The organism is Streptomyces sp. KR80, assembly GCF_052245555.1.
In the GTDB taxonomy this organism is placed as follows: Bacteria; Actinomycetota; Actinomycetes; order Streptomycetales; family Streptomycetaceae; genus Streptomyces.
Map to the genome: position 1 here is coordinate 1 of NZ_JBQQCD010000021.1, position 112,126 is coordinate 112,126.

At 67.9% G+C, this 112,126-nt stretch carries 99 protein-coding genes and 4 pseudogenes; 35 read left to right on the top strand and 68 right to left on the bottom strand.

Going from position 1 to position 112,126, the window contains the following annotated elements; genetic code table 11:
* Window positions 1–2,211, bottom strand: a 2,211-nt coding sequence (locus tag ACTWQI_RS24680; RefSeq protein ID WP_443273843.1) for a transglycosylase domain-containing protein, incomplete at its 3' end; no start/stop codon positions are given.
* A gap of 448 nt (window positions 2,212–2,659) precedes the next feature.
* On the opposite strand from ACTWQI_RS24680, the gene ACTWQI_RS24685 reads away from it, so the two are divergent.
* Genes ACTWQI_RS24685 through ACTWQI_RS24695 form a run of 3 tightly spaced genes read left to right on the top strand, consistent with a single transcriptional unit; the run spans window position 2,660 to window position 6,290 of the window.
* Window positions 2,660–3,184, top strand: a complete 525-nt coding sequence (locus tag ACTWQI_RS24685; protein WP_443273845.1) for a PadR family transcriptional regulator — start codon at window positions 2,660–2,662, stop codon at window positions 3,182–3,184.
* A complete protein-coding gene (locus tag ACTWQI_RS24690; RefSeq protein ID WP_443273847.1) occupies window positions 3,181–3,867 on the top strand; it encodes an ABC transporter ATP-binding protein in 687 nt (228 codons plus the stop codon). Before ACTWQI_RS24685 ends, ACTWQI_RS24690 begins: the two co-directional genes overlap by 4 nt.
* The gene (locus ACTWQI_RS24695; RefSeq protein ID WP_443273849.1) at window positions 3,864–6,290 is read left to right on the top strand and encodes an FtsX-like permease family protein; all 2,427 of its coding nucleotides are present in this window, start codon (window positions 3,864–3,866) and stop codon (window positions 6,288–6,290) included. Before ACTWQI_RS24690 ends, ACTWQI_RS24695 begins: the two co-directional genes overlap by 4 nt.
* 337 nt (window positions 6,291–6,627) lie before the next feature.
* Here the strand turns inward: ACTWQI_RS24695 and ACTWQI_RS24700 are convergent, their stop codons facing one another.
* Window positions 6,628–7,584 carry a LysR substrate-binding domain-containing protein gene (locus ACTWQI_RS24700; RefSeq protein WP_443273994.1) on the bottom strand — a complete coding sequence of 319 codons (957 nt, stop codon included), beginning with the start codon at window positions 7,582–7,584 and terminating at the stop codon, window positions 6,628–6,630.
* 138 nt (window positions 7,585–7,722) lie between these two features.
* On the opposite strand from ACTWQI_RS24700, the gene ACTWQI_RS24705 reads away from it, so the two are divergent.
* Both ACTWQI_RS24705 and ACTWQI_RS24710 read left to right on the top strand, forming a co-directional pair.
* Window positions 7,723–8,277, top strand: coding sequence for a peroxiredoxin (locus ACTWQI_RS24705; RefSeq protein WP_443273851.1), 555 nt, complete (start codon window positions 7,723–7,725; stop codon window positions 8,275–8,277).
* Window positions 8,278–8,284: 7 nt separating this feature from the next.
* Complete coding sequence (locus ACTWQI_RS24710; protein WP_443273853.1) at window positions 8,285–8,818, top strand: alkyl hydroperoxide reductase; 534 nt, start codon at window positions 8,285–8,287, stop codon at window positions 8,816–8,818.
* Window positions 8,819–8,922: 104 nt separating this feature from the next.
* Here ACTWQI_RS24710 and ACTWQI_RS24715 read toward each other — a convergent pair whose 3' ends face one another.
* From ACTWQI_RS24715 to ACTWQI_RS24730, 4 genes are all read right to left on the bottom strand, one after another.
* On the bottom strand, window positions 8,923–10,410 hold the full coding sequence (locus ACTWQI_RS24715) for an AI-2E family transporter (protein WP_443273855.1): 1,488 nt from the start codon (window positions 10,408–10,410) through the stop codon (window positions 8,923–8,925).
* Window positions 10,411–10,535: 125 nt separating this feature from the next.
* Window positions 10,536–11,240, bottom strand: a complete 705-nt coding sequence (locus tag ACTWQI_RS24720; protein ID WP_443273857.1) for a transglycosylase SLT domain-containing protein — start codon at window positions 11,238–11,240, stop codon at window positions 10,536–10,538.
* A 460-nt stretch (window positions 11,241–11,700) separates the two neighbouring features.
* Entirely contained in the window at window positions 11,701–13,029 is a 1,329-nt protein-coding gene (locus ACTWQI_RS24725; protein ID WP_443273859.1) for a PhoH family protein, read from the bottom strand.
* A gap of 804 nt (window positions 13,030–13,833) precedes the next feature.
* Complete coding sequence (locus ACTWQI_RS24730) at window positions 13,834–14,589, bottom strand: isoprenyl transferase (RefSeq protein WP_443273861.1); 756 nt, start codon at window positions 14,587–14,589, stop codon at window positions 13,834–13,836.
* 187 nt (window positions 14,590–14,776) lie between these two features.
* Between ACTWQI_RS24730 and mgrA the strand changes: the two genes are divergently transcribed.
* Window positions 14,777–15,814: an L-glyceraldehyde 3-phosphate reductase gene (mgrA, locus tag ACTWQI_RS24735; protein ID WP_443273863.1), complete on the top strand. Its 1,038-nt coding sequence runs from the start codon at window positions 14,777–14,779 to the stop codon at window positions 15,812–15,814.
* A 160-nt stretch (window positions 15,815–15,974) separates the two neighbouring features.
* Here mgrA and ACTWQI_RS24740 read toward each other — a convergent pair.
* The 3 genes and pseudogenes from ACTWQI_RS24740 to ACTWQI_RS24750 all read right to left on the bottom strand — a co-directional run.
* A pseudogene (locus ACTWQI_RS24740) lies at window positions 15,975–16,220 on the bottom strand (prepilin peptidase); the annotation flags it as partial.
* A 24-nt stretch (window positions 16,221–16,244) separates the two neighbouring features.
* Window positions 16,245–17,033 (bottom strand): class I SAM-dependent methyltransferase, encoded by a 789-nt coding sequence (locus ACTWQI_RS24745; RefSeq protein WP_443273865.1) that lies wholly within the window; start codon window positions 17,031–17,033, stop codon window positions 16,245–16,247.
* Window positions 17,034–17,076: 43 nt separating this feature from the next.
* Window positions 17,077–18,039: a helix-turn-helix domain-containing protein gene (locus ACTWQI_RS24750; protein ID WP_443273867.1), complete on the bottom strand. Its 963-nt coding sequence runs from the start codon at window positions 18,037–18,039 to the stop codon at window positions 17,077–17,079.
* A gap of 135 nt (window positions 18,040–18,174) precedes the next feature.
* Here ACTWQI_RS24750 and ACTWQI_RS24755 point away from each other — a divergent pair, with 135 nt between their 5' ends.
* A complete protein-coding gene (locus tag ACTWQI_RS24755) occupies window positions 18,175–19,551 on the top strand; it encodes a S8 family peptidase (protein ID WP_443273869.1) in 1,377 nt (458 codons plus the stop codon).
* A 133-nt stretch (window positions 19,552–19,684) separates the two neighbouring features.
* Here ACTWQI_RS24755 and ACTWQI_RS24760 read toward each other — a convergent pair whose 3' ends face one another.
* Together ACTWQI_RS24760 and ACTWQI_RS24765 are read right to left on the bottom strand one after the other, a co-directional pair.
* On the bottom strand, window positions 19,685–22,624 hold the full coding sequence (locus ACTWQI_RS24760; protein WP_443273871.1) for a S8 family peptidase: 2,940 nt from the start codon (window positions 22,622–22,624) through the stop codon (window positions 19,685–19,687).
* A gap of 240 nt (window positions 22,625–22,864) precedes the next feature.
* Window positions 22,865–23,050, bottom strand: coding sequence for a DUF397 domain-containing protein (locus tag ACTWQI_RS24765; protein WP_443273995.1), 186 nt, complete (start codon window positions 23,048–23,050; stop codon window positions 22,865–22,867).
* Between the two features lie 49 nt (window positions 23,051–23,099).
* Here ACTWQI_RS24765 and ACTWQI_RS24770 point away from each other — a divergent pair, with 49 nt between their 5' ends.
* Window positions 23,100–23,750 carry a GNAT family N-acetyltransferase gene (locus ACTWQI_RS24770; protein ID WP_443273872.1) on the top strand — a complete coding sequence of 217 codons (651 nt, stop codon included), beginning with the start codon at window positions 23,100–23,102 and terminating at the stop codon, window positions 23,748–23,750.
* On the opposite strand, the gene ACTWQI_RS24775 is transcribed toward ACTWQI_RS24770, so the two are convergent.
* The 5 genes from ACTWQI_RS24775 to ACTWQI_RS24795 all read right to left on the bottom strand — a co-directional run bounded on the left by ACTWQI_RS24775 (window position 23,698) and on the right by ACTWQI_RS24795 (window position 30,797).
* Window positions 23,698–24,036, bottom strand: a complete 339-nt coding sequence (locus ACTWQI_RS24775) for a hypothetical protein (protein ID WP_443273874.1) — start codon at window positions 24,034–24,036, stop codon at window positions 23,698–23,700. The two genes, ACTWQI_RS24770 and ACTWQI_RS24775, sit on opposite strands and share 53 nt — an antisense overlap.
* A 393-nt stretch (window positions 24,037–24,429) precedes the next feature.
* Entirely contained in the window at window positions 24,430–25,086 is a 657-nt protein-coding gene (locus ACTWQI_RS24780) for a DUF4360 domain-containing protein (RefSeq protein WP_443273876.1), read from the bottom strand.
* Between the two features lie 349 nt (window positions 25,087–25,435).
* Window positions 25,436–26,857, bottom strand: a complete 1,422-nt coding sequence (locus ACTWQI_RS24785; protein WP_443273878.1) for an FG-GAP repeat domain-containing protein — start codon at window positions 26,855–26,857, stop codon at window positions 25,436–25,438.
* 161 nt (window positions 26,858–27,018) lie between these two features.
* Complete coding sequence (locus ACTWQI_RS24790) at window positions 27,019–29,007, bottom strand: GTP-binding protein (RefSeq protein ID WP_443273997.1); 1,989 nt, start codon at window positions 29,005–29,007, stop codon at window positions 27,019–27,021.
* 305 nt (window positions 29,008–29,312) lie between these two features.
* Window positions 29,313–30,797 carry a hypothetical protein gene (locus tag ACTWQI_RS24795; protein WP_443273879.1) on the bottom strand — a complete coding sequence of 495 codons (1,485 nt, stop codon included), beginning with the start codon at window positions 30,795–30,797 and terminating at the stop codon, window positions 29,313–29,315.
* A 420-nt stretch (window positions 30,798–31,217) separates the two neighbouring features.
* Here ACTWQI_RS24795 and ACTWQI_RS24800 point away from each other — a divergent pair, with 420 nt between their 5' ends.
* Window positions 31,218–32,249, top strand: a complete 1,032-nt coding sequence (locus ACTWQI_RS24800) for a hypothetical protein (protein ID WP_443273880.1) — start codon at window positions 31,218–31,220, stop codon at window positions 32,247–32,249.
* A 147-nt stretch (window positions 32,250–32,396) separates the two neighbouring features.
* Here ACTWQI_RS24800 and ACTWQI_RS24805 read toward each other — a convergent pair whose 3' ends face one another.
* On the bottom strand, window positions 32,397–32,804 hold the full coding sequence (locus tag ACTWQI_RS24805) for a septal ring lytic transglycosylase RlpA family protein (RefSeq protein ID WP_443273998.1): 408 nt from the start codon (window positions 32,802–32,804) through the stop codon (window positions 32,397–32,399).
* Window positions 32,805–33,466: 662 nt separating this feature from the next.
* On the opposite strand from ACTWQI_RS24805, the gene ACTWQI_RS24810 reads away from it, so the two are divergent.
* Window positions 33,467–34,735 (top strand): S8 family peptidase, encoded by a 1,269-nt coding sequence (locus tag ACTWQI_RS24810; RefSeq protein WP_443273881.1) that lies wholly within the window; start codon window positions 33,467–33,469, stop codon window positions 34,733–34,735.
* 119 nt (window positions 34,736–34,854) lie between these two features.
* Here ACTWQI_RS24810 and ACTWQI_RS24815 read toward each other — a convergent pair whose 3' ends face one another.
* Window positions 34,855–36,147 carry a family 16 glycosylhydrolase gene (locus tag ACTWQI_RS24815; RefSeq protein WP_443273883.1) on the bottom strand — a complete coding sequence of 431 codons (1,293 nt, stop codon included), beginning with the start codon at window positions 36,145–36,147 and terminating at the stop codon, window positions 34,855–34,857.
* A 168-nt stretch (window positions 36,148–36,315) separates the two neighbouring features.
* On the opposite strand from ACTWQI_RS24815, the gene ACTWQI_RS24820 reads away from it, so the two are divergent.
* Complete coding sequence (locus ACTWQI_RS24820; RefSeq protein ID WP_443273885.1) at window positions 36,316–36,861, top strand: AAA family ATPase; 546 nt, start codon at window positions 36,316–36,318, stop codon at window positions 36,859–36,861.
* A 202-nt stretch (window positions 36,862–37,063) separates the two neighbouring features.
* On the opposite strand, the gene ACTWQI_RS24825 is transcribed toward ACTWQI_RS24820, so the two are convergent.
* Window positions 37,064–39,409: an LPXTG cell wall anchor domain-containing protein gene (locus ACTWQI_RS24825; protein WP_443273886.1), complete on the bottom strand. Its 2,346-nt coding sequence runs from the start codon at window positions 39,407–39,409 to the stop codon at window positions 37,064–37,066.
* Between the two features lie 257 nt (window positions 39,410–39,666).
* Here ACTWQI_RS24825 and ACTWQI_RS24830 point away from each other — a divergent pair, with 257 nt between their 5' ends.
* The 3 genes from ACTWQI_RS24830 (at window position 39,667) to ACTWQI_RS24840 (ending at window position 41,647) form a co-directional block, all read left to right on the top strand.
* Window positions 39,667–40,149, top strand: a complete 483-nt coding sequence (locus ACTWQI_RS24830) for a hypothetical protein (RefSeq protein ID WP_443273887.1) — start codon at window positions 39,667–39,669, stop codon at window positions 40,147–40,149.
* A gap of 16 nt (window positions 40,150–40,165) precedes the next feature.
* A complete protein-coding gene (locus tag ACTWQI_RS24835; protein ID WP_443273888.1) occupies window positions 40,166–41,095 on the top strand; it encodes an oxidoreductase in 930 nt (309 codons plus the stop codon).
* Window positions 41,096–41,215: 120 nt separating this feature from the next.
* Window positions 41,216–41,647 carry a phosphatase domain-containing protein gene (locus tag ACTWQI_RS24840; RefSeq protein ID WP_443274000.1) on the top strand — a complete coding sequence of 144 codons (432 nt, stop codon included), beginning with the start codon at window positions 41,216–41,218 and terminating at the stop codon, window positions 41,645–41,647.
* Between the two features lie 187 nt (window positions 41,648–41,834).
* Here ACTWQI_RS24840 and ACTWQI_RS24845 read toward each other — a convergent pair whose 3' ends face one another.
* From ACTWQI_RS24845 to ACTWQI_RS24865, 5 genes are all read right to left on the bottom strand, one after another.
* Window positions 41,835–42,680 carry a hypothetical protein gene (locus tag ACTWQI_RS24845; RefSeq protein ID WP_443273890.1) on the bottom strand — a complete coding sequence of 282 codons (846 nt, stop codon included), beginning with the start codon at window positions 42,678–42,680 and terminating at the stop codon, window positions 41,835–41,837.
* A 103-nt stretch (window positions 42,681–42,783) separates the two neighbouring features.
* Window positions 42,784–43,974, bottom strand: coding sequence for a hypothetical protein (locus tag ACTWQI_RS24850; RefSeq protein WP_443273892.1), 1,191 nt, complete (start codon window positions 43,972–43,974; stop codon window positions 42,784–42,786).
* A 127-nt stretch (window positions 43,975–44,101) separates the two neighbouring features.
* A complete protein-coding gene (locus ACTWQI_RS24855) occupies window positions 44,102–45,055 on the bottom strand; it encodes a DNA-binding protein (protein ID WP_443273894.1) in 954 nt (317 codons plus the stop codon).
* Window positions 44,979–46,256, bottom strand: coding sequence for an MAB_1171c family putative transporter (locus tag ACTWQI_RS24860; RefSeq protein ID WP_443273896.1), 1,278 nt, complete (start codon window positions 46,254–46,256; stop codon window positions 44,979–44,981). The genes ACTWQI_RS24855 and ACTWQI_RS24860 overlap by 77 nt, the downstream gene beginning before the upstream one ends.
* 2 nt (window positions 46,257–46,258) lie before the next feature.
* The gene (locus tag ACTWQI_RS24865) at window positions 46,259–46,936 is read right to left on the bottom strand and encodes a hypothetical protein (protein ID WP_443273897.1); all 678 of its coding nucleotides are present in this window, start codon (window positions 46,934–46,936) and stop codon (window positions 46,259–46,261) included.
* A gap of 322 nt (window positions 46,937–47,258) precedes the next feature.
* Between ACTWQI_RS24865 and ACTWQI_RS24870 the strand changes: the two genes are divergently transcribed.
* Complete coding sequence (locus tag ACTWQI_RS24870; protein ID WP_443273899.1) at window positions 47,259–47,738, top strand: DUF3574 domain-containing protein; 480 nt, start codon at window positions 47,259–47,261, stop codon at window positions 47,736–47,738.
* 169 nt (window positions 47,739–47,907) lie between these two features.
* Here the strand turns inward: ACTWQI_RS24870 and ACTWQI_RS24875 are convergent, their stop codons facing one another.
* The gene (locus tag ACTWQI_RS24875; protein WP_443273901.1) at window positions 47,908–51,273 is read right to left on the bottom strand and encodes a S8 family peptidase; all 3,366 of its coding nucleotides are present in this window, start codon (window positions 51,271–51,273) and stop codon (window positions 47,908–47,910) included.
* A gap of 602 nt (window positions 51,274–51,875) precedes the next feature.
* On the opposite strand from ACTWQI_RS24875, the gene ACTWQI_RS24880 reads away from it, so the two are divergent.
* On the top strand, window positions 51,876–55,499 hold the full coding sequence (locus ACTWQI_RS24880; protein ID WP_443273903.1) for a S8 family serine peptidase: 3,624 nt from the start codon (window positions 51,876–51,878) through the stop codon (window positions 55,497–55,499).
* A gap of 139 nt (window positions 55,500–55,638) precedes the next feature.
* The gene (locus tag ACTWQI_RS24885) at window positions 55,639–56,919 is read left to right on the top strand and encodes a VanZ family protein (RefSeq protein WP_443273904.1); all 1,281 of its coding nucleotides are present in this window, start codon (window positions 55,639–55,641) and stop codon (window positions 56,917–56,919) included.
* Here the strand turns inward: ACTWQI_RS24885 and ACTWQI_RS24890 are convergent.
* Window positions 56,890–57,288, bottom strand: coding sequence for a hypothetical protein (locus ACTWQI_RS24890; RefSeq protein ID WP_443273905.1), 399 nt, complete (start codon window positions 57,286–57,288; stop codon window positions 56,890–56,892). The genes ACTWQI_RS24885 and ACTWQI_RS24890 overlap by 30 nt on opposite strands.
* Window positions 57,289–57,411: 123 nt before the next feature.
* On the opposite strand from ACTWQI_RS24890, the gene ACTWQI_RS24895 reads away from it, so the two are divergent.
* Both ACTWQI_RS24895 and ACTWQI_RS24900 read left to right on the top strand, forming a co-directional pair.
* The gene (locus ACTWQI_RS24895) at window positions 57,412–58,227 is read left to right on the top strand and encodes a helix-turn-helix domain-containing protein (RefSeq protein ID WP_443273906.1); all 816 of its coding nucleotides are present in this window, start codon (window positions 57,412–57,414) and stop codon (window positions 58,225–58,227) included.
* Window positions 58,224–58,481 (top strand): DUF397 domain-containing protein, encoded by a 258-nt coding sequence (locus ACTWQI_RS24900; protein ID WP_443273908.1) that lies wholly within the window; start codon window positions 58,224–58,226, stop codon window positions 58,479–58,481. The genes ACTWQI_RS24895 and ACTWQI_RS24900 overlap by 4 nt, the downstream gene beginning before the upstream one ends.
* Window positions 58,482–58,512: 31 nt before the next feature.
* Here ACTWQI_RS24900 and ACTWQI_RS24905 read toward each other — a convergent pair whose 3' ends face one another.
* Entirely contained in the window at window positions 58,513–59,175 is a 663-nt protein-coding gene (locus ACTWQI_RS24905) for a class I SAM-dependent methyltransferase (RefSeq protein ID WP_443273910.1), read from the bottom strand.
* A gap of 79 nt (window positions 59,176–59,254) precedes the next feature.
* A pseudogene (locus ACTWQI_RS24910) lies at window positions 59,255–59,987 on the bottom strand (endonuclease/exonuclease/phosphatase family protein).
* 232 nt (window positions 59,988–60,219) lie between these two features.
* Here ACTWQI_RS24910 and ACTWQI_RS24915 point away from each other — a divergent pair.
* A complete protein-coding gene (locus ACTWQI_RS24915) occupies window positions 60,220–60,492 on the top strand; it encodes a DUF3418 domain-containing protein (RefSeq protein WP_443273911.1) in 273 nt (90 codons plus the stop codon).
* Window positions 60,493–60,498: 6 nt separating this feature from the next.
* Here the strand turns inward: ACTWQI_RS24915 and ACTWQI_RS24920 are convergent, their stop codons facing one another.
* Entirely contained in the window at window positions 60,499–61,218 is a 720-nt protein-coding gene (locus tag ACTWQI_RS24920) for a DinB family protein (protein ID WP_443273913.1), read from the bottom strand.
* Between the two features lie 55 nt (window positions 61,219–61,273).
* Here ACTWQI_RS24920 and ACTWQI_RS24925 point away from each other — a divergent pair.
* The 3 genes and pseudogenes from ACTWQI_RS24925 to ACTWQI_RS24935 form a co-directional block, all read left to right on the top strand.
* A pseudogene (locus tag ACTWQI_RS24925) lies at window positions 61,274–61,482 on the top strand (ATP-binding protein); the annotation flags it as partial.
* Between the two features lie 191 nt (window positions 61,483–61,673).
* Window positions 61,674–62,504 carry a transposase family protein gene (locus ACTWQI_RS24930; protein WP_443273914.1) on the top strand — a complete coding sequence of 277 codons (831 nt, stop codon included), beginning with the start codon at window positions 61,674–61,676 and terminating at the stop codon, window positions 62,502–62,504.
* A 175-nt stretch (window positions 62,505–62,679) separates the two neighbouring features.
* The gene (locus ACTWQI_RS24935) at window positions 62,680–63,297 is read left to right on the top strand and encodes a TOPRIM nucleotidyl transferase/hydrolase domain-containing protein (RefSeq protein ID WP_443273916.1); all 618 of its coding nucleotides are present in this window, start codon (window positions 62,680–62,682) and stop codon (window positions 63,295–63,297) included.
* 180 nt (window positions 63,298–63,477) lie between these two features.
* Here ACTWQI_RS24935 and ACTWQI_RS24940 read toward each other — a convergent pair whose 3' ends face one another.
* On the bottom strand, window positions 63,478–63,705 hold the full coding sequence (locus tag ACTWQI_RS24940; RefSeq protein ID WP_443273917.1) for a hypothetical protein: 228 nt from the start codon (window positions 63,703–63,705) through the stop codon (window positions 63,478–63,480).
* 595 nt (window positions 63,706–64,300) lie between these two features.
* On the bottom strand, window positions 64,301–64,819 hold the full coding sequence (locus ACTWQI_RS24945; protein WP_443273919.1) for a hypothetical protein: 519 nt from the start codon (window positions 64,817–64,819) through the stop codon (window positions 64,301–64,303).
* A 467-nt stretch (window positions 64,820–65,286) separates the two neighbouring features.
* Between ACTWQI_RS24945 and ACTWQI_RS24950 the strand changes: the two genes are divergently transcribed.
* Genes ACTWQI_RS24950 through ACTWQI_RS24960 form a run of 3 tightly spaced genes read left to right on the top strand, consistent with a single transcriptional unit; the run spans window position 65,287 to window position 66,868 of the window.
* Entirely contained in the window at window positions 65,287–65,640 is a 354-nt protein-coding gene (locus ACTWQI_RS24950) for a hypothetical protein (RefSeq protein WP_443273921.1), read from the top strand.
* Window positions 65,637–66,497, top strand: coding sequence for a peptidoglycan-binding protein (locus ACTWQI_RS24955; RefSeq protein WP_443273922.1), 861 nt, complete (start codon window positions 65,637–65,639; stop codon window positions 66,495–66,497). Before ACTWQI_RS24950 ends, ACTWQI_RS24955 begins: the two co-directional genes overlap by 4 nt.
* Complete coding sequence (locus tag ACTWQI_RS24960) at window positions 66,494–66,868, top strand: hypothetical protein (protein WP_443273923.1); 375 nt, start codon at window positions 66,494–66,496, stop codon at window positions 66,866–66,868. Before ACTWQI_RS24955 ends, ACTWQI_RS24960 begins: the two co-directional genes overlap by 4 nt.
* A 211-nt stretch (window positions 66,869–67,079) precedes the next feature.
* Here ACTWQI_RS24960 and ACTWQI_RS24965 read toward each other — a convergent pair whose 3' ends face one another.
* Window positions 67,080–68,006 (bottom strand): prepilin peptidase, encoded by a 927-nt coding sequence (locus ACTWQI_RS24965; protein WP_443273924.1) that lies wholly within the window; start codon window positions 68,004–68,006, stop codon window positions 67,080–67,082.
* Between the two features lie 202 nt (window positions 68,007–68,208).
* Between ACTWQI_RS24965 and ACTWQI_RS24970 the strand changes: the two genes are divergently transcribed.
* Window positions 68,209–68,559 (top strand): DUF192 domain-containing protein, encoded by a 351-nt coding sequence (locus tag ACTWQI_RS24970; protein ID WP_443273926.1) that lies wholly within the window; start codon window positions 68,209–68,211, stop codon window positions 68,557–68,559.
* Window positions 68,560–68,682: 123 nt separating this feature from the next.
* Here the strand turns inward: ACTWQI_RS24970 and ACTWQI_RS24975 are convergent, their stop codons facing one another.
* The 8 genes from ACTWQI_RS24975 to ACTWQI_RS25010 form a co-directional block, all read right to left on the bottom strand.
* Entirely contained in the window at window positions 68,683–69,108 is a 426-nt protein-coding gene (locus tag ACTWQI_RS24975; protein ID WP_443273928.1) for a hypothetical protein, read from the bottom strand.
* Window positions 69,108–69,566, bottom strand: a complete 459-nt coding sequence (locus ACTWQI_RS24980) for a hypothetical protein (protein ID WP_443273930.1) — start codon at window positions 69,564–69,566, stop codon at window positions 69,108–69,110. Before ACTWQI_RS24980 ends, ACTWQI_RS24975 begins: the two co-directional genes overlap by 1 nt.
* Before the next feature lie 31 nt (window positions 69,567–69,597).
* Window positions 69,598–70,173 (bottom strand): hypothetical protein, encoded by a 576-nt coding sequence (locus ACTWQI_RS24985; protein WP_443273932.1) that lies wholly within the window; start codon window positions 70,171–70,173, stop codon window positions 69,598–69,600.
* A 25-nt stretch (window positions 70,174–70,198) separates the two neighbouring features.
* Window positions 70,199–71,824 carry a Flp family type IVb pilin gene (locus ACTWQI_RS24990; protein ID WP_443273934.1) on the bottom strand — a complete coding sequence of 542 codons (1,626 nt, stop codon included), beginning with the start codon at window positions 71,822–71,824 and terminating at the stop codon, window positions 70,199–70,201.
* A gap of 213 nt (window positions 71,825–72,037) precedes the next feature.
* On the bottom strand, window positions 72,038–72,547 hold the full coding sequence (locus ACTWQI_RS24995) for a DUF3995 domain-containing protein (RefSeq protein ID WP_443273935.1): 510 nt from the start codon (window positions 72,545–72,547) through the stop codon (window positions 72,038–72,040).
* A complete protein-coding gene (locus tag ACTWQI_RS25000) occupies window positions 72,544–72,894 on the bottom strand; it encodes a DUF6191 domain-containing protein (RefSeq protein ID WP_443274002.1) in 351 nt (116 codons plus the stop codon). Before ACTWQI_RS25000 ends, ACTWQI_RS24995 begins: the two co-directional genes overlap by 4 nt.
* A gap of 442 nt (window positions 72,895–73,336) precedes the next feature.
* Window positions 73,337–73,492 carry a hypothetical protein gene (locus ACTWQI_RS25005; RefSeq protein WP_443273937.1) on the bottom strand — a complete coding sequence of 52 codons (156 nt, stop codon included), beginning with the start codon at window positions 73,490–73,492 and terminating at the stop codon, window positions 73,337–73,339.
* Window positions 73,489–74,211 carry a hypothetical protein gene (locus ACTWQI_RS25010; protein WP_443273939.1) on the bottom strand — a complete coding sequence of 241 codons (723 nt, stop codon included), beginning with the start codon at window positions 74,209–74,211 and terminating at the stop codon, window positions 73,489–73,491. Before ACTWQI_RS25010 ends, ACTWQI_RS25005 begins: the two co-directional genes overlap by 4 nt.
* A gap of 199 nt (window positions 74,212–74,410) precedes the next feature.
* On the opposite strand from ACTWQI_RS25010, the gene ACTWQI_RS25015 reads away from it, so the two are divergent.
* Window positions 74,411–76,804 (top strand): Tox-REase-5 domain-containing protein, encoded by a 2,394-nt coding sequence (locus tag ACTWQI_RS25015; RefSeq protein WP_443273940.1) that lies wholly within the window; start codon window positions 74,411–74,413, stop codon window positions 76,802–76,804.
* 22 nt (window positions 76,805–76,826) lie between these two features.
* Window positions 76,827–77,555 carry an Imm52 family immunity protein gene (locus tag ACTWQI_RS25020; protein WP_443273941.1) on the top strand — a complete coding sequence of 243 codons (729 nt, stop codon included), beginning with the start codon at window positions 76,827–76,829 and terminating at the stop codon, window positions 77,553–77,555.
* A 334-nt stretch (window positions 77,556–77,889) separates the two neighbouring features.
* Here ACTWQI_RS25020 and ACTWQI_RS25025 read toward each other — a convergent pair whose 3' ends face one another.
* The 3 genes from ACTWQI_RS25025 to ACTWQI_RS25035 form a co-directional block, all read right to left on the bottom strand.
* Window positions 77,890–78,549, bottom strand: a complete 660-nt coding sequence (locus ACTWQI_RS25025; RefSeq protein WP_443273943.1) for a DUF4360 domain-containing protein — start codon at window positions 78,547–78,549, stop codon at window positions 77,890–77,892.
* Window positions 78,550–79,103: 554 nt separating this feature from the next.
* The gene (locus tag ACTWQI_RS25030) at window positions 79,104–79,700 is read right to left on the bottom strand and encodes a hypothetical protein (protein ID WP_443273944.1); all 597 of its coding nucleotides are present in this window, start codon (window positions 79,698–79,700) and stop codon (window positions 79,104–79,106) included.
* Between the two features lie 152 nt (window positions 79,701–79,852).
* Entirely contained in the window at window positions 79,853–80,308 is a 456-nt protein-coding gene (locus tag ACTWQI_RS25035) for an ATP-binding protein (RefSeq protein ID WP_443273945.1), read from the bottom strand.
* Between the two features lie 366 nt (window positions 80,309–80,674).
* Here ACTWQI_RS25035 and ACTWQI_RS25040 point away from each other — a divergent pair, with 366 nt between their 5' ends.
* Window positions 80,675–81,526 carry a DUF5753 domain-containing protein gene (locus tag ACTWQI_RS25040; protein WP_443273947.1) on the top strand — a complete coding sequence of 284 codons (852 nt, stop codon included), beginning with the start codon at window positions 80,675–80,677 and terminating at the stop codon, window positions 81,524–81,526.
* 12 nt (window positions 81,527–81,538) lie between these two features.
* Window positions 81,539–81,730, top strand: coding sequence for a hypothetical protein (locus ACTWQI_RS25045; RefSeq protein ID WP_443273949.1), 192 nt, complete (start codon window positions 81,539–81,541; stop codon window positions 81,728–81,730).
* Between the two features lie 58 nt (window positions 81,731–81,788).
* Here ACTWQI_RS25045 and ACTWQI_RS25050 read toward each other — a convergent pair whose 3' ends face one another.
* From ACTWQI_RS25050 to ACTWQI_RS25135, 18 genes are all read right to left on the bottom strand, one after another.
* A complete protein-coding gene (locus tag ACTWQI_RS25050) occupies window positions 81,789–82,286 on the bottom strand; it encodes a hypothetical protein (RefSeq protein WP_443273950.1) in 498 nt (165 codons plus the stop codon).
* Window positions 82,283–84,403, bottom strand: a complete 2,121-nt coding sequence (locus tag ACTWQI_RS25055) for a hypothetical protein (RefSeq protein WP_443273952.1) — start codon at window positions 84,401–84,403, stop codon at window positions 82,283–82,285. The genes ACTWQI_RS25050 and ACTWQI_RS25055 overlap by 4 nt, the downstream gene beginning before the upstream one ends.
* A 386-nt stretch (window positions 84,404–84,789) precedes the next feature.
* Complete coding sequence (locus ACTWQI_RS25060; protein WP_443273954.1) at window positions 84,790–85,362, bottom strand: OmpA family protein; 573 nt, start codon at window positions 85,360–85,362, stop codon at window positions 84,790–84,792.
* 3 nt (window positions 85,363–85,365) lie between these two features.
* Window positions 85,366–85,923, bottom strand: coding sequence for a hypothetical protein (locus ACTWQI_RS25065; protein ID WP_443273955.1), 558 nt, complete (start codon window positions 85,921–85,923; stop codon window positions 85,366–85,368).
* Window positions 85,924–86,019: 96 nt separating this feature from the next.
* Window positions 86,020–86,613, bottom strand: coding sequence for an OmpA family protein (locus ACTWQI_RS25070; protein WP_443274004.1), 594 nt, complete (start codon window positions 86,611–86,613; stop codon window positions 86,020–86,022).
* Between the two features lie 34 nt (window positions 86,614–86,647).
* Window positions 86,648–87,241: a hypothetical protein gene (locus ACTWQI_RS25075; protein WP_443273957.1), complete on the bottom strand. Its 594-nt coding sequence runs from the start codon at window positions 87,239–87,241 to the stop codon at window positions 86,648–86,650.
* 45 nt (window positions 87,242–87,286) lie between these two features.
* Window positions 87,287–87,886: a pilus assembly protein TadG-related protein gene (locus tag ACTWQI_RS25080; protein WP_443273958.1), complete on the bottom strand. Its 600-nt coding sequence runs from the start codon at window positions 87,884–87,886 to the stop codon at window positions 87,287–87,289.
* A gap of 62 nt (window positions 87,887–87,948) precedes the next feature.
* Window positions 87,949–88,188 carry a hypothetical protein gene (locus tag ACTWQI_RS25085; RefSeq protein ID WP_443273960.1) on the bottom strand — a complete coding sequence of 80 codons (240 nt, stop codon included), beginning with the start codon at window positions 88,186–88,188 and terminating at the stop codon, window positions 87,949–87,951.
* A 242-nt stretch (window positions 88,189–88,430) separates the two neighbouring features.
* The gene (locus tag ACTWQI_RS25090; protein ID WP_443273962.1) at window positions 88,431–89,630 is read right to left on the bottom strand and encodes a response regulator transcription factor; all 1,200 of its coding nucleotides are present in this window, start codon (window positions 89,628–89,630) and stop codon (window positions 88,431–88,433) included.
* A gap of 45 nt (window positions 89,631–89,675) precedes the next feature.
* Complete coding sequence (locus ACTWQI_RS25095; RefSeq protein WP_443274005.1) at window positions 89,676–90,980, bottom strand: sensor histidine kinase; 1,305 nt, start codon at window positions 90,978–90,980, stop codon at window positions 89,676–89,678.
* A gap of 134 nt (window positions 90,981–91,114) precedes the next feature.
* A complete protein-coding gene (locus ACTWQI_RS25100) occupies window positions 91,115–91,987 on the bottom strand; it encodes a DUF5936 domain-containing protein (protein ID WP_443273964.1) in 873 nt (290 codons plus the stop codon).
* Window positions 91,988–92,001: 14 nt separating this feature from the next.
* On the bottom strand, window positions 92,002–92,940 hold the full coding sequence (locus ACTWQI_RS25105) for a type II secretion system F family protein (RefSeq protein ID WP_443273966.1): 939 nt from the start codon (window positions 92,938–92,940) through the stop codon (window positions 92,002–92,004).
* Window positions 92,941–92,957: 17 nt separating this feature from the next.
* A complete protein-coding gene (locus ACTWQI_RS25110) occupies window positions 92,958–94,295 on the bottom strand; it encodes a CpaF family protein (RefSeq protein WP_443273968.1) in 1,338 nt (445 codons plus the stop codon).
* A 51-nt stretch (window positions 94,296–94,346) separates the two neighbouring features.
* The gene (locus ACTWQI_RS25115) at window positions 94,347–94,769 is read right to left on the bottom strand and encodes a TadE family protein (protein WP_443273969.1); all 423 of its coding nucleotides are present in this window, start codon (window positions 94,767–94,769) and stop codon (window positions 94,347–94,349) included.
* On the bottom strand, window positions 94,744–95,130 hold the full coding sequence (locus ACTWQI_RS25120) for a TadE/TadG family type IV pilus assembly protein (RefSeq protein WP_443273971.1): 387 nt from the start codon (window positions 95,128–95,130) through the stop codon (window positions 94,744–94,746). Before ACTWQI_RS25120 ends, ACTWQI_RS25115 begins: the two co-directional genes overlap by 26 nt.
* Window positions 95,127–96,419, bottom strand: coding sequence for an AAA family ATPase (locus tag ACTWQI_RS25125; protein ID WP_443273972.1), 1,293 nt, complete (start codon window positions 96,417–96,419; stop codon window positions 95,127–95,129). The genes ACTWQI_RS25120 and ACTWQI_RS25125 overlap by 4 nt, the downstream gene beginning before the upstream one ends.
* Window positions 96,420–96,426: 7 nt before the next feature.
* Window positions 96,427–97,131 (bottom strand): Flp pilus assembly protein CpaB, encoded by a 705-nt coding sequence (gene cpaB / locus ACTWQI_RS25130; protein ID WP_443273974.1) that lies wholly within the window; start codon window positions 97,129–97,131, stop codon window positions 96,427–96,429.
* A gap of 118 nt (window positions 97,132–97,249) precedes the next feature.
* A complete protein-coding gene (locus ACTWQI_RS25135) occupies window positions 97,250–98,137 on the bottom strand; it encodes a hypothetical protein (RefSeq protein ID WP_443273976.1) in 888 nt (295 codons plus the stop codon).
* A gap of 504 nt (window positions 98,138–98,641) precedes the next feature.
* On the opposite strand from ACTWQI_RS25135, the gene ACTWQI_RS25140 reads away from it, so the two are divergent.
* Entirely contained in the window at window positions 98,642–100,315 is a 1,674-nt protein-coding gene (locus ACTWQI_RS25140; RefSeq protein WP_443273978.1) for a chitinase, read from the top strand.
* A 200-nt stretch (window positions 100,316–100,515) separates the two neighbouring features.
* Entirely contained in the window at window positions 100,516–101,520 is a 1,005-nt protein-coding gene (locus ACTWQI_RS25145; RefSeq protein ID WP_443273979.1) for a chitinase, read from the top strand.
* A gap of 74 nt (window positions 101,521–101,594) precedes the next feature.
* On the opposite strand, the pseudogene ACTWQI_RS25150 reads toward ACTWQI_RS25145, so the two are convergent.
* From ACTWQI_RS25150 to ACTWQI_RS25160, 3 genes and pseudogenes are all read right to left on the bottom strand, one after another.
* Window positions 101,595–102,906 (bottom strand): annotated as a pseudogene (locus ACTWQI_RS25150) (Nramp family divalent metal transporter).
* Window positions 102,907–103,016: 110 nt separating this feature from the next.
* Complete coding sequence (locus ACTWQI_RS25155) at window positions 103,017–103,703, bottom strand: TIGR00645 family protein (protein ID WP_443273980.1); 687 nt, start codon at window positions 103,701–103,703, stop codon at window positions 103,017–103,019.
* 211 nt (window positions 103,704–103,914) lie between these two features.
* Entirely contained in the window at window positions 103,915–104,751 is an 837-nt protein-coding gene (locus ACTWQI_RS25160) for a S1 family peptidase (protein ID WP_443273982.1), read from the bottom strand.
* 181 nt (window positions 104,752–104,932) lie between these two features.
* Between ACTWQI_RS25160 and ACTWQI_RS25165 the strand changes: the two genes are divergently transcribed.
* Complete coding sequence (locus ACTWQI_RS25165) at window positions 104,933–106,261, top strand: M14 family metallopeptidase (protein ID WP_443273984.1); 1,329 nt, start codon at window positions 104,933–104,935, stop codon at window positions 106,259–106,261.
* Between the two features lie 128 nt (window positions 106,262–106,389).
* Here the strand turns inward: ACTWQI_RS25165 and ACTWQI_RS25170 are convergent, their stop codons facing one another.
* From ACTWQI_RS25170 to ACTWQI_RS25185, 4 genes are all read right to left on the bottom strand, one after another.
* Window positions 106,390–107,862: a GntP family permease gene (locus ACTWQI_RS25170; RefSeq protein ID WP_443273986.1), complete on the bottom strand. Its 1,473-nt coding sequence runs from the start codon at window positions 107,860–107,862 to the stop codon at window positions 106,390–106,392.
* A 188-nt stretch (window positions 107,863–108,050) separates the two neighbouring features.
* Window positions 108,051–108,464, bottom strand: coding sequence for a RidA family protein (locus ACTWQI_RS25175; RefSeq protein ID WP_443273988.1), 414 nt, complete (start codon window positions 108,462–108,464; stop codon window positions 108,051–108,053).
* Between the two features lie 57 nt (window positions 108,465–108,521).
* The gene (locus ACTWQI_RS25180) at window positions 108,522–109,268 is read right to left on the bottom strand and encodes an IclR family transcriptional regulator (protein ID WP_443273990.1); all 747 of its coding nucleotides are present in this window, start codon (window positions 109,266–109,268) and stop codon (window positions 108,522–108,524) included.
* Window positions 109,265–110,458, bottom strand: a complete 1,194-nt coding sequence (locus tag ACTWQI_RS25185) for a sugar kinase (RefSeq protein ID WP_443274007.1) — start codon at window positions 110,456–110,458, stop codon at window positions 109,265–109,267. Before ACTWQI_RS25185 ends, ACTWQI_RS25180 begins: the two co-directional genes overlap by 4 nt.
* 212 nt (window positions 110,459–110,670) lie before the next feature.
* Here ACTWQI_RS25185 and ACTWQI_RS25190 point away from each other — a divergent pair, with 212 nt between their 5' ends.
* Window positions 110,671–111,954, top strand: coding sequence for an alanine racemase (locus tag ACTWQI_RS25190; protein ID WP_443273992.1), 1,284 nt, complete (start codon window positions 110,671–110,673; stop codon window positions 111,952–111,954).
* Window positions 111,955–112,126 lie beyond the last annotated feature (172 nt).

The window sequence follows — 112,126 nt, forward strand, 5'->3', positions numbered from 1 at the left end:
CTTCGGCTCCTCGCTGTCCTCGTCCGGTTCCGGCGGCAGCGTCGGGCGGGACGTCGGCTTCGGTGGAGCGGATGTGGTCGGCGGGGCCTGGGTTGACGGCGTCGGGGTCGGAACCGGGGCCGAGGATGTGGGAGTCGGGTCCGGGCTCTCCGTCTCGCGGGTCGGGGTCGGAGTCGGCTCCGGGTCCGGGTCGGCCGTCGTCGGAGTCTGCGTCGGGCTCGGGGTGGCCCCCGCGCCCTGGTCGGTCTCCAGGTCGAACTCTGCAGTGGCCGCCTTCCCGGTCAGCGCGACCTTGGAGTACGCGGCCCAGATCCGGGCCGGAGGTCCGCCGCCGTCGACCCGGCCGCCGCCGCCCGCTCCCTTCATGCTGACCTGGTCGCCGTTGGCGGCCTCGCCGAAGAGACCCACGGCGGTGACCAGTCTCGGGGTGTAGCCCGCGAACCAGGCCGACTTGTTGTCGTCGGATGTGCCGGTCTTGCCCGCGATCCGGAGACCTGCCGACCGGGCGGCCGCGCCCGTACCGTCGTCGACCACGCCCGTGAGCACCGAGGTGACGGTGTCGGCGGTCGTCCGGTCGACGACCTGGTCGCCGATCGGGTCGGGCAGATCCGCCGTCTGCTCACCGCGCTCGGCGGACTTCACCAGGCGGGGGGCGACCTTCCTGCCGTGGTTGTCGAGCGTGGCGTAGACCCCGGCCATGTCGAGCGGGCTCGCTTCCATCACCCCGAGCGACATCGCCGGTTCCAGCCCGAAACCGCCGGCCTTGGGATGCATGCCGAGGCCGATCGCGGTCTGCTTGACCTCGCGCAGGCCGACGTCCACCGCCATCTGGGCGAAGACGGAGTTGACCGACTTGTTCATCGCCCGCTGGACGGTGACCTTGCCGTAGTCCTTGTCGTCCTCGTTGGGCGGGGCGAAAGCGGTGTCGCTGCCCTTGACGGGGCGCCTGCTGGTGCCGTCGTAGATCGTGCTCGCGCCGATCGGCACACCCTTCTGGGTCTTCGCACCGGTCTCCAGCGCTGCGCCCAGGATCAGCGGCTTGAAGGTGGAGGCCGGCTGGTAGTCGCGGCGGGTGGCGTTGCTCCGCTGGTGTTTGATGAAGTCCGCGCCGCCGTACAGGGCGACGACCCGGCCGCTCTTGGGGTCGACCGAGACCGCGCCGGGCTGCACCTGGGCGTCGACCTTCCGCTTCTTGGGGTCGAGCTTGTCGAGGAGCTCGCTCTCGAAGGCCGCCTCCAGGGCCTTCTGCTTCTTCCGGTCGATGCCGAGCGTGATGTTCCAGCCGCCGGCCTCGAGCTCTTTCTCGTCGACGCCGGCGGCGATCAGTTCGGCCTTGGCGGCTTGCACGAGGTAGCCGTCCTGGCCGCCCAGGCCGGGGGCGGGCTTGGGCGGAACCGGCTTGGGGAAGGTCATCCTCGAGCGCTCGCCCGCGTCCAGCCAGTCCATCTCGACCATGTTGTTCAGGACGTAGTTCCAGCGCTGCAGGACGAGACTGCGGGAGGTGGCGGTGGCGGTGGACCACTCGTACTGGCTGGGGGCCTGGAGCAGCGCGGCGAGATAGGCGCCCTGCTGGACGGTGAGGTCCTCGGCGTCGACGTCGTAGTACGCGCGGGCCGCGGCCTGGATGCCGTACGCACCGCGCCCGTAGTAGCTGGTGTTCAGGTAGCCCTTGAGGATCTCGTCCTTGGTCAGCTTCTGGTCGACCTTGAGGGAGATGATCAGCTCCCTGGCCTTGCGGCTGAAGGTCTGCTCCTGGTCGAGGAAGTAGTTCTTGACCCACTGCTGGGTGATGGTCGAGCCGCCCTGCTTGCCCTTCCCGGTGACGGTGTTGATCAGGCCGCGGGCGGTGCCCTTCACGTCGATGCCGGAGTCCTGGTAGAAGGTCTTGTTCTCGGCGGCGACGAAGGCCCGCTGGACGTCCCTGGGCACATCGGTCAGCGGGACGGACTCGCGGTTGACCGCGCCGGTGCGGGCGATGAGCGTGCCGTCGCTGTACCGGTAGGTGTTGCTCTGCGCCTCCGCCTGGGCATTGGCGCCGGGGATGTCGACCGCGAGGTACAGCGCGATGAAGGTGGCGATGCCGAGGAAGCTGACCGTGAGGAAGCCGCCCAGCAGCTTCCTGAACGTGAAGAAGCGGCGTATCCCGCCCTTCGGCTTCGCGCGGCGGCGGCCTCCGCGCTGGCGCGCCCGCCTCGCTTCCGCTCTTCCCATCTCCCGCAGCTCCCGTTCCATCCGCCCCGGAAAAACCTCACGAAGCTAACACCGCATCTGAGGCTAAAGTGCTATCGATCAAGATTTTCCGGACGTGACAATCAGCACCCTTGTGCATGGGAACTGACGGACGACGGGTCCACAAGGTTGCCCCGGGGGCGTCCCGCTGTTACGCACCTCGCACAGGCCTCGCCCGACCTCCGGCCTGCCGGCTCAGCGGACCTCAAGAAGACGGTCCCGGCCTACGCATACGGTGACGCTGGCGTCGACGTCCTCGGCCTCAAGTGACACGGCGGCCGGGCGGGGTCCCGGCCTGTCACGCGGGCCCGCCTCCGGCACGAGATGCCAGGTACCGGCCGTTCTCCTACCGCAAGCAGCTGACCTGCGAGAATTGACTATTCTCCACGTCTATACACACCACGTATACGCATGGTGTAGAGTCCTCGCCATGTCTATCGGCCACACCCTGCTCGGACTGCTGGAGTCCGGCCCTCGCCATGGTTACGACCTGAAGCGCGCCTTCGACGAGCGCTTCGGCCACGACCGCCCGCTGCACTACGGGCAGGTCTATTCGACGATGTCGCGCCTGCTGAAGAACGGCCTCGTGGAGGTCGACGGCATCGAGCCGGGCGGCGGTCCCGAGCGCAAGCGGTACGCGATCACCGAAGCCGGGATCACCGACGTCGAGCGATGGCTCGCGCAGCCGGAGAAGCCCGAGCCCTATCTGCAGAGCACGCTCTACACCAAGGTCGTGCTCGCCCTGCTCACCGGTCGCAGGGCCGCGGATCTGCTCGACTCCCAGCGTTCCGAGCATCTGCGGCTGATGCGCGAGCTGACCCGCCGCAAGTCCTCGGGCGACATCGCCGACCAGCTGATCTGCGATCACGCACTGTTCCATCTCGAGGCCGACCTGCGGTGGCTCGAACTCACCGCCGCCCGCCTCGACCAGCTCGCGAAGGAGGTCCGCTCGTGACCCCCACCGGTGCCCTGCTCGCCGCCGTCGGCCTGCGCAAGGCGTACGGCCCGACGCCCGCCCTCGACGGCGCCGACTTCAGCATCCACCCCGGCGAGGTCGTCGCCGTGATGGGCCCCTCCGGATCCGGCAAGTCGACCCTGCTGCACTGTCTGGCCGGCATCGTCCGGCCCGACTCGGGCCAGGTCCACTACCGCGGTCGCGAGCTGACCGCCCTGTCGGACGGCGAGCGCAGCGCGCTGCGCCGTGGCGAGTTCGGTTTCGTCTTCCAGTTCGGTCAGCTCGTGCCGGAACTGACCTGCGTGGAGAACGTCGCACTGCCGCTGCGCCTGAACGGCACCAAGCGCAAGGATGCCGAGGCGAGCGCCCTCGAGTGGATGGCGCGGCTGGAGGTCGAGGACGTGGCGCGCAAGCGGCCCGGTGAGGTCTCCGGCGGCCAGGGCCAGCGCGTCGCGGTCGCCCGCTCACTGGTGACGGGCCCTCGGGTGCTCTTCGCCGACGAGCCGACCGGTGCGCTGGACTCGCTCAACGGCGAGCGGGTCATGCAGCTGCTCACAGAGGCGGCCAGGGACACTCGTACCGCGGTCGTCCTGGTCACGCACGAGGCGCGGGTCGCCGCGTACTCCGACCGCGAGGTCGTCGTACGGGACGGCAAGTCGCGTGACATGGAGCGCGTCTCATGAGCGGCCCGGTCATGACCGAGGAGGTCACGTCGACCGCACCGTCGGGGGGCGGCGCAGCCGACGGCCGGACGAGCCTCACCCGCTGGGTCAGCGACCTGGCGCTCGGCGTCCGTTTCGCTGCCGCCGGCGGCCGCCAGGGCTGGGTCCGCACCCTGCTGACCGCTCTGGGCGTAGGACTCGGCGTCGCGTTGCTGCTCGTCGCCTCGGCCGTGCCCACCATGCTGGGCAACCGCGAGGCGCGCGGACTGGCCCGGGACGACTCGTACTTCGGTGCGGAGATCGCGCCCGGCGACGACACCCTGGTCGTCGGGCAGGGCAACACCGAGTTCCGCGGGAAAGACATCCGGGGGAGCATCTACAACCCCGACGGCTCCAACCCGCCGGTGCCGCCCGGCATCGAGAAGATCCCCGGCCCCGGCGAGATGGTGGTCTCCCCGGCCCTCAAGGACCTGCTCACGTCCAAGGAGGGCACGCTCCTCCGGGACCGGCTCGACGACCGCATCGTCGGAACGATCGCCGACGAGGGTCTGTCCGGCCCGAGCGAGCTGGCGTACTACGCGGGCAGCGACAAGCTCACCGTCGAGACCGGGAGCGCCTTCCGCATCAAGGAGATCGGCTCCGATGCGGCCTCCGAAGGACTCGGCGCGATCCTGACCCTCCTGGTCGTCATCGTCTTCGTCGTCCTGCTGATGCCCGTCGCCGTGTTCATCGGTACGGCCGTGCGGTTCGGCGGCGAGCGGCGTGACCGGCGGCTCGCGGCGCTGCGGCTCGTCGGTGCGGACAGCGCCATGACCCGCCGGATCGCCGCCGGCGAGGCGCTGTTCGGCTCGCTGATCGGCATGGTGTTCGGCCTCGGGTTCTTCCTGATCGGTCGGCAACTCATCGGCTCGATCACCCTGATGGACATCAGCGTCTTCCCGTCCGACGTCTCGCCCAGCCCGGCGCTCGCAGCCCTGATCGTCATCGCCGTCCCGGCGGCCGCCATCGGGGTCACCATCGTCGCCATGCGCGGAATCACCGTCGAGCCGCTGGGCGTGGTGCGGAACGCGGGCGCCGGCCGACGCCGCCTCTGGTGGCGACTGCTGTTCCCGGCCGCCGGGCTGGTCCTGCTGCTGCCGCTCATGGGCCAGATCGCCAGTGACGAGGCATCGATCAACGAGTACCAGATCGTCGGCGGCACCGTATTGCTTCTGGTCGGCGTGACGGCCGTCCTGCCGTGGCTCGTCGAGCGGGTCGTCGGGCTCTTCGGTGGCGCGGGACCGGTGTCCTGGCAGCTGGCCACCCGTCGGCTGCATCTGAGCAGTGCCGCGTCCGCCCGTATGGTCAACGGCATCACCGTCGCGGTGGCCGGGGCGATCGCCGTGCAGATGCTGTTCGCCGGTGCGGAGAGCGACTTCACCAAGACCACGGGCCAGGACCCGGAACGGGCCCAGGCCAGTGTGTCGAAGGAGGTCCGGAACGGGCAGGAGGCGCGCGACATCTTCGAGCGGTTCCGGACGACGCCGGGCGTGCGCGGGGTGCAGGGCATCATCGAGTCCCAGGGCGCCAAGGACGGCGCCAAACCGGACCAGGACGGCTACCTGCCGACCGTACCGGTCACCGTCGGGGACTGCGCCACGCTGCGCGAACTCGTCGCCGTCGACCGCTGCACGGCGGGCAGCGTCTTCCTCGTCCAGGCCCCCGACTCGGGCACCGACGTCTTCTCCTTCGCCCGGCCCGGCGGCAGGCTGAACATCAACACGGCCCAGGACGACGAAGGCCGGTACACGGGGAAGCCGGCGCTTTGGACCCTCCCGAGGACGGCGCAGAAAGCCGAGGCCAAGAAGGACGCCGCGGGCACGCTCCGCTACGGGATCTTCACCACGCCCGAGACACTCAAGGTCACGAGGCTGGCGGAGCCCCGGGCGTACGTCCTGCTCCAGGTCGACCCCAGGCATCCGGACGCGATGGAACGGGTCCGCAACACCACCGCCGACATCGACCCGACGGTCGACGTCCTCACGCTCCAAGCGACGGAGCAGTCCCAGAAGTTCGTCAACATCCGGCGCGGTCTCTTCATCGGAGCAACCGCTGTACTGGTCCTCATCGGCGCCAGCCTGCTGGTGACCATGCTGGAGCAACTGCGCGAGCGCAAGCGGCTGCTGGCCGCCCTCGTGGCCTTCGGCACCCGTCGGTCCACGCTCAGCTGGTCGGTGCTGTGGCAGACCGCCGTGCCGGTGGCGCTGGGCCTGGGCCTGGCGATGGTGGGCGGCGTGGGGCTGGGTGCCGTCCTGCTGAAGATGGTCAACGAGCCTGTTGTCGTGGACTGGTCCAGCGTGGGGGCGATGACGGCGATCGGCGGCGCGGTGGTCCTGCTGGTGACCGCCCTCAGCCTGCCGCCGCTGTGGCGCATGATGCGCCCGGACGGCCTCCACACGGAGTAGCCTGCGGCTCGCTTCGGACGAATCGGTGGCGCCTCGCGTGGCACCGCCGACTCCGCCGTCGCGGCGCACCCCCGCCGCGACGGCGAGCAACCCCAACGGCCCAGCCGAGCGGTACCCAACCGGCCTCGGCCCATGCACCGACGGGGCCGGTGAGTTCGGCACCGCCGTGCTCCGCCGCGCAGGTTGCTCGCCGTCGCGGCGGGATGTTTGCCGCCGTCGGCGGCAGTGGCGTGTGCGGGCCGTCAGCCCACACTGCGGGCGAGATGCGCTGCCGAAGGCGGCGGGATAAACGTCGCCCACCGCGATTGCGGAGGACGGCACCGCCAGGTGCCGTTCGTCACGCGGCGCAGATGCGGACAGGCAAAGCGCGCAGCGCCTCCCGTAGCGCTTCGGCGAATTCTTCGAATTCGCCGGACCGCGCCGCCCCCGTCCGCATCGCGAGCGCGATCCGCCGGGACGGCGCCGGGTCGGCGAAGTACCCGGTCGCCAGCTGATCGCTGCGCCCGGTCTCCACCCGCAGCGCGGTCCGCGGCAGCAGGGTCACCCCCAGCCCGCCGGCGACCAGTTGGACGAGGGTCGACAGACCGGCCGCGCTGGTGGTGACCGGAGCGCCCGCTTCCCTCCCCGCCTCGCGGCAGATGTCGAGGGCCTGGTCCCGTAGGCAGTGGCCCTCGTCCAGGAGGAGTAGATCCAGCTCGCGCAGCGCCGCCCGCGGAATGTCGCCACGCCCGCCCAGCCAGTGGTCATGGGCGGTGACGAGCACGAAGTCCTCTTCGAAGAGCGGCAGTTCGGTCACAGCCGGAACGCCCAGAGGCACGGCGAGCAGCAACAGGTCCAGCCGCCCGTGCCCGAGACCGTCGACCAGCGAGGCCGTCTGTTCCTCATGGACCTGGAGATCCAGATCCGGGTAACGGTCATGGACCGTGCGCAGCACCGTGGGCAGCAGATACGGGGCGACGGTCGGGATCACCCCGAGCCGCAACACTCCCGTGAAGGGCGCCCGAGCCGCCTCCGCCTCCTCCATCAGCGCGCCGACCGCGTCCAGCACCGTGCGCGCCCGGGCCGCCAGCCGCTCCCCCGCCGGACTGAGCAGCACCTTCCGGGTCGTACGCTCCAGCAACTGCACACCCAGCGCCTCCTCCAGGGCGGAGACGGCGCCGGACAACGCGGACTGGCTCATGCCGATGGCGGCCGCGGCATCCCGGAAATGAAGGTGCTCGGCGACGGCTGCGAACGCTCGTAGCTGCGCAAGGCTGGGCTGCCGAGCCCCGGTCCGGCCCGAGCCTCTCCCCACGGTCACTGATAAGCACCTCCGATCAACATCAACAAGTCTACCGATTTCCGCGATCAATCCTGTCTGTGGAAGGCTGTAGATCGTCAACCCCTCACGGAAATCCCGCACAAGGGATTCTCGACGCTACAAGGAGAGCGCGTGCTCACTGTCGGTGACAAGTTCCCCGCGTACGACCTGACCGCCTGTGTCGCCGTCGACGCGGACAAGGCCTTCACGCAGATCAATCACAAGTCCTACGAGGGCAAGTGGCGCGTCGTCTTCTTCTGGCCCAAGGACTTCACCTTCGTCTGCCCGACCGAGATCGCCGCGTTCGGCAAGCTGAACGACGAGTTCGCCGACCGCGACGCCCAGATCCTCGGTGTCTCCGGTGACTCCGAGTTCGTGCACCACGCCTGGCGCAAGGACCACGCCGACCTGCGTGACCTGCCCTTCCCGATGCTCGCGGACTCCAAGCACGAGCTGATGAGCGACTGCGGTGTCCAGGGCGAGGACGGCTTCGCGCAGCGCGCCGTCTTCATCGTGGACCCGAACAACGAGATCCAGTTCGTCATGGTGACCGCCGGCTCCGTCGGCCGTAACCCCAAGGAGGTCCTGCGGGTTCTGGACGCCCTGCAGACCGACGAGCTGTGCCCCTGCAACTGGAGCAAGGGCGAGGACACCCTCGACCCCGTCAAGCTCCTCGCGGGCGAGTGATCGCACGATGTCACTCGACGCGCTGAAGTCCGCGATACCGGACTACGCCAAGGACCTGAAGCTGAACCTCGGTTCGGTGATCGGCAACTCCAACCTGCCGCAGCAGCAGCTGTGGGGCACCGTGCTCGCCTGTGCGATCGCCTCGCGCTCGCCGCGCGTGCTGGCGGAGCTGGAGCCGGAGGCCAAGGCCAACCTGACGCCGGAGGCGTACACCGCGGCCAAGGCGGCGGCCGCCATCATGGCGATGAACAACGTCTACTACCGGACCCGGCACCTGCTGTCGGACCCCGAGTACGGCAACCTGCGCGCGGGCCTGCGGATGAACGTCATCGGCAATCCCGGCGTGGAGAAGGCCGACTTCGAGCTGTGGTCGCTCGCGGTCTCGGCGATCAACGGCTGTGGCATGTGCCTCGACTCGCACGATCAGGTCCTCCGTAAGGCCGGCGTGGACCGCGAGACGATCCAGGAGGCCTTCAAGATCGCCGCCGTGCTGCAGGCGGTCGGCACGACCCTCGACGCCGAGGCCGTGCTGGAGCAGTAGGCGCCGTCTCACCGCCCGCGCACGGATCGGCCGCACGCAGTGCCATACGAAGCACAAGGGCCCCGTGGACTCACCTCCACGGGGCCCTTCGCGTTGCGCTCCGCCTACTGTTCCAGCTCACCCCGCGCCGCAGCGGGCGGAGTCGGCGCAGCCTCACCGGCGGACTCGACCGACCCGCTCGACTCGACCGAGCTGGTCGACGGGACCGGCTCGACCGACCCCACGGGCGTCTTCGGCCCGACCGGCGCCACGACCAGGATCCGTTCCTGGGCGTACGCGCGGAGGTAGCCGACGACCGCGTTCGTGACGGCCACCAGCGGCACCGCCACCACCGCCCCGCCGATGCCCGCGATGAGGCCGCCCGCCGCGACCGAGAGCACCACGGCCAGCGGGTGCACCCGCACCGCACGCCCCAGGATGAAGGGCTGCAGCACATGGCCTTCGATCTGCTGCACCGCCAGCACCACGACCAGCACCATCAGCGCCGTGAACACCCCCTGCGTCACCAGCGCCACGATCACCGCGAGCGCGCCCGAGATCACAGCACCCACCAGCGGGATGAAGGCGCCGAGGAAGATGAAGACGGCCAGCGGCACTGCCATCGGGACGTCGAGGAAGTAGATCCCCAGGCCGATGAAGGTGGCGTCGATCAGGGCCACGATCACCGTGCCGCGCACATAGCCGGTGAGCGTCCGCCAGGCCTGCGGGCCCGCGCCCGCGACGCCTTCGCGCGCCGCGCTCGGTACGAACTTCAGCAGCCACTCCCAGATCCTGCGGCCGTCATAGAGCAGGAAGAGCGTGCTGAACATCGCGAGCAGGATGCCGGAGAGCACCTCGATGACGACCGTGACGCCGGCGAGGCCCGCGGAGGTGATCTCCTCGGTGTTGGAGCCGATAGCCTCGCGCAGGCTCTTCGCGACGTCCTTGATCTGCCCCTCGGTCACATGGAAGGGACTCTTCAGGAGCCATCTCTGGAGCTCGTCGATGCCGTCCTGGACCCGCTGCGAGAGATTGTCGATGTTCTCCATGACCTGCCAGGCCACGAACCAGCCCACCAGCCCCAGGATCACGAATCCGGTGATGAAGGTGACGGCCGTGGCCAGTCCGCGCGGCAGCCCCAGTCCTCGCAGTCGGCCCACGGCCGGCTGGAGCAGCGCGGTGATGAGCAGGGCCGCGACGAAGGCCAGCACCACCAACTGCACGGCGCTGATGACCCGCATCAGGACATAGAGCGTGCCGGCGAGGACGAGCACGCGCCAGCCGACCTCGGCCGCCACGCGCACGCCCCAGGGGACCGCGGCGACCGGGTCGGGCTTCGCGGTGACGGCCGGGGCGTACGCGGGCGGCGCGGGCACGTGACCGGTCTCGCTCCGGGCGGATCCGGCCTCGGGGGCGGGATCGGCCTCCGTGTCCTGAGACGGCCCGCCCTCGCCACCGTGGCTGCCTGCGGAGGCCGCGCCGATCCGGTCCACGGATTCGTACGGATACGGGTACTCGGCCGAGGCGGCGGCCTCGCGGCGCTCGTCCAACCGCGTGGAGAGACGGGTGAGACCCGCTCCGACGACACCCAGCCACTGCGGCAATTTGGACATTTCCTCTTCCTCCACCCCCACGCCACGATGCTGTACCACGACGTTACCTGGAGCCGGACGCGACGAAGCCCCCGACCTGTCCGGTCGGGGGCTCGGTGTCATGAGCGGTACGGACGGCCGATGGCCTAGTACCAGTTGTTGGCCTGCCAGAACTCCCATGCGCCGCACGGGCTGCCGTAGCGGTCGTTCATGTAGTTCAGGCCCCACTTGATCTGGGTGGCCGGGTTCGTCCGCCAGTCGGAGCCCGCCGAGGCCATCTTGGAGCCCGGCAGTGCCTGGACGAGCCCGTAGGCGCCCGAGGAGGGGTTGGTGGCCCGGTAGTTCCAGCTGGACTCGTGGTCCACGATGTTGCTGAAGCACTGGAACTGGCCGGCGGGGACCATCTCCCGCGCCATGGACTGGACCTGCGCGATGGTGTAGGAGGCCTGGACGGGGAAGTCGTCGGCGTCACGCGCGGAACGGGACGCCTTCTCCGCCGCCTCACGCGCCTTCGCGGCCTTCTCCTCGGCGGCCTTCTTCTCCGCCGCCGCCTTCTTGGCGGCCGCGTCCTTCGCGGCCTGCTTGCGAGCTGCTTCCTCAGCTGCCTTCTTCGCTGCCGCGTCGGCCGCAGTGGACTGGGCGTCCGCCTGCTCCGTCAGCGACGCGGTCTGTGCCTGGGTCTGGTTTCCAGGGGATATCTCTGCAAGCAGCGTCGCGTCGGCAGCGGTGGCCTCGACCGGTTCGGTCGAACCTCCCTGCGTGCTCCCCGAGGCAACACCGACGACGGCGCCGACGGTAGTGACTGCGGTGGCCGACGCCACGGCGAATCCCCGGACCGAGATCCGGCTCACACGGTTTCCTTCCAGCATCGCCCGCTTAGGTGACCTCGCGGACGCAATCGTGCCCCTGGCACTGACCTCCCCTTGTTCCGGCCCCGAAGTGCGGGTGGGACCGGCTGGTCACGGGAGGCACTGGCCCGGTGCGAACTCTCCTGGAGTTCCCCCACAAGAGTTCCGCTTGGTGCTCGGGCGGCGTACGGCGAACGCTTGTTGAGTTGTGTGGTGCAACACCACTGTGGGTGCTCGTGTGCCGTACGCGGGGCCTGACAGGACCCACACCCTGCCGGACACCGACGCCCCGAGGCAATTCTGCGTTGCGTGGGAAAACTCACACCCCGTTTACACCATGGGTTTCGCGGAAAGGGGCGCGCAGCGCGACGCCGCGCGGCTAAACTCTTAGGCTTTGCTGCGCGGCGTCGCGGTATGGAGTTGTACGGAGTCGCACGAACCGTCAGACCGGCCCGAATCGGGCTTAAATGTGGGTGTCCTCCAGCATTTCGGTCACCAGCGCCGCAATCGGCGAACGCTCAGAGCGGGTGAGCGTGACATGCGCGAAGAGCGGGTGCCCCTTCAGCTTCTCGACGACCGCGACCACGCCGTCGTACCGCCCGACGCGGAGATTGTCGCGCTGAGCCACGTCATGCGTGAGGACAACCCGGGAATTTGCTCCCACTCGCGACAAAACGGTCAGAAGAACATTGCGTTCCAGCGACTGCGCCTCATCGACGATCACAAAGGCGTCGTGCAGCGAGCGTCCGCGGATGTGCGTGAGCGGCAGCACCTCGAGCATGCCGCGCCCCACGACCTCCTCGATCACATCCCGGGTGGTCACCGCGGACAGCGTGTCGAAGACCGCCTGCGCCCACGGGTTCATCTTCTCGGCCTCGGAGCCCGGCAGATAGCCCAACTCCTGCCCGCCCACCGCGTACAGCGGCCGGAAGACCATCACCTTCTGGTGCTGGCGGCGCTCCAGCACGGCCTCCAGACCCGCGCACAGCGCCAGCGCGGACTTGCCGGTGCCGGCCCGGCCCCCCATCGAGACGATTCCGACGTCCGGGTCCAGCAGCAGGTCGAGCGCGATCCGCTGCTCGGCGGAGCGGCCGTGGATGCCGAAGGCCTCACGGTCGCCGCGAACCAGGCGGATCCGGCCGTCGGCCGCGACCCGGCCGAGCGCCTTGCCGCGCTCCGACTGGAGCACGAGCCCGGTGTGCACAGGCAGGTCCGAAGCCTCCTGTACGTACACGCTCTCCGCCGCGAAGAGCTCATCCACCTCCTCGGCGGTGATCGTCAATTCCGCCATACCGGTCCAACCGGACTCTGTGATGGCGAGTTCGGCACGGTATTCCTCGGCGAGCAGGCCCACGGACGACGCCTTGATCCGCAGCGGGAGGTCCTTGGAGACGACGGTCACGTCGTACCCCTCGGCCTGCAGGTTCCTGGCCACGGCCAGGATCCGCGAGTCGTTGTCGTCCAGCCGGAATCCGGCGGGCAGCACACCGGGGTCGGAGTGGTTGAGCTCGACCCTGAGCGTCCCGCCCAGATCTCCGATCGGGATCGCCGCGTCGAGCCGTCCGTACCGGACCCGGTACTCGTCGAGCAGGCGGAGCGCCTGCCGTGCGAAGTAACCGAGCTCCGGATGGTGCCGCTTGGCCTCCAGCTCGGTGACCACGACGACAGGGAGCACGACTTCATGCTCGTCGAAGCGGGCCATGGCCAACGGGTCGGCCAGCAGGACGCTGGTGTCGATGACGTAGGTGCGCCGATCGTGCGCGTGAGCGCGGCGCTTAGTACTGGTCATCACGGGTGGACGAACCCCCTCGGATGAGATCGGGGTGCGACGGCGTCGCCGGGGAATGGGCCGGGCTCGGACCGCGATGCGCGGGCCGTGCACCGGCCCTCCGCGATGTCCGTCCGCGGAGCGTCGGCGTCGGCCGACGAACCGCACGGTCGTCCGTGTGCAAAGGGCCTCCCGGGCGGGCGACCCCATGCCACCCGCTGGTGTCGGACGCCCGTGGAGCGGGCGTCGACTTGCAAGGGATATTCCCTCGAACGAGGGCCGCCATGCCATGGCATATGACGTCAGGTATGTGAACCTTTCGCAACGGCGCCGTCTCTGCCCGGCCGGGCCGGTCATCCATCAGCCCTATATCGCCGCATTTACCCCACTTGGGGCCAGTCCGGCGAAACCCACCCCATTCCCCCTCAAGAACGAGGCCAAAGGCCTCCCACTAGGCAGCTGGGCCCGGCCCGGGAACTGGCCAAAAAGGACATAGCCCGTGGCCACCGAAGGGAGGGGACGGGGTCGGAGGGATGGGGGTTCCGGGAAGCTGCCGTGTATTTGTGGGCCCCCAGGGCCCGTAAATATACGTTCCCGGAACCCCCATCCCGGAGGTCCCGGCCCCGGCACCACACGCCCGGCGGGAACCGACGGCACGCAGCCCTCCGCCGGAGGTATCCGTCTCGTACGCGACTGCACGCCGGTGGCCGGGTTGTGCCCACCCGTTCCGGCTGGGGGCACCTCCCAGCGGTAGCTGGGGGAGGAACGACTGCCTACAACCCGGGAGGGTCAGAGCCGCGGAGCGGCCCCAGCGGCGAGCGTCGAGCGTCAGGATCCGTAGCGGCGGTGGCGCGCCGCGTAGTCCCGGAGCGCTCGGAGGAAGTCCACCTTGCGGAAGGCGGGCCAGAAGACCTCGCAGAAGTAGTACTCGGAGTGCGCGCTCTGCCACAGCATGAAGCCCGAAAGGCGCTGCTCCCCGCTCGTGCGGATCACCAGGTCCGGATCGGGCTGGCCCCGCGTATAGAGGTGTTCGGAGATGTGCTCCACGTCGAGGATCTCCGCGAGTTCCTCGATCGAGGTCCCCTTGCTCGCGTGCTCGATCAGCAGCGAGCGGACCGCATCGGCGATCTCCTGGCGACCGCCGTACCCCACGGCCACGTTCACCAATATGCCGCTGACGTCACGCGTGGCCTGCTCGGCCTCCTTGACCACGGACTGCGTGCGGGCGGGCAGCAGATCCATCGTCCCCACGTGGTGCACGCGCCAGCGACCGTCGGCCGCAAGGTCGCGGACCGCGTCCTCGATGATGCCGAGCAGCGGGACGAGCTCCTCCTCCGGCCGGTCGAGGTTGTCCGTCGACAGCAGCCACAGCGTGACCACCTCGACGTCCGTCTCCGCGCACCAGCCCAGCAGCTCCTGGATCTTCTCGGCTCCGGCCTGGTGGCCCTGCTCGGTGGTGCTGCCCGCGGCCCGGGCCCAGCGCCGGTTGCCGTCGAGGATGACACCGATGTGCTTCGGCACCTGGGCATGGTCGAGGCGGCCTTCCACCCGGCGCGCGTACAACCGGTACACCAGGTCACGCATAGCACGGGGGTACAGCCCGCGGCGCCGCTGATGAACGCCGGGGCTCCCCGGTCGGTCCCCGGATTTACGCAGCATCGCCCTCTCCAGCCCTCCACGCCATGGCAGCCCCCGTGGCTTGCACATTACTGCCCGTTCACCTCCGCCGACCAACCCAGGGCCGAGCAGGGCACGTGATAGGGAGGGAGCCGTGACAGAAACCTTTCCCCATCCCTTCGCCGACGACCGCTACGACTCCATGGAGTACCGCCGTACGGGCCGCAGCGGGCTCAAGCTGCCTGCGATCTCCCTCGGGCTGTGGCACAACTTCGGTGACGACCGCTCGCTGGAGTCGCAGCGCGCGATCCTTCGGCGCGCTTTCGACCTGGGGGTGACGCATTTCGACCTGGCGAACAACTACGGGCCACCGCCCGGCTCGGCCGAACTCAACTTCGGCAAGCTCTTCGCCCAGGATTTCCACCCATACCGGGATGAACTGGTTCTCTCCACCAAAGCCGGATATCTGATGCACCCGGGCCCGTACGGCGAGTGGGGCTCCCGCAAGTACCTGCTGTCCTCCCTCGACGCCTCGCTCCGGCGGATGGGTGTCGACTACGTCGACATCTTTTACTCGCACCGGTTCGACCCGCAGACCCCGCTGGAGGAGACGATGGGCGCCCTCGCGTCCGCCGTCCAGCAGGGCAAGGCACTCTACGTCGGCGTCTCCTCGTACAACGCCCAGCAGACCAGTGAGGCCGCCCGGCTGCTGCGCGAGATGGGCGTGCGCCCGCTCATCAACCAGCCCTCCTACTCCATGATCAATCGCTGGACGGAGGACGACCGTCTCCTCGACACCCTGGAGGCGGAGGGCATGGGATGCATCTCCTTCGCGCCACTCGCCCAGGGCATGTTGACGGACAAGTACCTGCGCGGCATCCCGGAGGGCTCGCGGGCTGCACAGGGCAAGTCCCTGGACCCGGGGCTGCTGACGGACGAGGTCGTACGGCGGCTGCGCGGACTGAACGAGATCGCTCTGCGCCGCGGCCAGTCGCTGGCCCAGATGGCGCTGAACTGGGTCCTGCGCGACGACCGGATGACGTCGGCGCTGATCGGGGCGTCGAACGTGGCGCAGTTGGAGGCGAACGTGGTGGCGCTCGGCGCACCGGAGCTTACGCCGGAGGAGCTGAAGGAGATCGACTTCTACGCCCGGTCCGCGGAGGGCGTGAACATCTGGGCGCAGCAGGGCTAAGCAGTTCGGTGCCCGAGCGGCCGGAGGCAAAAACGGGCCGGTCCGTGGGGGGGATACGGACCGGCCCGAGGGGGGGAGTTTCCACCTTAGCCTCTTGGGCGGAGTGCTCCCGGCATCGGCGAGAGTGACGGTGCGCCCTCGGGGCTGACCCCCCGGCCCCCTAACCGCCGCCGACGCCTCCCATCAACAAACCGAGAAAAGTCCCGGAGATCATGAACGGGCCGAAGGGCAGAGCCGTCTTCCGCCCCACGCGGCGCAGCAACAACAGACCAGCTCCGTAGGCGGCGCCAAGCAGGGAACCGGCGAAGGCCCCCGCGAAGAGCACAGGCCGGCCGTACCAACCGAGAACCACACCGAAGGTGAGCGCCAGTTTGACGTCCCTGAACCCCATGCCGCTCGGGTGGATAGGTGGAACGCCCAGTGATCGGGTTCACCGTCCGGTGGAGGGCTTGGTTGCCACCACTGCCCAGGTCCGGTGCGGGATGCGCAATACGTCGTCCGGGAAGCGGTCGCGCAGTATCCCTTCCAACTCAGCGGAAAACTTGCCTACTTCCTCCTGCGCGAGGCTGGCGCCGACCCCCGCACTGGCCCGGATCCGTCCGACCCAGGCCTTCGGGGTGTACGGAACGTCGACATCGAACGAGAACGTCTCAATGGAACCGAAGCCCGCAGTTGCGAGGTCGGTGAGCCAGCGTGGGTAGAGACCGGTGCCACGGCCCATGGTCCACGCGGGGTTGTAGGTGCTGATCAAGTGTTCAGTCGCCGCCACCACGTTGCCCGGCAGCGGCAACCAGTCGAAGTGAGCGATCACTGCATGGCCCTCCGGGCGCAGCAGCCGCCAGACTTCCGCAGCGGCTTTCGGCGCGTCGAACCACTGCCAGCACTGTCCTGCCGACACAACGTCGAAGGCGGCGTCCGGGAGACCGGTCTCCTCGGCCGTGCCAACACGGTAGGTGATCTCGACACCGGCCTCCAGGTCGAGTTCCCTGGCCTGATCGAGCAGAGGGGCGGCCGGATCGATGCCGGTGACCCGGGCACCGGCCTGGGCGAAGAGCCGCGCGAGGCTACCGGTCCCGGTGCCGAGATCTACTGCGTCGCGTTCGCGCACCTCGACGCCGAGACGGACGAGCCGCCGGACCAGCTCGGGAGGGAAACCGGCGCGATGCCGGGTGTAGTCCTCGGCAGTCAGCCCGAAGTCAGGATGGAAGTCCGTGGACATAAGGCTCTCCCTTGCGGTGGCGTGAAGCGCCGGGGCCTGCCAGTCAACGCCATTCCCAGCGAATCCCGACGATTCCCGGCGGGATGTCGGCCGCGAGCAGATGCGCGGGGCGGCCGCGCTGGCAGGCGAGCGGTCCCGAATCAGCGAACGGCGCCCCGATCCGGGTGGCCCGGAAACCGAAGCAGCGGACCGGCAGCGCGGCCGGGTCGAACTCAACCCGGAGCAGATACTGCCGGCACGGTTTACGGAACGCACGGTAGTAATAGTCCGCCGGATCCCCGACGGCATCGGTGAAGCGGAAGCCGTACTCGAGCAGGAAGACGTCGCCGCGGTCGAGCCGGCAGTCGAGCAGCGCCTCGGCGACCGCTATGCCGGCCGCGGGGTCGGTGCGGCGGCGCCCGATCCGGCAGCCGACCGGCATGGCGACGATCTCGGGCACCGGTCCGTCCTCGGCGTGGAAGAACACCGAGCAGCTCTCCACGCCGTCCACCAACGCCGTGATCACCTGCTGCACCACAATCAGCCGGAATCGGCCGTCGGCGTCCAGCGTGACGCGGTCCTGGGCGCTCACCGCCAGGTACCTGCGGTCATCGGCCTGGGTCACGTCGGCCAGGATGGCGGTCAGCCGGGCGTGGTCGTCGAACAGGGCGTCGTAGCGCACCGAGCCGGGGACGTGGGCGGTCCACCGGCCACGGGGCCGGCGCGGCCCGACCAGCCGAAGCAGCGAGTCCCGCGGCAGTTCGAGCAGTTGCTCCAGCACGTGCAGCGCCCGGATCGAATCCGGGCGCTCGGGCCGGCTGCGCCCGGTCTGCCAGTTGCTGAGCGTCGAGGCGCTGATCCGTAAGCCCCGCCGCGCGAGCCGGTGCTGAATCCGTTCCAGGCTCAGACCGGAGTCCCGCAGCGCCAACTTCATGGCCAGTTCGAACGGGCCGGTACGGAGCGCACGCATCAGCTCCCCGGTCGCGGTCGGTCCGCTGCGCCCCAGGTCAGAGTCGATTTCGCCCATGCGCATCACCGCTGGGTTGGCCAGAGTTTTGACCCATCATCCACAGAATTGGCGGCTGTTCGAAAGACCTGCTTCCGGCCCTCCGACTGGCTGGCTAGCTTCCGAAAAGATCGGAATCCCCCACAGGGAGGCGACATGATGCTGCCCAATTCCAGAAGACGGGCCACCATAGGTGCGCTCGCACTTACCCTCACCGCGGGGCTCGGGCTCAGCACGGCCGGGGCCGCCGGAGTCGCCGCAGCCGCACCGGCCCGCATGGCGCCGCTGTACTCCGGCGGGACCGAGGTGCCCGGCGAGTACATCGTGGTTCTCAAGGGCCGCGACGAGGGTGGTCCGCGGACCAGCGCCGCCACAGCGCTGGCCGGGCCGGTAGCCACCGCCCGCGACGCCGGCGGCACGGTACACCAGCAGTACACGGCCGCGTTGCGCGGCTTCCATGCCAAGCTGCCGGACGCGGCGGTCGACACGTTACGCCGCGACCCGGCGGTCGCTTTCGTGCAGACCAACAGCATTCACAAGCAGGCCCGAGAGACCGGCCAGGCGAGCCAGGCCCCTGGCGGCCAGGCGAAAGCGATCAAGGATCCCGGTACCCAGCCCAACCCGCCGTCCTGGGGCCTGGACCGGATCGACCAGCGGAAGCTGCCGCTGGACAACACGTTCAAGTACCCCGACGACGGCGCCGGGGTGAACGTCTACGTGCTCGACTCCGGCATACGCAAGACGCACGTCGAGTTCGAGGGCCGCGCCGTCGGCGTGTACGACGCCATCAAGGACGGCAACGGCACCAACGACTGTCTCTGGCACGGCACCTTCGTCTCCAGCGTCGTCGCCGGCAAGAGCTACGGCGTGGCCAAGAAGGCGAACATCAAGGCGGTACGCCTCATCGACTGCAACAACTACTCCACCACCGCGCAGGCGGTCGACGGCATGAACTGGACGGCGAAGAACGCCGTCAAGCCCGCCATCGTCAACATGAGCTGGCAGAGCGACAACGGCATCGCCATCCCGGCCGTGGACACCGCCGCCAAGGGGATCATCGACGCCGGACTCATCGCGGTCTTCATCGCCGGCAACTTCGGCAAAGGCGACTGCCAGAACTCGCCGAAGGACCCGCAGGCGATCACCATGGGCAACTCGAACAAGAACGACCAGCGGCACACCGGCCAGTGGCCGTCCAGCTACGGTTCGTGTCTCACGGCGTTCGCACCCGGCACGGAAGTCAACGGCGCGCGGCACGACAGCGATACCGCCACCGGTTGGGGCACCGGCACCTCCTTCGCAGCGCCGACGGCCGCCGGCGTCGTCGCGATCGCGTTGGAGAACAACCCCAACCTGACGATGGCACGGGCCAAGGACCTCATCATCAACACCTCGACCAAGGACGTGCTGACCAACGTCGGCTCCGGCTCACCCAACCGGCTGCTGTACGTCGGCGACAGCGGCACGCCGCACGGGCCCAGTACCGTCTTAGAGAACACCGGCTACATCAACAGCTGGAATCTCACGTTCTGAACCTCCGTCCGCCACCACGCCCAGGGCCCGGACATTCCCCGCGTCGTCCGGGCGCGAGCGGTGCCGCAGCGAAGGCGTCCTTCCCGCGTTCGAGCGCGGGAAGGACGCCTTCGTCAAGCCATCAAGTGGACTCCTACGGCCGGTCGATCCTGACGAACATCGAGCCCGCGCTGCCCGCCGGGCTCCGCTTGTCCGGGGCGAGACCGACGAGCGCGAACCAGGTCGTGCCCGCCCCCATCTGCGGCTCGTCCCATGCCAGGGTCGCCGTGTACTCCGAACCGGCCGGGACCGCTCCGCCCGGACCGCGCACGGTGAGGTTGCCCTTGTCGCCCTCGGGCACGGTGGCGACGACCAGATCAACGTCGTCCACCGCCTGGCCGGTGAGGAAGTCCTGCACCATCACCCAGTACGTGCCGCCCTGAGGATCGGTGAGGCGGCAGGCCTCCAGTGCCGTCTCACTGGCACTGCGGCAGACTTCTTCGTCCTCGCTCGGCTTCCCGTCCCCGTTCGCGTCCCGCCCCACGAAGAGGTCGAGGTCCGAAGCGGTGGTCGAGGCGATCTCGGCCGCGAGCAGTCGGGCACCGTTAGAAACATCCGTCGTGGTGTGGAAGGTTCCGCCGAGGCCGTCGTACGGATCGATCGGCGTCGGGTCCTGCGTGACCTGCTTCTTCGTCGCGGTGCCCTTCTGCAGGCCCCATACCTTCGCCGTCAGGTCGGTGATGCGGACCGGTGCCTTCAAGGTGACCTTGTGGGTGCCGGTGGTTCCCGACGCGGTGATGTCGACGGGCTTCGGCGCGCCGCCCGGCAGGACGGCGACTGGCAGGTGCGCGACCGGCGCGGCATTCTGTCGCTCCGCCAGCCTGACCTGGGCGAACCGCCAGGTACCGGTCGTCAGCTTGCTGACGTTGGCGGTCACGGTGATGGTGGCGGACGCTCCCGGGGCCAGCGTGAGCCGGCTGGGCTTGACCGACAGCGCCATGCCCTGCGGGGCCGTCGCGGTGATGTCCCAGACCGTCTTGGTGGACAGCGCGTTGCCTACGGTCCGGGTCCAGGTGCAGGTGCCCGCGCAGTCCCCGTGTGCCAGGCTCGGCACGTTCAGCCGGGTGGGGTCGCCGCCCTTCTCCGGGTTGGCGGCTTCGTACGCGGACCCCTTCTCGTCGAGCAGCAGACCCGCACGTCCGGCCCGGGTGAGGTCCACGCGCCCGGAGCCCATGTCAAAGGCGTCGGCGCGGGTGGTTCCGTCCTCCTTGCGCATGGTGGTGTTCAGGGCCGTGGTCATCAGCGCCGACTGCACCTGCGCCGGGGTCCACTTCGGGTGCAGGGCGCGGACGAGGGCGGCCGCTCCGGCGAGGTGCGGGCCGGACATGGAGGTCCCGCTGAGCAGGCCGTACTCCGGCTTGGCGGTGGGGTTGGTGGTGTGGATCGCGGCCAGTACGTCGACTCCGGGGGCGGAGATGTCCGGCTTGAGGACGCCCGGCACCGATTTGTTTGGCCCGCGGGAGCTGAACCCGGCCATGACGTCGCCGTTGTCCGCCTTCTGGTCGGCGGTCGTCCCCGCGATGGCGGCCCGGTGGCCGGAGCCGCCGTCCTGGACCCACGCCTCAAGCTTGCGAGCCGCGGTGTAGCCGAGGTTGACGGCGGGCAGCGCGTGCGGGTCGGCGACGGTCGAGTCCCCTTCGGCCTCCGTGTTCACCAGCACCATGCCGCCCGCTCCGCCGGCCTTGACGTTGTTGCCCTTCTCCACCCGTGGGTTGACGCCACGACGGCAGATGACGATCTCGCCGTTGAAGGTGCCGGGCGGGAACGGGGTACCGCATAGCGCGTCGCCGTGATCGGCCGCGTGCACGATGGAGGCCGGGCCGAAGCCGGAGGTGAAGCTCTTGCCGGTGAGAGTTCCCGGTGGTGTGGTCGCTCCGCCGGTCGTCTCGGTCACCGAGTTGAGGAACGTACGGTCGTGGGTGCTCGCGGCGACGCTCGTGACCCAGGGCGCGTCTGCGGGCGAACCGACCGTTCCGGCTCCCGGGCCGGAGTTGCCCGCCGAGGCCGCGACGAAGACTCCGGCTTCTCGGGCGCCGAGGAAGGCCTGGGCGTCGGCGTCGTTCCAGGGATCCGTGGAGCCGCCGCCGATCGAGTAGTTGATCACGTCGACGCCGTCGGCGGTCGCCTGGTCGATGGCCGCCACCAGGCTCGGCGAGAGGCAGCCGGCCGCGATACACGCCTTGTAGGTGATGAGGTTGGCGTGCGGCGCCACGCCGGATATCGGACGTTTGACGTCGAGCGTGGGCGCCTGGACGAGGGCGTCGACATGGTTGCCGGCGGCCGTACTGGCCGTATGGCTGCCGTGCTGGTTGTCGTCCTCGGGCGTGGTGCCGGTGAAGTCCCACACACCGATGAGCTTGTCGTTGCACAGCGGCGCCCCGGTCAGCGGATCGCACAGGCCGTGGAACGTACCGTCGGGATTCTTGTGGTCGTAGCCGTCGCCACCGACATCCGCGAACGACGGGTGGTCGTGGTTGATCCCCGTGTCGATCACGCCGACGACGACGCCCTCGCCTTTGGTGCCGGGCAGGCCACCGGTCTGCTTGCCGTTCCAGACGCCGTCGGCACCGATCCACTTCGGCCCGGCGTCGGTCAGCAGCTTGCGCTTGAACGCCTTCTGCACCCCCGCGACACCGGGGAGACGGCGGACGGCGGCCGACTCGGCCTCGGTGAGCTCGACCGAGAAGCCGTTGTAGGCGTGGCGGTAGTCCTGCTGCCGCTTGACCGATCGGCCCACCGCCCGTTCGATGCCGGTCTCGACCGATTTGTGCTGCGCGGCGAGATGCGCGAGATAGGCCTTGCTCTCGGAACTGCGGACGTCGAGCCTGGTCTTGCCCTTGGCGGCCGGGTTCGTCGCGGCGAGCCCGGGGATCCCGCCCCGGTAGCCGGACAGGGGGGCCTCGTCGAGCTGGACGATGTACGAGCTCCGCTCGGGGCCGTCTCCGGCCAGGGCAAGGGGCGTGGCGAGGCCTCCCGTGAGGAGAGCGAGCGCTGCCGCGGCCGTCAGGGTGCGTCTCCGGTGCCGTCGTCTCATCGTCGCCTTCCACAGTCAAGAGCCGGGGTGATGACTCTCGCCGAGAGACCGCGCGGAAAGGCACTGCACCGGGGTGGAGTTGCGCAGCCCTTCTCCGCGAGGTGAAGGGGGTGATCGCCAATTTGTGCGCGGCGACTGTAGCCCGGGGGTCATGTCCAGGTAAATAAGATGGACGAAACCCGAGATTTTGTTCGACAACCCGCCTCAGCGAAGCCCGAGCCCCGGTTCTCGGGCTCCGGGTTACACTCCCGCCGTCCGAGCAGCGAAGGCGACGAACTCCGCCCAGGCGGCGGGCGTGAACACCAAGTGCGGACCAGTCCTGTCCTCGGAGTCCCGCACGTGCTCCCAGCAGTCGCTCACCTTTGAGGCGTGCCCGCTCCGCGACGGTCGCGGCTGCAGATCGATCAACGTCTCTTCGGAGTCCATGGAGCGGTGTCGGCTCGCCACCGGGGGCACACGTTGAGGTCGTCAGCCCGTGGCGCATCAGGCGGCGATCTTTTTGGCCTGTTGGAGGGCCAACGTGGGCTGGCAGTATGGCCGGATGGACTCGTCAGGGGGCGCTGCGGAAGTAACCGTTCGGGAGGTGGCCGAGGATCTTCGGCCCGTGGTCGAGCGGTTGGCCCAGCTGGAGCGACATGATCTGTCGGAGTTTCGCGGGTCCACGCCCAGGGCCAACGGCCTGTTCGCCTTCGACAAACTGCCACTGTTCTTCAGCGAGCCGGATCGCCATGCCTACCTGATCTACTACGGATCGGCTCTCGCCGGCTTCACGCTGACTCGGGGTCTTCCCGATGGTGCGACGTCCATCAGTGCGTTCTTCATCGTCCGCGCGCTGCGTCGGCAGGCGGTCGGGCACCAGGCCGCCCTGGCACTGTTGCGCATGCAGCCCGGGCCGTGGGCCATCGCCTTCCAGGAGGAGAACGCGGGTGCCGCTCGGTTCTGGCGACGGATCGCCACTGCTGCCGTCGGGTCGGCGTGGCGGGAGGAGCGGAGGTCGGTGCCCGGGAAGCCGGCGGTACCGCCGGACACATGGCTGTTGCTGGACACCGACGGGGCGCACCAGGCCCCTGTCGTCACAGATCGATGCCGGACACCAGACGCTGGTCGGCCGCGTTGTAGACATTGACCGTCGCGTCGGTCTTCGACGACTTCCAGTTCGCGTACGCCAGGGCAAGGATCTTCGCCGGGGACGACTCTGTATCCCCGTACTTCTCCCCCAACTCCTCTTCGTCGTCGAATGGGGAGTCGTCGAGATCAGTGCCGATGTGGACGTCACCATCCGTGGTCTCGATGATGCTGATGACCGTCAGGACATGCTTGGCGGCCCGCTTCTGCTCGGGCGTGCCCTTGGCCTTCAGGTGGTTGCGGAAGCCCTCTGCCCGCTCCAGCGAGTTATCGGACTTACGCGGCATGACCGGGATTGTCTCGCCGCCCTCGCCACCTCTCTGTCCGAACGCCCAGAGTCCGCCTCCGAACAACAGCTGTAGCGCCCACACCGTGGTCGCCAGCGCCAGCCCCAAGACAATCCCCGGTGCCATTCCATTGCGTCGCCACACCTGCACGCCGTCGTTCACCTCTCGGTCCCCCCTCGTTCCCCTGGGTCTGCCACCTGGGGACGCCGCACGATCGCGCGTGGAGGACATGCATGGGACACAGAGCAACCCGACTGAGACGGGGGTGCGGGCCCAACGTGTGGGCGCCCTACGGTTGTTGCGCGCCGGGCGGGGTGCGTTGGGGGCCATGAAAAAACCGATCCGGGGCATCGCACGTGTTGTCGCGATGCCCCGGACTGCCGGTTGCGCCTGTCAGCTCGCCGGGCACTGCTTCCACGAGAAGTGGTAGATCGTGCTGACGCTCGAGTCGGTCGAGTCCATCGTCATGAAGCTCGTTTTGTTCTCCTTGTCCGATGTCCCCGCATTGACCCGCAGTTCGGTGTTGACGTTGAGGTTGCGCTTCTCACCGCAAGGCGCCCACACCAGTTCCGAGTGTTCGGTGACGTCAGAGGCTTGCCAGTTGTCGCTGTACGGCCCCCTGAACGTGTGGCTCTTACTGGACGTGTGCGGTGACCCCGTGAAGTAGAAGCTTGCCTTCTCCATACCGCTGGCGCCGGCCTGCAGGTGCGCAAACCCGCGGTAGTCGACTCTGGAGATGGCGTACGTCCATCCCTGCGGGATGGACACTCTCAGGTTGATCTGGCAGTTCTTGCGGAAGTCGGTCGGCTTGGACGAGGGACCGACCTCAGCGAGGTACTGGCTGTACGTAACAGTGAAGGCCGTGTTGTCTTCGGCTGCGGCAACAGCGGTCGTTCCTGCCGGGCAGCCCGAGCCATTGATCGTCTCGGGTTCGATCGTGATCTTGCCGGGCGGACCCTCGACGGGTTCCGATTGCGGTGCGGCCTGGGCGGACACGGTCGAGGCTACTAACGCCGCTACCGCACCGCCTATCGCCAGAGCCCTGTACATGGGATCTCCATTCCCTCTACCACTAGGCCAGGCTGGGTGTGATCTTGTTTTTGATTACGCGCGCGTGCCCTCGGCCCCGCCCTGGCGGAGAGCGCCCGATGGCGTGAGCATGCCATCACAGGAAAGGTACCATTGTGAAGAAGTTGTGCCGACGGAACAGACAGGCCACTTACCGCCACTGACTCTGGGTCACGCATGCGGTCGGTCAAACACGGCATTATGGAACGCTTACCGATACAGATCGCATCCCTGGCTCCGGTTAACTGTTAAGCGTTGTGCCTTTCTGCCCTCCGCAGGCGCGCAAGGCAGGCCGTCCAGCCTGCTGCCTGTCCGAAAGGCATACGCTCGCTCAGCGCCCGATGCCGAGATCCTCGAGCGAAATGTGCCAGCTGCCCCGGGTGTTGAGCCCCGAGTCCGCACCGGGCAGCACCCAGAACCGCTTGCCGTCGTAGCCGGCGGTGGCCACGACGTCGAGTTGCCCGTCACCGTTCACATCGAGGAGCGGGGGCCGGGGTCGGAACCGGTTGCGCGCGTACGGCTCGTTCCTCCCCCGGACGCCGGGGGTATCCAGGTCAACGGCCTGCAGCCGCGAGCCGTTCGCGGCGTGGGCCACATCGGGCAACAGGAAGAGCACCCCCTGGCTGTTGTTGGCACCGATCGCGCTCAGCACGAGGTCCGGCTTGCCGTCGCCGGTCACATCCCCGACCGCCCGCCCCGCGACGCCTCCGTAGGTGGGTTCCTTCGAGCCGTCGATACTGGGCAGTTCGTGGAGGTGGACACTGGTGGAACGCCCCGTACTGGGGCCCGGGCCGGAACTGCGGGCGATGCCGATCGTCAGCTCCTTCTGGTGACTGTCGAAGGAGGCGAGACACATCTCGTCGGTGCCGTCCCCGTCCACGTCGCACGCAAGGCCCTCCGGGGCGCGGTCGACGTAACTCCGCGCGAAGACAGCGCCTTTCGCGCCGCCCCGGAAGTGATGGATGTCGTGGACATACGTGATGCCGTCGCCCTCCATCTCCGGGTCGGTCCAGCGGAACCACACCGTCAGGTCGCTCCTCCCGTCGCCGTCGAAGTCACCGGCTGTCGCCTTGTACGGCTCCGTGTCCTCGGAACGCTTGGCGTCGACGGTCTGCTTGCGGGCGGGTTTGCCGGTGCGGTCGAAGGGGCCGTAGTGGATAGTCCCCGCGGGCCCGGTCTCCGAGCCGAGCCGGAAGATGTCGCCACTGCCGTCCCCGTCGAAGTCGCCCAGCGCACCCGGCGTCCAGTCGGTGGTCTCCACCGACGACACGACGCTGCGCCCCGTCTCCAGCAGCCGGGGCCCGGTGACCCCGCGCGCCTCGCCCCACAGCGCGTACTGGCGTCCATCGCTGAGCGTGGCCAGCAGATCGGTGAAGCCGTCGTGGTCGAGGTCGGCCCGGTGCAGCTGGATGGCGGGCGGTGTGCCGCCGGGGTCCTCGGTCCTGGGCATCCGCACCGTGGCCCGGGTCCGCGGCTCGGGCCCATGAGCGGAGCCGTACACCACGGCGACATGGCCCCCGGTCTCCACGGCCAGGTCGTCGTATCCATCGCCGTTGACGTCGCCGGGCCGCGGCTCGTCCGCCGCCTTGCCGGCCGTGGGCCGCTCGGGGCCCAGGCGCAGTTCGCCGGGCGTACCGGTGAGCGGCGGGGACGAGCGGTCGCGTGGGTACGGACCACCTCCGGCGCCGCACGCGCAGAGCACCAGCGCGGCGCTCACCGCACCGGAAGCCATGATGGTCGTACGTCTGTGCATGATCCCTCTCGTCGCCGAACCCGGGTGACGGTAGAAGCCGAACCCGGGTGACGGTAGAACCGGCCCGTCAGCCCCGACCCGGGCATCATCCCCCCGAATCACCCGGGCCGCCCCGGGTACGAGTGCGGCAATCCGGATTCGGGCGCCGTCAGGCCCCGGTGTCACGCTCGCCCGGCCACTCGCCGTACGACATGCAGCAGGTACTCCTTGCGGTCGAGCGGATTGTGGTCCGTGCGCTCCCGGGCCGGGATCGCGCCCTTGACCGCTTGATAACGGTCGAAGGCGCATTCCAGCTCACCCTCGCCGCGCGTCAGCCCCGGAAGCCGTTGCTCCAGCCGGTGCACCGACGCGGCTGGAACGTCGCCCTCGAGGACGCACGAGGAGCCGCGCACCTCCGGAGCCTGCGGCACGGCTCCCAACCGCGCCAGTGCGGGCAGCAGCGCGCCGAAGGTGTCCGCCGGGGCCTCCAGGTGGAAGCGGTGCATCGGCTCGTACACCCTGGTGCCGGCCTGCCGCAGGGCGTTCATCAGGACCAGCGGCGTCAGATTCCGGAAGTCGCCTGCGGCACTCGACCACTTGCTCCAGCCGTACGGCGGAGGCGGTGTGTACGCCGAGTGCGTCATGACGACCGTGCAGTCGGTGACCGGCCATCCGTGGATCCCCTGACGCAGCGTCTGGTGCACGGTCTCCTCGACCGCCTTCACAAAGGAGAACGGCAGCGATCCGAGTTCGACCTCGAGCCGGAACCGCACGCCGGAGCCGGCGGCCGCCGGCTCGATGCGCAGCCCGACCGTGGCACGGAACGGGTTGTCCGCCTCGCCCATGAACTCGACAGCCGCGCCGGTGCCGACCGGCCGTTCCACACAGATCGTCGTCGTCTCCCGGAAGGTGACCTCGACGCCGAAGTCGTTCGCCAGCGTCGCCTGGATGACCTCCTTCTGCACCTCGCCGTAGAGCGAGACGGACGCCTCCTGGCGGATGTCGTCCTGCCGCAGGTTGATCAGCGGGTCCTGCTCGGCGAGCTGGGCGAGCGCGGTGTGCAGCGCGCCGCGGTCGGCGGGGCGGCAGGGGACGACGACCGTTTCCAGCGTGGGCGGGGCGAAGTGCCGGGGCTCCGCCGTGTCCGTGTCGGCCACGCCGACGGCGTCGCCGATCCGGACCCCGCCGAGCCCCCAGAGCTTGCCGATCTGCCCTGCGGAGACCGACGTACGCCGCACGGCCGCTCCGCCGTCGAAGACGCTGATCGCGGTGACCTTGCCCTCGCCGTCCGTGCCGTACCGCAGGACGTCCCGGTTCCCCACCGTTCCCGAGCGCAGCCGGAGGTACGCGATCTTCTCCCCGGCCGGACCGCGTTCGACCTTGAAGACCGTGCCGGAAACCGGCCCGTCGGCATCGCCTTCGGCCGCGGGCAGCAGCTCCTTGACGCCGGCGATCAGCGCGTCCACGCCCGCACCCGTGATCGCGGACCCGAAGAACACCGGGTGCACCAGTGCCCGCTGGGTCTGCGCCGCCAGCTCCCCGCGGAGCCGGCCGTACGAAACCCTCGCTTCGTCGTCGATGTACGCGGCCAGGAGCGTGTCGTCGTGGTCGGTGAGCAGATCGACCATCCGGGAGGTGAATGCGGCGTCGGCCGGGCCGTACGGCGCGCAGGAAGCGCCACGGGTGCCGAGCCCGCTGACCGACCCCATCGGGATCATCGCCGGGGCCAGTTTCTCGGACATGCTCCGCAGCAAGGGGCCGTCCTGCGCGCCACTGCGGTCGATCTTGTTGACGAAGACGAGGGTGGGAATGCGGAGCCGCCGCAGCGTCCGGAGCAACACGCGGGTCTGCGGCTGCACCCCCTCCACGGCGGAGACGACCAGGACGGCGCCGTCGAGCACGCTCAGCACCCGCTCCACCTCGGCGATGAAGTCCGGGTGACCGGGGGTGTCGATCAAGTTGACCATGACGTCGTCGATGGCGAAGGACACCACGGCGGACTTGATGGTGATGCCGCGCTGCCGTTCGAGCGCCATGGAATCGGTCTGGGTACTTCCGTCGTCGACGCTGCCGATCTCGTCGATGACGCCTGCGGCGTGCAGCAGCCGCTCGGTCAGGCTCGTCTTGCCGGCGTCAACATGCGCCAGAATTCCCAAGTTCAGGGTTTGCACCAAGGGTCATGTCCTCGAGATGGGTGGCCATTCCTTCCTGGGTGGACATGAACACTGGGCACATGATCGTGGCTCCTCGGTCGACCGACTGTCGTCGGGCAGTGCAGCAGACGGCCGTTCCGGAGGGCAAACGATTTATGGAGCGACTCCCCCGACCGGCGCACCGGCTCGAACGGCGCACCGGCCGGCTCGGACCGGCGCGGCGCCGCCGGCTTCGCCCCGCCGCCAGGCGTCGCTGACGTTGCAGCCGTCGCCCGGGCCTGACGCACGGGCCCTCGGCCGGACCGCGACCACGAGGCTCCTACCTACCAGTCCCAGTCCCAGTCCCAGCCCTGACCGTTGCTCTGGCCGTTGCTTTGGCCGTTGCTCTGGCCCCAGTTCCCGTTTCCGTTCCCGTTGCCGCTCGAGGTGGCGACCGAGTAGGTGGGGGAAGGGGACTGCTCCGATGGGCCGGTGTCCGCACACGCGTCGGTGCCGTCCTTCCGGGGCCCCTCCACGTACGTGCCGTCGGAGTCACGGCACAGCTCACTCGGCGACGGGTCGCTGCGTGATGCGTCGCCGTCTGACGAGCCGCCGTCTGACGAGCCGTCGCTTGACGGGCTGGGGGTGGAGCGGCGGGTCGGATCCTTGGGGCGGGGTGTGTCGCTTGCTTCCTTCGACGGTGTCGTGGTGGCGGGCCGGGGCGTCGGGGACGCGGCATCGGCAGGGGTGTCCGACGATCGGGGAGCCTCGGCGTTGTCGCCACCCGGACCGGACACGTCCGAGGGCCCCAGGACGAGGAAGCCGGTCACGGCACAGGCCACGACGGCCGTCACGATGGCGAGGACGGCGACTGCGCGCGAACGCCGGCCGCCTGCGTACCTGCGGGCCGGTGCCGCGGAGGACAGCCGGGCCGGGGCTGGGGGCTCCCAGACGTCGTCGTCGCTCCCGGGCACCGGGACGGCGCGGTCCCGGTCGGCGCCTTCGGGGTCTGGCGCGGCAGAGGCGTGCGGAGAGTCGTCCTCGCGCGCGGCGAGGTAACCGGCTCCGCCCCACAGCAGCAGGCCCTCGGCCAGTACGCGGTCGGGGCGATCGCTGAGCGCGATCAGGTCGCCCAGCGCTTGCGTGCAGTTGGCGCACCGGGCCAGGTGCCGGTCCAGATCCACGCTGTGCCGTGGGTCGTCGGGCCGGGCCACCGTTTTCATGATGCGGCCGAACCCGCGGCACTCCTTGTCCTCGTTGCCCTCCCAGTAGACCTGGAGGTAAGCATCACGCAGCGCGTCCAGCGCCTTGGACGTCAGATGAGGGATCTGGTCCGGCTGCGGGCCGAGCACCGCAGCCACCTCGGTGTCGGGGTCTTCGTCCACCACGGCGTGCCACAGCAGCCCCTGGGTGGACATCGGCAGGGCGCGGAAGCCGCACAGGACGGTGGAGCGCTGCTCAAGGCGCAGTGCGGCGGTCTCGTCCCGGAGGTCGCCGCCGACATCGTCGATCCAGGAGGCGAAGTCCGGCGCGAGTTCGGCCCGCCGTGCGCCGTTGGCCCACGGGACGGCCGCGCGATGGACGAGTAGCAGGAGGTCGTACCGGCAGGTCTCCTTGGCGATGAGTCCGCGACCCACCTCACGGCGCGCCAGAGTGAAGGTCCTTGCCGTCAGGGCTTCGGCGCTCTGCTCATGGTTGGTGCAGACGCGGGCGTAGGACAGGACGGCTGGCCCGTGGCGGCGGTGCAGCTCGTCCATTGCCTCGTCGGCGTGCGGGCTGCCGACGCGGACAAGCTGGATGAGTTCGGCGTCGGGCAGGTGAGTGGGCATCGATCTCTCTGGTGGCAGGGGGCGACCCATGATGCTGGAAGAACCCCCGCTGGGGAAGAGTCCTCCGCTCACCCGGTCCGTGACCACCGCCGCCCTCGATCGCCATGCTGCCCGGCGTCTCCCGCATCACGATCAGCCACCTCGAGCCGCCGCCCGCAGTCCCGTATCGACGCCGCGAGGCCGACGGGCGAACCGGGAGGGGGACGGCTCCCCGAAGCCGGTTTAAGTATTAAGCGCTGATTCCCCATGCATGGACCGGGTCGCAATGCGCTCGGTAACATTTTTCGCCCGATTCTGCCGGTCGAAACACATGAATGTTATGCACACCCTGTGGCTCGATCCTGCCGGCCATAGCAGGGTCAGAATGGAGATACGGTGTGGGGTCAGCGAGTTTTAGCAGGCTTGGCCAAGGTGGGAAGCATGGTACTCATCGCGGCGGTCGGTTTCACCGGCGTTCCGTCATCGGCCTCGGCGGCGGAACGAGACGCCGCGACGAACAGCCTCGGCGCCAGCGGTGAGGCATTCGGAATCAACGACAGCGGCGCGATAGCCGGTTTGGTCTACGTCAACGACAGCTCGGCCCACGCTGTGCGGTGGGCCCCCGACGGCACCCCCGCAGAGCTGCCCAAGCTCTCCGGCGACAAGAACAGCGCGGCCTTCGCGATCAACAGCCGCGGCACCGTAACCGGCTGGTCCATCGCCGGCGACGGCATCCCGCACGGAGTGCGGTGGAACACGGACGGCACCATGACCACCCTGCCGCCGCTCCCCAACGACACATTCACCAGTGTCTCCGACATCAACGACAGCGATGTGGTCGTCGGCATGTCCCGCACCAGCGACTGGCCGCACGCCATCAGGTGGAGCCCCGACGGCACTGCCACCGCGCTGAGCCCGCTGCCCGACGACGACGCGAGCACTGCCCATGCGATCAACGAGAGCGGAGTGATCGCCGGTGGGTCGATCACCTATGACGTGACGCGCGCGGTGACCTGGGACGCCAGCGGTGCCGTGACCGAACTCCCCACCCCTGCCGGCTTCGAATCGAGCGAGGCCAAAGGGATCAACAACAACGGCGTTGTGGTCGGCGAGGCATGGTCCGGGAACGGACTCAACCCGCACGCGATCCGGTGGGACCCCGACGGCACCATCACCGACCTCGGCACCCTTCCGGGCCACACCGACAGCGGGGCCGCCGCGGTCAATGCCGAAGGCACGGTGGCGGGCTTCTCGAGGAAGGCCTACTACGAACCCCACGCGGTGCGTTGGAGTGCCGACGGCTCCACCACCGCCCTCAGCACCCTGCCCGGGGATGTCACCAGCGAGGCCCGTGCGATCAATGCCGACGGCACGATCGTGGGCCATTCGCGCAGCGTCGACACCAGTCCGTCCGGTGTGCACGCGGTGTATTGGACCAAGGACGGCAAGGTCCACCAGCTCAGGGGACTCTGACGCTCAGCACTGCATCGCTTGCCCGGTGGGTGGTGAATCTGCCCAGAATCACCACCCACAGGGCCGCAACTCCGATCGGAAACCGCCGGGTTCGGCTCATCCCGGGTGCATCATTCACGCGCCGCGGAGCAGCCGGACCGCTGACCGTCAGGGCGCGCACTCCGACATGGATATCGGCTTGAACTTCGGATCAACCCGGCTGGTCCGCGTCTTGTTCGGTCGGACGGCCACGTGGACATCGGTCGTGCCCGAGCACAGATCCACGCCAAGCCGGGCGAATGCTCCGGCCGAGAGGTCGATACACCGACGCCCCGGATCGGTGAAGGGCCCCCGGTCGTTTATCTTCACCGTCACCGTGCGACCGTTCTTCTTGTTCGTCACCTTGACCTTGGTGCCGAAGGCGAGATCGCGGCTCGCCGCCGTCATCCGGGCCGCGTAGAAGCGCTCTCCGCTGGCTGTGTACGCGCCCTCGACCTGCTCGTCCTTGGCCCCGTACCAGGACGCGACACAGTCCGTCGATGTGGCGGACGGCTTCGCGGCCTGAGCGGCCTGCATCACGCCCACGACTGTGCCCGCTACCAGCACCGATGCGGCACCGATGAGGGGAACCAACTTCCTACGCCGCTTGTGTCGCAAGGGGGATCTCCAAAGGATTGCCCGGCTCAATGCGGGATGCGGAAACCTGCCGCACTTTTCTACGGCACCGTAGCCCTGGGAAAACGGTTCTTCAGTGCGGAGATCGACCCCATGAGACACCGTTATGGCGTCCTTCAGGCTCAGTTAAGAATCGGCGGCGGACAAGCCATCCAGCTCTGATTCTGCGTCCGCCGCCTAAGCCGACAAAGCGACTTGTGATCCGGTCTCCGGCCGGTCTGAGCAGTCACTTCACCTCGCGGCCTTGCTGCGCGAACCCTGGTCCGGGGTAGGGGGATTGGGGGCTGCCCGCACACGTGGTAGTGCGCTTGTTCCTGGAGGCAACCGGTGATTGGGTACATGTCCGCCGTCCGGTGCTTTCGGTACCGAAACAGATACCGAAAAGAACTCAGGAGTCACTTGCCAGGAGGATCCGGCACGGTCTTCGCTACACGCGACGAGAGGTCGGAGCGTAGGGGCCTGCGAACGTCGTCGCCGCCCCGTACGTCATGGCAACTCCCATGAGGCCTCCCTCGGCATTTTTCTACGGCCGGCCCCCTGTACCCGTGTGTGGAAGGACGATCATGCCTACCCGAAAACGACCCGCCCATCGCCTCCGCTGGGGATTCGCCTCCTTAGGAGCCGCCTCCGTCGCAGCGGTGGTGGTGATCGCTCCCGGAAACGCCGCCGAACCTCATGAAATGGCACCGCTGTACTCCGCCGCACCCGACGAAGTAGAGGGCCGCTACCTCGTCGTCCTCAAATCCGGCGGCTCTGCGATGAAGAAGGCCATGAGCAGCGTCAAAACCGCCGGCGGGACGATTCGGCACACCTACCGCACCGCACTGCACGGCTTCTCCGCCGACCTGCCCGACTCCGCTGTTGCCAAGCTGCGCCGCAACCCCAATGTGGCGTATGTGCAGACAGTTCGGACCCATCAGTACGGTAGCGGCGCCGGGACTGCGAACCGCGCCACCGGCGCCGACGCCGGCGCCCAGAGCGAGGTGCCGTTCCACCTGGACCGGATCGATCAGCGGAACCTGCCGTTGGACAACAAGTTCACCGCCCCGGGCGACGGCAAGGGCGTCAACGTCTACGTCGTCGACTCCGGCATCCGCTCGACCCACAAAGAGTTCGAGGGCCGCGTCGTCGACGGTTTCTCCTCGATCGACGACGACAAAGGCACCGAAGACTGCCAGGGCCACGGCACGTTCGTCGCCAGCCAGATCGGCGGCAAGACCTTCGGCGTGGCGAAGAAGGCCAAACTGCACGCCGTACGCGTGCTGAACTGCAAGAACTCTGGCACCACCGAACAGATCGTGGCCGGTATGGACTGGGTCGCCAAGAACTTCAAGAAGCCCGCCGTGGCCAACCTCAGCCTGGAGAGCTTCGGCAACGACCTCCCCGGCGAGCCCGAACCGGCCATGGACCAGGCCGCCAAAGGCATGATCGACGCAGGCCTGCCAACGGTAACGATCACCGGGAACTTCGGCAGGGGCGACTGCCAGAATTCACCGAAGGACCCCCGCGCCATCACCATGGCGGCCTCGACGAAGGACGACGAACGCAACGCCGGACTCAACGCGTCCAGCTACGGCCCGTGCGTGACCGCGTTCGCCCCGGGAGCCGACATCACCGCCGCCGGCATATCCAGCGACACCGCCGTACAGAAGGGTTTCTTCGGGACGTCCTTCGCCGCGCCGCTGGCTACCGGAGCCGTAGCTCTGGAACTGCAGAAGAATCCGAACCTGACGATGGCACAGGCCAAGGACCGCATCATCGCCAACTCGACCAAGGGGGTTCTGAAAGAGATCGGCAAGGGATCACCGAACCGACTTCTCTTCATCAAGTGACGGGAGATCGCCAGAGCATGGCTCGCCGGTGCGCTGCCACGGCGCCCTGGTGGATCAGCCTCTGCCCGGGCGGGCTGTGCCCAGGCTCCCGGGGGCGCGCGGGAGCCTGGGCGGGGTCATCAGCCCACGGTCCACCTCTGGTTGTCGCCCCCGCTGCAGGACCAGATCTGCAAGGGCGTGCCGTTGGCGCTGCTCCAGTTGGTGGCGTCGAGGCACTTGCCGAGGGCGCGGATGGTCCCGTCCGTGCCCACGGTCCACTGCTGTGCGTTGGTGCCGTTGCAGTCGTACAACTGGACCTTGGTGCCGTCAGCGCTGTTGGCGGCCGCCACGTCCATGCACTTGCCGAGGGCGCGGATGGTCCCGTCGGTGCCCACGGTCCACTGCTGTGCGTTGGTGCCGTTGCAGTCGTAGAGCTGGATTTGGGTGCCGTTGGCCACGTTCGCGCCTGCCACATCGACGCACTTGCCGCCGAATCCCGTGATCGGCTTGCCCGTGGTGTCCCCGGTGTCGCTGGTGGTGACGCGTACGTAGTCGACCAACATCTGCTGCGGGAAGGTGGTGTTCCCGTCGGGGTCGCCCGGCCAGTCACCGCCGACGGCGAGGTTCAGGATGATGAAGAACGGCTTGTTGAACACCCAGGTCTTGCCGCCGAGGTCGGCCGGCGTGCGCGTCTGGTAGACCGTGCCGTCCACCGACCACTTGATCGAGTTGGGGGTCCAGTCGACCGCGAATGTGTGGAACGCGTCGGCGAAGGGGGCCCCGTTCGGCGAGCTGTAGCTGGCACCGATGCCGCCCGAACCGGAGTAACCCGGTCCATGGATCGTGCCGTACACCTTGGTCGGCTCGTGGCCGACGTTCTCCATGACGTCGATCTCACCGCTGTTGGGCCAGCCGACGCTGCCGATGTCGTTACCGAGCATCCAGAAGGCAGGCCACATGCCCTTGCCTCGAGTGATCTTTATGCGGGCCTCGTAGTGACCGTAGGTCTGGGTGAACTTGCCCGCGGTGTTGAGGCGTGCGGAGGTGTACTGGCAGGTGCCGTACCAGCACTGGTAGTTGGCCGGATTCTCCTTGCGCGCGGTGATCACCAGGTTCCCCTGGCCGTCCAGCGCCGCGTTCTTGTTGCCGGCGGTGTAGTACTGGCGCTCGTGATTGTTGACGTTGTCACCCGTCTCGATCTGCCACTTGGTGCTGTCGACGGCGGACCCGGCAGGCCCGTTGAAGTCATCGACGAAGGTGACGGTTCCGGTGGCGGCGGCAGATTCCTGGTCCCCGCCGGGGGCCTTGCCGGCCGCAGGGCCGCTGACGGCCGGGGGCGCTGACACGAACGACCAGCTCAGCAGTGCGAGGAAGACGGTGGTGGACAGGAGGCGGCGAACGTGGGGACGTCTGGGGGATTTCGTCTCGGACATCGCATTCATCTCTCACAAGGGCGTGATGGGAACATGTCACGCACAGGCCAACCGAGGGGGTGGGGTGCTGAGATGGGGGGAGGAGATCCGGTAAGGATTCCTCCGTGATTGAACGGCGAATTATGCGACCGGTCAAGGCTTTGGTATGGACCAATAGTGGGGGGCCCTGTGATCGTCTGGGTGAACGGCGCGTTCGGCAGCGGGAAGAGCACGCTGGTGGACGAGCTGCGTCCGCGATGGCCTGAGGCACTGGTCTATGACCCGGAGATGGTCGGCTATGTGCTGCGGGACATCGTGAAGGTGCCGACCGGCGACTTCCAGGATCTTCGGCTGTGGCGGCGGCAGGTCGCCGACCTGGCTGTGGGCCTGGTCCAGGAGTATCACCGGCCCGTCCTGGTCCCCATGACCCTGGTCAACCCCGCCTATGTCGCCGAGTTCTTCGGCGAGTTGAAGACTGCGGGCCTCGTCGTCCACCACTTCTTCCTCAAGGTCTCCCCGGAGGTCTTGGAGAAACGGATCGACGGCCGGAGCTTCACCCCGGATGACCCCGAACAGGACGAGCGGGTCCGGCGCTGGTGCAGGGCCAGAATCGACCCATGCACGGCGGCGGCCGACAACTTGCCCAGCGACACCGTGTTCCTGGACGGCGAGCTGTCCCCGCAGGAACTGGCCGACCAGGTGCTGGCTCGTGTAGGCGTGGGGCCGGACCGGTAGGGCGTCCGGTGGGTGGCACTCCTTGTCGCCTGCGATCAACCGCTGAGCGCGGGTGATGATTTTCAGGAGACGCCGGCCCCGTGGGCCCGCGGCCCGCCGACGTCGATCACGCAGAAGGCCGAACCGTGTCCAGAAACACCTACGGGCCCGCACCCATGGCTGGGGGGCGGGCCCGTACTGCTGGCCGACTTGTGAGGCCGGATCAGCCTTCGGTGGTCCTGCGGCGGCGCATCCACCACATCAGGCCGCTACCAACCGCCGCGAGCGCGGCTGCGATACCGGCGATCAGCCCGATCGGGGTGTCGGAGCCGGTGTCGGGGAGCTGCTCGCCCGGCTCGCCCGGCTCGCTGGGCTTACCGGACGGCTCCGGGGTGTGGGTGGCCGGCGGCGTGGTCGGCCGACCCGTGTCGGACTCCGTCGGCGTGGGGGTCGGTGTCGGGGTGGGGTCCGGGCCCGGATCGTCCCCGCCGCCGGGGGCGGCCCGGTCGGAGCTGCCGCCCAGATAGGCGGTCTCCGTGTTCCGGTAAGCGGTCTCCGTCCTCACCGACGTTTTCGTGGTCTTGTCCAACCGTGGCTTTTCCACAGTGAACCGGGCCCGGCTGATGTTCCGCTTCGGTGCCTTGGAGAAATCCACCCCGCCCACGGTGAAGGTGTAGATGGTGCCCCCGTTCTCCCACTCGTACTTGAACTCGCCCTCGGTGAAGGACTTCCGCATCTGCTCCCACACCGTGCGCTTGTCCCAGTCCTGGTGGGGGGCGCGCAGCGGCCACCGCTTCAATGTGTTGCTGTTGATGATCTTCCGGAAGTCCGTGGCCTTCTTCGCGTCCTGCTGACGCACCCACTCCGCAGCAACCCGCGACCGGTACACCGTGCGCAGGTCCTTGTACTTCGGATCGTTGTTGACCTTCTCCTGAACGTTGGGGATGATCAACCGCTTCATCAGCTCGACGCTGTACTTCTTCTGTTCCTTCGTCAGCTTCTTGTCGCAGCTGCCGCCGGGGATCGGAGTGTCGAAGTCCATCGCCGCGTGATTGACCTTCAACGGCGCGTCCAGGATGTAGATCCCGCCATCCTGCTCACGCACCTTCGCCCGGTCCGGAACGATCCAGTTCCGTCCCGAGGCCCAGCACGGCACACCATCGACCTTCGGAGCGGCGTTCATGAACTCCCGGCCCGGAGACACCTTCGGGTTCATGGCGCGGGCCCAGTCCCGCTTCATCTCCATGTCGGCCTCCAGCAGGATCCTGCCGGCGTCGGTCTTGGAGAACGCCTCGTCCATGATCTTGTCGGGCTGGTCCGGGTTGAGGTTCACCCACATACGGTCGGGGGTGAGCGCCAACCAGGTGAAGAACGCGTCCGAGGCCAGGGTGAGGGCCTTCTCACCTCCGTAGCCGGGCTCAACGTCCTCGTTCGGCACGTAGCCGGCCTTGAACGAATAGTCGATGCCCTTGCCCTTGACCGGGTTCCCGACGTAGTTCAACTCCAGAGTGGAGAAGTCCACCCCACCCGGCCGGCCGAACCCGCCGCGCGTGTTCGCCCCCTGGTACATCTTCTGCAGAGCCTTGGCCTCAGCCCGGTTCTGCCCCTGCCGGTACGCAGCATCCGTCAACGGCCCGCCGGTGCCCACCCGAGACGGGGACGGATTGAAGTTCGGGTTGTACCGGGTGTACTGGTTCGGCTTCCATCTGGGGATCGCGTTCGACCGCTGCTCGCGGATCGTCACCCCGTTCGACCGGCCGGTCTCCCTCTGGATCTGCGCGTTGAACTTCTGGTAGGTCTCGCGGGTGTTCTTGGTGACCTTCTCACCCATCACCATCCGCAGACTGTGATCACGGAAGTCAGGGGAGCGCAGGATGTTCCGGTCCCACCGCAGCTGCTTGGGGATGTGCTTGCCGTTGGACTTGAACTCCCCGAACTCCTTGGTCTTCTTGTTGTAGAAGTCGTAGATCCGCACGGCCTGCTTGCCAGTCTTCGGGTCGATGACCGGCTTGCCGTTCTTGTCGGTCACTCGGACCCTGACCTCGCACAGCCAGTCTGGGCCCACCAGCTGGAACTTCTTGACCATCTCCCGGCCGAACGCGTGACCCTTGGTCCGGTTGAACTCGTTCCCGGCGATCCGCACATCCAGATAGCGGGAGAAGTCACGGATCGTGGACTTGTTGTTCTTGGCAAGGTTCTGCCCGTACCGGGCGTAGATCTCCAGCACCCGGTACTTGATATTCCCGGTCTGCTCGTACTTCGACTTCCACTTGTCGATGGCCGCCCGCGTGTTCCCCGCCAGCTTCTGCTGGGCCGCGGACGGTGCCTTGAGGCCGTCGAAGGCGTGTGCCGGGTTGTCAGCGAAGTACGGCGACCAGTCGCGCTCCGGACTCACGCTGTACTGCTGGTTCTTCCCCTGGACCCCCGAACCGGCGATCGGGGCATCGTATTTGCGCTTCAGATACAGCTGGTCGCACCGCTTGCCGGTCAGATTCGGGGCGGCGAAGGCATTCCCGGCGAGAGCCGGTATGCCGGAGACCAGCAGCCCGGTCGAGGCGAACAACGCCACCGCTACAGCCCTGCGGTGGCGTGCCCGCGCTGGTATGAGTGTTCTCACAGAGTGTCCCTGGTCGTGGGGGCACGTGGGACAGGCTCGGCAGCGCGGGCCCCCGTCTCGCGCGCCAGCCGACTAACACACCATAGAGCCTCCCAACAGACCTATGGCAAAGGTTTGTTGGACAACCGGCGCGTCAACAGGCCGTTTCTTTGAGTGCCGTTGGCGCCCCGTCCCTTTCCTGTCGGACAGCTGCCTTACCCTGAAGCCCTATGGACGAGATACCGCAGCCATCACTCATACCCGATCTGCCGGCCTGGCTGGAGGCCCGATCCCAGCAGTTCACCAACTGGTGCCAGGACACTGGAGCTCCGGAGGACACCTGGGACTTCTCCGCAGCCTCCTTGGAGGCCCTGGAGGAGCTGGTGCGCGCCCGCTACCACAGCGAGGAGCAGATCCACACCGACCGCATGAGTCTCTTCCTGCAAGGGGCCTGCTGGTACGTGGGCGAGGTCGCCGTACGGCACCGCGGCCACCAGTGGCGCTACGAGCCGTTCGCTGTTGCCGGCGCGCCACTTCCGGCCCCTTTCGGCTCTGGGGAGCCCGGCGTGATCGACACGCCGGCCGTCGCCCACCCCCGAGCGAAAGAAGGCCAGGGAACCGACCCGCTGGGTCTGATCCTGACCCTGTTCTGGGACGTCGACGACGCCGACGAACCGATCGAAGCCCACCTGACCGACATCCTGAACGACTAGCCTCCAGACTGCGTTCATGTCTTCGGAAATGATCAATGCGGGGGCCGCGGGCACTTGGAAGCTGGGCGACGTGACGGTCAACCGCGTCGGATTCGGTGCGATGCGGCTGACGGGCAGTGCTGCTTTCGATCTTGGCACGCCACGTGATCGCGAATGCTCCATCCGCGTCCTGCGGGACGCCATCGAACTCGGCGTCAATCACCTCGACACTGCCGCGTTCTACTTCTCGTCGCTGCGCTCCGCCAACGAGCTGATCAACAGTGCCCTGGCCCCCTATCCCGACGACCTGGTCATCGCCACCAAGGTTGGTCCGGGGCGCGATCCGTCGGGTGCCTGGCTGCCCTGGGCCACCCCCGAGCAGCTGCGCGGCCAGGTCGAGGAGAACCTGCGCCAACTCGGCCGGGATCACCTCGACGTGGTGAACCTGCGTGTCAACGGCCCCGATTCGATCGCCGAGCACTTCGGTGTGCTGGCCGACCTGTGTGAGGCCGGGCTCATCCGCCATCTGGGTGTCTCCAACGTCAGCCCCGGCCAGTTCGCCGAGGCACGGGGCATAGCCCCGGTGGTCTGCGTGCAGAATCGCTACGGCTTGGACAGTCGGCGCCCGCACTCCGATGCCCTGCTGCAGACCTGCGGCGAACTGGGCATTGCGTTCGTGCCGTTCTTCGCCATCGCGGCCGAGGGGCGGGAACGCGGCGCCGTCAGCCCCGACAGCAGCGAGGTCATCGCCGTCGCCCAAGCCCACGGTGTGACGCCCGCGCAGGTCCGGCTGGCCTGGACGTTGCACCAGGGCCCGCACGTACTGGCCATCCCCGGCACCGGCGACCCCGACCATCTCGTGGAGAACGTGGCGGCCGGCGCACTGCGGCTCACGCCGGACGAGCTGAACCGCATCGATGCCCTCTGTGATCCCCTCCGCGATCCCCTCCGCCCCGACGCGGAGTGAGTGCGAGATGCCATGCACCCCCTACACAACCCGTACGCCACGCTATGGCTCGCGATCCTCGAGCACCCGGGCCCCGAGCCGTGAGCGTGCGATGACGGCAGTGGCTACGGTGAGCTGATGATGACTGAGGCCTGGGAGGGCGCCGACACGGGTGTCCTGCGGCTTCCCTCCGGACGTCTGGTTCGAGGGCGCGCACTTCGCCGACCGCTGCCGGCCAGTCCGACGCCCACGTTCGCTGTCTATCTGCTCGGTGAGCAACCTCCCCAGGTCTCCTGGGAAGCCCGGTGGCTGCGATGGCCGGACTTCTGGCTGCCCAGGAACCGCACGCACGCCCGAGCCATCCTCGGGGAGGCGTGGGCGCGCGCCCGTGCCGATCGCGTCGAGGTGGCATGCGGCGGCGGCCGTGGCCGAACCGGCACAGCGCTGGCCTGTCTCGCCGTCCTGGACGGGGTACCGGCCAGCCAGGCCGTGGACTTCGTGCGGCAGAACTACGACCGCCACGCCGTCGAGACGCCCTGGCAGAGGCACTACGTCCGCCGATTCGCCGACTGACTGCGACGACTCGCCGGCAGAGAGCCTGATCGCCATGACGAGACAGTCTCAAGCCTCGACCTTGCGTCAAGGTCCGTCAGCTCGCTGACCTTTCTTGCCCGGGGTTCTCTCGGGTCGGGCTTTGCCTCTCGCCTGGCCTCGCCGCCTGATCACCTGCCGACAGGTCGGCACATCGTGTCAGGCTTTGTCAATCCTGGGGTCGGGGACAGATTGTCCCGTAGTCCTTGCGCAGCGCGCGGGCGTACTCCTCGCCGGTTGCGGTGATCCACTCTCCGACTGAGGCACAGCCGAAGTTGCGTTCGTAGACGGAGGTGTAGCGGCTGGCGTCCGGCACATGGCCGGTCATTTCGAAGGGCTTGTCGTCAGGACGGCTGAGCACCATCTCTGCTGTGCTGCCGCCCACTTGGTAGTGGATGCGATAGCGCCAGCGGCAGTGGCCCCGGTTCGACTCCGCCTGGATGACGAGCGCCTCGCTCTCGTTCTGGTTCAGCGTGATGTGCCGGGCCTTGGGGCCCGTGAAGTACGGCTCCGCATCTTCCACCATCCTGTTGATCTTACTCGGGAAAGCCTTCAGCGTCGGAACCGGATCATCGATGGTGACGACGAGTGGGATGACGTCCTCCACGCCCTGCGACGGCTCGAGGACGAGGCTGCCGGTGAGCGGCGATGAGCACCTGCCGCCCTCCAGCTCGGGGACGATGTCGGTGATCCGGACCTGCTGGGCGGCGCGGCCCCGAAGGGTGACCATCCACTCGGCACGGCCGACGTCCACGTAGCCCACCTCCCGCCACGAGGAATCACCGGCTTTCATCAGCGCGGCGAGGCGTCCTTCCTCGTCCCCACGGACTAGGTAAGCGCCGAACCCCTTGACGTTGCGGACCTCGACCACCTCGATGGCGTTCCGCGGCGACAGTCGGTCGGGCAGGCTGTCGAGCGGAAGGACCGCCTTCACCGTGCCGATCAACACGTCCTGGAAGGTCACGGTCGCCACCGTCAGCAGGATCCCGGCCAGCCAGGTGGCGGGACTCCTCAAGTACCGCAGCCGGTCCCGGGTTGCCCCTTGGGCAGGACCGGACCGGCCGGCACGGCGGATGCTCCTGCGAGTGAGCGCCCCGGTCCTGCGAACCCCCGGTCGGTTACTCGGCATGGCCCGGCCGCCCTTCGTCCACGCGCCGCTCTCTACGGCGTCCCCGACGCGTCAACACCAGCACCGCGCCCATGAACGCGGCGCCCGTGGCCCAGCCCCACACCGTGCCGAACCGGACGGCGTCGGCGCTCGCCGCGTCGAAGGCGACCTTCACGTCCTCCCGGCGCGGGGCGATCCCGCGCCCCTGCAGCAGGGTGCTCTCCACGAGCGCGGCCGCCGTGGCTGCGAGCAGGGTCGCCGACCAGCACTCCATGACCACACGCAGCGGGTGCTTGCCCGCCGCGCGTGCGGCCACGGCACGAAGCGCTGCCGCCAGCACCGCCAGCAGAACGAGGCAGATCGCGAGGGTCGCGAGCCACCCACTGACGTGCTCGGTCCTGAGGGGACGCATGCGCAGCGCAGGGTAGAGGACTCCGCTCCACTCCTGGATCAAGTCCGGTGGGTAGTACGGACTCACGAGGTCTGGGTCGAAGGTGAGAGAGGAGGACTGCTCCAAGTGTTGTGTGTTGCTGTGCCGCAATACCGGTCCGCCCGCGACCGCCAGCAGCACCACCACCGTCAGCCCGGCGGCCACCGCGTCGCGGCGCTCGCGCGCCGTGGGGAGCACCGGTGCCGGTTCCGCTGTGGCCCCGCAGCCGTCGGCCGTATCCGTCGATCCCATCAGCGGCTGGAAGGGCGGCCATCGCCGCAAGCGCCACACCGTCGTCCATGTGATGACCAGTGGCCAGGCGGTCAACAGCGCGAACTGCGCCGACGCCACCTGCGTCTGTTGGAGCTGGTCCCCGATGAACCACTCGATGTACGTCTGATCCGCACGACGCAAGGCCGTGTCCATGGCCCGGTCCAGCAGCTCGGCGAGCCCGGCCGCCAGCAACATCGCCCCAATCAGCTCCAGGACCGTACAGATCCGTGGTCGGACACCCGGAGCGGCCCGCAGTACCGCGTACGTCAGCACCGCGGAGAGGACGAGGAAGACCAGCTGCGGCAGCCACCCGCCGAGGTGGTCAGTGTCCGTCACCACGAAGCCGTTGACGCTGAGGCCGAGCACCCGGATGTCTTCGGGGAGGCGGCCGGCATCGTCGCCAAAGACGCGCAGGCTCAGCGGGTGGAACGCGAACAGGAGAGTCGCCTGAGCCAGGGTGGATCCCCCGGCCAGCACGATGGACAGGCGGCGGTTCACTGCGGCACTCCCCCGTGTCACCCGTGTCACCCGTGTGCGGCAACGAGCTGTGTCACAAGTGTGCCGCACCCGGCACTTCGGTGACGGGACATCACCTGACCTCAAGCGGACGCGGTGGTACGGCCGTTCACGACGCCGAGGCGTTCTTGGCGCTGCGACAGACGCGGCAGCGCAGGCTCGTGTCGAGGAGTCCGGCCGCGTCCTGCAGGGAGGAGAGTGCGCCGCGCCGGGTTCCGCGCCGAGCCCTGACGATCGCCACAGCCCGTCTGATCGAGGTCACCGCGCGCCCCGAACCGATCGCGCCCGCATGCGGGATGAGATCGGCCATCAGATCCTCCGCATCGCGCCACGCTCCGGCGTTCACCAGACAGCACAGCAACTCCGCGGTGAACAGGATGCGATAGGAGGGGCCCTGCGGGCCGTCCACCGCGCTCCGCAGAAGCGGAATGGCCCTGTCCCACTCCTCGAGCGCCGCGTACGTCCAGCCGTGGTGCCCGTCCAGCTCCTCCTGATCGAGCCACCAGGTCCACGGCGGATCGTGCCGGGACCATCCGTCGGCGAACAGGCTCCGGGCGTGATCGAACGCCCGGAGCGCCTCCTGCCGCCGCCCGGACAGCGCGAACGCGCGCGCCTGGCGCAGCCGGAACGGCGCTGCGGTTCTGGACGAGAGCGCCCCCGAGTCGAGGGCCGACGCGGCGAGGAGGTACGAGTCGCGCGGCCGCCCTACGTGCGCCGCCTGCATGCTCATGTTCAGCAGCACCAGGCGTTCCGTGGACCGGTCCCCGCAGGTACGCGACAGCCGCAACGCCTGCCGGTTCAGGGCGTGGCCCCGCGTCTGCCGCTCGGCGTCGAAGGAGATCCAGCCGGCGATCTCCAACAGCTCGGCGACCGCCGCGCAGGCGTCGTCGCCCGTACGGGCATGGCGGTGGCGCAGGGTGCGCCACTGTTCCCGGACGGCCGCGACGGCTCGCTCAGCACTGCGGGCGGTGGTTATGGCGCCGCGTTCACCGTCCAGGGCGATCAAGCTCCGCGTCGTCTCGGCGACCGCCTGGGCGAAGCGCTGCTCCGCGTGCGGATCCATCGTCCGGCTCCTCCAACGAGGGCAAGCGGTTGAATTCCCGGGAGACCTCCAGCAGCCAGTCGATTTCCCTGGCCAGGTCGCCCTGCAGGTCCGGGGCGAAGGTGAAGGAGTCGTCGCCGGAGGAGGAATCAGCGGCCGGAGCCGATGCGCCGCGCCGGGCGCACAAGGCGGACCGGATGAGGAGAGCTTCGCACGCAGCGGGCGTACGGTCCTCGGACAGGCCCCGGGCCTCGGCCTCCCTCCGTACGGCAGGTGGGTCCATGAAGAAGCGCAGCGCCAGCTGGCCGTCGCGGATCTCGATGACCCGGCGGTAGAGGCGGTATTCCAGGCCGCGCCGGGGAACCAGATCGGCGAGCCGGGAGGGCGGGTCGGACAGGGCGATAGCGGGCGTCGCCTGGTACAGCGCCCACCACAGCGGCCTCAGGCGCTGGTACGCACGGTAGTTCACCATCCAGCGCCACGCCCCTGAGAGCCGCGGCCCCCAGGATGGGACGGTCCAGCCGAAGACTTGGAAGAGGGCTCCGAAGCTCCCGGCGATCCAGTAGAGGGGATCCCAGGACTTCATGTCGTAGCCCAGATGGGTCCCGGCTATCTCGGTGTACCTGATGGCGCAGTACACGAGGACCAAGCTTGCTCCCGTGGCAACGGCCCACATGCCGCGCCGCAGCCAGGAGCGGTTGACGATCTTCGCATAGCGGAGCGAGAGCCGCACCGCCTCGATCTGCCCGACCGCGCACACGCCGATATAGAGGCAGAGATATACGGCGTAGCGCGGATTCTCCATGTTCAGCAGGAGAGTCGTCTCGGCCGTCGACTCCCGCTTGGGCGTACTCACCAGGAAGAAGAGACCGACCAGGACGGCTGCCGCGAGTCCGAATCCGATGATCCGCCGCCGGGCCCTGGGCCGGGCTTCCTCGGGAGCGTGGGACCAGTGGACCAGGACGACTTGCTGAGCCGCGGTGAGCACGACGACCGCGGTCTGGGTCATGATCGTGGTGATGTTGGGGTAGCCGAAGAACTCCGCGACGCTGGAATGGATGGGATCCAGGTCCACCAGAAAGCTCAGGCCCGAGCCCAGAAAGTAAATACAGAGCGCGATCAGCGCGGGATCTCTTGGGTGCCGCAGCAGAGCGGGAACCTTGTAGGAGAAGGCGGCCAGCCCGGCGAAGGCGCACACCCAGGACAGGACTTGGTAGAACATGCTCAGGGGACCTCAGGCTCCGGCGGGGACTCGGATGGGGACGCGCGGTGGAACTCGTAGCCGACACCGGACTCGGATTCGGATACGGAATCAGAATCGGACGTCGAATTGGACTCGGAATCGGAATCGGACTCGGGCTCGGAATCGGCCTGATGCGCGCCGACTTCACGCCCCGTGCGCGGGAGGCCGACGACGCTCTCGATGCGCGCTACGGTCTCGGCCTCGGTCGGCGGCACCTGCCACACGTGTTCCGCCGGCGGCCGCCGAAGCCGGGCGAGCAGCAGCGAAGCCAGCGTCTCCGCCTCGTGTTCATCGCTGTCGGAGTAGCCCGAACGCTGCAGCATGGCACGGACTACACGCGGATCGAGGCTCGGGAAGAGCTGCTCCACACCGGCGTCGTCCAGCCCGCCGCCGATACCGCGGTGACCGCTGACGATGTGGGCGAGTTCATGCGCGATGATGTGCTCTTGGTGGAGCGCACTGGTGCATTTCTCGTACGCGATGAAGTCCGCCCCATCGGTGGCGAACCATATTCCGAAGAGCTTGGGATTTCGCAGTTCGACCGGCACGAGGAATACCGGCCGCCCGCGCTCGCGGCCCAGCCGCTCGCAGAGCGTGAAGATATCGGCCCCCTCGGGCAGGTTCAGCCGGGCGAGCAGCTCATCGCAGGTCGCAGCCAACCGCTTGAGATCTCCCGCTCCGTGCGTCCGGCCCAGGCGGCCGCCCCGTAGGCGGCTCTTGCTGAACAGTTCGCCGAGTCGCTCCGCGAACATCGACTCCTCCTGGCCCTCGGTCATCCACACCTCACAGGGCAGGTCAAGACCTTACGGAACGTGCGCACCTTATCACCGCGATCTAACGGGCAGTTGACGCTTCCGGCTGCGGGGCGCGTAGGCTTTCGCCGGTTCAACCAGTAAGTACCGACGGGCATTTGAGGCATGACAGCTCGGACAGGGGACACGGGCCGAACGGCCGGCCGCTGAGCGAAAGGAACCCGCAACCATGTCACTCACCACAGCGCGACTGCGGCTCACCGCAGTCGTGGCGGTCGTGGCCTTCGCCGCCGGGGCATCCGTCGCCCGCCCCTTCTCCGACGCCCACGAACGGACCGCTTCTCCGGTTTCTCCGGTGGCGTCCGACATCGGCCGCGGCAAGCCGTACGTGGCAACCCACCTTTTCTTCGGCACGGGCCGCCACGGCGGCAAGCCGCCCATTCCGGAGAAGGAGTTCCTCGAGTTCGTGGCGGACCACATCACCCCGCGATTCCCGTCCGGACTGACGATCCAGCAGGGTCGCGGTCAATGGCGAGACAAGGAGGGGGACATCAATCGTGAGCGCTCCTACGAGTTGATCGTCCTCTATCCCGCGACGGAGGCCCACGCTCGCGACGCCGACATCGAGTACATCCGCGACACCTACACGAGCACGTACGACTTGGAGTCCGTCCTCCGCTCCGACACGCTCACGCGCGCCGACTTCTAGGCCGAGCCCCTGCTTCCGGACCGGACGCCCCAGCGAGGTCCCCGGTGGCGTGACCACCGTGAGGTGATCGACGCGATCGCCTGGAAGTTCCAGACTGGGTCGCATCGTTCGCGCGCACCAGCACGCCGCCGGGGCCCGCAAAAAGGGCCCCGGCCGGCGAGCCGCACGCCTAGCCCTTCAGGCCGTAGGCGCGGATCGTGGTCTGCTCTACCGAGTCGCCATTCGCCGCCTCCGCCTTGACGCGCAGGGAGACGAACTGCGCTCCGTCCGATGGCCTGGCGAGCAGCGCGCCCCAGGTGTCGCCGTCGATGTGCGTCACCTCGGCGGGCTGCCAGGTCTTACCGTCGTCTGCGGACTGCTCGGCCGTGACCTTCTCCACCTGGCCGGTCCCCGTGGACTCCGGCTGCGCGCCGGCGGTGATCCTCAGGGGGAACCAGGGCTGGTTGGGTATCCGGTTGTAGGTGTCAAACGGTCCGGTCATGCTGAGCGTGAGCAGCGGCTGGTACGTCGCCTCGGCCACGTTCTCGGAGAGGAACGACCACGTGGTGGTGGTCTCAGGCGCCAGGGACGCCCACTTGGGGCTGCGGTTCGACTTCACCTCCAGTGTGTAGCGGCCCTTCTCCGCGGGCATGGCCCAAAAGCCCCACGGCCGTGGCGCGGTCCCGATCACCGTGCCGTCCTCCTTGGCGAGCGTGGTCTGCGCGGTGATGTACGGCGCGCTGAGTCCGGAGGGGGCGGAGTGGCCGGGATCGCCCGGCGAGTAGGGCCAGACCTGGGCGAGCAGGTTGTTGCCTTGCCTGACCACCCGGTTCCACGGGTGCATGGAGATGTCGGAGCCGAGCACCGCGGTGTTCCAGGTGTGCGTACGCCGCTCACCCGGCTTGTAGCCGTAGTACCCGGCCTCGACGTGCCCGTCGAAGTCGCTGATCTCCGGTACGTCGGTCGGGCGCTGCCACAGGTAGTGGCTCCACTCGATGCCCTCCCTCGCCGAGTAGAACTCCGTGCGCCTCGACGGCAGCGGGATGTCGTCGAAGGCCGCGTTCACGACGCGCTGGTTCGGCAGGTAGGCCGGGGTAGAGGAGCGGGTGCCGAGGGCGTCGATGCCCTGCGCGCGGTACAGCGCGCGCTCCTCCCCCAGCTCACGGTCGCGCACCCGGTAGCTGAGCGAGTCCGGGATCCCGCCCGACGACGGCTGGGCGACGTAGTACGCGTACCTCTCGCTGCTTCCCGGGGGCGGCAGGAGGGTCTGGTAGATGCCGAAGTCGAACCTGGCGGGGTCGGCCTTCGCCGGGATGGCGTAGAGCTCCTCGCCGCGGTAGCTGCGGTAGTTGGTCTGCACGGTGCCGTCGCCGGCGTCACCGACCACGTAGATCTGGTCGATGTCCGCGACGTGGCGTACGGCGTCCGGCTGGTCGGCCTTCACCTCGATCTTCGTGCCCTCCCGGGCGTCCAGGGTGATCGTCGTGGGCTTGTCGAGGACGATCTGCGGGACGCTCGCCCACGTCCTGCTGGCCGTCTGCGCCGGCTCGCCTGGCTTCGGCGTGTCGACGAGCGCGTTCAGACCGTACGTCGCCTTGGGGACGCGTACGGTCAGCACGCCGTCCGTCAGCGGCGGCAACTCGGGGGAGTCGCCGCTGTCGAGGTTGATCAGATCGACGTAGTGGTCGAGGTCCGGGCTGGCCGGATTGCCCGCGCGGTCGACGGCCTTCACCGTCAGCTCGAACGACTCGGGCTCGGTGGTCGCGGCGAACGGCGTGGTGACGGTGGCGCCGTCGGGCCCGGTCGCGGTGACGTGCCCGCCGAAGCTGCCGAGGGCGCCTGCGAGCAGCGCCTTGGGCGTGACCGTAAGGTCGACGGTGGCCGAGCCGTGCGCAGGCACGGTGACATCGTTGTCTACAACGGCGAACGCACCGTCAGGCAGCCCGGCTCCGCCCGGTCCCGCCCCAGTGACCTGGAGGGACAGGGTGACTGGAGCGTCGCCGTCGTTGGTGTACGCCACGGACTTGGTGACGGGCGGCAGATCGGTCTGCGGGTACTTCAACAGCCCGAAGTCGACGGCGGTGGTGGTGGCGCGGACGGTCTGCTTGACGGCCCGGGCGAGGTCGACCCGGCCGCTCCCCTGGTCGAAGACGCCTGCGTCGGCAACGGGCTTGGCGGTGCTGGTCAGCGCCGCCTTGAGCTCCTTGCCCGACCAGTCGGGGTGCTGCTGGGCCAGGATCGCGGCGCTCGCCGCCACATGCGGGCTGGCCATAGAGGTGCCGCTGGCGGTGGTGTGGTGGTCGTCGACGGGCGTGCCCATGGACGTGCCCGCGGCGCGCGCCGCGACGATCGACTCACCAGGCGCGGCGATGTCAGGCTTGACCGCGAAGTCGCGGACCCGTGGCCCGCGCGAGGAGAACCCGCTCACCTCATCGGTCTTGGACACGCTGCCGACGGCGAGGGCGGCGTCGGCTGCGGCCGGGGTGGCCACCGTGCCCGACGCGCTTCCGCTGTTGCCCGCGGCGACGACGAAGAGGGTGCCGTACTGGGCGGAGAGCCGGTTCACTGCGGCGGAGAGCGGGTCGGTTCCGTCGGTGGCACGGCCGCCGAGGCTCATGTTGACTATCTTCGCCCGCTGCGCGGCCCACTCCATCCCGGCGAGGATGGCCGAGAAGTCGCACGACTCCGCGCCGCACACCTTGCCGACCAGCAGCCGGGCGTCGGGGGCAACTCCCTTGTGCTTGCCGCTGGATGCGGCTCCTGATCCCGCGATGGTGGAGGCGACATGGGTGCCGTGCCCGAAGGTGTCCTTGACTCCGTCCGGGCTATTGGTGAAGTCCTTGCCCTCGGCAACGGCAGAGCCGAAGTCGGGATGGGTGGCGTCGTAGCCGCCGTCGAGGACAGCGACGGTCACGCCCTTCCCGGTGTACCCCGCCTCCCACGCGGCCGGTGCGCCGATCTGGGTGTTGCTTTCCTCGTCGGTGAGGCGCGCCTCGCCGTCGAGCCAGATCCTGGTGACTCCGTCCTTGAGCCTGCTGTGCTTCCCGGCGTCGTGGGTGATCAGCGAGGCCCACAGCTTGCCGAGTTGGTTCTTGTCGGCGACGACCGACGAGCCGCCAAGGCTGGGCAGTCGGCGGGTCACCTTGGCGATCCCGACCTTGGCCGGGGTTTTGTCGGACCGGGAGGAGACGAGCAACGGCAACGTGCTGCGGGACTTGTCGTCCCGGTGCTGACGCACCAGTTCCGCGACGTCGAACAGGTTGCCGTCGAGCGCACCGGACGACACCAGTGACCGTGCGTCGTCGGGAATCACCACGATACGGTCAACGCCGTCCTGGTCTCTGGATATGTGTTTGATGAATCCGATGTCCTTGCGGCCCGGCCCCGGGAGCACCCTGAGCTCGTACCGCCGGTCGGGGAGTTGGGTGACAATGACCCGATCTCCGGTGAGGAGCGTCGCAGAGTGGGTCACCGGGTTCGACGCACGGCCGGCGGCCGGCGCCCGGTCGGCCGTGTCCGACACCGCGCCCTGTGCAGGCGTGGTGGGCACAAGCACGGTAACTACTGCAGATAAAGCTGCGAATGTCCTGGTCCAGCGCATGATCGACTCCTTTGGAGAGCGCTGTGTGACACGGCACCCGGACCGGAAGGCGATCGATTGTGCGCTGGAGCGAAGGCCCGGGCGTGATCGGTGCACGACTTCCGAATGGCGCTTGCTACTCCATCGCCAACGAAGGCTGGACTAGACCTCTTCGGCTGTCAAGGTACAGACCAACGGCGAAAGGTCCGACGACCGGCCCGTGGCGGGATGGGCCCCTAGTGGCATGAACTGTGCATTTCGGACGGGTCGTCAGCTCGCCGGATTAATTTTTAAGTCTTCTGACCTGCGGCTTGACAGAAACCTCGGTCGGCGTGCTGGCGGGGATTGGTCTATACCTTCACAATCGCCGTGCAAAGACGCCCCTACAGCACGATCTGAAGGGAGCACCGATGCGCACGCGCTCGAGGGTCTGGGCAGCCGGTATCGGCATGGCGTTCATGGTCGGAGGGATGCCTCCGGCCATCGCTGACCCGAGTCCGACGCCATCCCCCACAACATCGTTAGAGCACCCCAGATTCGACGCCCCCGGCAAGGCGAGAACCCACACCCTGACCCTGGTGACCGGTGACGTCATCTCCGCGGCCGTCCAGCCCGACGGGCGGATCGCGGCCTCCATACAGTCCAGCAGCGGTACGGGCCACATCGCGAAAACGGTCGGCAAGGAGTCCTACCTCTTCCCCAAGCAGGCCGCGCCCTATGTGGCGGCGGGCGTACTCGACCGGGAGCTGTTCAACATCACCCGGCTGATCAAGGACGGGTACGACGACCGCAAGCTGACAACGTTGCCATTGATCCTTTCCTACGGGAAGCGGACCGCCAGCGGCCAGGCGGACCGGCCTGCGCTCGACGGCAGTGCCAAGGTCCGCGAACTGCGGAGCATCAACGCCACCGCAGTACGGGAGAACAAGAAGCAGGCGTCCGACTTCTGGCAGGAGCTCACCGGGCTCAAGCCGGGTGTCCTCCCCACGGCGGCAGCAATGCGGTCGGCGAAGCTGTCGAACGGGATCGCCAAGGTGTGGCTGGACCGCAAGGTGAAGTCCAGCCTGGATGTGAGTGTTCCGCAGATCGGCGCACCGGATGCGTGGAAGGCCGGGTACACCGGCAAGGGCGTCACCGTCGCCGTGCTCGACACCGGGATCGCCAAGCACCCGGACCTGGAAGGCAAGATCACGGATGCCCAGGACTTCAGCGGAAGCGACACCGGCACCGATGACCGAACCGGGCACGGCACGCATGTCGCCTCCACCATCGCCGGAAGTGGGGCCGCATCCAGCGGCAAGTACAAGGGCGTGGCACCGGACGCCGGCCTGATCAACGCCAAGGTGCTCGGCGATGACGGATCGGGATCGGAGTCGCAGGTCATCGCGGGTATGGAGTGGGCCGCGAGCAAGGCCCAGGTCGTCAGCATGAGCCTGGGCGGCGACCAGGCCAGTGACGGCACCGACCCGTCCTCCCAGGCGGTCAACAACCTCACCAAGTCCACCGGCGCGCTGTTCGTGGTGGCCGCAGGCAACGCGGGTCCCCAGGCCCGCACCATCGGCTCGCCCGCCGCCGCCGACGCCGCCCTGACCGTGGGCGCGGTCAGCAAGCGGGACGAACTCGCGGACTTCTCCAGCCGGGGCCCGCGTATTGGCGACAACGCGATCAAGCCCGAGATCACCGCACCCGGCGTCGGCATCGCCGCCGCCCGGGTCAAGGGCACCCCGGTCGGCGACCACGACCCCGTCGACGACAACTACGCACGGGCCGGCGGCACCTCGATGGCCACCCCGCATGTCTCCGGCACCGCGGCGCTGCTCCGCCAGCAGCACACGGACTGGAAGGCGGACCGCCTCAAGGCCGCGCTCACCAGCACCGCCAAGGGGCTGCCCGATCTGACCCCGTTCCAGCAGGGCTCCGGGCGCGTGGACGTGGCCCGGGCGAGCGCCCAGACCGTGAGCGCGTCGACCGGGAGCCTCAACCTCGGCTACTTCGAGAGCCCCTTCGACGACGTGGACCCGGTGACGAAGACCGTCACCTACCGCAACGACGGCGACCAGCCCGTCACCCTCGACCTCAAGGCCGCGGCCACGAACGACAAGGGCACCCCGGCGGCCGGCGACCTGCTCAAGGTCGAACCGGCCAATCTCACCGTCCCCGCCGGAGGCACCGCCGACGCCACGGTCACCCTCGACGTCACCAAGGGCGACCTCGGCATCTTCGGCGGCGCCCTGACCGCGGCCTCGGGCGACGGCTCCACGGTGCTGCGCACCGCCCTCGGCTTCACCAAGCTCCAGGTGCACCGGGTCTCGCTGAAGGCCCTGGACCGTCAGGGGCGGCCGGCATCGGCATGGGTCGTCCTGGCCAGCCAGGCCACCGGTGACGACGTGAGCGTGGAGATCGACGGCACCACCGGCGAGGGCACCGCCAAGGTCTACGACGAGGGCCCGTTCTCGGTGACGGCCTTCGTGTACACCAAGGACGAGCACAACCGGCACGAGATCGAGCAGACCGCCTTCGCCTTCCCGGACTTCAAGGTCCCCGGGGACCGCGAACTCGTCCTCGACGCGCGCCAGGCGAAGCCGGTGAACATCACCGTTCCGCACTCCGACACCGAGGTGTACGACCTCCAGCAGAAGGTCTACCGGCAAGCGGGTGAGGTGAACCTCGCCGTCAGCTCGGCACCGGGCGTCGCGGCGACGAAGCTGTCCGCCGTGCCCTCCGAGGCCGCGGCCACAGGCAAGTTCGAGTACGCCACCCGCGAGCACCTGATCGCACCGCGGTTGAGGCGGGTCAGCACAGTGGACTCGGGTGTGGAGCTGCACCCGACGTACATGGGGTTCCGCGGGTTCACCAACCCGCCGCTCGACGGCAAGCACCGCCTGGAGGTCATCGACGTGGGTGCCGGGGCACCCGAGGACTACAAGGACAAGGACGTCAAAGGCAAGATCGCTCTCATCGTCGCCAACCCCGAAGCCGGGTCGTCGAATGCTCTGATCGCGACGGCCGCCGCCAACGGGGCGAAGGCCACCCTGATCTACGGCAACGAGCCGGGGATGTTCCGCGATCCCGGTGTGTTCCGCTCCCCGATCCCGCCGATGCAGATCGACTACGAGGAGGGCCACAAGCTCCTCGACCTCCTCAAGGCCGGCCCGGTCCACCTCGACATCGACGCCGTCGCCGGCGGCCCGTACGACTACTCCATCGTGCTGCCCGAGCCGAACCGCATACCGGACTCCCTCACCTACCGGCTCGGCGCCGACAAGCTCGCGACGGTGGACACCACGCTCCACGCGGTGTCCCCCGGCCAGCTCGGCGCCTACTCCGCGTTCGGGGTCCGGCCGTGGGAGATTTTCTCGTCGCCCGCGATTCGGACGGTGCCCCACCCGCACCAGCACAAGCTGTACGTGATCGCGGACGGCGAGACCCGGTACGGCCAATCCGTCTTCGCGCGGTTCCCGGACCTCTCCACGGTGATCTTCGGCCACAAGTACAAGCCCGGCGATCACCGGACCGAAGAGTGGTTCAAGGCCCCGCTGGGACCGGGAGTGACCGATATCCACGTGCCGTCCGCCCGGCAGGGCAACACCCTCTTCATGAACATCGGTGAGGTCACCGACTCGGATCCGGAGCACGGGATGAACTTCTACGTTCCGTCCGCCACGGTGCGGGTCTACGAGGGCGACGAACTCGTCGGCACCGGCGATCACCCGAACGGAACGCTGGAGCTGGACAACCCCGACCCCGCCACCTACCGGATCGAGCTGGACGTCAAGGAGCAGATCCCCGGCTGGGAGTTCGCCACCACCAGCAACACCGCGTGGACCTTCCGCTCGGAGAAGACCCCGGACGACAAGTGGACAGTGCTGCAGCTCATCAAGAACTTCTGGGACCTGGCGCTCGACGGCGACAACGCGGCTCGCGCCGGCCAGCCGTTCGCCCTGAAGTTCAAACCCGAGACGCAGATGGATGCACCGCCGGTCCCGATCAAGGAGGTCAAGCTGGAGGTCTCCTATGACAAGGGCAAGACCTGGCAGCAGACCCACGAGCCGGTCAAGCTCCCGGACGGCAGCTATCGGGCGCTGATCCAGCATCCGAAGCTGTCCGACACGGACGGGAAGGTCGCCCTGCGCCTGCACGTGACCGATGAGCAGGGCGGAAAGCTGGACCAGACCGTCTACGACGCCTACGCCCTGAAGTAGGGCCGAAGGAGAAGGGCGCGGTTGAGAAAGCAGGACGGCCGGCGGGCCGGGGGCAGCCACCCTGGCTCACCGGCCGTATCGCCCAGGCGATGACCCCTCTCTACATCGTGTGTATACACGGCATGTATAGTCCCGCCTCATGACGGACGCCTATCTGCTGCCCATCCGTACGGCGGCACTGCTCTTCCCGGGACTCGCGCTCCTGATGTTCGTGCCGACGGCGATCGTCCTCTACCGGCGGCACGGCATCATGACGCGCTGGCGCACCCTCTCGCTCTACGGCGGCGTGTACTACGCGCTCTCCGCCTTCTGCCTGACGGTCGTGCCGCTCCCGTCCCCGTCGGTGGACGTCTGCGCGAAGTACCCCTCCTTCGCCGAGCCGCAGTTCACACCCGGCACCGCATTCGCGGACATCTGGAAGGAGGCACACGGCCGCGTCACGCTCGACGCCCTGGTGCTCGGCAACTCCGCCGTCTGGCAGACCGTGTTCAACCTCCTCCTGCTGCTGCCCGTCGGGGTCTTCGTGCGGATCCACTTCCGGCGCGGCCTGATCGCGGCCACGGCAGCGGGATTCGCCGGGTCCCTGTTCCTCGAACTGACCCAGTACACCGGGCTCTGGGGCCTGTACGCGTGCCCGTACCGCCTCTTCGCCGTCGACGATCTCATCGTCAACACGGCTGGCGCGGCGATCGGTTGGGCCGCCGTCGGCCCGATCGCCCGCGCGCTGCCCGATCTGGACACCCTGGACGACCGCGCGCTGGACCTGACCAAGGTGCCCTTCGGGCGACGCCTGCTCGCGCTGCTGCTGGACCTGACGGGCATTGCGCTGGCGACCGCATCCGTCGCCGGCATCGTGCTGTACGTGGTGGGGTCCGCGGCCGTGCCGTGGGTGCCGCCTGTCGCCTTCGCGCTCTGGTTCGTGGTCCTGCCGTGGGCGACCGGAGCGACCCCGGGCAAGCATGTGCTCCTGCTGAAGCTGGTGACGACGGACGGCTCCCGGCCCGGGCCGCTCGGGCTCGCGCTGCGCACCGTCCTGCTCGGGCCGCCACTTCTCGTCGTATGGCTCGCAGCAGGCGCGGTCTTGGGCGACTCCTCCGTCATCCGTGCCTCCGACGCCGTGGGGAGCCTGAGCCAGATCGGGTACCGGGAGGTGCTCTACAGTCTGGCGGCCGACCCGGCGAGCGGCTTCGTCCTGCTGTTCGTGCCGACCGGCATTCTCGCCCTTGTCGCCTGGTACGTACGGGCCATCCGCCGGCACCCGCAGGGCCTGGGCGTGCACGAGATCCTCTCCGGCGTACGGAACGAGGCCCTGCCGCATACCCGGGCGCGGCGCCACGGCCCGGCGGGCGACACAACATCTCCGCCCAGTGGCGACCTCACGGATGCACGCTCATCCGACATCCACGCCCTCTCTCGCTGACGGTGACGGGGAAGAGGTTCCGGTGCGCGGCCCTGTGGGCACGGGACGCCGCCCCGTCTCGGGTGACTGCGGGGCCGGGCCCGCTGGTGTGGTGCATGTGGGGGATTGTGGGCCGCGGATTCGGGCCACGTGCAGGACGTCGTGCAGCGCTTCGGCCAGGCGGGCGGAGAGGAAGCGGAACTCCTCGGGCGGGATGGTTCGTGCGGCGAGCATCGCGCGGGCATGGTGCAGGAGCTCCTGGCCGACCTCGAGCTGCATGGCCTCCACGGCGTCGGCGAGTTGGGACACGTACCCGGCGCCGTCGGAGGAGAGATAGCAGGGCTTGCCGTCCGGCGACGTCCAGGGCAGGAGGCGGAGCTCATTCGTCACGGCATCCACGCTGCCGCGTCGCGTATAGCCTGGTCACAGAATCGGCACGACCGTGCGACGGTGTGTGACGACTGTGCGGTCTGTGCGATGCGGTACGAGCGGCGTACGCCAAGGGGGGCATCGATGGCGCGGAACAACGAACCACCGGCGAGCCTCAAGATCTTCGGCAAGCAGTCCCGGTTCCTGCGGGAGCGACTCGACATGACCCGCGGCGATCTCGCCAAGCTGGTCCCGTACTCGGAGTCGATGATCGCGATGGTGGAGCGCGGCGAACGGCCACCCAAGCCTGGTTATGTTGACGCGGTGGACGACGCGCTCGGCGCGGGCGGGGTGCTACGCGTGATGACGGGCGACGTCGCGGAGAAGCACCACCCGGCGTGGGCGGAGGAGTACGTGAACCTCCAGGCCGAGGCGCTGGCTCTGCACGTCTACTGCACCCACTTCCTGCACGGTCTGCTGCAGACCGAGGAATACGCCCGTGCGGTGTTCCGGTCCGTACGCCCCAGCATGGACGACGAGGAGATCGAGCAGGCCGTCCAGGCCCGGCTGCGCACACAGAAGCTGTTGACCCGCAAGCCCGCCTGCCGGATGACGTTCGTCCTGGAGGAGTCCGTATTGCTGCGGAAGACCGGCGGACGAGCGGTGTGGGAGGGCCAGTTGAGGCATTTACTCAAGCTTTCCGACCTGCACAACTTCGAGTTGCAGATCATGCCGCTCTCCCGAGAGACCAACGCAGGCGTGGATGGCCCGATGACGCTGCTGGAGACCCCGGACCACCACACCATCGGGTACGTCGAGGGCCAGCAGGGCAGCTACTTCCTCACAGAGCCCGACGACATCAGCGATATGTGCCACCGGTACGGCACAATCCGAGCACAGGCCCTCGACGCCGAGGCGTCGCGAGCCTTCATTCAGCATCTGCTGACAGGAGAGGCATGAAAACCGAACTGGCGTGGTTCAAGAGCAGCTACAGCGGCGGCCAGGGCGAAGCCTGCATCGAAGTAGCCGTCGAATGGCGCAAGTCCAGCTACAGCGGTGGCCAGGACGAAGCCTGCGTCGAGATAGCCACCTGCCCCGACGCCGTACACGTACGGGACTCCAAGGACCCTTCGGGCCCTTCGCTCGCCTTCACCCCAGAGGAGTGGTCGGCCTTCCTCGCCTTCGCCTCCGAGCAGCCGATATCCCAAGTCTGACTCCAAGCAATCAAGGGCGCGGCGGACGGGCTCAGCCGGCGATCTCGGCAACCACGGCGTAGCGTTCGTCGACCACGGGACCACCCCACAACCGCGGGTCTTCGTTGAGGGGAAGCACGCGCAGGTCAGCCACCAGTGGGCGCACGTAAGCAGCCAAGTCCGTCGCGCTCACCCCGCCCTGCCACGGCAGCACGTCGGCTCCGGATACGTACGGTGTGCTGTCCTGCGTGGCCTCACGCCACCGCCCCTCGATGAGCACAAGCCTGCCGCCCGGTGGCAGCCGCGCCACCCACTCACCCAGCGCAGCCACCGGGTCAGGCAGCGTCCATACCAGATGGCGGCACAGCACCACGTCGAACGTCTCGTCCCCGGTCGGTGGCACAGATGCGTCACCCACCAGGAAACGACTCTCCAGGTCCGCGGCAGCAAACTTCGCGCGGGCCTTCTCGATCATCTCAGCCGACAGGTCAACGCCGGTGACGCGGTGTCCGGCCTCAGCGAGCAGCAACGACAACGAACCGGTGCCGCAGCCCACATCGAGCACATCGACCGGAGCATCAGGCAAACACTCGCGGATCAGGCTTTCCCACGCTGCCCGCGTACGGTCGGCCCGCAGGCCGTGATCGGGCTCCTCGTCGAACGACGCAGCAGCAGCGTCCCAATAGTCCGCGATGGCGGCAGAAAGATCGGCCATGGCGGCGATCCTCCCAGCCACCACTGACAACGCTCTGCCGACAAGACCATGGCCCAGTGGCAGAGGGTGGTTGCTCCGCCTAACCGTTTTCGGGAGGGGCAGCTGCCAGGTCGGCAACGACGGCAGCATGATCAGACGGCCATACGCCGTCGACTGGGCCGTCGACTGCGCGTTGAACGCAGCAGACTCGACCGAGGCCACCAGGGCCGGGCGGCCCCACGTGGATGTAGTCGACCCGAACGCTCGGGTCAAATGCCGCCGCGACGTACGGGTTTGCCGCGTCCCAAGTGGCCGACGGCGCCGCGGGGGCGGCGTACTCCCAAACGTCGAGGAGGACTTGGCCGGGAACGGCGGGCGCCGTCTTGTAGCCACCGAGCAGGCGGATCTCGTCGGACTCCGGCCACGCGTTGAGATCCCCGGTGACTACCGGGGGATAGAGAGTCCCGCTGCGGTGTGCCGCAATGAACTCGGCGAGCACCTTGACCTGTTCGCAGCGCACAGCCGAAGCATGAATGGCCGAGGTCAAATGGGTGGTGAAGAAGGGCACTTCGTGTGTAGGCGCGGCCAGCCTGGCATACAGAGCCAGACGTCCGTCGTCGTCGCCCTCGGCGTAAGGCAGCCACACCACAGCGCGGTCCACGACAGGCCATCGGCTCAGCACGGCGTTGCCGATGTCGACTGCCGAGTCCCCAAGTCGCTTCTGCCATCCCGATGACATCGGGTTGCAGGTCGCGCAACACGCTCAGAATCGCCTTCTGCCGTTGCTCCCATGGGCCGAAGCGCCACCACACATTCCACGTCATCACGCGCATTCGCCGCCTCGCCTTTCCCCAAGTCCGGAGAAGGCCGCATTATCGTTGAACCGCACCGATTCGCCCAGTGCGCAGATGCAGCGGAGACAATGAGGTGATCTCAGCAAGATCGGCTTGATGTAAGCGGTTCTGCCTGTGTCTGTGGGGATGGCTGGCTTTAGCGGCTTGATTTTGGCCCCACCTGACGGTTTGATTCGGCCCCATCGGTCGGGGTGCCGAATGTTGTGTCGGTTTGATTTGGCCCCATACCTCAGGGCGTCGTCGAGCGGCGCCGCGAGCTGGACACGACCATCGCCGCCGATCGCGCACTGATGGACCGCATCGCCGACCTCCAGGCGGCGCACCTCCACCAGCTCGCCGCGCTCCCGACGGCCACCCGCCCGGCCAGCACCTAGGTCAGGCCCGCCGGATGCTCGAGAAGTACCGCGTCCAGCTCTGGGCCCAGCAGCTCGGCACCGCGCAGACGGTCAGCGATGCCCGCATCCGCAAGATGCTGAGTCCGTAGCCGGCCCTACTCAGCGTCCTGTGCCTCGATCAGGTCGAGGTCGCGGACGCAGAAGCCGTGGTGCTCGAAGGTCTCGTTGAGCACCGTGCCGAGGCACTGCCGCACCAAGCGGCCCCGGGCGTACGGCGGCCAGACATCGTCGTCGGGCACCGGCGCTCGCGCTGCGAGCTGCACAGCGATGACCTCGTCGAGCCAGGCCTCGAGCTCGGCGGCCTGTGCGTCACGCACGCTCACGATCTCGTCGAGGGCCGGATCGAGCGAGAGGTCAAGCCCGTGCGCTCCACGGTAGGGCTCGACGGTCGTCCCGATGCCCATCGGCGTGAACAGCTCCGTCGAGCCCAGGCAGCAGCGGCGGAACCACGAGTCGTGGACGAAGACCAGGTGGCGCATCGTCTGCACCGCCGACCACTCGTCGTTCACGCTGCGGCGCTCGATGCCGGGCGTACGGCGGATTCGCTCGATCGTGGCGGCCCAGCCGGCATGGAGCTGACGCGATGCCTCGCGCAGATCGGCAGGGTCCTCGGAGCGGATCAGCACCCGCACCGGATGACGCCGGTCGAGCTCTGCCTCGACGTACTCGGTGACCTCAACACCGTTCACCACGAGGTTGGTGATGAGCCCGTCGATCACGGCATCCTGCATGACGACGCCGATCAGGCGTGCCCCGGTCAGATCGCACTCGCGGAACTCCGCACCGTGCAGATCCTCGTCGACATACCGCGTCATGCTCCGCATACTAGGTCCGAGCACCGACAAGCCAGCCTCCCCGGCTTGATTTGGCCTCTTCCAGGTCCTGACCGAGCGCGAAGAACGCAACAGCGTCGCGATCGCCTCCAACGAATCCTTCTCCGGTGAAGAAGACCTTCACCGACCCGCGCTTGTGCGCGGGCCATCGTCGACCGGCTCACCTACGGCGGCAACATCATCGAGATCGGCACACACTCCTACCGCCTCGCCCAGACCCGCTCCCGCCACGAGGCCCAGCAAGCCCAGGGTGGGGCGAAATCAGACCGTCACGGAAACCAGAAATCGGTCGACAGTGGGGCCAAATCAAGCCGTCAAGCCGGGGCCAAATGAGACCGTCATAGCCAGGATGGCCGTGGGGTGGGCCTGAAGGTGGGCGTGGAGTCCCTGGTAGAAGAAGCCTCGCCAAAGATCATCTTCACCGTTAGGGACTCCACGTGATCACCTATCGTGCCATGCTTGACGTGCCACGCGAACTCGCCCAGTACCTCAGCCGACTGCTCCACATCGAACGTCGTCGGCGCGGTACCCGCAAGAACAGCAGGGCATTGACCTGCTTCCGCCAAGCGGTACTGGGCTTGCGGTGGTTCCGCCAGAATGTTGAGGTCACCGCGTTGGCGCGGGATCACGGGATCTCCCGCGCGACTGGGTACCGGTACCTCGACGAGGTCATCGAGGTGCTCGCCAACCAGGCGCCCGATCTGCACGAAGCTCTGCAGAAGGCCAAGGCCGACGGGCTGGCGTATGTGGTCCTGGACGGGAAGATCTTCTCCACTGATCGCTGTGACGAGAAAACCACGAGCGTGAAAGGGAAACAGGTTGACCTGTGGTACTCCGGGAAAGCCCACGAGCACGGCGGCAACATCCAGGCAGTCATGGAACCGGACGGCTTTCCGCTGTGGGTAGCCGATGTCGAACCCGGCTCGGTGCACGACCTCACCGTGGCCCGCGAGCACGTGCTCGGCGCCCTGTACTGGGCCGCGTCCCAACTCGAACTACCGACTCTGTCCGACGGCGGCTACGAAGGCGCGGGCATCGGCGTGCACACCCCACTCAAACAACCTGCCGGTGACCAAGTACTCGACGTGGACAACCGCACCTACAACGCGCTCCTACGCGGACTGCGCTGCCTGGGTGAACGCGGCTTCGCGCTACTCACCGGCCGCTGGCGCACCCTCCACCACATCACCGCCAGCCCCCGCAAGATCGGCGACATCGTCAAAGCCGCACTCGTTCTCACCCATTTCGAACACGGCCGACTCACCTGAAGAGGTGAGATCACCTCAATGGCTGGCGGCGATCATCTTCGTGGCCACCTCGGGCTGCACCTAATGGCAGCTTCCTCCTTCGTGCGGACCGTCGGGCCCGACTGCTCACCCCGCCGATCAACGCGCTAGCGGAAATTCCCTACCGTGGTGGCCGGAAAGGGCGGAGACTCGTCTCATGGCTGACATGGGGGCATTCCGGGAGGCGGTCACCGCGTGGGCGGCCGGTGGCCCCGGCGACCCCGCGCGCGAGCTGGCCGCACGGCTGCCCGTCCGGGCAGCAGTCCTGCTCGAAGGGCCGAGCGACGTCGCAGCGGTCTGCGCGCTGGCCGCGAGCCGTGGCCGGAACCTGGCGGCCGAAGGAGTCTGCGTCCTGCCGATGGGCGGTGCGATGAGCGTCGGGCGCTTCGCCCGCCTCCTCGGGCCACCCGGCCTGGGCCTCCGCCTCACGGGACTGTGCGACGAGGCGGAGCGTCGCTACTACGCCCGCGGCTGGGAGCGGGCCAGTGCAGCACAGCAAGGGTTGTTCGTCTGCGCGGCGGATCTGGAAGACGAGCTCATCCGCGCGCTGGGCGTGATACGGGTGGAGGAGCTCGTCCGGGCGGAGGGCGACCTGCGCGCCCTGCAGACCTTCCTGCGCCAGCCCGCACAGCGGGGCCGCACCTCACAGCAGCAGCTCCGGCGCTTCCTCGGCACGAAGAAGGGGCGCAAGATCCGCTACGGCCGCGTCCTCGTCGAGGCCCTCGACCCCGACCGCATACCCGCCCCACTCGACGGCCTGCTCACCAGCCTCTGACCGCTGGGTGACGTCAATCTCGGCAGAAGAACTCGGGCGAGCGCGGGGATCCTCTTGAACACGCCTTCTGACGGTGGCAGTCAGCGCACCTGTGGAGGTGTGCGGTGCTTCGCCTTGTGACCATGTGTTGGAGGCCCACCCCAAAGGAATCCAGAGGTGGGCCTCCAGCACGCTTTGCTGTTATTCGAGGCGTTCTCCGAGCTTGGCCAACTGCCGTTCCCTGTCCTTGGTCTCCCACCACTCGAAGAGATGGATGCTGATCAGGAAAGCTATCGACCGCACCAGATTCGCGGCGGGCCGACCGTTGAAGATGTGCATCTCCTCCGATCCGTAGGGCAGGCGTACCCGCCACCGTTCTTCCCGTGCGGAGACGTCGAGGACTGCCGTGAAGGATCGGCCGTGCTCCACGATCGAACGACTGGAGCCCCCGGATGAGAACGACCCCCGGGAGCGAGGTAGACGCCCGGGGGTCGTTTCTCAGGAAGGTACCTCGCTAAGGGTCAGACCTTGTCGATCCGCCATGCGATCATTCCCGTTGAGTGACCTTGACCCCTGACATCGATACGTAGCGATTCAGGTGCGGTGAACCGTTGATTGACCACCGACCGGTCACAGGAAACCGTCTTCTTCGCTGACGCACTGGCTGGCGTAAACGAGATCTCCGAGCTCCCAGTACCGGCACATACCACGGACAGCCGGTACGTCGTCCCCTTATCAAGCAGAGGTTCAGTGTGCACGCCGTCGGTGACTCGTTCCACGCCTGACTCGACCATCGAGCCGTCCTGTTGGCCAGCTGTGGCCTCGAGGGCTGACTGAACCGCAGCGGCAAGCTTCTTTTCCGTTGCCTCAGTTGAAGGCGTCGCGCTGTGGTCAGAGGAGGACGGTGGAGGAGTGTGGTTGGGCTCGGTTTTGCCATCGGACGTGCATGACACGAGGAAGAGGGCCGGTGCCAAAGCACACCCGAAGAGCCAGGACCGGTTCCTGACCCGAGTGCTCATGGAGGTCACGAGGCGGTTTCCCAGTACTTCCAGCCGGTCTCGGACGAGGGGAGGGTCGCCTTGCCGCTTGCGATCTTGATCCCGCCGCAGCCGTTCCCGGTGGACCGGTACTTCGTCCACGACACCTTGTAGCCCCATGAACCGTACTGTAGGTGGCCGTACTTATTCTTGCTGATCTCGTGTGTATACGTGTGGCCGGTCGTGACGGAAACACTTCCACCGACCTTGGCGCTGACTGAGACCTTGGCCTTCGCGACCACGGCCTTCAGTTCGGACTCGGCACCAACCGTCATCTCGGCTGTAATCGTCCCGGACTTGGTCACGCTGACACTCATGGTGCCGCCTGGACCGTCCTTGTACTTGGTGCCGTTCCACCACGACGGAACGTGGTAGTTCTTCTTGGACGTGATGGAAACCCACGTTGAGGGATTGTCGCACCGCTCCGGCTCGTAGACCGCCGTCTCTTCGCCCTCCCAGTCGGTGCGATCGTTGATGTCCGCTTCTTCTGCCGAGACAGAGTTCATGTCCTGGTCCTGAACAGAACTGTCGGCGGACGACGTCGGCGCCTCCCCATCCGCACTCGCTGTGCCGACAGCCCCGAAGCAAAGCAGCAGGGCTGTACTGACAGCAACCGCGGCATGACGCGCAAATCACCGGCTTGTACGACAGCCGCGACCAGGCGTCGATCACGCGTTGGCGCGGAGCCCGTCAGCGGAGTCCTCCCCCTCGGCCCCACGCCTGCGCCTGTGCGATCTGCCCCATTCTGGCCCGATCGGCCGACGGTGCCCGAGCCGAGCGGGCACCTCGGCCTGACTCAGCCCCCGATCCCACGCTGGAGGTCATCACGGCGCCCGTCCTCCCCACTCCAGAGACGAGCACTTCGAGCCTCTTTCCGAGCCCTTGCCTGGACGCGTCGGTAGGCTGGCATAGCCGCACACCGACCAACACAGCGGCAGTGCATGGTAATTGACCACATCAAACGGGGAGATTCATGTACTTCGTCCGGCGTGCTGGCTGGAACGCCCGACCACCCAGGAACGGGCATGACCCGGTCAAAACCAACGAGGGCGTCAAGATCCACTACACCGGGTCGTTCGAGCTCGACCTCCGACATTTCCAGTGTGCGCTGCGGGTGCGCTCGATCCAGGACAAGCACATGGACACCGGTGAGAAGTACGCCGACATCGGCTACAACCTGCTGGTCTGCCGACACGGAGTCGTCTTCGAAGGCCGCGGCAGGAACGCGCAGAACGCCGCCAACGGCAACCCGAAGCTGAACCGCAACCACTTCGCCGTGTGTGCACTCACCGGCCACAGGGATACACCGACGTCTCCCAAGCCATGATCACCGGCCTGCAAGACGCCATCGCTTACCTCCGTCGGCACGGAGCAGGCTGGGAGATAGCCGGCCACCGTGACGACTACGCGACCGAATGCCCGGGAGACCTGCTCTACGGGCACGTCCTCAACGGCACACTGAACCCAGGCGTCTTGTGGGACGGCGGACACCACGTCGTCAAGGCCGGCGAGACCCTCGGCGAGATCAGCCTGAAGTACAACGTGCCCAAGGCATACATCATCATGACCAACGACGACCTCCAAGGAGACGGAAAGGTCGTCAAGGGAATGAAGCTGTGGATCCCACCGCGCGGGGTACCACTGAAGGAGACAGCTCCGCCCGACGATGCCACGGAGTTTCAGCCGTTCCCGGGCACAGCGTGGTTCCACACCAGGCCGAACAGCCCCATCATCACAGCCATGGGCCAGCGGCTCGTCGCTGAAGGCTGCAGCCACTACAGCACCGGGCCCGGACCTCAGTGGACCGAAGCCGACCGCGCCTCCTACCGGGAATGGCAGCGCAAGCTCGGCTTCACCGGAGATGCGGCCGACGGCTGGCCCGGCAACACCTCGTGGGAACAACTGCGCGTTCCCTACGTCGGGCAAGAGCCGGGGGACTTCGAGCCGTTCCCGGGCGCAGCGTGGTTCCACACCGCGCCTAACAGCCCCGTCATCACAGCCATGGGCAAGAGGCTGGTTGCCGAGGGATGCGGCGAGTACACAAAGGGGCCTGGCCCCCAGTGGACCGAAGCAGACCGTAAGTCGTACGCCAACTGGCAACGCAGGCTGGGCTTCACAGGGGACGCTGCCGACGGCTGGCCAGGGCAGATCTCCTGGCAGCAACTTCAGGTGCCCCGCTCGTGATCCCGCTTCGTGCTCGCCTAGTCGGCGTCGGCGCCGTCGGCGGCTACGTGTCATGGAAACTCGCCGATGCGGCCCGCGAGTACTGCGGCTCGTACGAGATCTCGGAGACCCTGCTGGATACCGAGACAGTCCTCGAGCCATTCGTCTCGATCGTGGTGGGGGTTGCTCTCGCCCTGGTGATCCGTGTCCCTACGAGGTCGGACTCGTGGGCCTGGCGCCTCGCGCCGTTCGTGCTGCTGATGCTCCTGCTGATGGGCATGGTCTGGATCCAGATGGCCTGGCTGGGGACTCCCGCGGGAGGAACAAGCGACAGCGGCCGCTGCGCAGTGAGTAACGTCCCGGCCTGGTGGCCGGGATGGATGCCGGTATAGGTGACGCCGCGAAGCGGGGCGCGATACGCCCGCAGGAACGAAGTCGAGCGGACCATCAACGCGCTCAAGGGTTCCGCGCCATGGCGACCAGGTACGACAAAGGGAGCCTACGTCTTCCACAGCACCGTCACCGCTGCGGCACTCCGGCTCTGGCGCCGTCGTCCGAGCTATAGGACGGGCCGTCGATGAAAGCGGAGAAAACTCGTGCACTTCACGCGGCACCGAGTCCACCCAGCAGCACACCGAGAAGCGCCCCGAACACCATGAACGGACCGAAGGGCAGGGCCGTCTTCCGATCCCCGCGTCTGGTCAGCACCAGCCCCATGCCGTAGAGCGCGCCGAGCAGGAACCCGGCGAAGGCACCCGCGAAGAGCACCGGCCAGCCGTACCACCCGAGAACCACTCCCAGGGTGAGCGCCAGCTTGACGTCACCGAAGCCCATACCGCTCGGGTGGACCAGGAACAGCACGAGGTACGCCCCGCCGAGCGCGAGTCCGCCCAGCAGCGCGCGTGTCCAGGAGCCCGCGTGCCCCGGCAGCAGTGCCGCGGCGCCCAGCAGGGCGGCTGCCGCGGCGAGGAGGGGGAGGGTGAGGACGTCGGGCAGCCGGTGCACGGCGCCGTCGACGAGCGTGAGGACGACGAAGAAGGGTACGAGCAGCAGCCAGACCGCCAACTCGGGCCGCGCGCCCGCGGCCGCAGCGAGCGCGGCACACGCCAGGGCGGCGCCGAGCGAAGTGGGCACGGACCAGGGGCCGTACCAGCCTGAGGACCGGACGCGGGCGCGGGGGGCCGGTGACGGGGTGACGCCCGCGGCACAGCTCTCGGGGCCCCCGACAGCCCCCGCATAGTCATCGAGGCGAGCGTCGGTCTCGGGCACCCGGTCGGCCGAGGCGGTCGGCACGGCAGTGGTGGCCGAAGCGGTAGGTACGGCGGTAGTGGCCGACGCCCCGGCCGCGCATGCGGCGCATCGTGCAAGGCCGAGCCAGCCGCGCGCAGGACCACTCAGCACATGTCCACCGGGGCACGCGACGCGCCATGGCTCCTCCGGCTCCACGGCCAGCCGGTACGCGGCGCGTGGCACGAGCAGCCCGGCGACGCCCCCGTACCCGGCCGCGAGGACGATCAGCAACAGCAGCACCCCTCGACCCTACGGACGCCGCGCGCACCGGTCATGGGCCCAGGGGCCCAAGACCGGACCCACCTCGCGCAGCGTCGACGGTTGACTGCAGCCCTCCCCAACTCTGCGCCGCTACCGGCAGTTTGTGTGCAATGCGGCTGGCACGTCGCACCACGTCTGGTAGAACGCGTCGGGGGAACTACCGAACCGAAAGGGATGCGGCATGGCTCGCTGGCAGGACGGCAGGGCGGAACTGTGCATCGCGGGCACCGACACCGTCATCCCCTTGGAGATCGCGGCATCGTACCGGGCCCGCACACGCGGACTGCTGGGCCGCGACGGCGTCGAAGGCGCGCTCATGCTCACCCCGGCAGGCAGTGTGCACACCTTCCGGATGCGGTTCGCGATCGATGTCGCTTACCTGGACCGCGACTTGCAGGTCATCGCCCTACGCACCATGCGGCCCGGCCGTCTCGGCCTGCCCCGGCTCCGATCGCGGCACGTACTCGAGGCAGAAGCAGGGGCGATGGAGCAATGGGGCCTCCGCCCCGGCTCACGCGTCGAGATCGGGTAGGGCTATCCAGGGCCTCCTTGAACGTGATCCGGGCGACCGCCCAGTCCGGTAGGAGGTCGGGCTGGAGGTTGGGCTGAACCTGGGGTCCGCTGACCAGGGACTGCTGCGGCCCCTGCGGCCTCTCTACGTCAGAGCCAGCAAAAGACCGACGGCCAGCAGCAGCGTGAAGAAGCCGAATCCGACGACGGCGATGACATCGAAGACGATCGACGAGCCATGGCTACCAGAGACCGTTGCGGTCCCCCGCGGGTCGTCGCGCTGGTAGCGCACCTGCACGGGCGCGCCTTCCTCCTGGTGCGCCACCGCCTCCTCGAACTCGACCCACTGCCCACTCTGCGTGGTGAACCCGAAGACGTAATTCCGCTTCGGCGGACCGTAGTTGGAGACCCCGGGGCCGGACTGCGTGAAGTAGACCCGGACGCAGTGCCCGGTGGCGACGAGCCCGGCCCGCGCGGTACGCAGTTTGCTGCGGAGCTGGCGCGCGTAGACCACCGTGAAGATGGCGAGCACCGGCAGCGGCAGCATCATGATCAAGAGCGCGGTATCCATCAGGACCTGCCGCTCCACAGTCGGTCAGCGAAGAAGCCCAGGGCACAGCCCGCGAGCAGGACCCCCAGCTGGAGCGCGAAGCTCATCAAGGTGAGCGAGTCTCCTTGCGAAAGGAAGACCGTGAGCTGGATTCCGACGGCGGGGATAAGCGATGCGGCGAGGTGGCGAAGCAGCGAGTCACGGGAGGGCTCGCGGTGGACCCCGGCCGCGGCCCAGGTGCCTAGAGCGAAACATATGGCGGTCGGGACATGCACCAGCAGGATGGTGCGGCTCGCCGAGACCATGAACCGCGGGTCACGGTCCGCGATGACGTCCCAGACCAGCAAGGTCACGGCGACCTGCCCCAGCAGGATGACGACGATCCCCACGGCCCAGGGCAACATCAGGTGCAGGAAACGGGGCCGTTCTGCCGCGCCGCCGCCGTGGGCGAACGCACCCTGGCCTTGCAAGTGGGACATGGTTGGGTCCTCCCCTGCCGGCGCCCGGAGGCTACTTGACGCGGATGGTGTCGATGATCTGCTTCTGGTCCGCCGAGCTCAGCTTGCCCTGCTGCGCGTCGATACGGACCGAGAAGATCTTGCCGCTGGAGTCGACGCCCGTGATGGCCGAACCCTCCACGGTCGTTCCGCGCTGCGGGGTCTGGTTCTCGCCCGTGGACTCGTAGCTGAAGTTGACCCGCTTCGCCGCGTCCGTGCCCTTGACGGTCACGTCCACGGTGTCCTTCAGCTCCGTGGTCGCTTGTAGGGAGGCCTCGATCGCAATGGCTGCCTCTTCCGCGTCCTTGACCTCGGTGAAACCGCTCTGAATCGAGATCAGCGCCACGTACCGACCGCCCTCCTTGAGGGTGGCGACGGCGTCGTTCTGCTCGCTGCGCTCCGCGTCGCTCTGCTCGGTGAACCCCTTGGGGTACGCGAGGGACACAGTCGGCCCTTCGAGGGTCTTCCACCCCTCGGGGGCGGCGGAGGAGACGGAGTCGGAGTCCGCGCCCCCGCAGCCGATGAGCAGTGCAGCGCCAGCCAGGAGCACGGCGGCCAGCATCGGCGTACGGCGAGCGGGGCGCTTCATGATCTCGACTCCTCGAGGGTCCTGGTCAGTTCGCACAGTAGCTGAACGGCACATACGCACGCCTTCCGTTCTTGGGGGCACCGAGGAACTCGGCCTTCTCCAAATTCTTTTCACTGGACGACGACGTCACGGAGCCGCCGATACCGGCCACTCCCAGGTTGATGTCGAGCCCGACCTCACTGGCGTCGGTGACGTTCGAGAAGCTGGTCTTGCTGGACACCCCCTTCTCGTAAAGAAGATGTCCGAAGGGGTCGGAGGCGCCGGGATCCGTGGTCGGCACCGGCGGCTTGGTGAACATGTACTCGAAAGCCTTCAGGGCGCCACCGCCCGCGAAAAGCTGCCGCTTGATCCTGTCGGCCTCGGCCTTCGAGACCGTACCCGGATCGAACGAGATGGTATTGGTCACCACATCGATATCGCTGCTCCTGCCCTTTCCCGTGCCCGAACCCTTGCCCTTGTCGGGGCCGTCCTTGAGACCGGCACTGCCTTCGAGCGACGTCTCGGTGGTCTGCGTCATGGTGATCGACCTCAGCTCACCGGTCTTCTGGTCCGTGGTGATGGTGTACGCGCCGGTCCGCGAGCCGGCGGCCTCCCCACCTGCCTGCACCGGACCGGCCTCGCCCTTGGCGTAGGCACCGCCCTTCGCGGTGGCCGAGTACGTGTAGGACTTGGTGCCGTCGATGTCGTTCTTCGTCCAGGTCACGTCCCCTGACAGGGAGATGTTGACCCCCACCTCACCCTTGACGCCCGGAGGCTCGATGGTGCCGTCCCCGTCCCCGGAGTCCCCGTCGCCGCCGTCGCCGTCCCCCGGCCTGGTCCCGGACCGGTTCCCGGATCCCGGTTCGGCTGCCAGCCCCGGCCCGAACTGGAGACCTGCTGTCGCGTTCGCCTGGGCCGAGATCTTCCCGGTGGTGATGTGCCGCTCGCCGAGCTTGTTCTTGAGGCGCTCCTGGAGCCGTTCCTCCTCGGCCTTGGGCCCCTTGCCGAACCAGCTCGCGACCTCCGTCGTCCCACCCACGATCGGGCTGAGGTTAGAGGCGTCGTTCACGCGGTCGAGCGCCTTGAACCTCTCGATGTCGTGCCGGAACTGATTGGCTTCGTCGGCACTGTCGAAGACCCAGGTGTCGCCCTTGGTGACGGAGAGGCCGGCGCCGAGCTCGACCTTGTCCTTGCCGACGTCGCCGATCTTCACCTTGGCCTTGGGCTCGACCTTGCCCTGTACGGAGCCGGTGTCGGTGAAGGTGAGCTGCACCTGCCGGTCGTTCTTGTCGATCTTGCCGTCTTTGTTGACGTCCTTCTTGGCCTGGATCGTGGTCTCTTCGAAGCCGTACTCCCCGCCGAACTCCACGCCCAGCCCGCGGAAGGAGACCTTTACCTTGCCGCCCGCGGTCCCGGCCTTGGCGTGCGTCTGGCAGGTGGCGGGCTCGAACTTGGCGTTGGGGTCCTCGGCCGTCTCCGTGCCATCCGTACCGTCCGTGGAACAACTGCCACCGCCCACGGACGAAATGGCGCAGGCGATCTTCTTGCCGATGGTCGTGCCGATGCCGGCGATGGTGACGGCGAGCATGATCGCGATGACGACCACGATCATGCCGATGTATTCCACGGCAGTCGCGCCCTGGTCGTTCCTTAAGCCCCCCTTGGCGCTCATCCCCGCCCCTCCCCCGAGACGCGCTCCCACGGGAGCGCTTGGATGCGCTCATGCGCCACACCGCCGTACGGCGCCCCACCCGTCCCACACATCCGTGATGCCTCTCCCCCGGTCTCTCCTGGTCTGTGGGGCACCTTACGGAGAAGTCATCGTCAGGTCGTGGGCCCGTGGACCCAATGTCCTTGGCTGATAGCCCAGTTGAGGGCGGAGCAATTAGCGGCTGGACGCGGGTGGCGGTTCTGCGTCGGTATGCCTGCTGGACCGAAGGGCGGCGAGGCCGAAGGCCAGTCCTCCGGCGATGAACCAGGGGTTCCAGAGGGCCAGCGTCCAGGCCCGCTGCCCCACGCTCACGGAGGTGTCCAGGTGCGTTGTGTTGGTCAGCAGCAGCACCTCGATACCGATGCCACGGGCCAGTAGGAGGGCACTGACGCCCCACCCCAGCCACCTTGCCAGCAGCGCGGGAACGCCCCGGAGCCTGGACCGGGCAAGCAGCCATGCCAGCAGGGCGCCGAGGAGGCAGAGCGCACCCACACCCCACAAACCGGCTACGACGAACCACAGCGGGCGCTCGGTGGCCAGCGGACCGGCGGAGATACTCAGCCCCACCTCCCCGCCGACGGCCCAGTAGAAGTGCAACCCGGCGAACGCGGCCGCCCACAAGCAAGCGATACGCCCCCACAGCGTGGACGGTTCTGCGCCCGTTCCCTCCGGTTCGCGTTTCACCGCCGGCACTCAAGGGCATCGCGCCTGTCAGCGCACGGGCCGTCCGCTTCCTGTGGCAACACGATGAACGCGGTGCCCTTGGTCAGGTCGATGCTGGAGCGGGGCGGCGCACCGTCGCTCTCGTCGTCCCGCCGCAGCAGCTCCACCCGCCGCTGCTCCAGCTCTGCCGCCTTGTTTCCGTTCACGACCGCCGTGAATTCATCGAAGGCCGTATTCGACAACGACCGCCCCGTGCGCCTGCGTAGCCACGGGATCAAGCCCAGCCCCGTGAACCACCGCCACGCGCCCTCCACCAGGGCGAACAAGACCAGTAGACACACGAACGCCGGAAACGACATGGCCCACATCGCCACAGCCGGCCCCCCATCATCCTCAACACAGTTGACGGTCGGGAAACGGCGGAGGGGTCGGCGTCGTTCCCATCGGACGTGCGGACTGGGAGAACTTGGGACTCCAGCCATCGGTCCGCGCGTAGACCGCTCGCACAGACACTCCGGCGCCCAGCCCGGCAGCGTCGTATGTCACCGGATAGGGGTGGCTCCCAATCTCGTTGCCGCTCACGGACCTGTGCCACGGTCCAACTCCGCCACGAACAGAGCAACGTGGTTCCCATCCCCATTGCCCGAGTGGCTCCCGTCCACCCTGTCGAAAACAGTTCGGATAAGGCACCCCACCGGCGGTTCAATTCCCGTACGAGATCAGCCAGATGTTCCTCGGCGGTCGCCACCGTCTCATTCCACTCGGGCCCGTACAACCCGGTGAGGCTGCCGCTCTCCCAGAGCGGGATAATCAAGAAGCCCTCCCCCTGGTCACGGTCCACTCCCCCGTGACCGGCTCCCCCTCGTCAACCGTCGGCCCGGCCGCCGGTACGGGCTCGGCGAGCAGCGCCTCGACATCGGACACGGCCCGACCGGTCTCGAACGCCTCCCCGGCCCGGGCAGTCACAGCGTGGTCCGGTCCATCGGGCGCGGCAGCGGCTGCAGCGCCCCGGCCTCCCTCAGCCGCAGGTAGGCCTGGACTACGCCCTCGGTGTCACCGTGTGCCGCAATGTCGAGGAGTACGCCGCCACCGCGTAGCTCCTTGCGGGCGGCCGTCATGCCCTCCGGCAGCAGGGCCGCGCGCCCTGCGGACAGGTAGCCGACCCAACCGACGGAAGGATCGCCGACGGCGAAGTCGGCATCGTCCTCCAGGGCGTCGAGCACGTCATCATTGCTCACGTCGCCGAAATCGGGCTCCCACACATCGGCGGCGACGGTGAGAAGCTCAAGGTCGGGGATCTCGGCGTCGTCCGGCGAGTTGATGGCGATCACCATCGACTGGAGCAAGAACTCCGGGGTGCCGCCCGCCAGGCCGCTCACCTCGACTTCCCACCCCGGCTCGCCCGCAGTGACGAGTCGGAGCCCAGTGCCGGTGACGGCCGACCAGTCGTCGGCCGCCTGAGCCGCACGCAGGGCGACGAGGAGCGAGGCCTCATCCGGCCGCAGGTCGGTGGCGGGCCCGGAGGCGTGGATATGCCGCCACGTCCACACCTCGCCCGCCCCGGACCCGGGAACGGACGCCGGGAGAAGCCCTACGAGCCGATCCAAGGTCAGCTTCCAACGTCCAGCCAGCGCCTCGACCGACTCCTCCCGGGGCCCCCAGAACCCTCGCACCACACGTCGCATGCCTGCCTCCGCCGCCTCTCGTCCTCGGGACCTCGGGCCAGGGAGCTTTGGGCCCTGGGGCCCATGACGCGCCCAACGGCTTGCCCATAGCGTTCACATCATGTCTGCAATAGGTGGGGGATACGCGGGAGTTGGGCCGCTGGACGGAGGGTCCGGCACGGGCGCTGTGCCGCCCGCGTATGGAGGGGGAAGGCAGCCGATGCCGCGGCCGCTTACGGCGGTCTTGGTCCTGGTCCGCGTCCTGTTCGGACTCACCCTGCTGGGCGCGGTCGGGGTGCTGCTCACGGCGGCATCGGTGGATGCAGTCGACGGCGAGCTAGTCGGCCTTTTGCTGTATGCGGCTGCGCCTGGGGTGGCCGGGTTCGTGCTGACCCGGCTGGCCTGGTCCGGCGGGGTGTGGATCTGGCGCGGGTTGCTGGCTGTCCAAGCGTGGTTGATCGTGGGGGCGTTGGGGACGCTGGCCGACGGCAGTGGCCGCGGTCTGACGCAGCTGGTGGTACCGGTCGTCGTCATCGTGCTGCTGTTCCGACGGGCGTCACGAGAGTGGTTCCTCCTCCCCGAGCAGGAGCGGGTCGAACGGCGGCCGTTCAGCATCGCTCGGATGATCCGGTGGCGTCGTGACGGCGGTCAGACGTCGGTGGAGTACATCGGGCTGCTGGTCGTGGTCATCGCGGTCATCGTGGGTCTGGTGACGGCCGGATACACGACGGAGGTCGGGCGTACGGTCGGCGCGAAAATCTGTGAGGTCGTCGGTACGGAGTGCGGCGGGGACGGCGAGGACGGCGGCACGAGCGTCGAGGCGGGTGACGGCGCGGACGCGGGGGGCGCCACCGGCTCCGGCGGTACGGAGGACGGCAGCGGTTCGGGGAGTTCCGAGGGCACCAGTGGCTCGAGTGGTGGTGCCGAGGGCGGTACTCAGGGCGGCGACGGGTCCGCGTCGGGCGGCGGCGCCGCGAACGGCGGATCCGCGTCTGGATCCGGGAGTTCGGGATCGTCCTCCGGCGGTTCTGAGTCGTCTTCCGTGGGTGGCTCAGGGAACGGCGGTTCCGAGTCCGCGTCCGGCAGTGGCTCAGGGACCGGCGGAAGCAATGGTTCGGACACAGACGGCGACGGGGACGGGGACGGCGCAGCCACTCAGGCCGGAGATGACGACGATTTCGACCCCGGCGACGAGGACGCTCCGGACGACGGCTGGCCCGGCCAAGGCGAGGGCGACGACAACGGCGGGGACGAAGGCGGCGAGAACGAAGAGGAAGAGAGCTGCACGTCGGGAGTCGTCGCGTTCCTCTCCTGCGGCGCCGAACAGGTGGGAGGCGCCTTCGAGGGAATCGTCGTCGACGGCATCTGGGGTGACGTCACCGGCATCGTCGACCTTTTCAAAGCCGAAACCTGGTCCGGCATCGCCGACTACGGCAGCCAGCTCGGCGAGGAGTGGTTGAAGAACTCCGAAGGCGCGAGCGACAAGTGGTCCAAGGGTGACTACCTGGGTGCGATCGGGGACTGGACGGGAGCGTCCCTGAAGACGGGCGTGACGGTTCTGGACGACGTGTTCGTCGGGGACGACGTCCGCGACATGTGGTCCAAGGGCGAGTACGGCCGGGCGATCGGGACGGTCGGCTGGAACGTCGGCTCCCTGTTCATCCCCGGATACGGGGAAGCGAAGCTGGTCGGCAAGCTCGGGAAACTGGGCAAGTTGGGCAAGCTCGGGAAACTCGGCAAAGTCGGCGAGCTCACAAAGAAGGCGACCGAAGCGGGGAGCAAGGCCCGCAAGGCGGCCAAGGCTGGCGACGTCGACGGCGCCGAGAAAGCCGCCAAGGAAGCACGACAGCACGCCGACGACGCTGCCGAAGAGGCAGGGATCAAGGGCTGCACGGTCGGGGTGGGCGGCCCTGCCCGCATCCCGTACGGCGGTGGCGTGGGGGTGCCCGGCACCGGCACCGGCGTCATGGCGGCGCAGCACTCCGCGGTGCCCGTCGGGCTACTCACCGGGAAGAAGTGCGGCGAGGACACGGACCCGGAGAAGGTGAAGGCCGCCAAGCAGGCGGGCAAGGAGGCCGACGAAGCGGAGAAGGCCGCCAATGCGGCCAAGCGCAAGGCTGAGAAGGAGAGGCTGAAGAAGCTTCCGAAGCCGTCCTGGTACAAGGACCTCAAGAACCCGCGCGCTGGCTCCAAGGACGGCGGGGACGGGAAGTGGAAGTCCAAGAAGGCCGATACGTACTCCTATCCCCATGAAATGGGAATGCGGTACCAGGAGCAGGTGTCCGGGATGAAGCGCGGTAAGGAGTACGAGGTCCCGCTCAAGGACCTCAAGGGCAAGCCGGTGGAATTCGACGGCTGGGACGCCAAGTCCGGCACCTACATCGAAACGAAGTGGGGCTATGAAGGGGGAATGTTCTACGACAGGCAGTCAGGAAAACTCACTAAGCTTGCCACGAACAGGTGGGTGACCCAGGCGCAGAGGCAGCTCGATGCGGCGCGCGGAAAGCCCGTCGTATGGCATTTCGCGAGCCCGGACGTGGCCAAGGCGGCACGGAAGATGTTCAGGGACAGGAATGTGAACGTTAAGGTGGTTCACACGCCTGACAAGCCCTGACGAGGCTGGAAGGAGACCGGTAGTGCTGGATGTCGTTGTCAACGGCGGCTGGGGAGTCCGAGAGGAGGGCCCGCAGCAGCTCGCGGAGCGCTGGGTGAACTTCCTGAAAGCGCTCGAAGATGTCGATACGGCGGCCTTCGGCGGCTGGCGCGAAGCCACGGACGACGACTCCACGGCACCATTCATTTCCCTCTCAGCGTCCACGGTCGTCGAGTACGTCACGAGGATGAATCCCGAGCCTGACGTCGGTCGGATCGGCTACACGACATCCCTTTGGTCGGGAAAGCCGGGGATGCCCGAGGTGGTCGTGCATATGAGTGCCGGCGGCACGTCGCCGTACGTCACGGACTCCTGCGCTGTCACCATGCGTTCAGGTGAACTGGACGAGTCGGTGTTGCTGGTGCGCCGCTCGGCAAACATTCTGGGAGCCCTTGCCGAATCCTGGGATATCGATTGGGGCCAGGGCTACAACGATGACGAATACGATGCGGTGGAGGAGGAATTCGACCTCGAAATCCCTGACCCCCGCTGCGGCCGGGTCGGCTACCTCTCCGCCAACCGCGCGGCCCTGGTTCCCGATGGACTACCTGGCACCTACACCCGTACCGCCCACGGTGGACTGATCATCGATCTCACCAGGGACGGTGAGGAGACGCCGGACATCGAGACCGTCCTGGAGACCAACAGGGTGCTGAGGGCGGCCGGAGCTCTGGAGCGACTCCCTATTCCCTTCGACCGGGCGAAGTGGTGAATCGACAGCCTGTGACCAGCCGCGCCACGCGCCTCCGTGTCCGAAGCTGCGGGATCCGAGGACGGTGACCAGACGCGCAAGGTATGTGCGCATGGTGAACTCTCTTGGTGGTGGACGGGATTTCACCGTCAGGTCGCCGCCGCCTCACGCACGGGTTGCCTGCCCACAAGCACATCAATCCGTATCAAGCCAGATCCGCCTTCCGCGGCACGCTTGTGTCACCGCCACGCCTGCACCACGTCGGCGTCGGCGGCCGCGGCGGCCAAGACGCCTTCGGCCGTGACTTCGCCCGGGCACGCTCATCGCGCGTGCCCGGGCGGCGTGTGACAGGCGATCAGCTCTCGGTGCACTGCTTCCACGCGAATCGGTAGATGGTGCTGACGCTGGCGTCGGTCGAATCCATGGTCATGAAGCTGGTCGTCGTCGCCGTGTCGGAGGTTCCCTTGTCGACCCGCAGTTCGGTGTTGATGTTGAAGTTGCGCTTCTTGCCGCAGGGGGCCCAGACCAGTTCTGCGACATCGATGGCGTCGGAGGCCTGCCAGTTGTCGTTGTACGGGCCGTCGAAGGTGTGGGTCCTGGGCACCGTCTCCTGCGAACCCTGGAAGTAGTAGTTGGCCTTCTCCATGCCGGTGGCGCCCTTCTCCAGGTACGCGAACCCGCGGTAGTCGACCTTGGCGATCGCGTACGTGAACCCCTGCGGGACGTGCACGACCAGGCTGAGCTGGCAGTTCTTGCGAAAGTCGACGGGCTTCGCACCGACGCCCACCTGGGCGAGGTACTCGCTGTAGGTGACGGTGAACGCCGTGTTGTCGGGTGCGACGGCTACGGCGGTGGTGTTCTTCTTGCAGCCGGATCCGTTGACAGTCGCCAGCTCGATCTCGATCTTGTCCGACGGTGCGTCGGCGAGCACGAAAGGCGGGGTGGCCTCGGCGGCCGTGGTCGTCGCGGCGAACACCGTCGTGACCGCGCCTAAGAGGGCCAGAGCCTTGCGCATGAGGTCTCCCTTGAACTCCGGTACGACCTGACGGGGCGGCACGGGCGTGCCCGTAGGGATTGCGTGTGCATGCCAGCACATCGTGCCCAGGTTATGAAGACCACCTTTGCGCGTCCGGGTCCGGCGGTGCCGGTCACCGCGGCGAACGGGGCGACCGGCTTCTCGAGGTGATGCTGTCCGGCCGTGACGGCGATCCGGCGGTCGCCACCGCTCCCCGCGCGCGGCGGGCACGTCCGTGCAGCCGGTCGTGGATCGCCTGCGTGGTCTGCGTCGCGACGTCCGCCGCGCCTGCGTGCCGTGAGCAGCAGGTACTCCCAGTCCATGACCGTGGTACCGGTGCCGTGGTCGTGGCGCCGGGCGAGGTCGGCGAGGTCGCGGTTCCCGTCGTGATCCACCCGACCCCACTAGAGCCCGTTCTGTGGCTCACGTGCGCAGCCACAGACGCATACTGCCGGTCGCTCTGAGGCCGGGCCGACCGGGTTCGTTGCTGGCCCGGGCCATGGACCAGTTAGCCATCCGCTGTGTGACTGCGGCGAAAGAACTCGGCGGATACTTCAGAACTTGCCTACGTGCTCCACGGTGCGGTGCCTCAACTGCCGGCTGAACTCGACGCAGAAACTGACGGAGAGCGGCGGCCAGCCCCAGAAGTCGAAGGCGAGGGCGCCCACCGCGAAGTTGGACTCCCACAGCCACTCGGTGACCGAGATCGAGGCACCGCAAGTGGAGCAGGGGGCACTTCCCTCGCCCGTCTCCTTCCAGGCGGCGATGCCATCCCTGAACGGTTGCCAGACCTCCTCGTCCGCCTCGAACTTCTCGGGGTAGTTGATGATTACGATCTTGGTCTCGCACCGCGGGCAGATGGCGTACTCCGCGTCATCCACTCCCTGCCCACCTACGTGGTAGTCGCGCCCGACGATGACGGCCACCGGGCCCGGCAGCCAGTCCGGGTCCGAGGAGTCGGCCACGGCCCGCGCCCAATGGGGGCCCGGCACATAGCCCTTGTCCACGTTCAGGCTGTACACGCCGTCGCTGGACATCTCGCGCGTAATCAGGCCCTCGGTGACCATCCAATCGACCATCTGCTCCGCGAGCGGCCCGGCCTCCTCGCCGGTCACCTCGACATCGACGATCCGCTCGAAGAAGTCACCCATCGTCTGCCACTCCCCTCGATCAGTGTCCGCCACTGTGCCAGGCCCCTCTGACAGCGGGCCGCGTCATCCGGCCGTGCCACGGGCCTCCCCTGTCCGGAGGTGCGGGCGACCGACCGAGATGCACCGCATCCTGGGCAGCGGTGAAGGCTGATTCACCGCCTCGTGGCGTAAGCGACGAGACCGCTACGGGGCAGGAGCGCCCACGACTTGGTGCCCTGCTGTGGCGGCCGTGCCTCGGCGGTGCCCCAGTCGCCACCGCAGGCCTCAGTCACCGCGGCGAGGAGCCACAGGGCTCGACGGCGGCGCCCTTCGCAGGTTGCGACCGCGGTTGGATCGACGTGATGCGGATGCTGGTCCCACAGGATGAGGCGCAGGGCAGCGGCGCGATAGCGCACGGAGAGGTACAGGTCCTCGCCGGGCGTCAAACGGCAGGCGGCGGAGACGAGTTCGGAGGCGGCCTGGACGGCGGCCGGGGCGAAGGCGTCGAGGCCGTGGGTGTGGAGGGTGGAGCGGACTGCCGTACGGGCGATGGCCGCGCAGTGCGACTGGCCCGGGAGGGTGAGGCTGCAGGCGAGATCCTCGGGAGAGGGCGGCCGGGGTGGGCGCATGGCAGTCGGGGCTGAGGCCGGGCAGAGGGCAGTACGCAAGAAGGACATGACTGACTCCCATGGGTGATTGCTGGGTCGGGGGTACGAGGTGGGCGTCGGCGCGCACGAGTGGCTCACGTCATGCGGTACGGGGGCGAGTGGTGGCCTGTCTCCCTGACGCGGGACCGCCCCTCCCAGGGAAAGGAGGACGCGGGCAGGACCGCGTGATGCACTTCCAACTCGCCCGCAGTGAGCGGTGCGTTACTTACTGTAGAGCATGCGTTGGCACGAGTGCCAGAGGAGTGGAGGCAATTGCCTCCAGGTCGGTGGACTTACTACCCGCACCGCGGCAGACTGAGCCCATCCATCGGCAGAAGAAGGGACCGCATGCCGAGCAGAGCCACACCGACAGAGCGTCAGAGACGGCTCGGTGCCGAGCTGCGGAAGATGCGTATCGCAGCCGAGGCAACCACCGAGTACGCTGCCGGGCTTCTGGGGCTCGACCGCACAAAGATCTCCAACATGGAGGTTGGAGTTCGCCCGGTCACCCCTGATCGCGTGCGAACCCTTGCATGCAACTACGCCTGTGCCGACGACAGTTACGTGGCCGCCCTCGCGACGATGGCCGAGCGGAGCGAACGAGGGTGGTGGGAACAGTACCGGGGCTCCCTCCCCGCTGGCCTCCAGGACATCGCCGAACTCGAATGGCATGCGGTCCGAATCCGCACGGCTCAGACAGTCCATCTCCCCGGCCTGCTTCACACTGACGAGTACGCTCGCGCCGTGTTCGGTGCGGTACTCCCCCAGCTATCCCGCCTGGAGATCGAGCTTCGCGTGGCTCACCGCTTGGAAAGGCAGCAAGTCTTCGACCGTGAGACTCCACTCGAGTACGTCGGGTACATCCACGAGGCGGCCCTGCGGATGCAGTTCGGCGGTCAGGAGGTCACCCGCGAGCAACTCGACCACCTTTGCACCATGTCCGAGCGCGACAACATCGACCTGCGAGTGATTCCTGTGGAAGTCGGGGCCTTTCCCGGTGCCGGGCATGCGCTCCTCTACGCCCATGGCGTTGTACCCCAACTCGACACCGTACAACTCGACTCCGCGCACGGACCAGAGTTCATGCACGCCGAAGCCCAGCTCACCAAGTACCGCGCGCACCTGGATTGGATGGAGAAGGCCTCACTTCCCTCTACCGAGTCGCGGGAATTCATCCACGACATCGCTCGTCAACTCTAAAGGAAACCTGAAATGGCCGAGATCAACTGGGAAGATCCCTACTGCGGCGAAGGAAATAACTGTTTCCGCATAGGGACCGACAACGAAGGAAACGCCTACATCGCCTTGACCGGACAGGAAGACCATTACCTCGCCGACAGCCGCGAGGCCCTGCGGAATCTGATCCGCGACATCAAGGCCGGCAAGGCAGACCACCTACTGTGAACAAAGTTGCCTGAGCTGTACGACCTTCTCAGGTACCACTCGAGCCTTCGTGTGCCGATCAACACGATCGGTTTTCCCGTCGATGTTCCCGAGCAATCTCAGGCAGATCAATTACACGAACGTGCGGCAACTCCGCCACCGGGGACTCGACGGCGTCGATCGTATGCACAGGCGGCACATCGTCCGACGACAGCAGTCGTGCACGCGTCGACGTACCTGATGGGGTGGCAACCCAGTAGGCCGACGGAATATCTTCCACCGCCGGATACAGGACCGGCGCCCCTACTGCTGCCGCAAGACGTTGCGCGAACTCACGTTCAGATAGCGTCTCGTCGACGAGCGCGTCGAGTAGATAGACATCCAGCGACTGCGACACATCACCCCGAAGCCTGCGGTAGCCGCAGAGAATAGGCGCAGTCCAGTCCCGTTGACTTTGATCCTCATCGGTGTCGGCGACGTCCACATCGACGGCCCCTGCCCCAACCACCTCAGTCAGAGCCTCAGCGAGCACCTGCGGAGGCACCGGAGGCCCGGCCAGCAGCAAGTCGTAGATCATTCGTAGGTCCCGTCATACACCTTCTTGGCCTTGGCCACAGCCGCCGGATTGTTGGCGAAGCGTGGGTTCTTCGTCAGGGACGGAGAATTGACATCGCCATTCGCCTTGGTGATCTCCTTGAGAGCAGCATACTCATTACGATCCATGTCAACGATTCCCGGACCCGAGTCCGGGTAGATCCGCCCTGACTCCTCGACTCCGTAGCTGCGACCGTTGATCTCATAGCGGTTCGTGTCCTTGTTGAATTTGGCCTTACCCTCGGCAATCGCCTTGATGTCGGCCTCCACATCCGCCTCTCTACCCTTCAATATGACGCTGTTCTTCGCCTTGATCTCGCCGTGCTTGACGCCAGACAGGGTATGCCTGGCATGCGGGAACTTCAGCGTCCTACCAGCAGCAGGCCCGTCGATATTCTCATCGGCAACCCACGCCCTCGTCTTCTTCGCCCTGTCGGCGGCCTTCTCAGCCGCGTCCGCCTGCTTGCGGGCTTCCTTTGCCTGCGCCTTGGCGTCCTCGTCGCAGCCGCTCTCCGCGAGGATGACGTACGGGGAGCGGGACGGGCCGGCGGCGATGACCGTGGTGCCTGCGCCGGAGGCACCGGTAAGGCCCTGGGTGTCGCCATAGGGGATGGTGCGCTGGGGGGCAGAAATGGTGCAGCCGGACTGCCTGGCCCGCTTCTCCGCCGCGTCCGCCGCCTCGTCGGCCTCCTTCGCCGCTTTGTGGGCGCCCTGGACGTCTCCGGCCTCGGCGGCCTTACGGGCCCGGCGCGCCGCGTCGCCCGCCTCGGCCAGATCATCGGCGATCTTGCCCAGCTTGCCGAGTTTGCCGACCTTGCCGACGACCTTCGCCACGTCGTAGCCAGGGATGAAGAGGGATCCGACGTTCCAGACGACGTCGGTGACGGCCCGGGTCTTCTCCCCGTTGTTCCAGCGGTCGCGCACCTCGTCGCCGACGAACACGTCGTCGCCGACCTTCAGCACGGTATTGAGCGAGGCTCCGCCCCAGTCCGTCAACGCGTCGAGGTAGTCGCCGTTGTCCCACTTCTCTCCGGCGTCCTTGGCATCCTTCAGCCACTGGTCCCCGAGCTGGCCGCCGTAGTCGGCGATGCCCGACCACGTTTCGGACTTGAAGAGATCGACGATGCCAGTGAGGTCGCCCCAGATGCCGTCGACGAATACGCCCTTGACGACCTGAGTGCCCTGGTCCCAGGCACAGCCGAAGAAGCCCCAGCCTCCGCAGTCCTCCTCGTCGCCCTCGCCGCCACCAGACACGTCGGTGTCGTCGACGGCTACCCCGGGGACCTCGGGCTCGGGCTCGGCGCCAGTCTCCGGGTAGGTGTCGCTTCCGCTGTCAGGTCCGCCAGTCGAGCTGCCGTCCGCCCCACCGGTGGAGCCGCCGGTTCCGGTCGTTTCGCCGGTCTCCGTGTCGCCGCCGCCCGACGCGGAGCCGTCGCTGCCCTGGTTGCCGCCCTCGGAGCCGCCCGAGCCGGTACCGCCCTCGGAGCCGCCTGAGCCGGTGGCGCCCCCCGTGTCCGCTCCGTCACCCGCCTCGACGTGCGTGCCGCTCTCCTCGCCGCACTCCGTGCCGACGACCTCACAGATCTTCGCTCCGACCGTACGGCCGATCTCGGTCGTGAACCCGGCCGTCACCAGACCCCCAATGACCGCGATGACCACGACCACCAACCCGATGTACTCCACCGACGTCTGACCGCCGTCACGACGCCACCGGATCATCCGAGCGAAGCTGAACGGCCGCCGCGGGCGCCGGCGCACCGGCCGCTCGGCCCGCTCCAGGTCCGGGAGCAGGAACCACTCGCAGCTCTCTGCCCGAGTGAGGAAGAACAGGATTAGCGTCGGAAAGAACAGCTGGGTGAACCCATGCCCCGACCCATCGCCGATGTTGGCCAGGCCACCGACAATCAGCCACACCTGTACGGCCAGCAGGGCGGTCCACACGCCCTTGCCACCCGTCCAGACGCGCCGGGCGAGCAGCCAGCCCACGACTCCGGGCGCGGCACCGTACAGCACAAGACCGATGAGTCGGCCACCCATCGCGTCAGTGGCGAGCGCGGAGCCGAGCAGGCCGAGTCCGCCCAACATCGTTGCTGCGAACAAGACATGCAACAGAATGAGCGCCAGTCGGAGCGGGCGCGGCAACTCACGCCGCCCTCCGCCCGGCCCCGGAAAGGCGCCTCCGTAACCTGATATGCCACCGATCGCAGACATGCGTGACCCCAACCAGCCTTGCCGCTACGCGAGATGAGAAGAGCACTCACGCTACGGCCCGGTCTCGCGCAGCGTCCTGGGCCCCAGGGCCCAACTCCGGGCCCAAACAGCACACCGGCCAGCGAAGATGACGCGGCATATGACACGCATTGATGTGCTGCCGTGGTCGCTGCCCTGCGTATGGAGTTCGCCGGACCGGCTGCCGCCCGGCAACAGTCGGGGGAAGTGGCACGAGGAGAGAAGCCATACGGGCATCTCCCAGAGGGAGATCATTGTCAAGAAGTCCGCTTGAAGGAGATAGTGACGCGGCGATTGGCCTCGCGTCCGGCTTCGGTCTCGTTACTGGCGATTGGGTTCCTCTCGCCGTAGCCACGTACGTCGAAGGCGACGCCTGCACCGAGCTCCTTGGCGAGGATCTGGCGTACGGCCTCGGCGCGCTCACGGGAAAGCTGGTCGCCGTGCGCGGCAGAGCCGAGGTTGTCGGTGTAGCCGTACACCCGGATCTGCCGGGCTTTCTGCCGTTTGATCTCGTCCGCAACCGTACCCAGCCTGGCGATCGCGGTCTGCGACAGGCGTGCGCTGTCCTTGCCGAAGAGAATCCTCGCGCCAAGGGTGACCTTGACCCGTTGCGTGGTGTCCTCGCGTCGGCCGCCGGCGAGGTCGGACTCGGAAGCGATGTCGGCGGCGAAGGGGCGCAGGTTCTTGATCTCCGGTGGGGCGAGGGTTTTCCCCGGCCTCAACAAGCTGTAGGTCTCCGGCGGTGCGCCGCTCGCCATGGCCGGGCCGGTCGAACCACCCAGCGCAAGGAGCAGCATGGCCGTGATGCCGGTGATGGTGTGACGGTTCATGGGTCACCCGCCGAGCATGAATGCAGCGAGGGGGAAAGTCGGCAGTTGGAAACCGACCTGGGAGGAGCCCTTCGGCGGGGCTGGGAACTGGACGGTCCAGTGAACGGTCTTCCCAGGTGCAATATCCGCGATCCGGGAGGTGCACAGACACCGTCCTTCAGTGTCTCTAAGGGCGTAGTAGGCCTTGTTGGATGCTTCGTGATTGAGTGTGGCCCCGCTGAGGCTGCTCGGATTCATCTGTATCTCCTTAGGGTCGGGCGGATTACGAAGCCACCGACTGGTGTAGATGAATGCCTCGGACCCGGTGTTCTTCATCGTTCCAGTGACAGTGAGCCACTTGCCGCCGCCCCCGCGCCGGGCATCGGCAACCGTGAGCACGAGGTCGTCCTGGTTGGTGACCCGGGCGAGAGGGCGACCACCGTTCTGTGCCTTGAGGGGAGAAGCGCCGCCATCGCTGCTCGCGGGGGCGGTCTTGTCGTCAATGCCCAGGCAGCCGGTCGCGGTGAACGCGACGGCGACGGCCATCCCTGCCATCAGGGTCCTGCTGATGGACATCTTCATGGCTTGGTCCCCCTTCGTGTGATGAGTCGTATCGCAACAAAACGCTGGGCCGGACCGCAGGGCAATTGCGGGTCCGGCCCGGTGCGTGCGTGGGCGTCAGCTCTGGGAGCCCTCGGAGCGGGGGAAGGAGACCTCGACGCGGCGGTTCTTCTTCCGGCCCTCTTCATTCTTGTTGTCGGCGATGGGGTACTGCTCGCCATAACCACGGATTTCGAAGGTGACGCTCGAACCGAGATCCTTCGCCAGCACCTTCTGGACAGCGTCGGCACGCTGCTTGGAGAGTTTGTCGCCGTGAGCGGACGAACCGAGGTTGTCGGTGAAGCCGAAGACGCGGACCTTCTTCGCGTCCTGCTTCTTGATCTCCTCGGCGATCTGCTTGATCCGGAAGTTCGCATCGCTGCTGAGCTTCGCGCTGTCCTTGCCGAAGAGGACTTCGGCCTGAAGGTTGAACTTGACTGCGGAGTTACTGTCCTCGCGGGTCTCTTCCCCGCCCTCGTCTCCGACGACCTGCTTGATCTCGAGGACCTTCGGAGGAGCAAGCGTCGCACCCTCCCGCAGCTGCAGATCCGGGTCGTTGGTATCAACCTTTGTTGTCGCCACCGAAGTAGGGGACGGATTGGGACCGTCGGCAAAAGCTGATGGAGCTGTGACGGCGCCCAGCGCGAGTACGAGGGAACCGGTGAGCGCCATGCGGCCATAGGGGAATGTCTTGTTCGGCATGCGGTCACTCACCCGTGAGCTTGAGGGTGGTGGACGCGAAGGTCGGGAGCTGGAAGTCGACCTCGGTGGTGCTCTTCGGCGGAGCCGGGAACTGCATGTAGACAGGCGTCTCGGATTTGGCCTCGATGACCGGAATCCCGGTGGTGGCCAACGGTCGGTTCTCCGTGTCGCGCAGGATGTAGTACCGCTTCTTTTCCGCCTTGTCTACAAGGGTGGCCCCACCGAGCGAGCTGCCGCCGGCTCCCTTCTTGATGTCGAGATCAGGACCGGACCAAAAGGAAGTACCATAGAAGTCTTTGTCGCCGGAGTTCTTGAGCACTCCCTTGACGGTGACAAAACCTCCAGAGTCACGGACGGCAGAGGTGAGGTCCAGGCTAATGTCCTTCTGGCCCTTGAGAGTGGCGATCACCGTCTCAGGCTCCTGCGGCGCACGGCTCTCCTCTTCCGCGCCGTCCTCCTTGGACGAAGACGACGAGGAACCCGACTTCTGCTCGTCCTCGCCGTCGCCTCCGCAGCCTGCCAGGGTAAAGGTGAGGGCTACCGCCAAGGTGACCGCTGCCGCCGCACGGCGGGCATGTGAAATCTGCCGCTTACTCATCTCTGCTTTCCTCTGCTTGTTGTTCGCTCGGTCGATCGGTGTCGGTCAGTCGTCCAGACGCACGGAGAAGAGGTCGGCCGCGTCGGGGAGGAAATCCCCGTTCTCCGGGTCAATGACCCAGTCCTTGTCGTCACAGTCGAGCTCCAAGAAGGGCGGCTTGTGGTCCTCGCCCTTGTCCGGCTTCGGGTCGTCAGAGTTGCCAACGCCCTTGCCGGGCGGAGACTTGAGCTCGCAGCGAGGCACGATGACCGCCGTGGCCTCTGCTGTCAGACGCTTGTCCTCCGTGCCTGGGATGACGGAATCGCCCACGGTATTCCGGGTCTTCACCTTGACGTTGAAGCCCTCTCGGCCGTCGAGAAGCCTCTCGCAATGCCCCTCCGGCACCTTCCAGCCCGCATTGTTCTTCTCCGCGAACCGCTGGGCCTCGTCACAGGCCTGGGTGGTGCCGAACTGCTCGCCGTTGACCAAGTCCTCCCAGCTGTCAGGGTCCAGAAGCGAACCGAGGAGGCCCTTCGTCAGCTGGTCACGCGCATCCTGGGCGGCTGCGAGCGCGGCTGCATCGGCGGCCCCTTGAGCGCCGTTGCGGGTGGCTGCGGCCTGACCGACCGCGAAATAGGCAAACGCGAGGAAGAGCAGGCTCGCCACCACCGTGATGTAGATGGGGAAAGCCTGCCCTGCCTCGCGTTGCGTTCGCCTCAGCGCGATGCTCAGCCCTTCTGGCCAGCGGTGCCGACAACTTCCATGATCTTCTGGCCAATGGTGTCGCCGATGTCCGTCATGCTGGCAACCACGGCGATGATCGCGATGACCGCCACCAGCATGCCGATGTACTCGACCGCGGTCTGGCCCTGGTCGCCCTTGCGGGTCATCCGCTCGACAGTGGTGTTCGCCCAGCCGTTCACGCGAACCTTGGTGTTGACGGCGGTCTTCAGCACGATGTTGCTCATGGTGTTCCCCTCCAAGTCCGGCCGACCGCCCGCCGGCCGACGCGTAAGTCTGTGTCGTGTTGTCCGCGGTTCCGGCTTCCTCCCGGCCGGGGCCGCTTTCGACACGAGAAACGTACGCCCGGGCAGCAGTCCCGGAAGAGGGCCCCAGGGCCCAATTCAGGGCCCAATCCCGGACCCAAAGGGAAGGTTGGGCCCCCAAGGTCTCGACATGGGCCCGGCGGTCCGCGTTCTCTGTCCCCCGCTCAGCCATGACCGGCCGTCCCCCTTCCCGTCCCTCCGCCATTGTGCCCGGTGCCGCGCACCGTGCCGAGCCAGACCGCGATGGCCTCGCTGCGGCTGCCGCTGTGCAGCTTGGCGAAGATCCGGTTGATGTGGTTCTTGACGGTCTTTTCGCTGATGAAGCAGGCGGCGGCGATTTGCTGATTGCTCATACCCGACGAGATCAGCTCCATCACCTCCTCCTCCCTCGAACTCAACCCGAACTCGTCTCTGCTACTGCCCTGTTGCGTCCGTGGCGCTGAGCCTCCCCTCTGCCCTACAGACGACGACTGTGCCATATCCGGTTGCAGATGCGAAGTATCTTGTTGTGGATGCAATGAACTCGAGGCACCCGACTCCCCATGAATGCCGGTGTCGACACCCCAGGACTGCGAAGGTTGCGGCGGTATGCCGTGTGCAATCGCACCGGGCTCGCGTGGATTTGCGGGTACCTCGCTCGGATGAGTCGGTACGTGATGCCCACCAGCAGACGGGATACCGGTGCCGTAGCCGAGCCCCTCGGGCAGCGGCTGCAGCGGCTGCGCTCCCGTGGGCCCAGGGCCGCCGCGCATGTGCGCCAGCAGGGCGTTGGCCGCAGTGGTGGTGAGGTGGGCCCGTCCCTCCTTGATGTCCCTGACGGCGCTGACGAGTTGGTCCGCGGTGAACTCACCGTGCACCAGGTAACCGCCCGCACCGAGACGCAGGGCCTCGTGCACGATCTCGCTTTCGCGGCTGTACGTCAGCATCATCACCGGCGCGACCGGAACGAGATACGGCAGAGCCGAGATGCCGTCGACGCCGGGCATGCGGACATCCAGCAGCACCACGTCCGGTCGGTGTTGCTGAGCGGCCTGGACCGCCTGGCGTCCGTCGGCGGCTTCGGCGACAACCTGAATGTCATCGCGGCCGTCCAGCAGGACCGTCAGTCCGGCCCGTACGACCGGGTTGTCATCGGCGATGACCACCCGGAGCGGAGCAGTGGAGGGCGGAACGGGGTCGGGGAATGCCGCCGCCGGCGGTAATGGCTGGGGAACGGGGACTTGCGCAGGTGTGTGCTCCGAGCGCAGCGGGACGGCGTGCGGCGCCGACGTGTGTTGTGACGCGTGCGGTGACGGCAGGCTCTGCTGACCCGAGCTGTAGGGCAGGCTCTGCTGACCCGAGCTGTACGAAGTCTCGTCCGGCATAGTGAGCGGCCTCCTCTCGTTTCGAGTTGGGAACGGATCAATTCATCAATTCACTGGTATGCCCGGAGCCCTGGACGGGTCGGCGGGGAGCAGGGCGGCGATGGGCAGGTCCAGGCGCACTTCGGTGCCCCTCGGTGCCCGGCCCTTGCCGATGCGTATGCGAGCCCCGATGCCGGCGGCGCGCTCGACCATGCCGACGAGGCCGAAGTGCCCGGCCCGCTTGAGCTCCTCGAGCGAGGTGCCCGGAGGCAGGCCGCGTCCGTCGTCGTAGACGCTGATGCACAGAGCGCCGTCGACCACTCCGGCGGAAACGTCGACATAGCTGGGGTGGGCGTGCCGGTGGGCGTTCTCCATCGCCTCGGAGGCAATGGTGAGCAGATGGCGGGCGACCACGTGCGGGACGGAGGGCACGGGCACGTCGCCGAGTTGACGAAACGTGGCTCTCATGTCAGTGCGGCGGGCGAAGTCGGCGGTACGGGCGGAGAGTTCGTCGGTGACGTCCACGCCGGTGGAGGCGAGGTCCCGCTGCCGTCGCAGGTCGGACAGCAGCTCCCGGGACTCCGCTGCGGCCCGCCGGGCGGAACGGGCCACGAGTCCGGCCTGGTGTTTGATGGTCAGTGGGTCCATGCGGTCCGCGGACTTGGCGAGGCCGTCGGCGGCCATCGCCACGCCGTGGAGGGTCTTGGCCACCGAGTCGTGCATCTCGCGGGCGAGACGCGAGCGTTCGTCCTCGACCGCTTCGGTGACGGCGAGCCGGGCCCGGGTGTCGCTGAGGGCCTGGGTCGCCGTGCCGAAGCGGAGCATCAGTCCGCGCAGCGTCACGCCCACCGCTCCGACGACGATGCAGACGCCGGGGAGCAGGGTGGAGTCGACGAGGGAAGCGTCGAGTTCGCTGTTGCCCGCGTAGACCAGATAAATGACCAGGACGGTGAGCGCCGTGAAGAACCCCGCGCCCCGCCATCCGTAGACCAGCCCGGCGAGGAGGGGGGTGCAGATGGTGACGTAGCTCAGTGGGCTCGCCGGAGTGGCCGCGACCAGCAGCAGCGCCCCGAAGAAGGCGTCGATGCCGAGGAGCGCAGGATGCTTGAGGAGGAGTGGCCCGAAACGCTCCCAGTCACGGAAGAGCAGGTACGAGCCCATGAAGGTGAACAGGATCGCTGAACCGACGAACAGCGTGGGCCACCCGTCCGCCGTACCGCTGAGGGCGAACGGGGTGGCCAGGCCGATCATGGCCAGTCTGAAACCGAAGACCTGCCGGCACATGGCCTGGAGCGCGCTCAGTTGAATCCGGAGTGCGGGTTCGGCGGCGGGAGCAGCCGCACCCCCGCCTCCCACCAGGTTGCCGCCCATGGCGATCACTGCCGATGGGCCGGTGAACACGGAGTGCATCGCCATGATCAGTCCTCTCTCGCAGTCGGGCGGCGGATGGCGGGCGGATGGGCGGCGGATGGGCTGGGAGCTGCGCTGTCGGCAGCTGCGGAAGGTCAGCCGAGACTCATGCCGGAGCCCAAGAACATGCCGACACCGATCAGCAGGATCGTGGCGGGAACCATGACCATGGTGACGATGCCGGTGGCCTGCGGAACGGCCTTGGCTGCCTTGCGGCGGGCGTTCTGGGCGTCGGTGCGCCGCATGTCGTTGGCGATGGCGATCAGCGTGTCCACAATCGGAGCACCCAGCTCTTCGCCCTGCTGAAGGGCGGTGACGAACTGAGCGACCTGCTCGGAGTCGTTGCGCTTGCGGAGCTGCTCGAAGGCATCGCGCCTGCTGACGCCCATGTCCATCTGGCGCAGAGTGATCTTGAGTTCGTCCGCCCAGGGGCCCCGGTACTTCTCGGAGACCCGGTCGAGCGCCTGACGGAAGCCGAGGCCGGCCGAGACGACGACGGCGAGCACGTCGAGGAAGTCGGGGAGGGTGCGCTCGATGGCCGCTTTGCGTTCCCGCATCGCCGACCAGATGCCGACGTCGACCCACCAGATGCCGAAAGCGATCATGAGGAGGGCGAAGAAAGGTTGGCCGTTCGTCAGCATGGCGAGCGCGCCCAGGCCGCCGATGAACCCGTAGACGGCGCGGCGCGCGGCGTAACGGTCGACGGTGAGACCGCCGGGGTTGCCCGCCATGTCGATTTTCCGGCGGAGCTTGTCGACCTGTTTGGGTCCCATCATGCGCAGCACCGCCGGTGCGTAGCGCATGCCCAGGCGGTCGATGCCGGAGCCGACGGCGTTGGTACGTGTGGAGCCGACCTCGAGGGCGACGGCGAGGTCGCCGGGGAGCTTGGCGTCGGCGCGGTAGAGCCTGGTGCCGTAGAAGGCGCCCGCGACGCTCAGACCGGCGACGAGTGCGAGTAGCAGTCCCATGAGTGCGCTCTCTCTCAGACTTCGATCTTGGCCAGACGGCGGACGAGGAAGAACCCGAGGGTGTAGAGGCCCAGGGACAAGAGGATGGCCAGCTGTCCCACCGTGGAACTGGTGACCTTGTCGAGCGCCCCGGTGTACAGGTTGTCGATGAACAACAGGCAGCCGAGGCCCATGGCCGGAACGATGTAGGCGGTCATGGTCACCTGGGACAGCTGGGTGCGGACCTCGCGCCGGGTCTCCTTGCGCTCCTCCAGGGTCTCGGTGAGGTTGCGCAGCGAGCTGACGATCTTGCCGCCGGAGCGGTTGGCGAGGATGAGGGTGGTGACGAGGACGACCAGCTCACGCGAGGGCAGGCGTTCGGCCAGTTCGTTGAGGGCGTCCTCCAGGCTGTGCCCGACGGCGACAGCGTTGGCGACCTTGGCCAGTTCCTCGCCCGCCGGCTCTTCGAGCTCCTCGGCTGCCATGGTGAGGGCCATACGGAGGGCGAGGCCGGCCTGAGTGGCGTTGGCGAGCAGGCGGGAGAGGTCGGGAAGCTGATTGATGAATTTCTCGATCCGCTTCTGCCGCTGCCAGTTGAGGAATGCGAAGGCCGACCACAGGGCGATCAGCGCGGCGATCGGTCCGAAGAACGAGGCCAGCAGCCAGCTGGCGATCAGCCAGAACCCCGCGATGGTGGCGACCATGTAGACGAAGAACTCGCCGAGGGTGAGATCGAGGCCGGTGGCCGCGAGCCTGATTTCGATCTTCTTCCCGAGTCCGGTGCTCTTCAGCCTGCGGTCCACACCGCGGAATCGGCGTTGGCGGCCGACCGTGGGTATCTGCTGGGTCGACGACAGCCGGTGAACGAGGGCTTCACGCTGGGCCTTGCCCGACGCATACACATGAATGCCCGCGACGCCGAGTACGCAGCAGAGCAGCGTGACGCCCAAGGTCAGCGGAGCGAGATTCTCCATGTCTGGCTCCCTACGAGCTACTTGGCTTCTCGGGTGGTGAGCTGTTCATCGGACGTGGCGACGCCGAAGGCAGGCGGAATGGGCTGGCTCGCCATATACATGCGGTCGGCGATGCGGCGGGGGATCGGGTAGTACTCGAAGTGGCCGTGGACCTTGCCGTCGTCCGCCATGGGCTGGGCGAGGAAGCGGCAGACTGAAACGATCTTGAAGGCGTCACGGTCGGGTGAGTCGAGAATCGCGATCTCGGTGATCCTTCGGGATCCGTCGGCGTGCCGGGTGAGCTGGACGATGACGTTCACCGCGGTGCTGATCTGGTCCTGCAGCGCTTCGAAGGGGACTTCCACCTCGGACATGGAAGCGAGGGTCTGCAGACGCATCAGTGCGTCCTCGGCACTGTTGGCGTGGACGGTGGCCAACGAGCCGTCGTGACCGGTGGACATGGCCTGGAGCATGTCGAGTGTCTCGCCGCCACGGACCTCACCGACGATGATCCGGTCGGGCCGCATCCGCAGCGAGTTGCGGACCAGTTCGCGGATGGTGATCTGGCCCTTGCCCTCGACGTTCGGGGGACGGCTCTCCAAGCGGATGACGTGGGACTGCTGAAGCTGGAGCTCGGCCGAGTCCTCGATGGTGATGATCCGCTCGCCCTCGGGGATCAGGCCGGACAAGGCATTGAGCAGGGTGGTCTTCCCGGTGCCGGTGGCTCCCGAGACGACGATGTTCATCTTGGCCTGGACGAGTCCGGAGAGCAGGACGAGCATCTGCTCGTCGAGCGAACCGAGGTCGATCATCTCGCGGAGGGTGAAGGCGCGGGGGAAGCGCCGGATGGTGAGGATCGCGCCGGTGAGCGACAGCGGAGGGATGATCACGTTGACCCGCTCACCGCTGGGGAGCCGGGCATCGACCATCGGATTCGCCTCGTCCACCCGGCGGTTGACGGTCGAGACGATGCGTTCGATGGTCTGCATGAGCTGCTCGTTGGAGGCGAATCGCAGCGCGAGGCGCTCCACCCGGCCACCGCGCTCGACGAAGATCTGGTCCGGTCCGTTCACCATGATTTCGGAGACGGACGCGTCCTCCAGCAGCGGTTCGAGGATGCCCAGGCCGAGTGCCTCGTCAACGACGCGCCGGATCAGCTGGGCGCGCTCGACCGTGGAGAGTACGGGACCCTCGCGGCTGATGATGTGTCCCAGGACCCGTTCCAGGCGGGCCCGGCGCTCTGCCGCGGCGAGCGCGGACATCTCCGCGAGGTCGATCTCCTGAAGCAGCTTCGCCCGATAGGTGGCGACGAGGTGGCCGTCTTCACGGTTCCCGCCGTTCTCTTCGGGGACGCCTCTGCGCTCCAGAAGGCTCATGTCCATAACTCCTTGATGGTGCCGGGTGGTTCGGTCGCGACCGTTCGTGGTTCAGTCGCGCGGCATGATCGACGAACGTTGCACCGGGTCGAAGTCGAGACCCGGAATGATCGACGGGACCCTGACCTCGGCGGTGGCCTTCACCTCGTCGTAGTGGTCGCCGACGCCGATGGTGATGTCCGTGCCACCGGCGAGCCAGTCGCTGATCGCCGCCTTTCCGGCTGCCGCCCCGTCACCGGCGTGGTCATGGGATGCGATACGAGCCGCTGTGCGCGCCGCCGTCCCGGACTGCTGGATGGCGTACGCGGCGATGCCGAGCTGGATCACCACCATCCCGATCAGGATCAGAAACGGAAGGAACCCAATGAACTCGACGGCCGTCTGGCCCCGATCCGACCCACACCGGAACCGACTGCGCCCGCCGTGCGCTACACCCCCGACCATGGGATCAGTCCTCCACTGGCGAACCGGCATCGCCGGTCACTGAGAATGGGAAATTGACGAAACCGGGGAAGAGCACCGGGACGGGGACGTCCACGGTTGCTGTGACCAGGCCGTTCGCCGTGTCGCAGCCGGCCGTGAAACCGCTGTTCTGCCAGTCCGGGTCCGCGAGGCCGTGGCGCGCCGCCTGCTCGCACTCGGACGCCCGCTGCCAGTAGGGCACCTTGGCCGCCTCGTGGGCCGCCTGGTCGGCGGCGTTTCCCGCGAGGGTGTAGGTGTAGCCGAGAAGCACGGCCTGCCAGACCATGATGACCGTGGCGAGGATGACCGGCAGCATGCCGACGAACTCGACCGCCACCTGCCCCCGGTCTCCCCCGAGCGGTTGGGCTCTCATTGCCCCGTCCCCCTGTTGTCGTCCCTCGCCTTGTCCCCGCCAGCGCCCCGGTTCCTGCGCGCGAAGACGATCGAGCCGCGGTCGCCGGAGAGCTTGCCGCCCTTGCCCTCGTTCACGGCGCCCTTCACGAGGCCGAGCTCCCCGGCCAGTCCCCACAGCGCCTGCTTGACCGTGCTCTTGCTGTCCAGATCCTGCATACGTCCGGCGTCCAGCACGCCCTGCAGTTCCTTGAAGTTCGAGGGAACGGTGACGCGTGCCACCCGGGTGCCGGTGATCCGCTCGATCAGCGGCGGCTGGATCTCCGTATTGCGGGTGTTGCGGTTGACGACCGTGACGGTCTCCTCCGCCTTACGGATCTGCAGCCGGTCCCACAACCTCACGGTGCGCTTCGCACCTCGAACCGCGATCACATCGGGCGTCGTCACCAGCAGCGCCAGGTCCGCCATCTCGATGGCTGTGGCGTTGGCCGCGGTCAGCTGGGCACCGCAGTCGATGACGACGACCTGGTAGCGCTGCCGCAGTGCACTGACGATCTGCCGCGCGGTCCGGTCGCTGACCTGCTCGCCGCGTTCGCCCTCAGCCGGCGCGAGCAGCAGCCCCATGCCGGTGGGGTGAGGGAAGATCACGTCCTGCAGAACACGCGGTGAAACATCCTGGATGTCCGCGAGGTCGACGATCGAGCGCCGGAACTGGACGTCCAGGTAGGACGCGATGTCGCCGGCCTGGAGGTCCATGTCGACGAGCGCGACGTTCTGGCCCGAGGCCCGGGCGGCGAGTGCCAGCTGGACCGAGGCGAGCGTGGTGCCGACACCGCCCTTCCCTCCGGTGACGGTGACGACGGTGCCGCCGGGACCGGAGAAGACGTCCGCGCCCACGCCGAGATGGCGGCGGACGCCGACCGACCAGGCCGCCGCGGCCTGGACCCGGGTCTCCAGGTCCTCGTAGCTGAGCGGGAACGCGATCAGACCGCGCGCACCCGAGTCCATGGCAGCCGAGAACAGCCCGGGGCCGGCATCCGCAGTGACCAGTACGACCCCGACCGCCGGAAAGCGGAGAGCCACCTCCCGGATCAGCTCAAGGGCTGGGACCGGCCCGATCCGCTCGTGGACCAGCACGACCTCGGGCAGCTCGTCGATCGACTCGTTGGCCTGCTGCGCCAGCGTGTCGATGAGTGCCGTCGAGTCGGCCACCGGCGCGGCCGGCTCCGCGTCGGGAAGCTGGCTGAGCAGCGTGGTGATGGAGCGGGCGGCATCGGGATCACCGACAGCCGGGAGGATTCTGGTGGTCATCCCAACCTCACTTGTCCCTGGCGAGGGAGTAGGTGCGTTCGCCCGGGCGGAGCGTGGTGTCGCTGCCCGGCGCGACGAGAGCGAGACGCACGTGGGAGGCGAAAGACTCCGCATACGCGACGCGCTGCGCGTCGAGGGTGTTCAGCGCGAAGGTGATCGGCACGGCCTCGGAGAGCCGGTCCTTGTCCTCGTCCGAGGGCTCCAGGGCGGTCAGCCGACCGACGTCGATGACGTTGGCGTTCGCCACGATGAGCTTCGACACGGCGGGGTCGCCCTGCTCCTGGCCGTCGAAGGTGGCGTAGATGTTGACGGTGGACCCGGGGGTGATCTTGCCCGCGACGCCGGTCGCGGCGTCGATCATGATGGCGATCTCCTGCTGACCCGGCTTGAGTTCGGGGCGCTTGACGATCATGTCGCTCTGCAGCAGCGAGCCCTTGCGCAGCGAGGTCACGGCGATCTTTCCGGCCACCTCGTCGAGGTCCGTCACCGCGGTCGCCGAGAGCCAGCGCTTCGGCATGGATATCTTCTCGAACTGCCCGGCATCCAGCGCCTGGTACGGCGGCACGTCCTCCTTGAGGCGGTAGGCCGTGGTCTCGGGGCCGACCTTCGAATTCACGTCGCTGATCACCGACAGCACACCGGCGAAAACGCCGAAGGCGCACAGGACCGACAGAAGCAGAAGGATGACGCCGCGGCGCTGGCGTGAGTTCATCAGGGACATTCCTCGTTCAGGGACGTGGTCCTTGCTGACAGTTGAGGTGGAGCGGCTTGGTTCACGCGGAGCGGGGACGACGGCACAGAACCGTCCTGCAGGGGTGCTCGCACGGGCGTCACCGTGACGGACCGGAGACGGGCGCCTCTTGCTGATTCAGGACACCACCGGATCCGCCGTGGTTCTCGGGCTGCGCCAACGGGGCCGAGCAGAAGGCGCATTGGGCCCCCAGGAACTCCAGCCCGCACCAGTGGCAGCTCTCGCGTCGTACCGAGGTGACCAGTTGGTACAGCACCATCGGGTCGGGAATCGCGGCGGCGAACTCGATCAGCTTCGAGGTGCCCCACCAGCGCGACGACTCGGACGGCAGCGGGACTTCCTCGACTCCCTGGACGCTCCACTGCCGTGCGAGCGAGCCGGTGACCCAGTCGGACTGCAGCTGGCCGTTCGCCAGCGTGAGGTGGGTGGCGAAGCCCGGGCCCTTGAGGACCTCGTCCGCGCCCATCGTGATCAGCTGCGGGGCCGGGCTCGCCAGCACGCCGAACTGGGCGCCCGGAATCCAGGACTTGACGTGGGATTTCAGACTGACGGCGACCCGGTCGAGCTTGGCGACGGAGTTGAGCAACGCCCCCGCGTGAAGGTAGTACGGCAGCAGCCGCGTCGCGGAGCCCAGGACGCCGGGGCTGAGGTCACTGAGCGAGAGCTGGCGCAGTTGCCGGGCGAGTACGGCTACGGCGAGCGGCGGTAAGTCCAGCTCGAGGAGCGCGATCCGGTCGCTCTCCAGCACGGACCGTATGGTGTGCAGACGGCGGGCGAACGGCGTCGGGATCGTCGACGGGTACAGCACGATGACGTAGCCGTGCTGCTCGAGAAGCAGGTTCATGTCGACCAGGGCGGCATCGAGCGTCTGCTTGTCCGGCGGGTGGACCACGACCGCGGTGGGCGTGTACGGGTCGCGCGGCGGAAGCACCAGATCCCGACTAGTGACTGCTAACACGGTGGACATGTGACGTTCCCCGTTTCACTGCACCTCCGGGGCGGACCCGGTGATCACCGATCTCTCCTGCAGTAACGCTCTGCTCGCTCTCTGTCGCTCAGCAGCTTATCTGCGCCTTAGGCGACAGAGAACACTCGCCTGAAGTCAGCGACCGTCCCCACCCTGTCTCCGCCCGGCCGAAACCAGACAAGCGCGGCCAGAACACCCCGGATTCGTTGATCGTTTCGCGTTGAATTTCCAGTATCTTCACAGAGGTTTGAGTTGATCTCCGCCCCCCGGTCCGGGGCCAGATCTACCCCGGCGCACCGTCGCCCACACCGGTCCCGAGCAGGCCGGCTCCCACTACTCCCCCGCGGGGTACCACAGGTCTTGACAACCCTATTGGTCTGGACCAGTTTGTATCGCCACACGTGTGGTCACCGTCACGCAAGCTCCCCGAACCTCCCACCCCCGCTCATTTTGGAGACAGTTGTGGCTCGAGAAACGCACAAGAGATGGAGACGCAGGGCCACCATGGCCCTCGCCGCAGCGGCCACGGCCGCCCTGGCCGTCGGCGGAATCGCCGTCACCGGCGGCTCCGCACAGGCAGCCGACGTGAACATCGCCAAGAACCCCGGCTTCGAGTCCGGGCTGAGCAGTTGGACCTGCTCGGGAGAGAGCGGTACGACGGTCAGCAGCCCCGTCCGCAGCGGCTCGGCTGCGCTCAAGGCGACGCCGACCGGCTCCGACCACGCCAAGTGTTCGCAGACCGTCACCGTCCAGCCGAACTCCGACTACACGCTGAGCGCCTGGGTGCAGGGCTCGTACGTGTATCTCGGCGCGAGCGGCACCGGGACGACGGACGTGTCCACCTGGACGCCGTCCGCCACCTCCTGGCAGGAGCTGCGGACCAGCTTCAAGACCGGGGCGAACACCACCTCCGTGACGATCTACACCCACGGGTGGTACGCCCAGCCCGCGTACCACGTGGATGACGTCAACCTCATGGGGCCGGGCGGCAGCGACCCCGGCGACCCGGGTGAGCAGGTGCCGGGCACGCCCGGCGGACTGACGGTCCCGTCCACGACCTCGGACTCCGTCTCCCTCGCCTGGAACACCGTCTCCGGCGCGACCGGCTACAACGTCTACCGCGACGGCACCAAGGTCCAGGCGGTCAGCGGTACGTCCGCGACCGTGAGCGGGCTCTCGCCCTCCACCTCGTACCAGTTCCAGGTCTCGGCCACCAACGGGGCCGGCGAGTCGGCCAAGTCCGGGGCCGTGACCGGCACGACGAAGCCCTCGGGGGACACCGGCGGGGGCACCGTGCCCAAGCACGCCGTGACCGGCTACTGGCAGAACTTCAACAACGGCGCGACGATCCAGAAGATCAGCGACGTACAGAACCAGTACGACATCATCGCCGTCGCCTTCGCCGACGCGACCGGGACGCCCGGCGCGGTGACCTTCAACCTCGACTCGGCTGGGCTCGGCGGCTACACCGTCGACCAGTTCAAGGCCGACATCAAGGCCAAGCAGGCCGCGGGCAAGTCGGTCATCATCTCGGTCGGCGGCGAGAAGGGCACCGTCTCCGTCAACGACTCCGCCTCGGCCACCAACTTCGCGAACAGCGTGTACGCGGTGATGCAGGAGTACGGCTTCGACGGCGTCGACATCGACCTGGAGAACGGCCTCAACTCCACCTACATGACCCAGGCCCTCCGCTCGCTCTCGCAGAAGGCCGGTTCGAAGCTGGTCATCACGATGGCACCGCAGACGATCGACATGCAGTCGACGTCGAACGAGTACTTCAAGACGGCGCTCAACATCAAGGACATCCTGACTGTCGTCAACATGCAGTACTACAACAGCGGCTCCATGCTGGGCTGCGACAGCAAGGTCTACAGCCAGGGCTCGGTGGACTTCCTCACCGCCCTCGCCTGCATCCAGCTCGAAGGCGGTCTGGCCCCCGGCCAGGTGGGCCTCGGCACGCCTGCCTCGACCCGTGGCGCGGGCAGCGGCTACGTGGACCCGTCCGTGGTCACCAACGCTCTGGACTGTCTGGCCCGCGGCACCAACTGCGGCTCGTTCAAGCCGAGCAAGACCTACCCGGGCATCCGGGGCGCGATGACCTGGTCGACGAACTGGGACGCGCTGAACGGCAACGCCTGGTCGAACAAGGTCGGCCCGCACGTGCACGCCCTTCCGTAAACCGCACCGCCGACGCAGCGCCGCCGCTCCCGCGGCGGCGCTGCCGCGTTCCGTGCGGGCATCCGAGATTCTCGACGGGGGTTGACAAGAGCATTGGTCTGAACCACGTTGTACGGCAACAACGCCGGGCCCAGCGTTCACACGAAACAGTCCCACTCCCCCCACTACCGGAGGACCTCGTGGAACGTCCACGACACCGCATGTCCCGAAAGTCGCGGGCCATGATCGGCGGGCTCGCGATCGCCGGGCTCGCCGCCGGACTCATCGGCCTCGGCAGCGCCAACGCCTCGGAAGAGAAGGCCGCTGAGAAGCCCGCCCCCAACGCCGTCCCCAAGCACGCGGTCACGGGCTACTGGCAGAACTTCAACAACGGCGCCACCGTGCAGAAGATCAAGGATGTCCAGGACGAGTACGACATCATCGCGGTCGCCTTCGCCGACGCCACGGGCAAGCCCGGAGAGGTCGACTTCAAGCTCGACCCGGCGGTCGGATACCAGTCGGAGGGCGAGTTCAAGAACGACATCAAGGCCAAGCAGTCCGCGGGCAAGTCGGTCATCATCTCGGTCGGCGGCGAGAAGGGCTCGGTGTCGGTGAGCGACGGCGCGTCCGCCAAGAACTTCGCCGACTCCATCGTCATGCTGATGAACAAGTACGGCTTCGACGGTGTCGACATCGACCTGGAGAACGGCCTCAACTCCACGTACATGACGCAGGCGCTGAAGGACATCCACGCCAAGAAGCCCAACGTCGTGGTGACGATGGCCCCGCAGACCATCGACATGCAGTCGAAGGACCGCGAGTACTTCAAGACGGCCCTGGCCATCAAGGACTTCCTGACGGTCGTCAACATGCAGTACTACAACAGCGGTTCGATGAACGGCTGCGACGGCAAGGTCTACTCGCAGGGCACGGTCGACTTCCTCACCGCCCTCGCCTGCATTCAAATCGAAGGCGGCCTCGACCCGTCGCAGGTCGGCATCGGCACCCCCGCCTCCACCAGCGGCGCAGGCTCCGGCTATGTCGAGCCCAGCGTCGTCAACGCGGCCCTCGACTGCCTCGCCAAGGGCACCAGCTGCGGCAGCTTCAAGCCGAAGCAGAAGTACCCCGGCATCCGTGGCGCCATGACCTGGTCCACGAACTGGGACGCGAAGAACGGCAACGCCTGGTCGAAGGCGGTCGGCCCGCACGTCCACGGTCTGCCGTAACGTCCGGCACCGCATGAGGGAACGGGGTGGGCCGGTACGCCAACGCGTACCGGCCCGCCCCTGTATGTGCTCGGTTACCAGGGAAGTTCGCGCACCTGCTGCACGCACAGCACGATGAAGAGCAGCCCGGCCGCCGCCAGCAACACATTGCTGACGACGCCGTTGCGCCACTCCTGCGGCGTGCGGCTCGAGTTGAGCAGCCAGATGAGGGTGAGCGCGAGGAAGGGCATGAAGAAGGCCCCGAGCACGCCGTAGACGACCACGAGTGCGAAGGGCTGGTCCAGGAAGAGCAGGCTGATCGGCGGGAAGGTCAGCCACAGCAGATACGCCCGGAAGGGCAGCGACTTCTCGGCCTGGCCGGCTGCGACCTCCTCGACCGTGGACGCCGCCCCGTCCGCTCCCGCACGACGCATGCGGTACTGCTCCACGAAGTCCGCGAACAGCAGACTCACTCCGTGCCACACACCGATCAGCGAGGTGAAGGAGGTGGCGAAGAAGCCGATCAGGAAGAGCGTGGCCGTGCCCGTGTCGAACCGGCTCTCCAGAACCTCCGAGAGGTCGAGCAGCCCCTTGTCGCCCTTGGTCAATGCGATCTGCGAGGCGTGCAGCAGCTCGGCGCCGACGATCAGCATCGCGACGACGAAGATGCCGGTGGTGATGTACGCGACCCGGTTGTCGAGCCGCATGACCTTCATCCAGCCGCTGTTCGTCCAGCCCTTGGCGTTGACCCAGTAGCCGTACGCGGCCATGGTGATCGTCCCGCCGACGCCGCCGATGAGGCCGAGGGTGTACAGCAGCGACCCGTCCGGCAGCACGGGCACCAGTCCCGCGATCGCGCCCCCGACGTCCGGCCCGACCCGCACGGCCACGTACACGACCACCACGAACATCACGCCGACCAGGACCGTCATGACCTTCTCGAAGACGGCGTACTGGTTGAACCAGTACGAAGACCAGCCCGATCAGACCCGTGATGACCGCCCAGGTCTTGAGCCCGAGGAAGTCCGGAAAGAGCGCCACGAGCGGCAGCGCGCTGGACGACATGGCCGTCGCCCCGTAGACGAAGCCCCACACCACCACGTAGACCGCGAAGTAGACCGTGGTCCAGGGGCCCAGGCTGCGCCAGCCGTCGAAGAGCGTACGCCCGGTGGCCAGATGCCAGCGGCCCGCCGCCTCGGCGAGGGAGATCTTCACGAGGCATCCGATGACCGCCGCCCACAGCAGCGTGTAGCCGAACGAGCTACCCGCGATCAGCGTCGCGACGAGATCGCCGGCACCCACACCGGTCGCCGCCACGACGATGCCGGGCCCGATGTAGCGCCAACTCGATTTCCGGGGCGCCTCGGTGGTCAGCTCGCCGGTGCCGGTCTCACTGGTCTTCGCCATGGGCTGCCTCCGCACTCGTCTTCCTGAAGTTCCCCGTGACGATGGGGAGTGATCTGCGGATTGATACTGCCCAGCAGGGCGCCGCACAAGAGTGGGCGCGGCCTTGGAGTTCAGCGGCATCCGGCCGGCGACTGCGCGGAGCTGTCCTGGGGAGCGGACGGCTGCGCGGTGATCTCGGGCTCGTACGCATGCGCAGCGGGGTGTCCCGGGCTTCCGTGCGCCTGGTGACCGCGCGCCTCCATGGGGCCCGACATATACGCGAGGATCGCCGCGGAGGCGATGAACGCCATATGGATCACGGTTCCCCACATCAGGGAGTGCTGGGAGGTGTGATCGACGTCGACGAACATCTGCAGCAGATGGACCGAGGAGATGCCCACGATCGCGGTGGCGAGCTTGACCTTCAGTACGTTGGAGTTGACGTGCGACAGCCATTCGGGCTGGTCCCGGTGCCCCTGCAGGCCGATGCGCGAGACGAAGGTCTCGTATCCGCCGACGATCACCATGATCAGGAGGTTGGCGATCATCACCACGTCGACGAGTTTGAGGACCGCGAGCATGACGTCGGTCTCGTTGGCGTGGCCGCTGATGACCTCATGGACGAGGTGCACCAGCTCGTTGAAGAACTTGAAGACGTACACACCTTGCGCGGCCACCAGACCGAAGTACAGAGGTGCCTGAAGCCAGCGGGTGGCGAACAGCGCGTACCCGAGCGACGGAACCGCGTAGCTCCGGACGTCCGGCTTCATCGAGGCGGGCATGATGTGACCGAGCAACGGCTTCTCCAACGCTGGCAAGAAGGGCAGATTGAGTCCGGACCGGTGATCGCGGACCGGCCAGAGCCCCGCCATTGTCGGACGAGTGCGCCGAAAAGCTGAATTCACCCAACACATTCGGATGAATTGCAGGTCAATACGGCGAGTGCAGTGGTGGTGCTCACCGCGTGGCACGGCCGATGTGCCGCCCCCGGCGCGCAGCCGGCCGCGCCACGCGTGACGCGACTATCGCCTACGACTTGGGCTTGGGCAGGGTGCACCCCGGGCGCTCAAGGTCGATCTTGTTCCCGATGCCGACGCACTTGGTGAGCCCGTAGGTCTGCTGGGCGTAGTTGATGCCCTTGCGGACCGTGACGGTGCCGTTCTCGTCAACCTCACAGGGGTTGTTGACCGTGCACTTCTCGCCGTCTTCGTTGCCGGTGTTGTTCACGGCGACGACCTTGCCGGTCTCGGTGTCGAGGACGGGCGACCCGGACGTGCCCCCTATGGTGTTGCAGGACGGGGTGTAGCGGACCGAGTCCTTCCAGGTCCATTCGCCCTCGCGCAGCCGGTAGGCGAAGCCGTCGATGTTGCAGCTGTAGATGCGCTTCCAGTAACCGGAGACGACCTTGATCGCGGTCCCCTTGACGGGGTGGTCCGGCGAGAGCTCCAGGGCCCCGATGCCGTACGAGGACTTTATCTGCGCGTAGGTGGTGTCCAGTTCGTACAGCGAGACGTCCGTGTCGGTCATCGTCGCGTACGAGATCTTGGTGGCGCGGAGCGTGGCGACCTTGTTACCGGTCGAGTTGAGCAGGCTGAACGTCCGGCTGGACGGCTTGTCGACGACGACCTCGCCGGCGCCGGGCATGCCGCTCTCCAGACAGTGGCCGTTGGACATGACGAGGGCGGGGTCGGAGTCCTTGGAGTCGGGCGTCCGCACCACCGATCCGGAGCAGTTGCTGAGAGCGACCGTACCGGCGAAGTCGATCGCCTTCTTGACCGCCTTCTCCGGTGCGGCCACCGCTGTGGCGGGGGCCAGGCCAACGGACAGAAGGGCGACGGCGACTGCGCCGACGAGGGGCTTCTTCATGTGGGGGGTCTCCTCCGTACGGAAGGTTTTCAGTTTTGTCATGCGCATTCTGGATGCCCTTCGCGCTCCAGGACAACCGACATCTCTTGACCGTTGCATGCCATGACTCGACCATGGGGCGAACACCCGCACCAGATGCGTCGCCATGAGCACCCCCACACTGGAACCCCCAGGAGACTTCATGCGACTCCGAATACGCGGCAAACGGGCCCCTGCCCTCGCCGCCCTACTGGCGCTCGCCCTGGCAGCGCCCCTCACGGCCAAGGCCGAGAACCCCGCCCCCACCCCCGCCAAGGTCGCGGAAGAGCAGTCGAAGCAGTACGAGATCCACGGCCCCTCAACCGTGGCGCATCGTACGGCAATTGCCGCGACCGGCGTCTCCATCGACGAGGCCCACGATCACTCGGTCGTGGTCACCGCCACCGATGCGCAGGCGAAACAACTGCGGCAGATCGGTCACAAGCTGCACGCCCTGGCCGCTCCCCCGGCCCGTTTGAGCGGCCAGGCCGTCAAGCCGAAGGACTTCCCGCCCGGGGACTCCGGCTATCACAACTACGCCGAGGCGACCAAGGAGATCGACGACCGGGTCGCCAAGTACTCCACCATCATGAGCAAGAAGGTGATCGGCAAGTCCCACGAAGGCCGGGACATCGTCGCCGTCAAGATCAGCGACAATGTGGGCACGGACGAGGCCGAGCCGGAGGTGCTGTTCACCCACCACCAGCACGCGCGCGAGCACCTGACCGTCGAAATGGCCCTGTATCTGCTGCGCGAGTTCGGTGAGGACTACGGCGGCGACTCCCGGATCACGAACGCCGTCAACGGCCGGGAGATCTGGATCATCCCGGATCTCAACCCGGACGGCGGCGAGTACGACATCGCCACCGGCTCCTACCGCAGCTGGCGCAAGAACCGGCAGCCCAACTCGGGCTCGTCGGCCGTCGGAACCGACGAGAACCGCAACTGGGACTACAAGTGGGGCTGCTGCGGCGGCTCTTCAGGAAGTCCGAGTTCGGATACCTACCGTGGCACCCGCGCCGAGTCCTCGCCCGAGGTGAAGGTCGTCGCGGACTTCGTGCGCGGCCGGGTCGTCGGCGGCAAGCAGCAGATCAAGGCGGCCATCGACTTCCACACCTACAGCGAGCTGGTGCTCTGGCCGTACGGGTACACCACGGACGACACCGCGCCCGGGCTGACGCAGGACGACCACGACGCCTTCGTGGCCATCGGCAAGAAGATGGCGACGAGCAACGGCTACACGCCCGAGCAGGCCAGCGATCTCTACATCACGGACGGGTCGATCGACGACTGGCTCTGGGGCGCCGAGAAGATCTTCAGCTACACGTTCGAGATGTATCCGAAGGGCTTCGGAGGCGGCGGCTTCTACCCGCCCGATGAGGTGATCGAGAAGGAGACGAGCCGCAACCGGGACGCCGTACTGCAGTTGCTGGAGAACTCCGACTGCATGTACCGCTCCATCGGCAAGGAGGAGCAGTACTGCAAGAGTTGATCGCAGCGAGCAATTGATCGCGGCACAGGGCGCCCCGGATCCGATACCCGGGGCGCCCTGTCTGCGTGCCGTACGGCGGTGCTCCGTAGGGCAGTGGCGCCCGCCAGAGCTGAAGCGTCAGGAGAGCGCTAGACGACCAGGCTGAGCGCCGCCGCGGCCACGAAGCCCGCCACCGACAGCACCGACTCGAGCACCGTCCAGGACTTCAGCGTGTCGCGCACGGAGATGCCGAAGTACTTCGCGACGATCCAGAAGCCGCCGTCGTTGACGTGCGAGGCGAAGATCGAGCCGGCCGAGATGGCCATGATGATCAGGGCCAGGAAGGCCTGCGAATGGTCGCCGCCCTCGACCAGCGGCAGCACGATGCCCGCCGTGGTGACGATGGCGACGGTCGCCGAGCCCTGGGCCACTCGCAGCACGAGCGAGATCAGATAGGCGAGGACGACGACGGGCAGGCCGACGTCGCTGAACGTGTCGGAGAGCGCCTGGGCGACACCGCTGCCCTTGAGGACGGCGCCGAAGATCCCGCCCGCACCGACGACCAGCAGAATGTTGCCGACCGGCTTGAGCGAGGCGGTGGACACCCGCTCCAGGGACGTGCGGGACCAGCCGCGCCGCAGGCCCAGCAGGTAATACGCCATCAGCAACGCGATGGTCAGCGCCACGAACGGGTTGCCGAAGAACTCGATGACCGAGCGCAGCGTCGACTCGTCCAGCGCGATGGAGGAGAACGTCGCGGCGAGGATCAGCGCCAGCGGCGTGCCGATGATCGTGAGGACGGTGCCGAGCGACGCCGGCTCCTCCCGGTCGGTGCGCCCGGCGGCCGCCCGCTCGGCGGCCACGGTGGCCTTGGCCTCCTCGGCGGCCTCCACCATGTCCTGCGGCACGGCGACGAACAGGCGCTTGCCGATCCAGGCGGCGTACGCCCAGGCGGCGAGCACCGCCGGGATGCCGACGACGATGCCCATCAGGATGACCCAGCCCAGGTCCACCTTCAGCAGGCCGGCGGCGGCGACGGGGCCCGGGTGCGGCGGCAGGAACGCATGGGTCATGGACAGACCGGCCAGCAGCGGCATCGCGTAGAGCACGATCGACTTGCCGCTGCGCTTGGCGGCCGCGTACACGATCGGCGCGAGGACGAAGATGCCGACGTCGAAGAAGACCGGGATGCCGAAGATCAGGCCGGTGAGGCCCACCGCGAGCGGGGCGCGCCTCTCGCCGAAGAGGTTCAGCAGGCGACTGGAGAGGACCTCGGCACCGCCGGACACCTCGAGGATCGCGCCGAGCATGGTGCCAAGACCGATGATGATCGCCACATGGCCGAGGATCCCGCCCATCCCGGATTCGATCAGCGACACGGCGTCCGACTTCTGGACGGTGCCGAAGAGTTCGGTGACGGAGAGACCGGCGGCCAGGCCGACGGCTATGGAGACGGCGAGCAGGGCGACGAAGGGCTGCAGTCTGACCTTGATGATCAGGAAGAGCAGGAGCGCGATGCCCAGGGCGGCGACGGTCAGCAGACCGGCGGTGCCGGGTATCAGGGCGAGCAGTCCGCCGGTGTGTGGTGGCGGTGGGGGCGTGGGCGAGGCGGCGATCAGCATCGGGGCTCCAGGGTCGGGGGATCCGGGGGGCGGGCCGCGCGACGTCGGCCGGTGGTGTCGCACCCCGGAAAGCGCAGTCGGGCAGGGGGAATCGCTGCGGGGGGTTCGGTACGGCAAGGAACTCAGTTCGTCGAGCGGGTTCGGGGGTGTCGGTGCTCCGGGTGTGGTGTCCCGTCGGCTGCGGCCGCTCAGCCGAGGACGGCCAGTGCGTCGATCTCGACGAGCAGACCGGCGGGCAGACCCACGTACACGGTCGTACGGGCCGCCGGGGCCTCTTTGAGGTCGGCGAAGTACTCGTTGTAGATGCCGTTGAATTCGGCGAAGTGGGACGTGTCGGTGAGATAGACGCGGATCATCACCACGTCCTCCCAGGTGGCACCGCCCTCTTCGAGGACCGCCTGGACATTGCGCAGGGTCTGCTGGGTCTGCTCGCGCAGGCCGGGACCGACCGGGGCGGGCGCCACTCCGGGACCGCCGGGGCCGAAGCCGACCTGCCCGGCGACCTGCAGGATGCTGCCCTTCTTGACGCCGTGCGAGAACTTGGCCGGCGGGGTGGTGTGGGTGGGCGGGGTGATCGCGGTCTTCCGGAGCCTGTCGCTCATGAGGCTGCCTCCAAGGGGACCTTGCGGTCTTGCCGGGGTTACGGGGTCGTGCCGGGGTTACGGGGTCTTGCCGGAGTACTCGCGGCTGATGGCGTCGGCGGTACGACGCACCAGCGGGAGCAGTTTGATGAGTTCGTCGCCGGTGACGACCACATTCGGCGCGGAGACCGAGCAGGCGGCGACGACCCGCCCGTCCGCACCCCGGATGGGGGCGCCGACGCAGTTGATGGACTCCTCGTGGCCGCCGAGGTCGGTGGCCCAGCCCTGTTCGCGTACGATCGCCAGCTCCTTGAGGAAGGCCGCGGCGTTGGGCGTCGAACGGGCCGTGTACATGGGGTAGTCGAGCTTCTCGGCGACGGCGCGCCGCTCCGGCTCGGGCAGGTCGGCGAGGAGCAGCTTGGCCACGGCGGCGACGGTGATCGCGACGGGCTTGCCGATCCGGGAGTACATCCGCACCGGATAGCGGCTCTCGACCTTGTCGATGTAGAGGACTTCGTTCTCCTCGTAGACCGCAAGGTGGATGGTGTGCCCGCACCTCTCGTTGAGCTCGACGAGGTGGGGGTGGGCGATCTCGCGGACGTCGATGTTCTCGACCGCTTGCTGGGCGAGGGCGAACAGGCGGGCCCCGAGGCGGTAGCGCTGGTCCTGCTGGCGGTAGACGATGCCGTGCTCGTGCAGGGTGCGCAGCAGGCGCAGGGCGGTCGACTTGTGGACGCCGAGCCGCTTGGCCACCTGTTCGAGGTTGGCGGGGCCCTCTGCCAGCAGCGGCAGGATGCTCAGGGCACGATCGACGGTCTGGCTCATGGTGTACGTACCTCCACCCGTGTGGGTCGGGCCCCGTCGTCGGTCGTCCAGCCGGGGGCGAGTCGCAGTGTCTCCCACTGGACGCCGTCGAGAGCGGCCAGGCGGTCGGCATGACGCCTGGTGGGCGGGGTGCCGAGGTCGCCGGGGACGGTGAGGGAGGCGGCGGCCATCAGGTGGCCGTGCCGCAGCCGCGCGGCCATGGGCAGGCCGCGCAGGGTTCCGGAGAGGAAGCCGGCGGCGAAGGCGTCACCGGCTCCGACGTGGGCGACGACGTCGACCCTCAGGGCGGGTTCGAAGGTGACGGTGTCGGTGCCGTCCTCCGCCTGGCGGGCGTACACGGTCGCGCCCTTGTGGCCCTGCTTGACCACCAGGACCTCGGGCTCGGGGAGGGCATCCCGTACGGCGTCCGGTCCGCGCAGGTTCCAGGCGGCCTCGGCCTCGTCCTCGCCGACGAAGACGAGGTCGCTGCCGCGCGCCAGTTCGGCGAGCACGGTGGGACCGCCGGCACCCTGCCACAGGCCCACGCGGTAGTTCACGTCGAAGGAGACCAGGGGCCGTCCGGGGCGGCGCGTGGTGAGGTCGCGCATGAGGGCGAGGCACTCCGCGGAGAGCGCCGCGGTGATGCCGCTCAGGTGCAGGATGCGGCCGGACCACGCCTGCTCCCGGGGCACGAGGGCGGGGGACATCGCCGAGGCCGCCGAACCCGCGCGGTAGTAGACGACTTCGGCGGCCGCGTCGGCCACGGCCGCACCCGAGATGCCGCCCGCGGCATCGCCAGCGGCCTCGGCTTCAGCCGCGACGTCGGCTGCGACGTCCAGTTCACCCGCCGCGCCACCCGCCGCACCGCCCGTCGTCGCGCCACCCGCCGCGCCGGTCGCGCCACCCGCCGGCTTGGGCGTCCGCTCGGGCATCCGCTCGGCGGACACCGCCCGCTCGCCCGCCGTACGGAAGTAGATGCCGGTGGGGCGGGCGGTGTCGCGCTGGATGGCGCCGGTGTCGACGCCATGGGCGGCGATCGCCGCCACCAGGTGCTCGCCGAAGCCGTCGGCACCGACCCGGCTGAGCCAGCGCGTGCTGTGCCCCGCGCAGGCGAGAGCACAGGCGACATTCGACTCGGCACCGCCGATCCCTCGTTCGAAGGTGGGCACGTCGGCGAGTCGCCCCGGCCGCGCGGGACGGAACGTGACCATGGACTCGCCCAGGCAGACGACGTCGACGTTTCGGGTCGCGGTCACGATCCTGCTGCTCCTCACTCGGTGCTCTCTGCGGACGGTGGAGATGCGCACCGCCGGAAGGGGCGGTGCTCGCCATTGACCCGGCGTTGGGGCGGATGTTAGACAGCAGCAAGCGATATACGCAATGAGTGTTGCAGATAATGCAACCCACCTCCGAGGAGGCGCGCATGGCCGCCGGCAACTCCATCGGTCGACTCGCCGACGAGCGAGTCGACCACCGCTTCAAGGCGCTCCCGCCGGACGCGGAAGGGCTCACCGTCGGGGAGCTCGCCGCCGAGCGGCGGAACCTCTTCACCGGTGGGTTCACCACCCCGGTGCTGACCCTGTCGGCGGACGCCCTGGAGCACAATCTCGCCCTGATGGAGGGCTATTCCGCCAAGCACGGGCTGGAGTTCGCGCCGCACGGCAAGACCTCCATGGCGCCGCAGCTGTTCGAGCGACAGCTCGCACGCGGTGCGTGGGGCATCACGGCGGCGGTGCCGACCCAGGTCCGCGTCTACCGCGCGTTCGGCATCCAGCGGATCTTCCTGGCCAACGAGTTGGTGGACGCGGCCGCGCTGCACTGGCTGGCGGGGCAGCTGGATGCCGACCCCGACTTCCGTTTCGTCTGTTACGTGGACTCGGTGCGCGGTGTCGAGATGATGCACGAGGCGCTCAGCGCGTGCGGCGCACAGCGACCGGTCGATGTGGTCGTCGAGCTGGGCGCGGGACCAGGTGCCCGCACCGGCGCCCGTACGAAGGCCGAGTGCGCTGCGGTCGCCGACGTGGTGGCCGTCGTCCCCACACTCCGGCTCGTGGGCGTCGCGGGGTACGAGGGCGAGGTGCCGCAGGCCGACAGCGCGCGGGTGACGGCCTGGCTGCAGCGGCTCGTCACCCTGACCGCCGAATTCGACGCGGCGGGCCGGTTCGAGGGGCTCGAGGAGATCGTGCTGAGTGCGGGCGGCAGCGCGTGGTTCGACGCGGTGGCGGACGTGTTCGCGAAGGTCCCGCCGCTGTCGGCGCCCGTGCTGAAGCTGCTGCGGTCCGGCGCGTACGTCTCCCACGACGACGGCCACTACCGCCACATCACGCCCTTCAACAGGGTGCCCGAGGAGGGCGCGCTGCACGCGGCGTTCCGCCTCTGGGCGCAGGTCGTCTCGCGGCCCGAGCCGGGCCAGGCATTCCTGAACGCGGGCAAGCGGGACGCCGCGTACGACCTGGACCTGCCCGAGGTCCAGGTCGTGAGGTCCGGCCGCGACGGCTCGGTGCGGCGCGCTGCCGGGCTCACCGTCACGGCGCTGTCGGACCAGCACACCTGGGTGAAGGTCGCGGCCGACGCCACGGATCTCGAAGTCGGCGACTGGGTCGGCTTGGGCCTGTCCCACCCGTGCACGTCCTTCGACAAGTGGCAACTCATCCCACTGGCCGAGGAAAACGGCACAGTCACGGACTACATCCGCACCTTCTTCTGACCAACCGCCCGCTCCCCGGCGGGGCAGGGGTAGTACGACGCGCAAAGCGACGTGTCCCACGGCCAGCCCCCGGGGGCGTGCGGGGCGCAGCCCCGCAAAGGGCGGGGTGGGAGACAGCCCCGCGCCGCAATCGCGGGGGACAGCACAACGCAGAGCGAGGTGGCCCACGGCC

What these genes read in the sequence shown, in the direction of transcription:
- ACTWQI_RS24990 (WP_443273934.1), bottom strand. Translation starts at nt 71,824, where the DNA reads ATGAGCGCCAAGGGGGGCTTAAGGAACGACCAGGGCGCGACTGCCGTG.
- ACTWQI_RS25110 (WP_443273968.1), bottom strand. Translation starts at nt 94,295, where the DNA reads ATGAGCCTTCTGGAGCGCAGAGGCGTCCCCGAAGAGAACGGCGGGAAC.
- ACTWQI_RS24785 (WP_443273878.1), bottom strand. Translation starts at nt 26,857, where the DNA reads ATGCACAGACGTACGACCATCATGGCTTCCGGTGCGGTGAGCGCCGCG.
- ACTWQI_RS25075 (WP_443273957.1), bottom strand. Translation starts at nt 87,241, where the DNA reads ATGAGTAAGCGGCAGATTTCACATGCCCGCCGTGCGGCGGCAGCGGTC.
- ACTWQI_RS25105 (WP_443273966.1), bottom strand. Translation starts at nt 92,940, where the DNA reads ATGGAGAATCTCGCTCCGCTGACCTTGGGCGTCACGCTGCTCTGCTGC.
- ACTWQI_RS24935 (WP_443273916.1), top strand. Translation starts at nt 62,680, where the DNA reads ATGGCTGACATGGGGGCATTCCGGGAGGCGGTCACCGCGTGGGCGGCC.
- ACTWQI_RS25025 (WP_443273943.1), bottom strand. Translation starts at nt 78,549, where the DNA reads ATGCGCAAGGCTCTGGCCCTCTTAGGCGCGGTCACGACGGTGTTCGCC.
- ACTWQI_RS24855 (WP_443273894.1), bottom strand. Translation starts at nt 45,055, where the DNA reads ATGGATCCGCACGCGGAGCAGCGCTTCGCCCAGGCGGTCGCCGAGACG.
- ACTWQI_RS24895 (WP_443273906.1), top strand. Translation starts at nt 57,412, where the DNA reads ATGGCGCGGAACAACGAACCACCGGCGAGCCTCAAGATCTTCGGCAAG.
- ACTWQI_RS24695 (WP_443273849.1), top strand. Translation starts at nt 3,864, where the DNA reads ATGAGCGGCCCGGTCATGACCGAGGAGGTCACGTCGACCGCACCGTCG.
- ACTWQI_RS25120 (WP_443273971.1), bottom strand. Translation starts at nt 95,130, where the DNA reads ATGAGAGCCCAACCGCTCGGGGGAGACCGGGGGCAGGTGGCGGTCGAG.
- ACTWQI_RS24840 (WP_443274000.1), top strand. Translation starts at nt 41,216, where the DNA reads ATGACTGAGGCCTGGGAGGGCGCCGACACGGGTGTCCTGCGGCTTCCC.
- ACTWQI_RS25030 (WP_443273944.1), bottom strand. Translation starts at nt 79,700, where the DNA reads ATGGGTGACTTCTTCGAGCGGATCGTCGATGTCGAGGTGACCGGCGAG.
- ACTWQI_RS24760 (WP_443273871.1), bottom strand. Translation starts at nt 22,624, where the DNA reads ATGAGACGACGGCACCGGAGACGCACCCTGACGGCCGCGGCAGCGCTC.
- ACTWQI_RS25190 (WP_443273992.1), top strand. Translation starts at nt 110,671, where the DNA reads ATGGCCGCCGGCAACTCCATCGGTCGACTCGCCGACGAGCGAGTCGAC.
- ACTWQI_RS25115 (WP_443273969.1), bottom strand. Translation starts at nt 94,769, where the DNA reads ATGCCGGTTCGCCAGTGGAGGACTGATCCCATGGTCGGGGGTGTAGCG.
- cpaB (WP_443273974.1), bottom strand. Translation starts at nt 97,131, where the DNA reads ATGAACTCACGCCAGCGCCGCGGCGTCATCCTTCTGCTTCTGTCGGTC.
- ACTWQI_RS24975 (WP_443273928.1), bottom strand. Translation starts at nt 69,108, where the DNA reads ATGGATACCGCGCTCTTGATCATGATGCTGCCGCTGCCGGTGCTCGCC.
- ACTWQI_RS24885 (WP_443273904.1), top strand. Translation starts at nt 55,639, where the DNA reads ATGACGGACGCCTATCTGCTGCCCATCCGTACGGCGGCACTGCTCTTC.
- ACTWQI_RS25070 (WP_443274004.1), bottom strand. Translation starts at nt 86,613, where the DNA reads ATGGCGCTCACCGGTTCCCTCGTACTCGCGCTGGGCGCCGTCACAGCT.
- ACTWQI_RS24800 (WP_443273880.1), top strand. Translation starts at nt 31,218, where the DNA reads ATGGTACTCATCGCGGCGGTCGGTTTCACCGGCGTTCCGTCATCGGCC.
- ACTWQI_RS24970 (WP_443273926.1), top strand. Translation starts at nt 68,209, where the DNA reads ATGGCTCGCTGGCAGGACGGCAGGGCGGAACTGTGCATCGCGGGCACC.
- ACTWQI_RS25000 (WP_443274002.1), bottom strand. Translation starts at nt 72,894, where the DNA reads ATGTGGGCCATGTCGTTTCCGGCGTTCGTGTGTCTACTGGTCTTGTTC.
- ACTWQI_RS24780 (WP_443273876.1), bottom strand. Translation starts at nt 25,086, where the DNA reads ATGTACAGGGCTCTGGCGATAGGCGGTGCGGTAGCGGCGTTAGTAGCC.
- ACTWQI_RS24685 (WP_443273845.1), top strand. Translation starts at nt 2,660, where the DNA reads ATGTCTATCGGCCACACCCTGCTCGGACTGCTGGAGTCCGGCCCTCGC.
- ACTWQI_RS24900 (WP_443273908.1), top strand. Translation starts at nt 58,224, where the DNA reads ATGAAAACCGAACTGGCGTGGTTCAAGAGCAGCTACAGCGGCGGCCAG.
- ACTWQI_RS24750 (WP_443273867.1), bottom strand. Translation starts at nt 18,039, where the DNA reads ATGGGCGAAATCGACTCTGACCTGGGGCGCAGCGGACCGACCGCGACC.
- ACTWQI_RS25095 (WP_443274005.1), bottom strand. Translation starts at nt 90,980, where the DNA reads ATGGGCGGCAACCTGGTGGGAGGCGGGGGTGCGGCTGCTCCCGCCGCC.
- ACTWQI_RS25125 (WP_443273972.1), bottom strand. Translation starts at nt 96,419, where the DNA reads ATGACCACCAGAATCCTCCCGGCTGTCGGTGATCCCGATGCCGCCCGC.
- ACTWQI_RS24815 (WP_443273883.1), bottom strand. Translation starts at nt 36,147, where the DNA reads ATGTCCGAGACGAAATCCCCCAGACGTCCCCACGTTCGCCGCCTCCTG.
- ACTWQI_RS24730 (WP_443273861.1), bottom strand. Translation starts at nt 14,589, where the DNA reads ATGCGTGACCTGGTGTACCGGTTGTACGCGCGCCGGGTGGAAGGCCGC.
- ACTWQI_RS24870 (WP_443273899.1), top strand. Translation starts at nt 47,259, where the DNA reads ATGTCACTCACCACAGCGCGACTGCGGCTCACCGCAGTCGTGGCGGTC.
- ACTWQI_RS25140 (WP_443273978.1), top strand. Translation starts at nt 98,642, where the DNA reads ATGGCCCTCGCCGCAGCGGCCACGGCCGCCCTGGCCGTCGGCGGAATC.
- ACTWQI_RS24985 (WP_443273932.1), bottom strand. Translation starts at nt 70,173, where the DNA reads ATGAAGCGCCCCGCTCGCCGTACGCCGATGCTGGCCGCCGTGCTCCTG.
- ACTWQI_RS25165 (WP_443273984.1), top strand. Translation starts at nt 104,933, where the DNA reads ATGCGACTCCGAATACGCGGCAAACGGGCCCCTGCCCTCGCCGCCCTA.
- ACTWQI_RS25175 (WP_443273988.1), bottom strand. Translation starts at nt 108,464, where the DNA reads ATGAGCGACAGGCTCCGGAAGACCGCGATCACCCCGCCCACCCACACC.
- ACTWQI_RS25035 (WP_443273945.1), bottom strand. Translation starts at nt 80,308, where the DNA reads ATGCGCCCACCCCGGCCGCCCTCTCCCGAGGATCTCGCCTGCAGCCTC.
- ACTWQI_RS25160 (WP_443273982.1), bottom strand. Translation starts at nt 104,751, where the DNA reads ATGAAGAAGCCCCTCGTCGGCGCAGTCGCCGTCGCCCTTCTGTCCGTT.
- ACTWQI_RS25045 (WP_443273949.1), top strand. Translation starts at nt 81,539, where the DNA reads ATGGCCGAGATCAACTGGGAAGATCCCTACTGCGGCGAAGGAAATAAC.
- ACTWQI_RS24955 (WP_443273922.1), top strand. Translation starts at nt 65,637, where the DNA reads ATGATCACCGGCCTGCAAGACGCCATCGCTTACCTCCGTCGGCACGGA.
- ACTWQI_RS24950 (WP_443273921.1), top strand. Translation starts at nt 65,287, where the DNA reads ATGTACTTCGTCCGGCGTGCTGGCTGGAACGCCCGACCACCCAGGAAC.
- ACTWQI_RS25135 (WP_443273976.1), bottom strand. Translation starts at nt 98,137, where the DNA reads ATGTCCACCGTGTTAGCAGTCACTAGTCGGGATCTGGTGCTTCCGCCG.
- ACTWQI_RS24795 (WP_443273879.1), bottom strand. Translation starts at nt 30,797, where the DNA reads ATGCCCACTCACCTGCCCGACGCCGAACTCATCCAGCTTGTCCGCGTC.
- ACTWQI_RS24905 (WP_443273910.1), bottom strand. Translation starts at nt 59,175, where the DNA reads ATGGCCGATCTTTCTGCCGCCATCGCGGACTATTGGGACGCTGCTGCT.
- ACTWQI_RS25090 (WP_443273962.1), bottom strand. Translation starts at nt 89,630, where the DNA reads ATGCCGGACGAGACTTCGTACAGCTCGGGTCAGCAGAGCCTGCCCTAC.
- ACTWQI_RS25060 (WP_443273954.1), bottom strand. Translation starts at nt 85,362, where the DNA reads ATGAACCGTCACACCATCACCGGCATCACGGCCATGCTGCTCCTTGCG.
- ACTWQI_RS24765 (WP_443273995.1), bottom strand. Translation starts at nt 23,050, where the DNA reads ATGGACTCCGAAGAGACGTTGATCGATCTGCAGCCGCGACCGTCGCGG.
- ACTWQI_RS25145 (WP_443273979.1), top strand. Translation starts at nt 100,516, where the DNA reads ATGTCCCGAAAGTCGCGGGCCATGATCGGCGGGCTCGCGATCGCCGGG.
- ACTWQI_RS25040 (WP_443273947.1), top strand. Translation starts at nt 80,675, where the DNA reads ATGCCGAGCAGAGCCACACCGACAGAGCGTCAGAGACGGCTCGGTGCC.
- ACTWQI_RS24775 (WP_443273874.1), bottom strand. Translation starts at nt 24,036, where the DNA reads ATGCCGCGTAAGTCCGATAACTCGCTGGAGCGGGCAGAGGGCTTCCGC.
- ACTWQI_RS24810 (WP_443273881.1), top strand. Translation starts at nt 33,467, where the DNA reads ATGCCTACCCGAAAACGACCCGCCCATCGCCTCCGCTGGGGATTCGCC.
- ACTWQI_RS25085 (WP_443273960.1), bottom strand. Translation starts at nt 88,188, where the DNA reads ATGAGCAACATCGTGCTGAAGACCGCCGTCAACACCAAGGTTCGCGTG.
- ACTWQI_RS24745 (WP_443273865.1), bottom strand. Translation starts at nt 17,033, where the DNA reads ATGTCCACGGACTTCCATCCTGACTTCGGGCTGACTGCCGAGGACTAC.
- ACTWQI_RS25100 (WP_443273964.1), bottom strand. Translation starts at nt 91,987, where the DNA reads ATGGGACTGCTACTCGCACTCGTCGCCGGTCTGAGCGTCGCGGGCGCC.
- ACTWQI_RS25170 (WP_443273986.1), bottom strand. Translation starts at nt 107,862, where the DNA reads ATGCTGATCGCCGCCTCGCCCACGCCCCCACCGCCACCACACACCGGC.
- ACTWQI_RS24980 (WP_443273930.1), bottom strand. Translation starts at nt 69,566, where the DNA reads ATGTCCCACTTGCAAGGCCAGGGTGCGTTCGCCCACGGCGGCGGCGCG.
- ACTWQI_RS24860 (WP_443273896.1), bottom strand. Translation starts at nt 46,256, where the DNA reads ATGTTCTACCAAGTCCTGTCCTGGGTGTGCGCCTTCGCCGGGCTGGCC.
- ACTWQI_RS24805 (WP_443273998.1), bottom strand. Translation starts at nt 32,804, where the DNA reads ATGCAGGCCGCTCAGGCCGCGAAGCCGTCCGCCACATCGACGGACTGT.
- ACTWQI_RS24710 (WP_443273853.1), top strand. Translation starts at nt 8,285, where the DNA reads ATGTCACTCGACGCGCTGAAGTCCGCGATACCGGACTACGCCAAGGAC.
- ACTWQI_RS24830 (WP_443273887.1), top strand. Translation starts at nt 39,667, where the DNA reads ATGGACGAGATACCGCAGCCATCACTCATACCCGATCTGCCGGCCTGG.
- ACTWQI_RS25050 (WP_443273950.1), bottom strand. Translation starts at nt 82,286, where the DNA reads ATGATCTACGACTTGCTGCTGGCCGGGCCTCCGGTGCCTCCGCAGGTG.
- ACTWQI_RS25015 (WP_443273940.1), top strand. Translation starts at nt 74,411, where the DNA reads ATGCCGCGGCCGCTTACGGCGGTCTTGGTCCTGGTCCGCGTCCTGTTC.
- ACTWQI_RS24920 (WP_443273913.1), bottom strand. Translation starts at nt 61,218, where the DNA reads ATGACGCGGTATGTCGACGAGGATCTGCACGGTGCGGAGTTCCGCGAG.
- ACTWQI_RS24755 (WP_443273869.1), top strand. Translation starts at nt 18,175, where the DNA reads ATGATGCTGCCCAATTCCAGAAGACGGGCCACCATAGGTGCGCTCGCA.
- ACTWQI_RS24945 (WP_443273919.1), bottom strand. Translation starts at nt 64,819, where the DNA reads ATGAACTCTGTCTCGGCAGAAGAAGCGGACATCAACGATCGCACCGAC.
- ACTWQI_RS25010 (WP_443273939.1), bottom strand. Translation starts at nt 74,211, where the DNA reads ATGCGACGTGTGGTGCGAGGGTTCTGGGGGCCCCGGGAGGAGTCGGTC.
- ACTWQI_RS25185 (WP_443274007.1), bottom strand. Translation starts at nt 110,458, where the DNA reads ATGGTCACGTTCCGTCCCGCGCGGCCGGGGCGACTCGCCGACGTGCCC.
- ACTWQI_RS25180 (WP_443273990.1), bottom strand. Translation starts at nt 109,268, where the DNA reads ATGAGCCAGACCGTCGATCGTGCCCTGAGCATCCTGCCGCTGCTGGCA.
- ACTWQI_RS25065 (WP_443273955.1), bottom strand. Translation starts at nt 85,923, where the DNA reads ATGAAGATGTCCATCAGCAGGACCCTGATGGCAGGGATGGCCGTCGCC.
- ACTWQI_RS24835 (WP_443273888.1), top strand. Translation starts at nt 40,166, where the DNA reads ATGTCTTCGGAAATGATCAATGCGGGGGCCGCGGGCACTTGGAAGCTG.
- ACTWQI_RS24715 (WP_443273855.1), bottom strand. Translation starts at nt 10,410, where the DNA reads ATGTCCAAATTGCCGCAGTGGCTGGGTGTCGTCGGAGCGGGTCTCACC.